The organism is Neptunomonas japonica DSM 18939, from assembly GCF_000422765.1.
In the GTDB taxonomy this organism is placed as follows: Bacteria; Pseudomonadota; Gammaproteobacteria; order Pseudomonadales; family Balneatricaceae; genus Neptunomonas; species Neptunomonas japonica.
This window is the reverse complement of sequence record NZ_AUGR01000002.1, coordinates 1-115343: the sequence shown is the minus strand read 5'-3', so window position 1 is coordinate 115343 and position 115343 is coordinate 1. Positions and strand designations below refer to the sequence as shown.

Sequence of the window (115343 nt, the reverse complement as noted above, 5' to 3'; positions counted from 1 at the left end):
CGTTGCTCCACTCAAGGCATGTGCTTGGCGAACTTCCACAATCGCTTTTATGCTCTGTTTCACTGCAGGCAGGTCGAAAGGCCTAAACGTCAACTCAAAATAAGCACATACGCTTTGCTGCTCCTGTATATCTCCTCTCTCAATGGTGTAACGACAGATCACTCCTTGGCTTTCAAGTTTACGGATACGGTCATTAACCGCCGTACGTGATAGACCAATAGATTCACCTATTGCAGCCAATGGCTGTCGGGCATTTTGCGCAAGAAGGTCAAGAATGGCGCTGTCAAATTTATCCATTACAGCTCTCTCATTACTTTTATATTTTCACAGATAAATAACACAAATCACCTCTACCGATAAACTGCTCTTATTCACGGCAATCTTACTGAAATAACGTCACTTTAACAGCAAATTCAACGCATTTAGCAGCAGAGGTTACAAGCCTATTTTCGTAAGCTTATAAACACACAGACGACGTCTTTTATCATCATATAGGTCTTCATAATGACATTGCCACTCACTGAACACATTCTCTATACCCAAGACCAGTTACACATCGAAGCATGTAGTATCGAGTCGATTGCGGCAAAAACTACTACACCTTTTTATTGCTACTCTAAAGCCCAGCTGTTATCCAATATTCATCATTGTCAAGCAGCGTTCAAGCCTCATGGCATGGATATTCACTATGCGATGAAAGCGAACAGCAATCTAAGTATTTTAAGGCTAATAGCCGACCAAGGATTAGGTGTTGACCTCGTATCTAGTGGAGAACTACTGCGCGCTCAAGCAGCTGGCATACCCGAAAAATCAATGATATTTTCAGGAGTAGGTAAAACGACGGTCGAACTCACGCTGGCTATTAATGCGGGTGTTGGTCAATTTAATGTGGAGTCGGTAGAAGAGCTAGAGCTACTCGCTACGCTGGCAACACAACACGCTAGATCAATTAACGCGGCTCTTCGTGTTAACCCTGATGTAGCAGTCGATACTCATAAAAATATCACAACAGGGCGCAAAGGGAATAAATTCGGCATCACGATCGAACAAGCCTTATCTCTCTATCAGTGCTATGCAGACCACCCTTGGATAAAGCTGAGTGGGTTAGCAATGCATATAGGGTCACAAATCCAAAGCGTTACTCCTTACCGCCAAGCGATTGAGAAATTGATGGCTTTGGCAACAAAACTCGAAGAAGCGGGCTTTTCTATTAACAGCCTAGACCTAGGGGGAGGTTTTGGTGTGGATTATGGGGATGGAGCGAACTTAGATTTAGTGTCAGTTGCTCAAGAAATTGCTCGTTCTACAGCCAATTTCAGGGGCCGTATTATCGTTGAACCAGGGCGCTCTCTAGTAGCAAACGCGGGAGTGTTGGTTTCACGTATAAGCTACATCAAAGAAGCACAGCCCAACCCATTCCTGATCCTTGATGCAGCTATGAACGACTTAATGCGAGCTGCTCTCTACCAAGCATCACACCCCATTGTACCAACCAATACTGATAATGACTCTGCTATACGTCACTATGACATTGTCGGTCCTATCTGCGAAAGCACTGATACCTTTGCGCGCAGCTACCCATTGAGCAAATCACTGAAAGCAGGCGAGCTCGTTGCTTTTCTCTGCACGGGTGCTTATGGGTCGGTGATGAGTTCAACTTATAACAGCCGAAGTATTCTGCCAGAGCTACTGGTTAGCGGTACTGAAACGCAGATTATTCGTAAAGAGATCACACAAGCCCAACTCATAGAATATGAGCTGTAAGCCTTATACCGCTCTTAAACGCTCTTAAACGCTCTCAGCGATACATAAAACAGCGACGGCACTTGCCGCCGCTGAGGTTTAAGCCCAAGAATTAAAGCCTACGACCATCCTTTTTTACGTTGTTTAGCATGATGAGATGAAACAGAGCGGTAAAAGCGAGTTTTGGCTCGATCATTAGCGCGCTTTTCAGCCAACGAGGCACTATTAAAAGCTTGCTCTTGCATTAGTTTGTTAAAGCTAGCTAAGCGCCGGCTCTCTAACTCTCCAGATGCAATAGCCGCTTGAACTGCGCAACCCGGCTCGTCCTGATGATGACAATCACTGAATCGACATAGCTTTTCTAAGTCGCTAATGTCAGTAAAGGTCTCTTTAACACCTTGTTCGCAGTCTGCAATTTGTAGCTCTCGCATCCCAGGTAAATCTAAAAGAATCCCTCCACAAGGCATAAAATGCATAGTTCGCGCTGTGGTAGTGTGCCGACCTTTATCATCGGCATCACGAATCAAGCCTGTTGCTTGTTCTGCATACCCTAGCAAGGTATTGATCAATGTTGATTTTCCCACACCAGAAGAGCCTAGCAACGCAATCGTTCTTCCTTCACCGCACCAAGCATCTAAGCCTTGAATACTCGTAGCATCAAGAGCATTGACGGCCTCAACAACCAATAGAGTATCAAGTGCCTGAACCTTGCGAACATAACTCATCGCATCTTCACAGTGGTCCGCTTTGGTCAGTACCACAACAGCGTCTGCACCAGCGTCTTTCACAAGAGACAAATACCGCTCGATACGGTTCAGGCTGAAATTGCTATTGAGTGAGCACGTAACAAAAACTGTATCAACATTTGCAGCTATAGATTGGGATACCAACTTGCTACCCGGTGCTTTGCGCGAGAAAAACGACAACCGATTTAACGCCCGATGAAAGCGGCCTTTTCCATCAAGTAAAAGCCAATCACCTACAGTAAGAAGCGGCATATCACTGGCAAGTGGTAACCTTTGCTTTCCGTGTAGATTAATCAGTTCGAGGTAAGAACGGTGCTGCGCTACAACGCGTGAAGGAATAAAAACATCCCACTCCTCGAGAGAAAGCTGTTGCTGAAAAAAAGAAGTCCAACCCAATTGGGATAAAGAGTAATTTGTAGTCATAGTAAGCCCTGACGCATAAAAGCATCATAGAAACGTTTCATCAGGGGCTGGTAAGCCCCGGCTTAGAAACCGGGCAGAGAAATCAGGTGTTACGTGAGATCAGACGACTGCCCGGAAGGTGTTGACTACAAACATGAATACCCTCCAGTGCGGAATTAGTTATAAAACACCACTAACTTAACAGTTTAACGTTACTGGTCAAGTACTAAAAACTAGCAGTACAAGCGCACATCAACTTATCTGTATCAAGCGATTCTCTCGTTTTACAAATCTTTACCTAGCTTTACATTTTCAGTTATTAATAACCGATAGGGGAGCCGTTAAACTTCCATCTCCTAATATCGTTTGAGCAATTAATATGGATACCCTATCAAAGTTTTCTAAACACACTGTCGCTCTTCACTGGTTGATTGCCTTTGCGATGATCGGAAGCCTCGCATTCGGGCTCTATCTAGAAGAGCTGCCTCGCTCTCCTGATAAAGGTTTCCTCATTGGCATACATAAGTCGATCGGTGTGTTGATATTACTATTTGCTCTCTACCGCGTGGTACATCGGCTGCGCAGTAAACTGCCGCAACCTCTGACAGTCACGCCGCTATGGCAACAAAGGTTTGCAACCGCTGCTCATATATTCTTACTTGCTGGAACTGTGTTTATGCCTATCTCAGGAATCTTAATGTCAGTTGGAGGGGGCCATTCCGTAGGCGTGTTTGGGGTCGAGTTAATCGCGGCAGGAGAGGGCAATGAGGTGATAGGTAATATAGGAGGAACAATTCATGGTTTAGGAGGCAAGCTGCTGATATTGGCCGTTGTACTTCATGTCGTCGGTACGTTAAAACACCACTTAATTGATAAAGACGGGACACTCAGACGTATGCTTGGTGCACGCGTCTAGTTTTGAGCCTCTAAACGCACTCATTTCACTTAATATACAAGCAGCCGCGGGGCTGCTTTTACTTATACTTTTCTTGCATCTGCGAGAGCATGCTCTCTCTTTCATAAGCGGTAATATACTCAAGAAATGTATGTGCAACGACAGAAAGTTTTTTAACCTGCAAGTTCGCAAGATACCACTTAGTTGTAATAGGTAATTGCTGTACGTCCAGCACAACCAACCCTCCACTGCCGCCAAACGCAAGCGTATGACTGGAGAGAATAGAAACACCGAGCCCAGACATCACCGCATGTTTTATTGCTTCATTGCTTTCTATGGTCATCCTCACATTTGGCCGAATCCCATGTTGGGAAAAGTGCTGTTCTATTGCGTGACGAGTACCAGACCCTGCCTCGCGGATCAAAAACGGCTGATCAGCAAAGGCCTCTAACGAAATGTTTTTTTCACCGGCAAGTGGATGATTCTTTTGAGCTATCGCTACCAAAGGGTTCGGTAAAAACTCATGTAAATGCAGCTTAGCGCTTTCAGGCGGGTGATGGAAAACATAGAAATCATCCTCGCCTGTCGCTAACCGATCCATGATCTGCTGACGGTTACCAACTTTAAAATTTATATCAATATCAGGATAGAGCTTTAAAAACTCCCCTAAGAGGTGCGGTATAAAATATTTTGCGGTAGTCACAACCGCCAAACGCAATGTACCCACCTTCAACCCTTGAAGGTCGGATAGCTTCATTTCGAGCCGCTCTATACCATTTAACACATCACGGGCGCTGTTAATAACTTCTAAGCCAGCCTGTGTGAATACTAGCTTACGCCCTACATGATCGTAGATAGGCACTCCCACCGCATCAGAGAGCTTCCTTAGCTGCATGGACACTGTTGGTTGCGTTAGGAACAACTTTTTCGAAGCCGCGGTGATTGATCCCGTCTGATAGACAGCCAGTAGAATTTCTAATTGCCGGAATGTTCCAATCCGCGAGTGTAACTTAGCCATAAAAAGCGACCCAATGAATAGATAATTATCTATTTATAACATAGTTATTATCAATTTCTATCTATATAGAAAGCACCACATAATAATTCTAGCGCTCTTTCTAGAAGTCCAGTTATTCAAGTTGAGAGAAAAGCAGTCAACGATAATGTCAGTAATCTCGTCATTTAACACCTGAGGTGAAATAATGAAAAAATTTGCACATATCTTCACAATATTGGCTTTTTTGTTTTCCCCTTCTTTACTCGCAGAAAATATGCAAAATGATGATATAGATAGTACCTATGTTGCTGGCTTTTTAGCTGGTGCACAGTTAACCGATCGTGTCATTATTAAACGCTTTAATACTTATATTAAAAACGAGGAACCATCAGACTTTTTCAAGAGAGCATTTAAAACTCGTGTAGGTGAGCGCCAAGCGGCTGTACCAGCCACATACTATGCCGGTTTTTGTATCCCAGAGAAAACTTCAGAAAAAACTGTAATAAGCGCTATTCTTAAAGAAGTTAAAAGCGCCAACAGTAGCAAAGACTTACAAAAAGCCAGTGCTGTTTATCTAGCTTTACGAAATCTTTATCCCTGCCAACAGTCATAAGTGCTAATTGGGAATAAATAGGTGAAATCTTGCGCGAAATAATTAAACATACATCTTTTGTGAGTTTTATACAGTTTGAGCTAAATCTCAAAGGGAGATCATAATGAAGCGCAAGCGCAGGCCTTTAGGGAAAGGGAAAGAATACATAGCGCCTTGGGAGCTCGCATTTGACAAGGTGCTCTCGCCAATAGATGAATTTATTCACAGGCAAACGACTAGTGGTGTTTTGCTGATGCTCTGTGCTGTTATTGCTCTGTTTATTGCTAACAGTTCAATGGCTCATCACTATCATGACTTTTTTCAGCTCTATTTCACTATCGGGCTAGAAAGTTTCCAACTATCCAAATCACTGCACCACTGGATCAATGATGGCCTTATGGCTATATTTTTCCTCGTTGTAGGACTGGAATTAAAACGTGAGCTTCTAGTGGGCGAGCTTGCTAATGTGAAGCAGGCACTGTTACCGATTATTGCTGCTGTTGGCGGAATGCTAGTACCCGCTTTGATTTATATATCCATCAACCCAAGCGGCCACACCCTAGATGGGTGGGGCATCCCAATGGCAACTGATATAGCATTTGCGTTAGGGGCCTTAGCATTATTAGGAAATAGAGTTCCGCAAAGTCTTCTGATGTTTCTAGTCGCTCTGGCTATTGTGGATGACTTAGGTGCAGTAATAGTCATTGCGCTTTTTTATACTGAAAGCCTCAATGTAACTGCACTAGTGTTGGCGGGCTTCTCAATTTTCATTTTGATTTGCTTCAACTTGGGAGGCGTACGCACCTTACTGCCCTATATACTCATAGGCATTATCCTATGGATAGCCATGCTCAAGAGTGGTATTCATGCCACATTGGCAGGGGTTATATTAGCCTTTACGATTCCCATGAAGCCCAAATATGACCCGAAGCGATTCCTTTCTCAAATTCAGGAGGGTGTAGAGAAAATAACATCTGCCTTTAAAAAGAATGAAAACATACTCGTTAACGATGCGTTACGCTCTCGTGTCCGCGCACTTGGTAATGGGGTTAACCTAGTACAAGCGCCTGCTCAAACGCTTGAGCACAAGCTACATCTTTCATCAGCCTATCTCGTTATTCCTATTTTTGCGCTTGCCAATGCAGGCGTACCGATAGACTTTGGAAATATTGGTGGTGTTCTGTCGCATCCGGTAGCGATGGGTATAGGCCTAGGCCTAGTATTCGGCAAGCTGATCGGGATCGCTGGTTTCACCTGGGCCGCTGTAAAACTGGGAGTAAGCGAGCTGCCTAAAGGCCTCAATATGAACCATATAATTGGTGTTTCATTCATGGGGGGAATAGGTTTTACCATGTCTATTTTCATCGCAGAGCTAGGCTTTGTGAACCACCCAGAAGACTTATTGATGGCTAAAACAGGGATTCTATTTGCTTCACTTACTGCAGGCTTAGTTGGATTTACATGGCTTTATCTGACATCTAAAAAGCAGCACAGCAGTGATGATGAACCAGAATTAGTGCCTGAAAATCCTCATCATTAGTTCATTGAAGCAACACATTTCAGCAAATAAAAAACCACTCTATATGAGTGGTTTTTTATTAGCTAAGTGGAACACAGAAACAGCTTCTTACTCTAGGTCAGACCAGTCACCCCAACATAGTTGCCACAGTATCTAGGCGTAATAGACTCCAAATGACAATAAAAAAATATGGGTGTATATAAAATGGCGACACCATCACAGGCGATTATAACGGGAGTAGAAGTCCTAGCAATTAGGCTTCCAATGGAAAAGGAACACAAAACGGCAAGTGGTATTGTATCGGAGTCGCCGTTGGTTTTAACGACTATATATACAAATACGGGCATAACAGGCCATAGTATAGTATTCACCTATACTCCCATAGCTCTTAAACCCGTAGCCGACTTGGTTATGAACATGAGCCCTCTCATAGAAAAACAAGTCTTGGCTCCAATCGCTTTAGAACAGCAACTTAGCTCCCGATTCAGGTTATTAGGAAGCCAGGGGTTAGTGGGCATGGCCCTAGCCGCAATAGACATGGCTTTATGGGATGCTCATGCAAAGCTACATGACTGTAACCTAGTACAATTACTCGGGGGTGCTCAAAAGACTATTCCAGTTTATGGCGCTATTGGTTTTGAAGGCGAAAAGGGCTCAGCCGAAACAGCTACTCAATTAGCCCAAGCGGGTTTTAGAGGTGTAAAAGCTAAAGTTGGATATCCTGATATAAAAGAAGAGCTTCGCGTAGTATCTGCAATACGAAATGCAGTAGGGCCAACAATAGACATCATGCTTGACTACAACCAATGCTTAACGCCCACCGAAGCAATAGAGCGAACTAAACGTTTTAATGATGCAGAAATTACGTGGATTGAAGAACCTACCTTGGCACATGATTACAAAGGCCATTCAGTTGTTAAAAACACATCATCCATCCCTATCCAGTGTGGTGAGAACTGGTGGAATACCTTAGATCTCCAGCATGCTTTAGATGCTGATGCTTCAGATTTCGTAATGCTAGACGTTATGAAAATAGGGGGGGTAAGCGGGTGGCTAAGAGCTGCGACAATATGTGCAAGCCATCAAAAACTTGTATCAACACACCTATGGCCAGAAGTTAGTGCGCAATTACTTTGTCTAACACCCACCGCTCACTGGCTTGAATATTGTGATTGGTGGAACCCCTTGCTTAAAGAACCACTCCAAATCGAAAATGGCCTAGCTAAAGTAGGAAGCAACACCGGCTTAGGAATGGATTGGGATGATGATGTTGCTGCACAATTTAGTATTAACTAAGCTTAAAATTCCCGTTCTTACCGTAAAAACGCACCAAAATTGACAGCTCAAGTTACACGTCACAAAAGTAAAAGCCGCTCGATTAGAGCGGCTTTTACTTACCTAGTAATGCTAGAAGCATAACTAGCACATTCAGCATGACCCTTATTGAAACGCACTGCTGACGCGGGGTGTTTCTCAAGGTGCTTAGTTGGCCGTATTGGCCGCGGTACAAACCCGCCACCGCAGTTTGGGCATACGCCATGAAATTTCATATCAGCACAGTCATTACAAAAAGTGCATTCAAAGCTGCACACTCTGGCATTCTGGCTTTCAGGAGGCAGGTCAACATCGCAGCATTCACAGTTCGGTTTTAAAATAAGCATTCTTAGTTCCTATCCAGTGACTTGACGTTTAAAATAGCAATTTTATATTTGGCAGGAATGCCATAATGAGCTCCTTTACTGCCATGCAATCACAACATAAAAAACACCGACCTATCATTGCCTTTATAGTGTATCCAAATATCAAGTTACTCGATCTTGCAGGGCCTCTACAGGCCTTTGCAGACGCTCAGGATGAGAGTGGCGTTGCCGTATATAAAACCGCAATTTTATCGCTAGACGGCAACTCGATTAATTCTGATACCCCTGTCTCACTGTCCACTGAATCCATATGGGAATGGACAGAACACTATATTGATACGCTGATCGTTGTCGGTGGATCAGGCGCGAGGGTAGCTAGCCAAAACGCCGACCTCTTAGCAGGTATCGCTGAACTAGCTTCTAAATCAAAAAGAGTAGGGTCTATATGCAGCGGCGCGTTTGTATTAGCCGCGTGCGGCTTACTCAAAGGTCATCGCGCGGTAACTCATTGGGAGTCCTGTGAAGAACTTGGCGCTTTCTACCCCGATATAAAAGTAGAGTCGGAACCCATTTTTATTAACGATAGAAATGTATGGACCTCTGCCGGTGTTACTGCCGGGCTTGATATGGCACTCGCTATGATCTCTGATGATATTGGTCGTTCTGCGGCACTCTATTTAGCGCGATCATTAGTTACCTACGTTGTTCGACCCGGAGGGCAGTCACAATTTAGCGAGGCTTTAAAAGTACAGACTGCAGATGGTAACGGGCGTTTCGATAGTCTTCATCAATGGATGCGATGTAACCTTGATCAAGACCTTCATGTTTCAATCTTAGCCAATCAAGCGTTAATGAGTGCTCGAAACTTCGCGAGGTTGTATGTTGCTGAAACAAAGCAAACCCCAGCCAAAGCAGTTGAAGCGATGCGTGTTGAAGCAGCACGTAGCATGTTAGAAAACGGAAAGTTATCAATGAAAGTTATTGCCAAACAGTGTGGTTTTGGCAACGAAGAGGGGATGAGACGATCCTTTGTCCGATTGATAAAAATAACACCCAGTGACTACGAAAAGCGCTTTACTTGTGAAGTAAACCAACCATGACTGCTAACTAACAAAATACCAACAATAATTAGCCCTGTACCTATAACAAAGTTGGGTTCAATTTTCTCGTCTAACCACCAACTACCGAGTAAGACACCAAGAGCAGGGGTCATGAAGGATAAAATACCAAGCTGAGAGGCTTTGTAGTGGGTTAATAGCCAGAACCAGAGCAAGAAAGCGAGGAAAGCAACGCCAATACCATGAAAGGCAAGACTTGCCATTACCGCGGGCGTTAGATTTACATCTGTCTGCCCAGTCCAAACAGACCATAGAGTTAGCACAACAAATGCGATTAACAGCTGATAAAGCAGGACCTGCTTCGCCGGTAAAGCCGCTAATCCGGTCGTACGAACGACAACCGTAGTTGCTCCCCAAGCAGCCCCTCCTAGCAGTGCCAGCAGATCTCCCCAAAAGATAGCGGCGTTAAGTTTTATATCTTCTCCCCCCAAAAAAGCTAAGGCAGTGCCTCCAAAAGTAAGCGCTATGCCAAACCATTGGAAGCTATTCATACGCTCATTAGGAATCTTTATGTGCAAACCTATGGCTGCAAATATCGGTGAAGTGTAGAGAAGAACAATCGTATGAGAGGCGCTGGTATAAGTTAATGCTTCCCCTACAAACAAAAACTCCAAAGTAAACAGCACCCCGATCCATATGGCTGGTAAGCGGTTCTCAGGAGCTAATTTAACCTGCGATCGCTTGGTTCGAATGAGTAATACAAGAAGCATAATGGCAATGCCATAGCGCAACGCTATCTGGAAAACCGGAGTAATATCATCTGCGACCGCTTTCAGTACCACTTGCTGTGAGGCCATAACGATACAAAATAGCAGCATACAGCCGAAGGCAAAAAGGTCGAGTGATTTGCGGGTTCCCATACCTATTCCTCAAAATGAACATGAGGTCACATTATGGTTTGTCTAATTTTATTGATATAGCTAAAATCAGACAAAGCATAATCAGGATCGGCCAGGCATGTCGAAAAAGCCATTTATCCATACGCCACTGGAACTCCAGACACTGCCGCAACCAGTCTTCCTTCAATTGCGCTCAATGCCTGAAGGCACAATCTATCCTCCGCATCAGCATCTGTGGGGTGAGTTTGTCTATTCTTTCAGCGGAGTATTAGCAATGCAGGCAGAGGGTAAAGAGTTTCGTGTTCCTCCTAGTTTCGGTTTATGGCACCCCCCAGGCTCAAGGCATCATGGCAGCAACCGTCATGCCTCATACCACTGTTCACTCTATATAGATCAAGAACTGGCCGCTGAACGCGGCATGCCAGAAAAAACCTGCGCCTTGTTGGTCAACCCGATGCTCCGAGCGATGCTAAATCACCTACGGCTTAATCCACCGCAACCTCCCTATTCACTGGAAGAAAACAAACTATTAGATGTGATACTGGATCAGTTGGTTATTACTCCCAGCGCGGGCAGCTATCTTCCAGATTCTAATGATCCTTTACTGAACAAGGTGCTTAGTTATTTAAAAGACAACCCAAACAGTAACTGCTCGATAAAAGCATTAGCAGAAAAGTTCGGAACCTCTGAGCGGACCTTAGCGCGCAAAGCACAACAGGATCTAGGTATCGCTCTGAGTGAATGGCGTCAGCGGCTGAAAGTAATGCGCTCGGTTCCCATGCTACAAGAAGGCGCTAGTGTTGAAAGTGTCGCTCTGGATCTAGGTTACAGTACGGCTTCTTCCTTTATCGCTATGTTCCGACGCTTACTCGATACAACACCAGATGAATATCGTAAAAACCGTGGTTAGCCGATAGAAAGAGCTTTATGACCTACCCATTTATTTTTTCCTATCAGTTTGATATCGATGTCGCTCTTGGCACAAACCTGACGTATTCCTGAGTATAGGGCGAAAAAAAAGCAGCCGATGGGCTGCTTTTTTCTATTTCACACTAGTGAGAAGGCATTTCATTTCAAATGACAGAAATGACACTAAACATCCACATTGGTTGCATGTAAAGCGTTGGATTCTATGAAATTTCTTCTTGGCTCTACTTCATCACCCATCAAGGTTGTGAACAATTGGTCAGCTGAAATAGCATCTTCAATGGTTACCTGCAGCATACGGCGAGCATCTGGGTCCATTGTCGTCTCCCATAGCTGGTCTGGGTTCATTTCACCCAATCCTTTGTATCGCTGTATGGCATTACCACGCTTAGATTGCTCTAGTAACCAATTGATACCATCTTTAAAGAAGGTAACAGGGAAAGTTCTCTCGCCTCGTTTAACGAACGAACCTGGCTCTAGTAGATCATGTAGCTCAGTCGCTAGCGCGGCAATTGATGCGTATTCACGTGATGAGAAGAAGTCTCTTCGAAAAACAAAGTTCGTATCAACACCGTGATTGATATGCACAATCTTAGGTAAGTAAACACTATGCTCTTTATCGTAAACTAATTCAGACTCATAACGCTCACTGACACTAGCTTGCTTCTCTAGCGCTTCTACCAGCGTCTTTAACCAGCTCTCAACAAGGTCAGAGTTAGTTAGATCGTCAGCACTCAACACTGATTGATAAATCATTTGTGTGAGTGCTGCTGGCGGATAGAGCTTACATAGACGATCAATGTGTTTCTCTACACCACGATACTGGTTAATCAGTGACTCAAGTGCTGCGCCAGCAATCGCTGGAGCGCCTTCATGCACATGGAAACTAGCATTATCAAGTGCACCTTGGAGTAAGTAGCTTTCTAGTGCTTCGTCATCTTTCAGATACTGCTCTTGCTTGCCTTTTTTGATCTTATACAAAGGCGGTTGAGCAATATAAATGTACCCACGTTCGATCAATTCTGGCATTTGACGGAAGAAAAAGGTCAACAATAAGGTACGAATGTGTGATCCATCGACGTCGGCATCGGTCATAATAATGACACTGTGGTAACGCAATTTATCAGGATTGTATTCATCGCGGCCAATACCGCAACCCAATGCAGTAATCAGCGTGCCCACTTCTACTGAAGAGAGCATCTTGTCAAAACGTGCTTTTTCAACGTTTAGAATTTTACCTTTAAGCGGCAAAATAGCTTGTGTACGGCGGTCACGACCTTGCTTAGCCGAACCACCCGCTGAATCACCCTCTACTAGGTAAAGTTCTGAAAGGGCTGGATCTTTTTCTTGGCAATCGGCCAACTTGCCCGGTAAACCCGCGATGTCCAGAGCACCTTTACGGCGTGTCATGTCGCGTGCTTTACGTGCTGCTTCACGCGCCCGTGCCGCTTCAATCATTTTGTTAACGATTGATTTGGACTCTTGTGGATTTTCTTGTAAATAATCCGAAAAGTGCAGAGCAAACATCTGCTCTACTGCGGTTTTAACTTCTGAAGAGACCAACTTATCTTTGGTCTGTGAAGAGAATTTAGGATCAGGAACTTTAACCGAGATAATAGCGCATAAGCCTTCACGGCTATCATCACCCGAAGTGCTAACCTTACTTCCCTTGTTTAAACCTTCACTCTCAATATAAGAGTTAAGCGAACGTGTTAATGCCGCACGAAAACCTGAAAGATGTGTTCCGCCATCACGTTGTGGAATGTTGTTCGTGAAACAATGCAGGCTTTCTTGATAGCTATCGTTCCATTGCAAAGCCACTTCAACGCCGACACCATTTTCATGCATACCGGTGAGGTGAACCACTTTATTGACAGCGGTTTTATTCTGGTTAAGAAACTCGACAAACGAGCTTAAGCCGCCCGTATACTCAAAAATATCCTGACGAGCGCTACGCTCATCTGTCAGGACAATACGCACGCCTGAGTTAAGGAAGGATAGCTCTCGTAAGCGTTTAGCCAATAGGTCGAACTGGTACTCAACATTCGTGAATGTTTCTTCTGACGGCTTAAATCGTACTTCTGTACCGGATTGCTCAGTTTCACCAACAATAGTAAGCGGCGCCTGCGGTACACCATGAACATAAATCTGCTCGTGTACTTTACCATCACGGCGTACTGTTAGTTTCAACTCAGAGGATAGGGCGTTTACAACAGAAACACCTACACCGTGCAAACCACCGGATACTTTATAGCTGTTGTCATCAAACTTACCGCCGGCATGCAGAACCGTCATGATGACCTCTGCTGCAGAGACACCTTCTTCATCGTGTATGCCCGTAGGAATACCACGGCCGTTATCTGAAACAGAAACACTTCCATCTGGATGGATGATGACGCTAATCTCGCTACAGTGGCCTGCAAGGGCTTCATCGATTGAGTTATCTACAATCTCGAAAACCATGTGGTGCAGACCGCTTCCATCATCTGTGTCACCTATGTACATCCCAGGGCGTTTACGAACCGCATCCAGTCCTTTAAGGACCTTAATACTGTTGGAATCGTAATTTTGCTCTTCGCCACTCATGGTATTCTCCTGACTCAGTGTGTTTGTACCAATTGGCCTGCTTCAATATTGAAGTAGGCCACTGCTGTATCGGGCTTCCAAAATCGACTTAAGGATTCTGGGTCAACACAGGTGATGAAACATTGATTATTAGTTTGTTCTAAAAATTCACAAAATAAACGGCTATGCTGTTTATCCAGTTCAGACGGTAAGTCATCAATCAGATAAACACATGGCCTATTACTTAAACGATGAAACAGCGCTCCCTGTGCCAGTTTTAATGCGCTGACAACGAGCTTCTTCTGTCCACGGGATAAACGTTCCGCAGCACTAATACCTTCAGATTTAACTTTTAAATCAGCCCGCTGGGGGCCGATACTGGTAAATCCTTGCTTAAGGTCTCTGGGTAAATTTTCTGCTAACAATTCGTCCAGAGGCCTTTTTTGATCCCATCCAGCAGAAAACTTAAGTGTGATCGATAAATCACCGACCAGCCTTAATAAGATCTCTTCAAAATCAGGTTTTAACTGTTCAATATAGCGTTCGCGCATGCTGGTTAACTGCTCAGCATACTGAATAAATTCCTGATCCCATACCTGCCGCAAAACAGGGTCAATTTTACCACACTTCAGCAAAGAATTACGCTGTTGTAATACACGTTTAAATGCACGCCACAATTGAATAAATACGGGGTCTGAATGAAACACTCCCCAATCAATAAACTGGCGTCTTGTTCCCGGGCTACCTTCCAGTAACTCAAAGGTATCGGTATTAATCAATTGAAGCGGAACAAGGGTGGCAAGCTCAGATAAATCAATACTATTGCCGTTAAAACGTATGCCAACATCACCGTCTAAACCACGGCTAACACCTAATGGTTTTAGCTGGCCATTTCCCACTGCATCTATTTTAGAAAAGACCAGTGATTCTCTCTCTGAAGAAGTGACCAAATAACGAAATTGATTCGTTCGAAAAGAGCGTGTTAGACCAAGAAAGTGCACAGCTTCAAGCAGAGTGGTTTTACCACTGCCGTTAGCACCATAAATGATATTTATACGCTCTGAAGGCTCAAAAGATACGGCGTCGATATTGCGTATCTTATTAACAGAAAGGGATCTGATTGGCATAAAGTGTAGCGTGAAGCCGAAACCGGCTTCACACAAGTCATCCTATCTTACATTCTCATCGGCATGACAACGTAGAGATTACCCTCTTCATCATAGCCTTCGATTAATGCACTGCTATTAGAATCAGACAGGGTAAAACGAACCACATCAGAATTCAGGATAGATAACGCGTCCAGCAAGTAGTTAACATTGAAGCCAATCTCAAGAGAGTCGCCTTCATAGTCAATAGCGATGGTTTCTTCTGCTTCTTCCTGCTCTGGGTTATTTGCCATCACTTGCAAGAAGCCGCTGGTCAACGTCAAACGAACACCACGGTACTTCTCATTTGAGAGGATCGCGATACGGCTAAACACTTTACGTAAGGCTTGGCGATCACCTAATACATACTTATCGCCGTTACGTGGAATAACACGCTGGTAATCTGGGAATTTCCCATCAACCAACTTAGAGGTGAATATAAAATCACCTACATGAGCGCGAATATGATTAGCACCTACGACTAACTTAAGCGGCTCATCGCCATGTTGAAGCAAACGTGCCAGCTCTAGAATCCCTTTACGAGGAACAATAATCTGCTGAGCTGTTTGTTGATCGGTTTCAACACTAGCAACGCTCGTTGCCAAACGGTGGCCATCAGTAGCAACCGTACGTAATGAGCCGTCAGCAATCTCCAGCAACATACCATTTAGGTAGTAACGTACATCTTGCTGAGCCATCGAGAAACCCGTTTGCTCAATAAGATAACGTAGCTGCCCTTGTGACAAAGTCAGATCAAATGTTTGCGGACTATCCTCAACATTTGGGAACTCAACAGCAGGCAGGGTAGACAGCGTAAAGCGGCTGCGACCAGACTTAATAATCATTTTTTGGCCGGTAAGGGTCATTTCAATCTGTGCATCATCAGAAAGTGATTTACAAATATCCATAAGCTTACGCGCCGGTACGGTGATAGAACCCGGCTCTGCAGGCTCATCAAGCATCACACAACCAACCAGCTCAACTTCAAGGTCGGTCCCTGTCATCGACAGTTTATGATCTTCAGCAACCAATAAAATATTGGACAACACTGGAAGTGTCTGACGACGCTCCACCACACCCGCTACCAATTGCAGCGGTTTAATTAGTGCTTCACGTGAAATAACGAATTTCATGGCAATCTACCTTTATTCCGCTCCGGTACTACGCCGTCAGATGACGTAGCAGGTTCTGATAATCTTCTCTAATATCCGGTTCACTTTCCCGTAACTCTTTGATTTTACGGCAAGCGTGTAACACTGTCGTATGATCGCGACCACCAAAAGCATTCCCAATCTCAGGTAAACTGTGATTAGTGAGTTCTTTAGAGATGCTCATCGCAACCTGACGTGGACGTGCTACCGAGCGGCTTCTGCGCTTAGATAACAAATCGGATATCTTAATTTTATAATACTCCGCGACCACACGCTGAATATTGTCAATACTAACTTGTTTGTCCTGTAATGCCAGTAAGTCTTTCAATGATTCTTTAATGAAAGGCGTAGTTATTGCATTACCTGTAAAATGAGCGTTCGCAATGACACGTTTAAGCGCACCTTCAAGCTCACGAACGTTAGAACGAATCTTCTGTGCAAGGAAGAAAGCAGCGTCATCTGGCAGTACAATTTTTGCTTCTGCAGCTTTCTTCATAACAATAGCGGCGCGTGTTTCTAATTCTGGTGGTTCAACAGCAACAGTTAAGCCCCAACCAAAACGTGATTTTAAACGCTCTTCAACACCGTTAATTTCTTTAGGATAGCGGTCACTGGTCAAAATCATCTGCTGACCACCTTCAAGCAAAGCATTAAAGGTGTGGAAAAACTCTTCTTGGGAGCGCTCTTTGCCTGCAAAAAACTGAATATCATCGATCAGCAGGGCATCAACAGAACGATAATAACGTTTAAAGTCATTAATGGCGTTCAACTGCAATGCTTTAACCATATCAGCAACAAAACGCTCAGAGTGTAGATAAACGATACGAGCATTAGGATTTTGACGCAGCATTTCCATGCCAACAGCATGCATTAAATGGGTTTTACCTAAACCAACACCGCCGTATATAAACAGTGGGTTATAAGCACCACCGGGGTTGTCTGCAACTTGTTGTGCGGCGGCTAATGCCAACTGGTTTGATTTACCCTGAACAAAGGACTCAAACGTAAATGCTCTATTCAAGTTTGATTGGTGGCGTAAACCACCCTCAACATTTACATCGATAGTTCTGCCAGGTTCAGAAACACCTACGTCTAATTCAAGCTGAGGCGCTGGTATAACTGCAACTGGAGGGTTGTGAGCACTTACTTCTTTGCTAGGTACTGATGGCGCTCGCTGCTCATATTCTGCTTGTTCAGGCTCTACATAAGCAGATACGGGTGGCGGAGCAGCAGGGCGAGGCCTTGGAGGCATGCGCCTCGCTTGAGAAGCACCGGTAGATATTGCTGCAATATCCACGCGTACATCAATACTGATATCGCCAGATACATCACTGACGACCTGTCGAATACGAGAGAGGAATTTATCATTTACCCAATCGCGAACGAATCGATTGGGAGCAAGAAGAACCACAACAGAATCTTGGCTTTCATCAGCACTCAATGGGCGAATCCAAGTATTATACTGCTGGGCAGGGAACTCACTTTGCAAACTAGGCAAACAACGTTCCCACAAATCTCCCGACATAAACTCTCCGCAAAAATAATGATTCGCACTGAAAACAGCATAAGTTACTGTTATATAGCCGCTATTCTACAGTGATCCACAGCACTTATCCACACAGCAATGCTAAATATTGATAACTTAAGTGAAAATTATAACAAGAGCACCAACAAACGGAAAATTGTATGTTTTTTATACTGTTTTCAACTTACAAACAGTAAATCAACATGATACATAACGAGTTACTAACAGGCTAAGCCATTGTTATATATTGAAATGAAGATTTATAAACATTTTTATACAGTTTTACTTATCCCCTGAGTCAGAATATAGGTCAGGTAAATTTCTTTACCTCTTTTAACGTATTAACTAAAAAACCATTTGAATTATCCTAATTAATTCACTAGAATTTCGCGTCTTAATTTTGCTCTGTAGCTTCAGCCAGCTAATAACCGAGCACTTAACAAGCGTTAATAGTAGGTACTGACTGATGAAAAGAACATTTCAACCAAGCGTTTTAAAACGTGCTCGTACACACGGCTTTCGTGCTCGCATGGCTACTAAAAGTGGTCGCGCAATTATCAACCGCCGTCGTGCAAAAGGCCGTTCGCGTCTGTCTGCTTAATACAGACTGCGACCGGATCTGGTAGTTGAATGACCGAATTCGGATATCCCCGACAGCTGCGCCTGTTGACTGCCGGGGATTTTCAACAGGTCTTTGATAGTGTCACTATCAAGGTGCCAGACCAGAAAATACTTATCCTAGCCCGTCATAACGGACTCGAACATCCACGTCTCGGGTTTGTGATTTCAAAAAAAAATGTACGTAGAGCAGTGAAACGTAATCATGTTCGGCGTATCATTCGCGAGTCATTTCGCCTTAATCAACATAAACTACCACCCGTCGATATGATCATTCTGGCTCGTCCAGGACTGGGTGATATGAGCGCAAGCGAGTTACATCGCCTTGCCGATAAGTGTTGGTCTCGGTTGAATAAAAAATCCAAACACGTACTTAACAAGCAAGATTAACGGTCTTAAACTTATGGATGTACAGCGAGTCATACTAGTTGCCGCCTTGGCACTTATCTCATATATGCTGGTTTTACAGTGGAATGAGGATTACGGTCAGCAACCAACAGCACAAGCCCCGGCTGCTTCTGTTTCTGTCTATGGCAGTGCGTCAACAAGCAGCGACCTTCCTACTGCAGTTACTGCTGAAAAGAGCACTTCTGGTGAGCTACCAACAACAGGAACAGTCACTGAAGGCACTACGCCAGCACAACTAATCACAGTTAAAACTGATGTTCTAGATGTTCTGATTGATGCGAAAGGCGGCGATATTATTCAAGTAGCCTTGACTGCATACAAAGCAACACTAGGAAGCGAGCTTCCATTTATCTTGCTTGAACAAAATACTAATCGCACTTACGTTTCACAAAGTGGCTTAGTGGGTACAAACGGCCCAGATGCTAATCCAGAAGGGCGCCCTAGCTACTCAGTAGCGAAAAGCGAATACACTCTGGATGGACAAGACAGCATTAATGTTGATTTAGTTTTTAGCGATGCTAAAGGCGTTAACATTACTAAGCGTTACGTCTTTAGTAAAAATTCTTACACTATCGGCCAAGAATATATTGTTAATAACGGCTCTAGTGAACTATTCCAAGCAAACTTGTTTGCACAGATTAAACGCGACCAAAGTGCTGACCCTAACTCATCTACCGATATGGGTATGCAGTCTTACCTTGGTCCTGTTTTTTCAACGACGACAGATAGTTATCAAAAATATGATTTTGATGACATTAATGAAGTCAATTTCAATGAAACAACAGCTGATGGTTGGGCAGCCATGGTACAGCACTATTTCTTAAGTGCATGGATACCAACACCTGGCGCTGAATACACATACAGCACACGCAAGCTTAATGGTAACTACATTGCAGGTTTTGTATCGCCTTCATTTGAAGTACCTGCTGGTGGCGAGAAAACTGTTTCAGCATCATTTTATGCAGGTCCTAAAGATGTAGACCAGATGGAAGCGGCGGCTCCAATGCTGGATCGTACTCTTGATTTTGGTTGGTTGTGGTGGATTGCATCTCCTCTTTACATAGTGCTTAAGTGGATACACGGTCTTGTAGGAAACTGGGGGCTAACTATTATTTGCATCACGCTTCTGGTGAAAGCATTACTCTTCCAGTTAAATGCTAAAGCCTTCAAATCTATGGCGAAAATGCGTAAATTCGGTCCTGAAATGACGCGTTTGAAAGAGCTACACGGTGCTGATCGACAGAAGATGTCCCAGGCCATGATGGAGCTCTACAAGAAAGAGAAGATCAACCCGTTAGGCGGCTGTTTACCTATCGTTGCTCAGATGCCGATCTTCATCTCTTTGTATTGGGTGCTAATGGAATCTGTTGAGCTACGTCACGCAGACTTCCTCTACCTAACAGACCTTTCAGCAAAAGACCCTTACTTTATTCTGCCAATCATCATGGGCGTGAGTATGTTTATTCAGCAATCGCTGAACCCAACACCTCCAGATCCAATGCAGGCTAAAGTAATGAAGATGCTGCCTATCATGTTTACTTTCTTCTTCCTGTGGTTCCCTGCAGGTCTGACACTGTACTGGGTAGTGAACAACATTCTGTCGATTGCACAGCAATATGTAATCAATAAACAGATTGAAGCAGAACCTAGCGCGACTTAAGATAACGTCACGTACAAAAAAAGGCTCCTGAGGGAGCCTTTTTCAATGCTGCAAGAAAAACGGAGTACCTATGAGCCTGATATCTCAAGAAACCATTGCTGCACAAGCCACCGCTCCCGGGCGTGGAGGTGTGGGAATTATTCGTGTATCAGGCCCCAAGGCTGCAGAAATTGCAAAGCAGGTTCTTGGCTACTTACCTAAACCCCGTTATGCACATTACGGGGCATTTAAAGATGCACAAGAAAACGAGCTGGACGAGGGGATAGCGCTTTATTTCCCTGGCCCTAATTCGTTTACCGGTGAAGACATTTTAGAGCTACAAGGCCACGGCGGCCCTGTAGTGATGGACTTCCTGCTACAGCGAGTACAATCACTTGGTGCCAGGCTTGCCAGACCTGGTGAGTTTTCTGAACGTGCTTTTTTAAACGACAAACTCGACCTCGCCCAAGCAGAAGCTATCGCAGACCTTATCGACAGCTCATCACAACAAGCTGCACGCTGTGCTTTACGTTCCTTACAAGGAGAGTTTTCTCGGCGAATCGACACGCTCGTAGAATCACTTATCCAGTTACGTATCTATGTTGAAGCGGCTATCGACTTTCCCGAAGAAGAGATCGATTTTCTGGCAGACGGAAAAGTGCTCTCTGACCTGCACGGCATTATTGCCAACCTCGCTGCTGTATTGAGTGAAGCGAAGCAGGGGAGTTTGATTCGTGAAGGGATGAGTGTTGTGATTGCAGGACGCCCCAATGCGGGCAAATCTAGCCTGCTAAATGCACTAGCAGGAAGAGAAACCGCCATTGTGACCGATATTGCCGGGACAACACGTGACGTGTTACGTGAACATATCCACATTGATGGCATGCCGCTACATATTATCGATACCGCAGGTTTACGTGACGCCCCCGACGAAGTTGAACGTATTGGTATTAGCCGCGCCTGGGAAGAGATTCACAAAGCAGACAGAGTGCTATTGATGGTCGATAGTACAAAGACACATGCTGATGATCCCCATCAAATTTGGCCTGAGTTTGTCGATCAGCTACAAGATCAAAGTAAAATCACGGTTATCCGTAATAAATCCGACTTGAGCGGCGAAGGGTTTGGCCTACAAGAGGTACACGGCCATACGCTAATCAATCTCTCAGCTAAAGCGGGAGAGGGCATAGAGACGCTTCGTGACCACCTTAAGACCTGTATGGGCTACCAAGCCACAACTGAAGGCGGTTTTTTAGCTCGTCGTCGCCATCTTGAAGCACTCAATACTGCTTCACAACTGCTTGAAACTGGTCGAGATCAACTTATCCACAACGGTGCAGGTGAACTACTCGCTGAAGACCTAAGGCAAGCTCAGCAAGCCTTAGGAGAGATTACCGGCCAATTCAGCAATGATGATTTATTAGGAAGAATCTTTTCCAGCTTCTGTATTGGAAAATAGTCTTCCTTCTCATCCAAAGCTAATCAACCAGTAAACAACATCTAATCTAGGTCAGCACCTTTGTGGCGTTCAGGTACCTGATCAGCTTCTTCGCCCCAGGTGCGGTTGACCTTGCGACCACGAATAACAGCAGGGCGCTTAGCAATATCATTCGCCCAGCGCTGCACATGTGTATATTCATGTACGGATAGAAACTCTCCAGCATCATAGAGGTGCCCCAGCACTAAGCCCCCATACCAAGGCCAGATAGCAATATCAGCAATGCTGTATTCGTCTCCTGCAATATACGGGCGCTCAGCCAATGCGCGGTCAAGCACATCTAATTGACGCTTAGTTTCCATGGTAAAACGATCAATCGGGTACTCAAACTTCTCGGGGGCATAGGCGTAAAAATGCCCGAAACCACCTCCAAGATAGGGCGCAGAGCCCATCTGCCAAAACAGCCAGTTCATCACTTCAGTCCTGTCGGCTATCAACTTAGGCAGTAGCGCATCAAACTTTTCAGCGAGATAAAACAAAATAGAACCCGACTCAAAAACGCGCGTTGCCTTTTCGGTACTGTTATCCACAAGCGCAGGGATTTTAGAATTAGGATTAACCTCAACAAAACCACTTGAGAACTGATCCCCCTCCGTAATACGGATCAACCAAGCATCGTACTCTGCATCTTTATATCCAAGTGCTAATAGCTCTTCCAGCATAATGGTTGCCTTCATACCATTAGGCGTCGCAAGAGAATAAAGCTGCAAAGGATGCTTACCCACAGGCAGCTCCTTAGTATGAGTTGCACCGGCAACCGGACGATTGATATTAGCGAACTCCCCACCACTGGGTGCTTCCATAGTCCAGACCTTGGGTGGCGTATAGTTTGACGAATCACTCATGACATTGGCCTCTTATACTGTCAAAAAAAGCATTGAGATAAATAGCTAAGGTGAATAGAGAAAGTAGATATTTAAGAGTTATAGCACGCCGAGCGCGTTATAAAGATGTAAAAAACTAATTTGTAAAAGCAAAAACTTGACTGAAAAACGTCGATTACGCATGAACAGCTGAAAATTACTGATATTAAAGCGACCAGAGAGCGTCAGATGCATCCCAGATAACGGGGACGCTATCACCCCACCAGACCAACACATCAAAAATGTCATCGCCAATAAGTCAGGTGCAACATTAATGTTTGCGAGCAAGCCACCCGCCGTAGCAACAGTAATAACAGGATGTACACCAACAATCGCCAAAACCACAGATATTATCAACAGACCACTGGCTTGCCATGCACCAAAACTGGTAAAGCCAAGTGTTAAATCAGCCGATGTCATCACAGAACCAATACCTACTGCGAGAACGCCAGCAGCCAGAAATAGTAATAATTCCGAACCAATATTGGGGATAACATTAAGAATGTGGTGTTTATACACAGGCAAGCCTGTCGGGGGCTTTTCTCCGATAGCGGACTTTTTAAAAACCAGTACAACAAACGGTAATAAGATCGATAAGAAAGAGATCAGTGTAAGTACAGGTACCAAAGGCAGTAAAAAATGACAGGCCATAATAGAGATAGCCAACAGTGTAGGCATCCACAGGGCCGATAAGTCTAGTGGATAACCTTTAAACTCCTCTACTTCTATCTCTTTAGTAATGTCTGTTCCTGCCAGCCACAAAGCAACCCCAGCAATGGGTAAGCCGGCAATGGCTAACACAAATAAATGTGCTCCAGGCGCGTTAGTAAGTGCCACCCCCATTGCGGCAAAAAAAGGCGACCAGAGTGCCGCCGTACCAAAGCCACGCGAAAGAGTCGCTGCCTGTGTCATGGTTAAAGACTGCTTTTGATTAAGGCGTTCCGCCATAATCATCATTGCAGACAGGTTAATAATTGATCCAAAAAAATGAACGCCTAGTAACGTTTTCCAGAAAGCACTTTTACCTTGTGGTTCGCTGTGGCTTTCACTCATCGAAGAAGCAGCTATCAAACGCAAAAAACTTACCGCTGCTAACATAGTTACAAGAGCTTGATTGGCGCTCAACGCTTTTAACCATAGCACCGCTTCACTGTGTGCAAAGCTCCATAACAAGCAGCTAACACCCACCAGCAGCATCAGGCCAGACTGCAGGAGTTGCATCCTACGTACACGGCGTAATAGCAACAACGCAGCCAACCAACCTGCGACACCCGCCCACCAGCTAGGAACAGCACCACTGAGCCCGTTTACAACTGAAAGCAATATCATTAAATACAGCGTAATGCCTGCCACACACACATGGACAGGGCTACTAGGTTGACTGCTCGCCTGATGATTAGACATTCATTACCTCAAGAGCGGTCTCAATATGCGGATATCACAATAGTTTCAATACGGGTTGCTGCAATGCAAAGAACTGCTCTCGTAGCTGTAATAGATGCTCACCCCAGTAACGCTCTGTATTAAACCAAGAGAAATTATGAGGAAAGGCAGGGTCATCCCAACGCCTCGCAATCCATGCAGCGTAGTACATCATCCGTAGCGTTCGTAGCGCCTCAACTAGATGTAATTCGCGGGGGTCAAAGTCAGCGAACTCATTGTAGCCTTCTATCACTTCACCGACCTGTAACTGTTGCTGATGCCGATCTCCGGTTAAAAACATCCACAAATCTTGGATAGCCGGCGCCATACGCGCATCGTCAAAGTCCACAAAGTGTGGCGTATCATCACGCCATAAAATATTTCCCGCATGGCAGTCACCGTGCACGCGTATCAACTTCACGTCTCCTGCACGTTTAAAAGCAGCATCAATCTCACGTAGAAGATCCGATGTAAGACTGTCATACGCATTTTTTAACGAGCTGGGGATAAATTCTCGACTAATAAAATCGGCACTGTCGATTCCATAGCTTTGAATATCCATAGTAGGCCTGTGGATAAAATCATGAGACTGGCCGACTTGATGTATCCGACCGATAGTACGCCCCAATTGAAACTGATGTTCAGGATCATCTAGTTCTGGAGCACGCCCACCGCGACGTTCAAATAGGGAAAAGCGAAAATCTTCGTAACGAAACAAGCTATCGCCATTGGCATTTTTCATCGGAGCGACAACAGATAGCTCTTGATCCACCAGCTCATACATATACTGATGTTCTTCTAGTATCTGCTCATCACTCCAACGTTGGGGGCGATAAAACTTAGCAATAAGCGGTGTCTTCTCATCAATACCCACCTGATAGACGCGGTTTTCATAGCTATTGAGCGCCATGATACGTCCATCGCTTAAGTAGCCAAGAGACTCTACAGCGTACAAAACGGTATCGGGCTTTAATTCAAAAAATGGCTGTTTATTCATAGCACGACTGCCGCAGATAATGGTTTAGTAGGAGGGCATATACTAAACCTAAGTAAAAGGAATAGCGCGTCTAAACTCAAACAGACTCAATCTGCAGGATAATAGAATTCTTTGTATCTTGAGGTAAAAAGCTCGCCTTAATACTATTGATCGCTAGCTGTTGTAACTGAGCAGGCGTCATCTCTAATGACTCATATAATGCTTGGTAGTTTTCAGCCACATACCCACCAAAATAAGCAGGATCATCAGAGTTCACAGTAACCATAACGCCTTGTTCAAGCATTTTAAGTATTGTGTGGTCAGCCATATCTGTGAATACTTTTAAACGTGTATTTGATAACGGACATACCGTTAGTGGCACCTGCTCATCGATCAAACGTTGCATCAACTCAGCATCTTCATAAGCGCGCACACCATGATCGATACGATCTACGTTGAGCAGGTCTAGCGTTGACCACACATACTCTGGCGGGCCTTCTTCGCCGGCATGAGCCACCGCTTTAAAGCCTTCAGCGCGTGCTTTGGCAAATACACGCTGGAATTTCTCTGGAGGGTGCCCCATTTCAGAGCTATCAAGACCCACAGCAATAAACTGATCACGATATGGCAGTGCCATCTCTAACGTTTCAAAAGCAGCTTCTTCAGGTAAATGACGTAAAAATGAGAGTATCAGGTAACTGCTAATGCCTAGCTGCGTTTGAGCCTGCTTTAATGCAGAGCTAATACCGTTGATCACAACCTGAAAAGGAATGCCTCGGTCAGTATGCGTTTGCGGATCAAAGCATGGTTCAGTATGCACCACGCCTTGCTCTTTACAACGTAAAAGATATCCCCAGGTTAAATCGAAAAAATCTTGTTCTGTTTGTAATACATTGGCGCCTTGATAATAGATATCAAGAAAATCCTGCAAATTGCCAAACTCATAGGCGGCTTTAATCGCCGCTATATCATCATAAGGTAAAGACAGCTTGTTACGCTGTGCAAGCTTTAGCATTAACTCTGGCTCTAAGCTACCTTCAAGGTGAAGATGTAACTCAGCTTTAGGGAGCTGTGTAATAAAGTCAGTCATATTTTTCATAAAAGCTCCCAGCTTGCCCAAAAAAAGATTCAAAAAAGGGGGCATAAGCCCCCTAGTGTTCCTTAGATTGTCTTTCCTATTTAACGAGGAATCTCACCTGGAACACCTTCTATATACCAGCTCATACCTGCTAGCTCACCATGCGGTAAGATCTCACCCTCAGCCACTTTAAGTTCACCCGCCTGATTTTTAATCGGACCGGCAAACGGATGTAGAGTTCCTGCTTTGATCTGAGCAATCAACACTTGAGCTTCTGCTACAACATCTGCAGGGACGCTATCACTGAACTCAGGGATAACAATCTCTTCTTCAGCCATGCCACCCCAATGGTCTTCAGACTTCCACGTACCGTCCATCACTTGCTGAACGCGTTTAATGTAGAAGGGAGACCAGTTATTCACAATCGAAAGGATATGCGCTTTTTCACCAAAGCTAGACATATCAGAAGCCTGACCTACGGCATAGGCACCACGTCTATTAGCCGCTTGCATCGCTGCTGGGCTATCTGTGTGCTGCAAAATAATATCCACGCCCTGATCAATCATGGCATTAGCGGCATCCGCTTCTTTACCTGGATCAAACCAGCTATTTACCCAAATAATTTTTAATTCAGCATCCGGGTTATATTTATTCAACGCCATCTGTACCGCGTTGATATCACGAATAACTTCAGGAATAGGGAAAGAGGCGATATAGCCAATTTTGTTAGACTTGGTCATTTTTGCAGCAGTAAAGCCTGCGATATAACGGCCTTCATAGGTATTAGATATGTAAGTACCTACGTTTTTTGATAACTTGTAGCCCGTCGCATGCTCAAACGTCACTTTAGGAAAGCGCTTAGCAACTTTCAACGTTGGGTTCATAAAACCAAACGAGGTAGTAAAAATTAGGTCGTGGCCCGTTTTAGCAAGGTTACGGATAACACGCTCAGCATCAGCACCTTCTGGTACATTTTCAACATAGGTTGTTTTTACCTTATCGCCAAAATGCTTCTCAACGGCCAAACGCCCCTGATCATGTTGATAACTCCAACCATGATCACCTACAGGCCCTACGTATACAAAACCTACTTTAAAAGGGTCAGCTGCCTGAGCGCCTAATGTTGCCACTAAACCTACGCCAGCAATTAAGCCAGTCAGGAGTTTTTTCAACACGATTTTTTTCATTACGGAAATCCTCGTTAAAATACTTTTTATTATTGGCTAAAACGCTCAGCCCGGGTTGTTTGTTCTATCAGCTAACGGCGTTGAGAAGGTGTACTCCATATCCCACGGGAATCTAATCCAGGTATCCTGACTGACTTCCATCGCATACGTATCAACCAAAGGCCTACCAGCAGGCTTAGCATATAAGGTTACGAAATGTGCTTTAGGTAGCATTTCACGTACACACCGAGCGGTTTTACCCGTGTCAACGAGGTCATCTACCAGCAAAAAGCCTTCACCATCGCCTTCGACACTTTTAAGAATGTTCAGCTCTCCCTGGTGCATTGCTGCATCGCCTTCGTCGTTAACACCATAGCTGGTAACGCATACGGTATCGATCAAACGGATATCTAGCTCACGAGCTAGAATAGCAGCAGGCACTAAACCTCCACGAGTGATGGCGATAATACCTTTCCACGGGCCTAGTTCCAGCAATCGCCATGATAGCGCGCGGGAGTTACGATGCAGCTCCTCCCAAGTTACTGGAAAATCTTTACTGTATGGCGACTGTCCCATCAAATATTCCTCATCAATCAAAGCTTCACATGTCTTACAAAAAAATAACAAGACATGACATTGTCAGAAATCATAACCTAATAGTCAGGTTTTTCTAGTGTAAAAGTATTCTAGTGCGACAGCTTAGCCGCCAGCTTGTTGGCTAAGGCGCTGTGCTCAGCGATTAGCGCCTGTCTATCAACACCTGGCACTTCACCATCTTCGACAGTCCAGCGCCCAGCGATCATAACGCGGTCAGCTTTTTCAGCACCACAAAGTAGTAAGGCTGCTAATGAGTCATGACTGCCTGAAAAACGTAGCTCATCTAACTTAAACATTGCCAAATCTGCCTGCTTACTCCGTGCTATTTCTCCTACATCACTTCGCCCTAAGACAGTAGCAGAGCCCTGTGTAGCCCAGCGATATGCATCAAAATGCGTTACAGCCGATGACCCATAACGTAAGCGCTGTAGATACAAAGCCTGACGAACTTCCTGAATCATATTGGATCCATCATTTGATGCCGACCCATCCACGCCTAAGCCAACGGGTACACCCGCCGCTTCTAACTCTTTTGTGCGAGCAATACCTGATGCCAGCATCATGTTAGAGGTAGGGCAGTGGCATACACCCACACCCGCCTGACCTAAACGACGAATCTCTTCATCATCAAAGTGAATACCATGTGCTAACCAGGTGCGTGACGATAACCAGCCTACGCTCTCAAGATAATCAACAGTGCGCATACCAAAACGTTGCAAGCAGAATGTTTCTTCATCGATGGTTTCAGCTAAGTGAGTGTGCAGACGCACATCATGACATTGTGCTAGCAATGCACTTGATTTCATAATCTCTGGCGTTACGGAAAAAGGTGAACAGGGGGCCAGTGCTATTTGAATCATGGCGCCTTCACCACGTTGGTGATAACGCTGGATAAGCCGCTCACTATCACTCAGTATTTGTTCTTCACTCTGAACCGTTGTTTGTGGTGGTAAGCCACCATCTTTCTCACCCAGGCTCATCGAACCACGCGTCAACATCGCCCGTATGCCCAGCTTTTCAGCCTCAGCCACCTGTACATCAATGGCGTTTTCCATACCGTCAGGAAACAGGTAATGATGATCTGCTGCCAATGTACAACCCGATAGCATCAACTCTGTTAGCGCCAAGCGGCTGGCAGAAGCTAACATCTCAGGCTCTAAGCCTGCCCACAGGGGGTAGAGTGTCTTTAACCAGGGAAACAGTTCTTTATTCAACGCACCAGGATAGGCGCGAGTCAGTGTCTGGTAAAAGTGATGATGAGTATTAATCAGCCCCGGCAGTATGACATGTCGGCTGGCATCATAAACCTGATCACATGGCTGAGAGGGCATTTCCCCTACAGCTACCAGCTCAATAATTTTATCGTCTGAAACAACAATGCCGCCGCGTGCATCGTTTTCTGGGTTCGACAAAATGGCCAGTGGATTTTTTATCCACAGGGAGCTGTTTTCAACCATCTATCTTAAGCTCCCGCATGAAAAGGTTTGCCCAAAGAGATCGGCGCATACATTTTACTGCGCCCTTGGTTGCGCGACATCATTACCAACACCAACACGGTAGCAATATAAGGTAGCATCGCTAATAGGTTTGGCGAGACGGCAAAGCCTAAGCCTTGCGCTACCAAATGTAGAATACTGGCTAAACCAAAGAGATAAGCACCCAGCAATATTCTCTCAGTGCGCCAGCTAGCAAAAACAACCAATGCTAGTGCAATCCAACCGCGCCCAGCTGTCATGTTCTCAGCCCACAGAGGTGTATAAGCCAGTGATAGATAACCTCCGGCTAAGCCCGCCATTGCACCACCAAAACCTACGGCCAAATAACGCGTACGCATCACAGGCAAACCGATCGCATTAGCAGCATGCGGGTTCTCTCCAACAGCCTTTACAATTAAGCCGGTACGGCTGGAGCGGAAAAACCAAAAGATAACGCCAAATAAGACAAAAGAGAGGTAAACAACTAAGTCTTGAGCAAATAACATCTTACCAATCACAGGGATATCGCTAAGGAAAGGAATAGCAATCACTTCCAACCCTTCAATGGGTTTACCCACAAAGCTTGAACCAATAAACGCCGACAAGCCGCCTCCAAAAATAGTCAACGCTAGGCCTGTCGCTACTTGGTTAGCATTAAGCCCCAGCGCTATCATGGCAAATAATTGCGACATCACTACACCAGCAACAATTGCCATCAGAAAACCAAAAAATAGATTGCCCGTCAGCCATGTCGCGATAAACCCAGCCACTGCGCCCATTAGCATCATGCCTTCTTGGCCTAGATTCAACACGCCGCTCTTTTCACATACCATTTCACCCAGCGCTACAATCAGCAGCGGTGTTCCTGTGCGTATCATGGCGTAGAGAATATTCGTAATCAGATCAATATCCATTATTGTTGCTCCACACGGCTTGTCACTGTATCCATACCCGACCAAGGAAATTTAATTTTGTAACCAATTAAGACATCACAAGCGAGAAGGTAAAACAGCAGCATCCCTTGAAACAAGCCGGTAATAGCCAGCGGCATATTCAACTCAATCTGAGCCATCTCTCCGCCCATATAAATGAGGGCCATTAACAGGCTAGCAAACAAAATACCTATGGGGTGTAAGCGCCCTAAAAAAGCCACAATGATGGCGGCATAACCATAACCCGGTGATATTTGTGGTACTAGCTGCCCTAATGGGCCTGCTACTTCACCTGCACCGGCAAGACCTGCCAAACCACCACTGATTAACATAGCAATCCATACAAGCTTTTTATCCTTAAAGCCGGCGAGTCTTGCAGCACTGGCATCTAGTCCCAATACCTTTATTTGAAAGCCGATAAAGCTTCTCGCTAATAAAACCCAAATAACCACCACCGCTAACAAAGCAAACAAGATACCGGCGTGTACCCGAGTATCTTCTACTAATACTGGTAATAAAGAAGCATCACCGAACATGGCAGATTCAGGAAAGTTATACCCATCAGGATCTTTTAACGGACCATGCACCGAGAATATAAGTAAGTTAAGCGCTATATAGTTAAACATGATGGTTGTTAGAATTTCATTCGCATTGAAGTGGGTTTTCAGCCACGCCGCTAATAATGCCCATAGAGCACCACCAGCAATTCCCGCCAACATCACTGCCGGCAAAGCCCACGCCGCTTCCACTTCGATAATATTGACAGCTAACGCGCTGGCAGTAAGCCCACCAATCAAAAGCTGCCCTTCGGCACCGATATTCCACACTTGTGCCTTAAATACGATGGCCAAACCAATAGCACAGAGTAATATAGGTGCCGTTTTCACGCACAGCTCTGCTAAACCATAGGTATCTGATATAGGTGTATAAAGCATCGTTTTTAGTGCAAAAAGAGGATCATGCCCCTGCAGGTAAAAAAAGATGCCTCCGGTAATCAAAGTAAGAACACCGGCTAACAAGGGGGATAAATAAGCCATCTTACGGGAGTGTTCGGCACGCGGTACTAATTTAAGAAACATCTACCACTCCTTTAATGAGTATGAACGGCGCCAGCCGTTGCATTTGCAGAAACTGTTTGGGTTTCGGGCGCTAGAGCGTCACAAACGTCTGTATCAAATATGCCCGCCATCCAGCGTCCGACTTCTTCTACGGTTGTATCAGGAGCGGGTTTGATCGGGGAAAGAGCACCATCACACAAAGCACACAAGCGATCTGATATTTGAAATAGCTCATCGATATCCTCGGACACGATCAAAATAGCTGCACCGTTATCTCGCAATTCAATCAATGCTTGATGGATAGCCGTTGCCGCGCCAATATCTACTCCCCACGTGGGGTGGGCTGCTATTAATAATCGTGGGTTTTGCATAATCTCACGACCAATAATAAATTTCTGCAGGTTACCACCCGATAAGCTTTTGGCATGCGTGCCACTATTGGGCGTCTTTACTTTGAATTTTTTGATGATTTTTTTTGCAAAGCTTTCAGTGCTCTCATGGTCAATCATTCCATTTTTAATCAAGCCTGTTAAAAAGCCGGTTAGCAGGGCATTATCTTTCAAGCTCATATCAGGTACAGCACCGCGCCCCAAGCGCTCTTCAGGCACAAAAGCGAGTCCTTTACCGCGACGCTTTTCTGGGGATAAATTCCCAACCGGGCCACATGGGAAATGAATAGCATCATGGTTTTTAATGATGTCTTCGCCACTAAGTGCTGCTAATAACTCTTCTTGGCCATTACCCGCAACACCGGCAATACCAACAATTTCACCGGCATGTACATCCAAATTAACATTTTTTAAATCAACACCGAAAGGGTCTTCACTGATGCGGCTCAAACCGCGAATTTGTAAAAATATATCCTGCCCCTGAACCTTGTCATAATCCATGCTGATAGGGGTTTCATCGCCTACCATCATCCGTGCCATACTGGATGCATCTTCTTCTGCAGGAAGACAAGCACCTGATACACTCCCTCCACGTAACACAGTAGCACGATGACACAAGGCCTTAACTTCGTTTAGTTTGTGGCTAATAAACAAGATACTGCAACCTTCTTCTGCTAAACGACGTAACGTCACAAAAAGCGTATCCACCTCTTGAGGCGTTAACACTGATGTTGGTTCATCCAAGATTAGCAAACGAATATCTTGCACAAGACAACGTACGATTTCAACGCGCTGCCTTTCTCCTACCGATAGTGAATGAACATAGCGCTCAGGGTTAAGCGCCATTCCATAACGTGCCGATACCGTGCGTATTTTCTCAGCTAAGGCTTTCATATCCTTAGCTTCATCACCTAGTGCTAAAGCGATATTTTCGGTAACGGTGAGAGTTTCAAACAAGGAGAAGTGCTGAAATACCATACCTATGCCTAACTTCCTGGCATGCGCTGGATCTTTAATGCGGATCTTGTCGCCTTCCCAGGTTATCTCTCCAGCATCAGGTTTAACCACACCGTAAATAACTTTCATTAAGGTACTTTTGCCTGCGCCGTTCTCACCCAGCAAGGCATGTATCTCTCCTACGCCGATATCAATATCAATGCTATCGTTTGCTAGGCAACCAGGGTACTGCTTGGTAATACCTTGCATAATAAGCCGTTTGGGACGGTCGGGCTGAAAACTTGCCGTAGGAGTGTTCATGTATGTCCTCTTCTCACCGTTGAGCATTCTTTGCATCATGTACTGCACAGTACTAATGTAAAATTAGTTTCTCTCAGAAGTGCAAAAAACCAGCCAACCGCTCAAAAATAGATTCTTATTTTTAACGCACAATGGCAGAATTAATACAAAACCTGACTAATAAGACAAGTTTTTGAATAACTTGAATACAAATATTATTTCAGATGGATGCTAAATAAGCTTCTCAAGAAATAAAAAACCATTCAAAAACAAACTATTAAATATTCGTTACCTTTGATAAACAGATACTTTTTAATTCTGTAATGCACCGAGTCTTCGCATTTTATCATGTTAGTGGCGTAATAAGAGGCATGAAATATGGATCCTTACCTAATAGATTGGATCAGCTTAATACTGCGTTTCTTACACGTAGTCACAGCGATTGCTTGGATTGGCGCCTCTTTCTATTTCATCTGGTTAGACAACACACTACAAAGCCCTGCGCAATGGAAAAAAGACAAAGGAATTTCTGGGGATCTCTGGGCAATACATGGGGGTGGTTTTTACGAAGTTGCCAAGTATCGACTAGCGCCTGAGCAGATGCCAGAGACTCTGCATTGGTTCAAATGGGAAGCATACAGTACCTGGATAACGGGCTTTTTATTACTCAGCTTGATCTATTATGTCGGTGCTGATGCCTACTTAATCGATACAAGTAAAGCCGACATATCTCAGCTTTCTGCTATTGCTATTGGTTTAGGTAGCATTTTGGGTGGAGTCATTATTTATGATTTGGCATGTAAGTCACCATTAGTTAATCATGGTTTGATATTTGGCCTAGTTATGTTGGTTTTACTGACCCTTGTTGCCTTTGCTCTAGGCTTAGTCTTGAGTGATAGAGGTACTTATATTCACGTAGGTGCGATCATTGGTACCTCTATGGCTGCGAATGTACTCGTCGGTATTATGCCTGCACAGCGCGCACTGGTGGCAGCTGTTGAAAAAGGCGAAGCGCCTGACCCAAAATACGGAATGAACGCAAAGTTACGTTCAACTCATAATAACTACGCGACCTTGCCTGTGCTCTTTATTATGCTCAGCAGCCACTACCCAATGACATACGGCCACGAATACGGCTGGCTAGTTTTGGGGGCGATAATGTTGATTGCAGCATGGGCACGTCATTTCTTTAACTTGCGACATAAAGGCATCGTTAAGCCATTTATTTTGGTCTCAGCATTGTTAGCGTTTATAGCACTAGCTTGGGTCATAGCGCCTAAACCGGTAAGCCTGGACCCTTCAAGTAAAGCGCTTTCTAATAGTGAAGCGGTCAGCTTGATTCAGCAACGTTGTCGTAGCTGCCATAGTGCTACTCCAACTGATGAGCTATTTACAACAGCACCTGCAGGCGTCATTTACGATACAGAAAAACAGATAATGAAGTGGCTTCCACGCATTCATGCTCGCGCCGTTATATCAAAAGATATGCCATTTATGAACAAAACAGGTATGACAGACAAAGAAAGAATAGCGCTCGCTGACTGGTTACAAAAAAACTAGCTTTATTGACCGCGTAATAATGGCTGAATAGCGTTTTTGCCTCCTAGCTGCTTCATTTGCCGCTTAATCCACGCGACACGTTGCTTTATATAAGTAGAAGGGCGCCCTGCATTATACTTTTTAGGGTTAGGCAGCACAGCCGCGAGCTTAGCAGCCTGTGTTCTGGTTAAGTAGCGAGCCTTGATTCCAAAAAAATGTTGGCTGGCCGCTTGCACCCCATAAATACCATCACCAAACTCTGCAATATTAAGGTATACCTCCATAATGCGCCTTTTAGACCATAGGCCTTCCAACCCCAATGTAAAGCCCAATTCTAAAACCTTACGTATGTAATGCCTGCCATTCCAAAGAAAAAGATTTTTTGCTGTCTGTTGAGAAATGGTACTCGCACCACGAAGTGAGCCCTTTTTACGGTAATCCTTTAATGCGATCACTAATGCCTGTGTATCAATGCCCCAGTGCTTAACAAAGCCTTGGTCCTCACTGGCAATAACGGCTAATGGCATCCACTGTGAAATATTCTCAAGATCAACCCAGACATGTTGGACTTCACGTTCAGGGTTCTGCCATTGATCGACCAACATAAAAGAAGATGACGGAGGATTAACCACCTTAAAGAGGCCAATAATAGCTAATGACAGCAAACATACTGTTAGTAATGTTAAAAATACGTATCTCCATAGCGAATTTAATATTGATCTTTTCGCCATTCAATAGCCTCCAAAATAAAGGTTAGCTTCATACATTGAAGGAGCTAACCCTGAACAAAATAAGGACTAAGACAACAGCCAATGTAAGAGTTCAGCTCATGGCTAATAAAGCACGACGATGACTAGTCGATTAATTGAGCGTATAAAAAAGAACCATTACTTGTTAAAAAGGGGTATATCAAATAAAAATAACAACTCTTAGCCAAGCAGGCGAAAGAGCATCAGGAGAAGTTATGCACCCGTGTGAATTTCAGGCTGATTATATCATTATTGGAGCAGGTTCAGCAGGCTGCGTATTAGCTAATAGACTCTCAGCTGATCCAAAAAATAAAGTCCTGCTATTAGAAGCAGGAACAAAAGACACCTACCCCTGGATTCATATCCCTATCGGCTACATCTACACCATGAACAATCCTAAAACTGATTGGTGTTTTAAAACACAAGCAGATGCAGGGCTTAATGGACGCGCACTAAACTACCCTCGCGGTAAAGTGTTAGGAGGATCATCTTCTATTAACGGCATGATCTATATGCGTGGTCAAAAACAAGATTACGATCACTGGGCTGCTTTAGGCAATGAAGGATGGAGTTGGGATGATGTTCTACCATATTTTAAAAAATCTGAAGACCACTTCTCAGGTGCATCCGATATGCATGGAGCCAATGGCGAGTGGCGAGTAGAAGAACAGCGCCTTTCATGGAAAATACTGGACAGCTTCAGGCAAGCTGCTGCCGAAACAGGCATACCTTCAATAGATGACTTTAATACGGGAGACAACGAAGGGTTTAGTTATTTTCAAGTAAATCAGAAAAAAGGCAAGCGCTGGTCATCAGCTATTGGGTTCTTACACCCAATAGCACATAGACCCAATCTAACGATTATTACCTGTGCTCATGTTGACCGTTTACACATTGAAAATAAAAGAGCTTTAGGTGTTGCGTTCGATGCTCAAGGCATTCCCACCTACGCTCGAGCGAATAAAGAAATCATATTATCAGCCGGTGCTGTTGTTTCTCCCATTATTTTACAACGTTCAGGGATAGGCAATCCCAACCTCTTAAAACAACACAACATAGACCTTGTCCACAATCTTCCTGGTGTTGGTGAAAACCTACAAGATCACTTACAAGTTAGGGCTGTATTTAAAGTCCAAAATGCTGACACCCTCAATGAACAGGCTAATAGCTGGCTAGGCAAAGCCAAAATGGCTTTTGACTATGCTTTTTTTAGACGGGGCCCCTTATCAATGGCACCGAGCCAATTAGGAGGCTTCGCGAAAAGCGATAAACAATATGATACAGCTAATCTCGAATACCATATTCAACCACTGAGCTGCGAAAAGTTGGGGGACCCACTACATAAGTTTCCAGCTATTACCGTCTCTGTTTGCAACCTCAGGCCCAAAAGCCGTGGCCATATTAGGTTAAGCTCAGCTAATCCCTACGCCTCTCCCGTCATCACACCTAACTATCTAAGCCACGAAGAAGACAAGCAGGTGGCCGCTGACGCACTAAAACTCAGTAGAAATATCTGTAAAGCAGGCGCCTTTAAACAGTACCAACCAGAAGAGTTTAAACCGGGTATTGAGATTAATACTGATGAGGAACTCATTAAAGCTGCAGGTGATATTGCCACCACTATTTTTCACCCTGTTGGTACCTGTCAGATGGGTAACAGCTCAATGTCAGTTGTTGATTCACAATTAAAAGTCCACGGAATCGACCAACTCCGCGTAGCCGACGCATCAATTATGCCCACTATTACCTCTGGAAATACCAATTCACCCACAATTATGATTGCAGAAAAGGCTGCTGAGATGATTTTAAGCAAATAATTGAAATTATTTTCTACTTTTTTTGTTCCGATCAGCCTCTCTATAGGCTGATCATTCCCTTAAAATTGTAAATCACTCACATTTTCTTACACAAAAGTTATCTACACTCTAAATCATATACATATGTAACATATTGATTTTAAATAATTAAATATAACTATTAAAGACTTATCCACTGTTGATAAAATGATAAATCACACTTTTATCTTTTCATATAACTTATTCACATTCTAAGTTATTCACACTTTACACAGGTTTATCCACATCTAGGTTTTGGGTTATTCATTAGTTAACCACTTTTATTCTTGCTGTGAGTAACGTCTGTGTAAAACAGGGGATATCTAGGTGATCAAGTTGGGGGTAGTTTCACCTGTGCATAACTCGCTATTTTATGCACACCTTATATACTTATACAACAGAGGTATCTGACAGTTTCAAGGCCCTGTTTGATTAGCTTTATCTACTTGTTTTTGTTGATAAATATAGGTTTAAGAACAGATAAGGGGCTGCTTAATAATAACAACAACAATAATCTTATATATATATACATATACCTTTAATATTTATTTAGAAGAAAGAAGTTAAAGTATAAAATTGGTCAATTTTTAGACATTCCTTCAATCAATTAAGACTGTATAATGCTCGTCCTATCAAATCTGTTTCGCTGTAAATAGATGAGTAACCTGCTTTATATCGAGGTAAAAGCATTGGACTATCCTGATCAATTTGATGTCATTATTATTGGCGGAGGACATGCGGGAACAGAAGCCGCATTAGCTTCTGCTCGTAAAGGCGCTAAAACACTGTTGTTAACACATAACATCGAAACACTTGGTCAGATGTCATGTAATCCAGCAATTGGTGGTATTGGGAAAAGCCATCTTGTAAAAGAGATCGATGCTCTCGATGGAGCAATGGCTCGTGCTACTGACAAAGGTGGAATTCAATTTCGAGTTTTGAATTCTCGAAAAGGACCTGCAGTACGTGCTACACGTGCTCAAGCAGATAGAGTTCTTTACAAAGCAGCCATACGTAGCATTCTTGAAAATCAGCCTAATCTGCAAATATTCCAGCAATCAGCTGATGACTTAATTGTTGAACAAGACGAAGTTAAAGGTGTAATTACCCAAACGGGTATTCGTTTTATTGCTAAATCAGTTGTGCTGACAGCAGGTACTTTTTTAGGTGGGTTAATCCACATAGGAATGGAAAATTTTTCAGGAGGTAGAGCTGGAGACCCTCCATCAATCGCTTTAGCTAAGCGCTTACGGGAACTTCCATTTCGTGTCGAACGCTTGAAAACAGGTACGCCACCACGTATAGACGCTCGTAGTGTTGATTTTTCAGTTATGCAGGCTCAACCTGGTGATACACCAAGGCCGGTAATGTCGTTTATGGGTTCTAAAGCTGATCACCCTGAACAAATTAGCTGTTTTATTACACATACTAATGAACAAACCCATGATATTCTTCGCGCCGCATTAGACAGGTCACCTTTATACACAGGCGTTATCGAAGGTGCAGGCCCACGTTATTGCCCTTCAATTGAAGATAAAATAATGCGTTTTGCTGATAAGAATCAGCATCAAATTTTTGTTGAACCTGAAGGGTTAACGACTCACGAACTTTATCCGAATGGCATTTCAACGAGTTTACCGTTTGATGTTCAATTGGCTGCGGTTCGCTCTATTAGTGGTTTTGAAAACGCTCATATACTCAGACCTGGTTATGCGATTGAATACGATTTCTTCAATCCTCAGGATTTAAAACACACATTAGAGACAAAATTTATTCAGGGACTTTATTTTGCTGGTCAAATTAACGGCACTACAGGTTATGAAGAAGCGGCAGCTCAGGGTTTACTTGCTGGATTAAACGCTGCAGCAAGAGCTCTGGATCAGGACCAATGGTACCCACGTCGTGATGAGGCATATATTGGTGTGCTGGTGGACGATCTCATTACCATGGGAACATCTGAACCTTATCGGATGTTTACTAGCCGTGCGGAATATCGACTTGTCTTAAGAGAAGATAATGCTGATCTTCGGTTAACAGAAAAAGGTCGCGAGCTAGGTTTAGTGGGTGATGAACGTTGGGATGCTTTTTGTAAGAAACGTGAAGCGATTGAGCAAGAAAAACAACGTTTAAGTAGCACATGGATACAGCCTGGCACTGAAGCGGCAGAGAAAATTAAAGATAAACTCTCTTCAGAAATGCAGCGTGAATATAATTTAGCAGATCTGATTCGTCGTCCAGAGCTAAAATATGCGGATGTTTCTGAATTAAAAGGTGAAGCGGTAACTGACCCTTTGGTTGCTGAGCAAGTAGAAATACAGTTTAAGTATGAGGGTTATATCAACCGTCAAATTGAAGATATTGAACGGGTTAAGCTGCAAGAGAATACACCTCTACCTGAAGATTTTGATTACGAAGTAGTCGGTGGTCTTTCAAACGAATTAAAAAGTAAGTTACAAGAGCAGCGACCAGTCAGTATTGCACACGCATCTCGGATTCAAGGCATGACTCCTGCCGCAATTTCGTTACTATTGGTTAACATTAAGAAACAACAAATGATTAAGAAGCAACAAAAGGCCACTGGTTAATGGATTTGACACAATTACGTGCTTCACTGGTACGACAATCGCAAGAGATGAAGCTTTCGTTATCAGATGAACAGGTAGATAAGTTAATGGCTTATCTACAATTATTAGTGAAGTGGAATAAGGCCTATAATCTTACTGCCGTAAAAGACCCTGCTGAGATGATCACGCGCCACTTATTGGATAGTTTAAGTTTACTGCCATTCGTAAAAGGTCCTCGAATTATCGATGTAGGCAGTGGCCCAGGCTTACCTGGTATTCCGTTGGCTATTTGTTGCCCTAGTTTAGATGTCACCACATTAGATAGTAATGGTAAAAAAACACGTTTTCAGAATCAGGTAAAAGTTGAATTAGGGTTAACTAATTTAACGGTTATTAATGGCCGTGCAGAGCAATGCGATGATGAACCATTCAATGAGGTTGTTTCGCGTGCCTTTGCTTCTATGACTGATATGATCAAATGGACACACCAGTTGTGCCGCCAAGATGGTGTTTTTCTTGCCATGAAAGGTTTATATCCTACTGAAGAGTTAACTCAACTGCCGCCAGATATTGAGTTAAAAGCCAGTCATTCACTGAATGTAGCAGGCACTCATGGCGCTCGGCACTTAATGGTTCTTGGGAGAGTGTGAACGTGGCTAAGATCCTGACGATAACTAACCAGAAGGGCGGTGTAGGGAAAACGACAACCTGCGTCAATCTAGCTGCATCACTTGCTGCGACCAAGAAGCGTGTATTGATGGTCGATTTAGACCCTCAAGGCAATGCTACTATGGGTAGCGGGGTCGATAAGCATGATTTACAGCACTCTGCTTATGAATTGTTGACGGGAAAATCGACAGCGGCAGACGCCATTATTAAAAACCCAAAAGTGGGCTACGACGTTATTGGCTCAAACGGTGATCTAACGGCTGCAGAAGTTGAGTTATTACAACTTCCTAGAAGAGAGTTTCGCTTAAAAACGGCACTCGCTCCTATCATAGATAATTATGACTTCGTACTGATCGATAACCCGCCATCACTCAATTTGCTGACAGTTAATGCGCTTGCTGCATCGTCAGGTGTCATCATACCTATGCAGTGTGAATATTATGCTCTTGAAGGTATCAGCTCATTAATTGGCACTATCGATAAAATAAACCAACGTCTGAACCCTAATTTAAGAATTGAAGGGATTCTGCGTACCATGTTTGATCCACGAATGAGCTTGACGAAAGATGTATCGAACCATCTCGTTGATTATTTTGGTGACAAGGTTTATCGCACAGTTATTCCACGCAATGTTCGTTTAGCAGAAGCGCCATCTCATGGGTTGCCCGTATTGTTTTATGATAAAAACTCACGCGGATCAGTAGCCTACCTTGCATTAGCAGGTGAGTTGATAAGAAAAACAACGCAAGAATTAAAGAACTCCCAGAAAGCCGAGCAACAGGAAGCATAGTAATGGTGAAAAAAAGAGGTTTAGGTCGCGGACTGGATGCGTTACTGGCGGGTATCAATACAGAAGATGAGGTTTCTTCCGATCAGCAGGTAGAAACACCAAAAAGCGGCTATGAACTGATGTCTGTTCATAAAATTCAACGTGGTCGCTATCAACCCCGGCGTGATCTAGAGCCAGAAGCCTTAGAAGACTTAGCTAGTTCTATTCGTGTGCAGGGAGTTATTCAACCAATCATAATTCGATCGGTTGAGGATGGTCGTTATGAAATTATAGCCGGTGAGCGTCGCTGGAGAGCGTCACAAATGGCAGGGTTAGATGAAATACCTGTCATTATTAAAAATGTGCCTGATGAAGCAGCTATCGCAATGGCGTTGATAGAGAATATCCAACGGGAAGATTTGAACCCGATGGAAGAAGCGATAGCGCTACAACGCTTACAAGATGAATTTGAATTAACTCAGCAAGAAGTAGCTGATGCGGTAGGTAAATCTCGCTCTACAGTCACTAATTTACTGCGTCTGATGAAGCTGACTGATGATGTCCGAAAAATGCTGGAGTATGGTGATATAGAGATGGGCCATGCGCGAGCATTGCTTGGTTTGGAGTTAGAGCAACAGTTATTAGCCGCCCAAGAAGTGGTAGGTAAGGCGTTGTCTGTAAGACAAACGGAAGAGCTTGTTAGGAAATGGCAAGCCGGTGATGCTATTAAAACTGTGCGTGAAGCAAAAAAAACAGATCCTCAGCTTGAACAGATATCGAGTGACTTATCGCGTCGTTTTGCAGCTAAAGTATCGATTAACCAAAGCAGCAAAGGTAAGGGAAAAATCACAATAGCGTACGATTCTCCTGACGCATTAGAAAATATATTGAAAAATTTTGCAGAGTAAATTTTCAAGTAAAAACTCTACAAGGTGGATGTTTTAAGGACTTAAGTATGATCTGCGATAAGACATTAGTGCAAAACCCTTACTATCAGGTTGAGTCTCTCGGGCTAACCCCATATAATCGGCACGCTGATTGGAAACAGGTTTCCAAAATAGAGCAAAAGAGTCTCACTGAAGGTGAAACTTGGATATGAACCTGAAGCCAGGAAAGCATACTCAGGCGACACGACACAGAGTTATTAGAATATTTCTAATACAGGCTCTTTTGATAGCAGTAATGGCCGTCATCACATTGCTTTATGGAGTGACGCAAGCCTACTCAGTACTACTGGGAGGGCTACTTTATTTGCTACCCAATGCCTATTTTGCGAAACGTTTACTATTCGGTCGCCAGAAAAGCTCAGCAAATCGAGCACTGGCAGAAATGTATATCGGTCAAATATGGAAAATGGCGATATCGATAGTAGGGTTTTCCGCTGTCTTTATCATGGTTCGACCTTTGAGCCCATTTTCCTTATTTTTTGCTTTCATCTTGCTACAGGTATCCGGTTGGTACTTACAAATGAAAGCGAATTACCGATTCCTAAAACTTTAAGAAACGAGAGAACTGAGAATGGCTAGCGGAACTGTCACATCCTCAGAATATATATCTCACCACTTGACCAACTTGACGTTTGGCAACCATCCTGAAAATGGACTAGGTTTCGCTCATACGGCAGTTGAAGCGGCTGAGATGGGATTCTGGGCAATTAATGTTGATACTATGTTGTGGTCTATCGGTCTGGGTGTGTTATTTACCTGGCTGTTTAGCAAGGTTGCTAAATCTGTTACGGCAGGTGTACCTGGTAACACGCAAAACTTTGTAGAGACACTCATTGAATTTGTTGAAGAGAACGTCAATAGTATTTTTCATCATAAAAATGCGCTGATTGCTCCTTTAGCATTGACCATATTTGTCTGGATTTTCCTGATGAATACGATGGATTTAGTTCCTGTTGATTGGATTCCTTATATCGCAGGCCAGATGGGTATTCACTTCATGAAAGTGGTTCCTACTACAGACATCAATGCCACAATGGGTATGGCGTTGAGTGTTTTTGGTCTGATTCTTTACTACAGCATCAAAATGAAAGGTATTGGTGGTTTCTTAGGTGAACTGGCCTTCCAGCCACTCGGTAAATGGATGCTTCCGTTTAACCTGTTTTTGGAAATCGTTGGCTTGCTTGCAAAACCAATATCGTTGGCATTGCGACTGTTCGGTAACATGTATGCAGGTGAGATGATCTTTATATTGATCGCTTTACTGCCGTTCTGGATACAGTGGGTTCTTTCTGTTCCGTGGGCGATTTTCCACATTCTAGTTATTACATTGCAGGCATTCATCTTCATGGTATTGACAATTGTCTATATGGCCATGGCACATGAAGAGCACTAATGTGTAATCGCTGAATAAAAAGATTTTGTTTTAAAATTTCAACCTTAACTTTAACTTTAACTTAGCAAATTAATCGGAGAAAAACTGATGGAAATGGCTTTGCTATATATCGCTGGTGCACTGATGTTGGGTCTTGGGTCCGTAGGTGCTGCAGTAGGTATCGGTATTCTTGGTGGTAAATTCCTAGAAGGTGCTGCTCGTCAGCCTGAACTGATTCCACTTCTACGTACACAGTTCTTTATCGTAATGGGTCTTGTTGACGCCGTTCCGATGATCGGTGTAGGTCTGGGTCTATACGTACTGTTCGCTGTTGCTGGCTAATAAGTAGAGATGCAAACCATTCCCAATAAAATGGGTAACTACTTTTTAGAACAACCGCGAGAGGTAATGGCGTGAATATCAATCTAACCATCATTGGTCAGGCCATCGCATTCGCTATCTTTGTTATGTTCTGCATGAAGTATGTATGGCCACCAATTACAGGTGCCCTAGCAGAACGTAAGAAAAAGATTGCTGAAGGTCTGGACGCTGCTGAACGTGCTCAGCGCGATTTGCAATTAGCACAAGAAAAAGCTGTTGCGAATATGCGTGAAAGCAAAGAACAAGCAGCCGCCATCATCGAACAGGCTAATAAGCGGGCTAGTCAACTAGTCGACGAAGCTAAAGAGCAAGCACGTGTTGAAGCAGAACGCATCAAGACAGCGGCTCAAGCTGAAATCGAACAGGATGTTAACCGTGCGAAAGAAACTCTTCGTTCACAGGTTGCTGCACTTGCAGTAGCTGGAGCTGAAAAGATTCTTGAGAAGTCGGTCGACAAAGCAGCCCACGCTCAGCTGGTTGATAAACTAGCAGCGGAGCTTTAAGCGAGGTTTACGATGGCTGAACTCAATACAGTCGCTCGTCCTTACACAAAAGCTGCATTTGAATTCGCTCAAGAAAAGGGCAGTTTGGATCAGTGGTCAACAATGCTTTCAACAGCTGCAGTAGTAGCTAATGATAGTGTTATGGCTAACGTGTTGGGCAATCCTGCGCTAACGAGTGAGCAAAAAGCAGGCGCTATGGTATCGGTATGTAAAGACCATCTGGATGAAGCAGGTGAGAATTTCATACGGTTACTAGCTGGAAACCAGCGTCTTGGTTTGCTCCAAGAAGTTAATGCGCAGTTCGAGCAGCTCAAAGCAAATTTGCTGAAGTCAGTCGATATCGATTTGACAACTGCTTATGAACTGGATGAGCAACAGCAACAGAAATTAACTCAGGCACTCAGCGCTAAGCTGGGTCGGGACGTAACACTAACATCTACCGTAGATAAAGATATCTTGGGTGGTGTTGTAGTACGGACACAAGACCTGGTAATCGACGGCTCAGTTCGCGCCCGTTTGGCGAAACTAGCTGAAGCACTTAATTCCTGAGTATGAGGAATAACCATGCAGCAACTGAATCCATCTGAGATCAGCGAGATTCTCAAGAAGCGCATCGAAAAGCTGGATGTGTCTTCTGAAGCCCGAAATGAGGGCACTATCGTCAGCGTATCCGATGGTATCATTTTGATCCACGGACTAGCTGACGTAATGTACGGGGAAATGATCGAATTCCCTGGCAGCATTTACGGTATGGCGCTCAATCTTGAGCGTGACTCTGTCGGTGCAGTAGTATTAGGAGATTACCAAGGCCTAGTCGAGGGCATGACTGCTCGTTGTACTGGCCGTATCCTTGAAGTACCGGTCGGACCGGAACTACGAGGCCGCGTTGTTGACGCGCTTGGTAACCCAATCGACGGAAAAGGCCCTATTGAGGCTAAATTGTCTGACGCTGTTGAAAAAGTAGCGCCAGGTGTAATTGATCGTCAATCAGTTGACCAGCCTGTACAAACAGGTCTGAAAGCAATTGATGCGATGGTACCTGTAGGCCGTGGTCAGCGTGAGTTGATTATCGGTGACCGTCAAATCGGTAAAACAGCTATCGCGATTGATGCGATCATTAACCAGAAAGGTACTGGTGTAACGTGTATCTACGTTGCCATTGGTCAGAAGCAGTCTACGATTTCAAACGTAGTACGTAAGCTAGAAGAGCATGGCGCAATGGATCATACCATTGTAGTCGCTGCTGGTGCTTCTGATCCTGCATCCATGCAGTTCCTAGCTCCTTATGCTGGTTGCTCTATGGGTGAATATTTCCGTGACCGCGGTGAAGATGCTTTGATCGTATACGATGACCTGACTAAACAGGCATGGGCATACCGTCAGATCTCTCTGTTGTTACGTCGTCCACCTGGTCGTGAAGCTTATCCTGGTGATGTTTTCTATTTGCATTCTCGTCTACTTGAGCGTGCTGCTCGTGTAAACGCTGATTACGTAGAAAAATTCACAAATGGTGAAGTGAAAGGTCAGACCGGATCTTTGACAGCTCTACCGGTAATCGAAACTCAGGGCGGTGACGTTTCTGCTTTCGTACCAACCAACGTTATCTCCATTACTGATGGTCAGATCTTCTTAGAAAGTAGCCTGTTTAACGCAGGTGTACGTCCAGCGATCAACGCTGGTTTGTCTGTATCACGTGTAGGTGGTGCAGCACAGACTAAGATCATCAAGAAGTTGGGTGGTGGTGTACGTCTGGCGCTTGCTCAGTATCGTGAATTGGCTGCGTTCGCGCAGTTCGCATCTGATCTAGATGATGCAACACGTGCACAATTAGAGCATGGTCAGGCTGTTACTGAGCTAATGAAGCAGAAACAGTACTCACCAATGTCTGTTGCAGATATGGGCCTTAGCCTATTCGCAGCAAACGAAGGTTTCCTGAAAGACGTTGAAATTAACAAAATCGGTAGTTTTGAAGCTGCTCTGATCTCTTTCTTCAACAGCGAATACGCTGATCTGATGAACGATATCAACAAGAGCGGTAGCTTCAGCGATGAAATCGCTGCACAGTTCAAAGCAGGTATTGATAAGTTCAAGTCAACTCAGACTTGGTAAGCACTCAGTGAGTGGTGGCCTGTATTATTTTGCAGGCCTTTACTAAGTTAAGGTTAGATAGGCGGATCTATGGCAGTCGGAAAAGAGATTAAGACGCAAATAGCGAGCATCGGTAGCACACGCAAAATTACCAGCGCCATGGAAATGGTTGCTGCGTCAAAGATGCGTAAAGCTCAGGATCGCATGCATTCTTCCCGCCCGTACGCTCGCAGTATCCGTGGTGTTATTCAGCATTTGGCAAAATCAAATCCTGAATACAAGCATCTTTACATGCAGGAACGTGAAGTTAAACGTGTTGGTTACATTATTGTAGCAACTGACCGTGGACTTTGTGGTGGACTGAACATTAACTCGTTCAAGAAAGCCATGTTAAGCATGAAAGAGTTCAACGACAAAGGCGTCGAAATTGACGTTTGCGCGTTAGGATCTAAAGCAGTCTCATTTTTTAAGAGCTACGGCGGTAATGTAGTAGCAGCAAAAACCCATTTGGGTGATCAGCCAGAAGTAACGGATCTGATCGGTGCTGTGAAGGTTATGCTGGACTCTTATTCTGAAGGCAAGCTGGATCGTCTGTATGTTGTGGCTAACACTTTTGTTAACACAATGACGCAGACCCCGCAGGTTGAACAAGTGCTTCCACTGAAAGCAGAAGACGATGAGGCGCTGCTGAATCATCACTGGGACTATATTTATGAACCTGACGCTAAAGAACTGCTGAATGGCCTTCTTATGCGTTATGTTGAGTCCGAAGTGTATCAGGCAGTAGTTGAGAATAACGCCTGTGAACAGGCGGCGCGAATGCTGGCAATGAAAAGTGCAACTGACAATGCCGGTGATTTGATTGACGAACTTCAAATGATTTATAACAAAGCTCGTCAAGCAGCAATTACTCAGGAAATTTCTGAAATTGTTAGTGGTGCTGCGGCTGTTTAATGCGGTGAACGGGTTAAAATTTAAGAGGATCCGAACATGAGTAGCGGACAAATTGTTCAGATTATAGGCGCGGTAGTCGATGTGGAATTTCCACGTGACAGCGTACCTAAAATTTACGACGCGCTGACCGTTTCAAAGAATGGTCTGACACTAGAAGTTCAGCAGCAGCTGGGTGACGGTGTTGTACGTGCGATCGCGATGGGCCAGACTGAAGGTACTAGTCGTGGCTTAGAAGTGAATAATACTGGTGCTCCAGTTTCTGTACCTGTAGGTACAGCAACATTGGGACGCATCATGGATGTACTAGGTAACCCAATTGATGATTGTGGTCCTATCGGTGAAGAAGAGCGTATGCCTATTCACCGTAAGGCACCTACTTATGCTGACCAAGCAGCCTCTAACGAGCTGCTTGAGACTGGCATCAAGGTTATCGATTTGGTATGCCCATTCGCCAAAGGTGGTAAAGTTGGTCTGTTCGGTGGTGCCGGTGTAGGTAAAACCGTAAACATGATGGAGCTTATCCGTAACATCGCTATTGAGCACTCAGGTTTCTCAGTATTTGCAGGTGTTGGTGAGCGAACTCGTGAAGGGAACGACTTTTACTATGAGATGAAAGAGTCCAATGTATTGGACAAAGTATCTCTGGTTTATGGTCAGATGAATGAGCCTCCAGGAAACCGTCTGCGTGTAGCGCTGACTGGCCTGACTATGGCTGAGAAATTCCGTGATGAAGGTCGTGACGTACTGTTGTTTGTTGACAACATTTACCGTTACACACTAGCAGGAACTGAAGTATCAGCTCTGCTAGGTCGTATGCCTTCAGCGGTAGGTTACCAGCCAACGCTGGCAGAAGAGATGGGTGTTCTTCAAGAACGTATCACATCAACTCATACGGGTTCTATCACGTCTATCCAGGCGGTATATGTACCAGCGGATGATTTGACGGATCCATCTCCTGCAACTACCTTCTCCCATCTTGATGCGACAGTTGTATTGTCTCGTCAGATTGCAGAGCTAGGTATTTATCCAGCAATCGACCCATTGGATTCTTCTTCTCGTCAGCTAGATCCTTTGGTTATCGGTCAGGAGCATTATGACATTGCTCGTAATGTGCAGGGTGTTCTTCAGCGTTATAAAGAGCTGAAAGATATCATTGCTATCCTAGGTATGGATGAGTTGTCTGAAGAAGATAAGCAGGTTGTAACACGTGCTCGTAAGATTCAGCGTTTCTTGTCTCAACCGTTCTTCGTTGCAGAAGTATTCACTGGTTCTCCAGGTAAGTACGTATCTTTGAAAGACACTATCCGTGGCTTTAAAGGAATTTTGGACGGTGATTACGATTCACTTCCAGAACAAGCGTTCTACATGGTTGGTGGCATTGAAGAAGCTGTTGAGAAAGCCAAAGGCATGTAATTGCTTTTGGTAAACCTTTAGAAGGAAAACAACATGGCTATGACTGTTCATTGCGATATCGTAAGTGCTGAAGAAGAGATCTTCTCTGGTCTGATCGAGTTCGTATCAGTAACAGGTAGCCTGGGTGATCTGGGTATCTACCCAGGTCACGCTCCGCTTCTGACGGAACTGAAACCAGGCCCTGTCGAAATGCGTAAGCAGGGCGGCGAACAGGATATCTTCTACGTATCTGGCGGCTTCCTAGAAGTACAGCCTAACAAGATCATCGTTTTGGCAGACACTGCATTGCATGCAGGCGATCTGGACGAAGCGGCTGCTCTTGAAGCGCAGAAACACGCTGAACAAGCGATGGGTGATAAGCAAAGCGAATTCGAATACGGTCGCGCTGCTTCTCAGCTGGCTGAAGCTGCGGCTCAACTCCGCACGCTACAGCAAATTCGCAAAAAGCTCAGTAAATAAAACTGACGTCGTTGAGTTACAATCGAATAAAAAGGCAGCTTCGGCTGCCTTTTTTGTGTCTGAAATTTGTTATAAATATGTAGAAGCCTTAAAGAACACCCCACAATGTATCAAAAATAATTTTCTGAGCTGCGGAGACTTCTTTTGAATCTATCAGTACTGCCGTTGGGTAGTTATTGGAGGCTAAAGAAATAATCGCACATTTTGGTGGATAAATAGCAATATAAGCGGCATCTACATGACCTTCTGTTTTAATCCATTTTCTCTCTGACAGTTCGGCGTCTTCGCCGCCATCACCAATGGCAATAACACGAACGCCAATCTGTTTTTGGATCCTTTGAGCAGTGTAATTGGGAAAAGGTCTATACAGATGAGATCGTATTGGCTTTGATGAAAAAACAGAATACTGCCGCTCATTGCTTTTAGAAACACTACTCAAAATATCTCTGAGTACGAATTCAATCCCGTCATCTCCTTCATAAAATTGAACATTAGCAGCAGAAAAGTCCGGTTTGAGATGGTTTAACTCAGGAATGATCGAAGTTTTTAGCTGTTGGATCGTATTTTCTATCTCATGCTGCCTTTGTTCAGCTAGCTGTAAGAGTACTTCAGGGTTGCGTGGAGAGAAAAGGCGACGCTTTCCTTTTGGTAAATAGCTGACAATACCTTTTTGTAGAAGCCCTTTTAAGCAGTCGTAAGTTGTACCACGATTAATACCGGCTTTATCGGCAATGCTCCTTATAGGGCTAGGGCCAAGCGACAGTAAGGCTCGGTAGATCGTTATTTCTCGCTGGTCAAAGCCGAGTCTTTCAAGAATTGAATATTGCATTTGTCAAAATTTTCCAGACAAAAAGTATTGTATAAATTGAACTATAATATAGATTAGCGGACATAAATAAATTCTGCCAATAACACATCATTAGATGCTACAGGATCGGATAATGACAACGGATATTGTAATCCTTGCCGCGGGCCAGGGAAGCCGCATGAAATCTTCTCTGCCAAAAGTTCTACATGCTGTCGCTGGAAAGCCGATGGTGCAACATGTAATAGACCACGCTCGCCAAATAGAGCAGGCAAAGCTTCATGTAGTGATTGGGCACGGTGCAGCATTACTAGAGACCGCTCTTGTTGATGAGAAACTAACATTCTCTATGCAAAAGGAGCAGTTAGGGACAGGGCATGCTGTCGCTCAAGCCTTACCTAACGTTGATCCTGAAGGCGTCACATTGATCTTGTATGGCGATGTACCGCTCACCCGCTCTGAGACAATGCAGCAATTGGTTGATATTGCCGCTAAAGGAAATTTGGGTTTATTGACAGTACATCTACAAAACCCAACGGGCTATGGTCGGATTATTCGTAATGATGCCAATAAAGTCATTGCCATTGTTGAGCAGAAAGATGCTTCAGATGAGCAGCTTAAAGTAACAGAAGTTAATACTGGCATAATGGCAGTACCTACAGGCTTGTTGCTTAAGTGGTTACCACTGCTTTCTTCGAATAATGCTCAGGGCGAATATTATTTAACCGACATTATTGCTATGGCAGCAGAGCAAAGTGTTTCCATAGAGACTCAGCACCCTGCTTGTGAGCAAGAAGTTCAGGGCGTTAATAATCGAGTTCAACTAGCTGAACTCGAACGTTGGCACCAGTTACAGCAGGCAGAAGTTCTAATGCTGAATGGTGCAACACTAGCAGACCCTTCTCGTGTAGATGTAAGGGGTAATGTATCAGTTGCTGGTGATGTCATTATCGATGTAAACGCGGTGTTTGAAGGCGATGTAGTGTTGGGTCACGGTGTATTGATTGAACCTAATTGCATTATTAAAAATGCAACGATCGGTGATAACACACATATCCGTGCTAATAGTGTCATAGAAGACTCTACGATTGCCGCTAATTGCGATGTAGGGCCTTTTGCTCGAATTCGCCCAGGTACACAGCTTGCCGCTGGCGCCAAAGTGGGTAACTTTGTAGAAACGAAAAAAGCGATTGTAGGTGAAGGATCAAAAATAAATCACCTCAGTTATGTGGGTGATGCCGTTATCGGTAAAAACACTAATATTGGTGCAGGTACCATCACCTGTAACTATGATGGTGTGAATAAATCTTTGACTGAAATTGGTGACCAAGTATTTATTGGTTCAAATACAGCTCTAGTGGCGCCCGTTAAGATCGGCTCTGGTGCTACTGTCGGTGCCGGTTCTACCATCACGAAAGAAGTTACTCAAAGCCAGCTTGCGGTTGCTCGTGGCAAACAAACTAATTTGTCTAACTGGCAGCGCCCAGTCAAGAAAGGCTAAGGAGAAGCAAGTATGTGCGGTATTGTTGGAGCAACAGCTGAGCGTTCAGTATCAGGGATTTTATTAGAAGGACTACGCCGACTGGAGTACAGAGGATATGACTCTGCAGGTATGGCTGTTTGGGATGGTGAGCTAATTCATCGATTACGCCGTGAGGGTAAAGTGCAGGCTCTGGCTGATGCTCTTGATGGCCAGCCATTGACTGGTTCTGCGGGTATAGCACACACACGCTGGGCAACACATGGAAAGCCTTCTGAGCATAATGCTCATCCACATATGTCAGGTACATCAGTCGCAGTTGTACATAATGGTATTATTGAGAATTTTGAAGAGCTAAAGTCAGAGCTGATGATTTCTGGTTATAACTTCAGTTCGCAAACCGATACCGAAGTTATTGCTCATTTATTAGATCAGGCAATTAAATCAGGTGCTGATCACTTAAGTGCAGTGAAAGATACGGTCGCTTCTTTGGACGGCGCTTTCGCACTCGGTGTTATTCATGAAGATAAACCTGGTGAGCTAATCGCTGCTCGTCAAGGTAGCCCTTTAGTGATTGGTGTGGGTATTGGTGAAAACTTTATTGCTTCAGATCAGTTGGCACTGTTGCCGGTTACCGATCGCTTTATGTTTCTTGAAGAAGGTGACATTGCACACCTAACAAGAGACGAAATCACTGTTTGGGATATTAATGGTGAAATAGTTGAGCGAGAAGTCACTCAGTATAAGCATGCTACTTCGGCGACAGAGAAGGGTAAGTTCAAGCATTTCATGATGAAAGAGATCTACGAGCAACCAACGGTAACATTGGCGGCTTTTCAGGATCGAATCCAAGACGCTCTAGTTAATGAGCGAGCATTTGGTGAGCAAGCTGCACCTATCTTTGATCAGGTTAAGCAAATTCAGATCATAGCGTGTGGCACAAGTTATCATGCAGGCCTCATCGCTAAGTATTGGATGGAAGGGCTAGCGGGTATTCCTTGTCATGTTGAAGTAGCAAGTGAGTATCGCTATCGTCCTGTTGTAATTCAAGAAGGTACCTTGTTTATCTCTATCTCTCAATCAGGAGAGACAGCCGATACACTCGCTGCATTGCGTGATGTTAAAGATCAAATTTTAGCGAGCCTGACGATCTGTAACGTGCCGGGAAGCTCGCTAGTTCGAGAGTCTGACCTGTGCTTAATGACCAATGCTGGCCCAGAGATAGGCGTGGCTTCAACTAAGGCATTCACGACTCAGCTAGTATGTTTGCTGTTAACAACGCTTGTTATTGGCCGACGCTTTAAAATAACAGAAGCACTGGAGCGCCAAATAGTTGAATCAATGATGTTACTGCCTGCATTGATTGAAGAATCACTGCAAATGGATAGTGATATTGAGCTAATGTCGCAAGCCTTTGCTGAGAAGCAGCATTCTTTGTTCTTAGGTAGAGGAACGCTTTACCCGATAGCAATGGAAGGGGCGTTAAAGCTTAAAGAGATCTCTTATATTCATGCAGAAGCTTATCCAGCAGGAGAGCTTAAGCATGGGCCTTTGGCGTTAGTTGATAAAGACATGCCTGTTGTGACTGTTGCTCCACGCAATGATATGTTGGATAAACTTAAAGCCAACTTGCAGGAAGTTAGTGCACGTGGTGGAGAGTTGTTTGTTTTTGCGGGTTGCACACAGAAAGTCCAATCGGGTGAAGGTGTTCATGTGTTAGGTATGCCTGATATGCCTGAAATACTTGAGCCGATCGTTTATACGATTCCACTGCAGCTATTGTCTTATCATGTGGCTGTACTGAAAGGCACAGATGTCGACCAGCCTCGTAACTTGGCTAAATCAGTAACGGTAGAGTAAAGCGCTAGCCATCTCTTTGATCGCAATGATTAAAGCCTGCGATAAGCAAGCTGCTCTGTAAGGGGCCGCTAATAGATAGAGGTGTTATCTTTTTGGATAGCACTAATAAGTAATGCCCGCTTTTAGAAGTGGGCATTACTATCATGCCAGATAGATCCATTGTGCCCTTTCCCTTTGATAAATATATTTTAAATGCTCACAATAGAACCCCAAGTTCCTAAAAAGGCTTTTTAAGACGATGACATCGCAACGTGCAGGGCGAGGCCCATCAGTAACTCGAGTTATGGAAATAGTGGAAGCGGTGTCCTCCTTAGAGCAGCCGATGTCGCCTGCTGACCTTTCATTTCACTTGGGCATTCCAAAAGCTAGTTTGCATCGCCTTATTCAACAACTAGAAGATGATGGCTACATTCAGATAAATATGCGTGGGAAAGTTGTACCCGGAAGGCGTATGTACAAGGTCGCATTGGGAGTTTTGTACAGTAGCCGTTTTCAAATTCAACGCCAAGCTATCTTACAACGGCTGGGCCGTCAGTTAGACGAGGCCTGTGGGATTGCAATTCCAGATGGAACTGAGATGGTCTATTATGACCGAGTCGAATCTAGTTGGCCTTTACAGTTTAACCTTAAGGCCGGTAGTCGAGTACCATTATGGTGTACGTCTAGCGGTAAGTTGTATCTTAGTTTCCTTCCAAAAAATATGCGCCATAGGGTAATAAATAACCTCCCTCTAGATAAGCTGTCTCGTTCAACGTTAACGGACCCTGATTCCCTTGAGGAGTCTTTGATCTTGACTCGAGCTAACGAGATGGGCATTGATAATGAAGAGTATATCGATGGCATGGTGGGGTGCTCGGTACCTATTAAGAATGAAGATGGGCAATTCATTGCAAGTTTATACACCCATGTTCCTGTTGTGCGGAAAAGCCTTGAGGAGTTGAAGGCGTATGAGCCGTTATTACGACAGGCAGCAGCCGACATAAGTGATTTGGTGAACTCTCCCGTTATGGATAGCGGAGAGTGACCTGTAAACACAAGGTCTGCTTTAATCAATAAAAAGCCTTGGTTAGAAAACCAAGGCTAGGGTTCACTTAGATGTTACGCTGGGAATGAGAAGTCGACACCTTCTCGGACTCCGCTAGAAGGCCAGCGTTGAGTAATCGTCTTACGTTTGGTGTAAAAACGTACAGCATCAGGGCCGTATGCATGTAAGTCACCAAATAAAGAACGCTTCCAACCACCGAAACTATGGTAAGCAACAGGGACGGGTAGCGGAACGTTGATTCCTACCATTCCTACTTGGATATTGTCAGAGAAGTAACGTGCTGCTTCGCCATCACGAGTAAAGATACAAGTACCATTACCGTATTCGTGATCATTGATCATCTGCATTGCTTCATCCATGCTGTTCACGCGAACGACCTGTAGAACAGGACCAAAGATCTCTTGTTTGTAGCTCTCCATATCGGTGGTGACAGCATCAATCAAGGTGGCACCGACGAAGAAGCCGTCTTCGAAACCTTCAATTTTAGGGTTGCGGCCATCTACCACAATCTTGGCGCCATCTTGCTCGGCACTGTCGATAAAACCAACGACCTTCTCTTGATGTTGTCGCGTAATGACTGGGCCAAAGTCGTTGCTGCTATCAGAGTAAGCTCCCACTTTAAGAGGCTGCATAGCAACGCTCATTTTTGCAATGAGGGCGTCGGCTGCAGCATCACCTACAGCAACGGCCACTGATAGTGCCATGCAGCGTTCACCGGAAGAGCCGAATGCAGCACCTAACAATTGGTTAACGGCGTTATCCATGTCGGCATCAGGCATGACGATAGCGTGGTTTTTGGCACCACCTAATGCCTGGCAGCGTTTTCCATTGGCGTTCGCTGTGGTGTAAATGTATTCAGCGATTGGAGTTGATCCGACAAAGCTAACTGCTTTTATACGCTCATCGCGTAGCAATACATCAACAGCTTCCTTGTCACCATTTACCACGTTTAACACACCGGCCGGTAGACCTGCTTCGTGTAAAAGTTCTGCAACCAGCATCGCTGAAGAAGGGTTGCGTTCAGATGGCTTAAGTACAAAGGTGTTACCGCAAACAATTGCCATTGGGTACATCCACAATGGCACCATTGCAGGGAAGTTAAACGGAGTGATACCCGTAACCACACCTAGTGCTTGAAATTCGCTCCAGCAATCGATTCCTGGACCAACATTTCTACTGTGTTCGCCTTTTAACAGTTCGGGAGCCGCGCAGGCATATTCGACACATTCGATACCGCGTTGTAGTTCACCCATGGCATCATGGCTAATCTTACCGTGTTCTTCTCCAACAACTTCGGCAATACGTTCGGCGTTTTTCTCTAATAGCTCTTTAAAGCGAAACATGATTGCTGCACGTTTTTGTGGAGGAGTATTGCGCCATGCTGGGTAAGCAGCTTCAGCAGCTGCAATCGCTTCTTCAACTGTGGCTGTGCTGGCTAAGGCGACATTTTTGCTCGCTTGACCAGTTGCCGGATTATAGACAGGCGTTGTACGTGTATTATCGGCCAGTGTTACTGCGCGATTGTTGATTAGATGTCCTACAGTTTTCATAAGTGGTTACTCTCTTTTTTAAAGGCTTTATAAAGGGGCTAATAGTCTTTTTTAATTCCAAAGGGTCTTATAAATGGCAATGATTTCGTCTTTACTTGGAGCACGAGGGTTGTTGCCGGGAGAGCCTGAATTCAGTGCTTGTGTTGCCATTTCCTCTAGCAAAGACAGGAATTGATCCTGATCGATACCAAATTGTGACGGTGTCGGCACTTTCAGCTCATCGTTAAGCGCATGTAGCTCGCTTAATAGTTTTTGATTGGCTTGCTGGGTATTGTCTTGTGAGTCGGCAACACCCATTGCACGGGCGCAGTCGGCATAACGCTCTGGCGCGCCTTCGATCGAAAACTCCGTTACGCTTGGTAGCAGCATGGCGTTTGATAGGCCATGGGGGACATGGAAAAATGCACCTATCGGGCGGCTCATACCATGTACCAGAGCAACAGATGCATTAGAGAAACCTATGCCGGCTAAGGTAGAACCTAGCATCATGGCTTCACGAGCCTGTTTATCTTTGCCGTCGTGGAAAGCGCGGCGCAAATTAGGGCCGATCAAGCGCATAGCTGCAAGGGCTTGTGAATCGCTGTAAGCGTTGGCTTTTTTACTGACGTAGGCTTCCATCGCATGCGTTAGGGCATCGATACCGGTATCGGCAGTGATTCTTGGTGGCAGACTTAGAGTCAAGTCAAAATCGACCAAGGCGGCTACTGGCATAAATCCAAGACCAACACAGAGCATTTTCTCATCGTTGGCTTCATCGGTAATAATAGTGAACTTGGTAGCTTCGGAGCCGGTGCCTGCGGTTGTTGGCACGGCGATTATCGGTAGCCCCAACTCATTGACGATTCTAGGGAATTTATAGTCGCGCATCGAGCCACCATATTTGCCAAGAATGGCAATCGCTTTGGCGCTATCGATTGGGCTTCCGCCACCGACAGCGATAATCGCATCGTAGTCACCGTTACGAACCTTGTCTACGCCAGCCATAATTGATCCGATGGTGGGTTCGGGAACCGTATCATCAAAGACGTCACAGCTAATGTTTTGCTTGGATAACACTTCTTTAATGCGGTTAACATAGCCCAGCTCAACCATTACTTTGTCTGTAATGATCAGTGGTTTTTGGCAATCAAGGCTGGCCAATACAGAGGAAATCTCTTGGCTCGCTCCTTCACCCACCTGCATGATGCGTGGCAGTATTATTTGAGTAGACATTGTGGCTCCTACATTTTCAGATTTTTAGGACAACTATTAATATTTTTTTAGTTGGCATACTTGTGAGTTAAGGCGCATAAGCGGTGGCTGGCAGCCAGGTGACGATACCTTGCCAATAGAACACAATCGTCAGACCCACTAGTTGTATCAAGATAAAAGGCAGTACACCGCGATAAATATGGCCGAGGTTGATACCCGCTGGTGCGACACCTTTTAGATAGAACAGTGCAAACCCAACAGGTGGTGTTAAAAAAGAAGTTTGTAGGCAGACAGCGAACAGTACTGTGAACCAGATCAGATCAAAGCCTAAGGCGGATACAACGGGAGCCACTAGAGGCAGAATGATCAGGGTCAACTCGATCCAATCAAGGAAGAAGCCTAGGACAAAGGTGATTGCCAGAATGCAGATAACGATTCCTGTAGGACCAAAAGGAAGCCCAGTCAGAAACCCTTCTATTAGCTCGTCGCCACCTAAGCCGCGCAAAATCAGTGAAAATGCAGTGGCACCGAGTATGAGGGCGAAGATGAATGCCGTGGTCTTGGTTGTTTCGCGGCCCACGTCCCTGAGTACAGAAATGGACAGACGACCGTTAGCAAATGCAAGCAAGGTAGCCCCCAGAGCCCCAACGCCAGATGCTTCAGTCGGCGTGGCGATACCGAAGAAAATGGAGCCGAGAACCGCGATGATAAGACCTGCCGTCGGCAGTACCGCCTTGAGTACGCTGAATACTACTTTTACTGAAACCGATTCGGCATCTTTTGATAAAGGTGCAGACTGAGGGTTAAGAAAACTAAGTGCCATAATATAAGTGACATACAGCCCGGCCAGCAGCAAACCAGGGAATAGGGCGCCCAGAAACAAGTCTCCCACCGATACGCCAATACGATCTCCCATCATTACTAGCATGATGCTGGGAGGAATCAGGATACCCAAAGTGCCAGTCGAGCAAACTGTGCCGCAGGCTAGTTCCTTGCTATAACCCTGTTTCATCATCAGCGGAACACCGAGCACAGCCAGCAGTACCACTGAGGCTCCGATAATACCGGTAGAGGCTGCTAGCAGTAGGCCGACGAAGGTGACAGTAACGGCCAAACCACCTCTCACTCTGCCAAATAGGCGGGATAAATTGACCATGAGGTCTTCGGCTACACCAGAGCGGTCTAGCATCAACCCCATGAAAACGAACATCGGTAGGGCTACGAGTACCCAGTTAGTCATCACGTCCCACATTCGGGGGATCACGACGGAGACAAAATTCCAGTCGATACCTATAAAGGCATCAAACCAGTGGTCCATTAGCATAGCTAAGGCTGAGAAGATGATAGCTATACCGCCCAGCACCCACGCTACCGGATAGCCGGTAAATAGCAGTAATATAAAGCTGCCAAACATGCAGGCGGCAAGGATCTCGTTGATTTCCATAAGTAATACCTACTTTGTCTCAGCCAAAATAAAGGGGGAGCTCTGGCGCAGAAATAACAGGGCACAGACTCGTGATAGTCGAGATAGTGCTGCTAGAGCCAGTAACCCGAAGCCAATAAAGAGCATCGATTTGATTGCCCAGCGGTAAGGAAGACCGCCCGGAGCATCGGATACTTCACTTAGTTCCCATGAGTAGAGGATGAAAGGCACCGCATACAAGAGAACGAGGGTTAGAAATGGGATCAGTAAAAAAATAATTCCCAGTAGTTCGATCCAAGTTTGGGCCTTGAGCGATAGACGGTCATGAATTAGGTCTACCCGCACATGATCATCGGCGGTAAAGCAGTAGGAAAGCCCGAATAACCAGCCTATCGCGTAGAGGTGCCATTGGAGTTCTTCGAATTCGATCCGCCCCTGATCAAATAGGTAGCGCATCACGACATTTAAGATTATCACCACCATCAGCACTACCCAGGACCAGGACATAAGGTTGCCGATTTTTAGTAGTACTTGGTCAATCAAGTTCGACATCCGAGTATGTGGGAGCTCGGTATGGTGGTTAAAATGGTCGAGGTCCATAAGCGTTGCTATGGGTCGGCCGTTACCTCCTTTGTTTTGCGGCATAAGTCCTCCATTTACGGTAGGTTGTTAAATAGGGGTCTGCTTTTTCAACAAAGTGAGGCCCTGATCTGCGCCCGCAGGCGCAGAGGTTTATGAAGTAAAGATATGGAGCAAGTGGGTAGTGGCAAAGCATCCGGCCACGGTTAGATATTATTCAAAGTCGCGAGGCAGGTAGGCCAGTTTCTTCCAAGACTTATACTCAAGCATAAAGGCCTGCTGGGACTCGTACACGCGCTTGAAGTCAGCATCTTTAGCAGATTGTTCTTGCATCACTTCGTTGGTCAATCCTTTTAAGTCTGCTAGTAATTTGCCGTTAAGTGTTCGTGCGGTGACTCCCTTTTCTTTGAAACCATTAACAATTGCGCCTTGTAACGATTCCCCGCGAGTCAAGGCACGCAAGGTACCTGCGGTACAAGCCATCTCTATCATCGCTTGCTTAGAGCTATCGAGGTTGTCCCAGATCTCTTTATTGACGATCAGGTGATTGGCGGTAAAGGTTTGATGCCAACCCGGGAAGTAGTTGTTCTTTGCCACCTTATCGAACCCAAGCAACTGATCAATGGCCGGCATCGAAAACTCTGTTGCATCGATAGCTCCCTTTTCTAAGGCTGGAAAAATTTCACCGCTAGGCATTGATGTGACTGATGCGCCTGCTTTTTGTAGTACCTGACCGCCTAAACCGGCGAAGCGTATTTTTAGGCCTTTAAAATCATCAATGGACTTCATTTCCTCGCGGAACCAGCCAGCCGTTTCTGGGCCAATAACCCCACACAAAACGGGATGAATATTGTGCTGTGCGTAGAGGTCTTGAGCTAGCTTTTGCCCTTCGCCGTCATACCACCAAGAAGCGTATTCCCAAGGCTCCATACCAAAAGGTACGTTGCTAAACAGGCCAGAGGCCGGGATTTTTCCTTGATCGTAACCTAGTAGGTAAAGACCTGCAGGGATCTGCTTATTTTTGACCGCTTCTGAAATGGCAAAAGGGGGAACAATTTTGCCCGGCTCATAAACTTTGAACTGCACGCTACCGTTACTCGCTTGCTTGATTTGCTCGGCAACTTGGGCGATGGGGTCACCTAGGGCAGGTAAGTGTGTTCCAAATACCGACTGTACTTTCCAGCGAACGTTATCTTCAGCTTGGAGTGCTGTACTCATTGATGTTGCGATAACCCCGGCAAGGGTTGCTTTAATGATGGACGAGCGAAGTTTAGTTGTAGCTTTGTTCACAGTTAAATCCTCAAGTTTGGCGACCTAATGAGCGTGATAAAGCCTCAGTAACAGGTCTTTTTTATTAGTATTTAAGGTTTCATTTATATAAATTGGAACTTTAAATACCATAATAAGGTTATTTTGCTGTGTCAATATATTTCTATATTGGTATTTTAGGTTCCATAATGGATTTTTGTGATTTCTGATGATGAAATGACTGAAGCTTAAAAGGTGTATTTGAATTATCTCTGGTTATTCAGTGTCACTTGTAGAGATGCTGATAAATGACAGATATCTGCCGGTAGCAGGCTTACACCAAGTGTTAATTTTCAGGTTAAAATGCCTGTATGAAAGCAATTAATGGTGTTGAAAAATAACTGTGAGCCCAGTCGTAGTGACGGGGGAGAGGAGAGCATATTTTCAGTTTGGGTAGTTGCCGATAAACGCTATTATTTTCTCGTATTTAGAACAACTAGCTGCTTATCTTGCAGTATATTTTTCAGGGGTGTGGCAAAGGTTATAAAGCATTGGGTTATACGGTTACCGACTCAAAAATTGATAACACTATCGCAAGTGTCGCTAATTTTAAGTTGTGGTTTATATGCCCCTAAATGAGGCATATAAATATGATAAATTTTTGGAGTAACCGCACCTAATTTAGGCGGTTTCTGCAAGCGCGTAATCTAGCTCTTTTAATAAATCCTCAACAGATTCTGCGCCTACAGATAAGCGTAATAAGTTTTCTGTAATACCTGCTAGAGCTTTATCTTCTACCGGCATTCCTCCATGGGACATGCTGTAAGAATGATTGATCATACTTTCGACACCCCCTAAAGAATCTGCCAAAACAAAGTAATGTAAGCGTGCAATAAACCTCTTTGTTTCTTCCAGGCCACCGACCAAACGTATTGCTATTACAGCACCGCCACTTACCATTTGGCGAAGGCATAGTTTATGCTGAGGGTGGCTTTCTAAGCCTGGATAGAAGACTGTTTCAATACCTTTATGCTTCTCAAGATGGCGTGCTATGACGAGAGCGTTATCACTTTGGCGCTGCATGCGTAGATCGAGTGTTTTTAACCCACGTAATGCTAGGTAGCTATCGAACGGGCCTTGAATGGCGCCAACCGCCATTGATACAAATTGCAATTGTCTAAACAGCTCTTCGCTAGAGGCAACAACAGCCCCACCAATTAAGTCTGAATGGCCTCCGATATATTTGCTGGTGGAGTGCATGACTAAATCAATACCGTGCTGTAGTGGTTGTTGGTTCCATGGTGATGAGAAGGTGTTATCTACGCAGCTTAGGATATTATGCTTGTGTGCAATCTTTGCAATTGCTTGTAGGTCGACCAACTTCAATAAAGGGTTAGTGGGTGTTTCTATCCAGATCAAGGCAGTATTTTCTTGAATACACGCCTCTACTGCTTCTATATCATTAAGGTCAACGTAACTAGTTGTAAATCCAGATGTTTTAGAACGGCAATCTTCTAATAAGCGAAATGTACCGCCATATACACTATCAGTAACAATCACATGAGCATCTTTAGGTAATAGCTCCATTACTGTTGCTGTGGCGGCCATGCCTGAAGCACAAGCTACTGCGCCCACTCCGCCCTCCAATGATGCTAAACAGGTTTCTAATGCATGTCGTGTAGGGTTTTCGCCGCGGCTATAACTAAATTGAGCGGATGCATCTATGTTGGGCTTTACAAAGGAGCTTGCAGTAACTATTGGTGTAATAATAGCATTGTACGCAGGGTCTGTTTGCTCGCTTGCATGTATCACTTTAGTAGAAAACTGAGCTGTCTTTGGCGTCATATTGATTCTCGTGCGTTACTTTAAAGTTGTTGTGTTTAAGGTACAGGTGAAATATTTGTTGATTCCAGTGCGCGAGTTTCTTGTGGTAATGCAAACCAGCGCAATTTTTCGGCAGCTTCAGGAAGTATCAATTCGTATTGCAAACCATCTCTGTTATTTTTGCGAATTTCCTCTTCCGCTAGAGCCATGTAGTCCGATAAATCTGTACCTGAAGGCAGGCCAGTCGTCGGTTTTAGATGGTCGTCAATATGATTAAAATCTAAAGCGGCTAAGCTAGCATTTTGAGTGTTTTTTATATCCTGATAGCGCCATACACCACTGGATTGATCAAAGTTGTAAAAGGACAAGAGCTTGCTACCGTGTTGTGCAATTAGCTCTACTGCGCGAACAATGTAATTAAAGCTTTCTTCATCAATAAAATAATTGAAGTTTAGGCGAACCCAGCCCGGTCTAAGAATCATCTGACCCTCGAGAAGTTGTTCTTCGAGCGCTTTGCTATAAGTCATATCCATGCCGAGCAAGCTGTGACCGTAAGGGCCAGCACACGAGCAACCTCCGCGTGCTTGAATGCCGAAAATATCGTTAAGTAGAGAAACGACAAATCCATAGTGGAGATCTTTGTCATTGTGTTTTATCCGCAAAGAGATAATCGATAATCGGGGAGCATTCAGGTTGCCCAGAATCTCTATATTTTCATAGGCTGACCAACGCGTTAGAGCACGTTTAACGAACAGTGTCTCCCGCCGTTCGATCTCTTGTGTGCCAATGGCCTGTTGCAACTTGAATACTAGACCAGCCCGAATGGACTCTACTATTGCTGGTGTCCCTCCTTCTTCACGACGTTCCGTGTTGCTTATGTAGCGGTGATCTTCTGGAGCAACATAGAGAACAGTGCCGCCACCGGGAACAGCGGGTACGTGATTATTGATGACTCGTTGGTTCACAACCAAAACCCCTGGTGTACCTGGTCCTCCAATAAATTTGTGAGGAGAAATAAAAACCGCATCTTTACTGCTGTTGCCTAACGTGTTTTTGCTATCTGTCATGTCTATGCCGACATAGGGAGCTGCGGCTGCATAGTCCCAAAAAGAGAGTGCATCGTAGCTGTGCAGTAATTGTGCAACAGCCTCTACATCGGTTTTAAGCCCGGTCACATTAGACGCTGCGGAGAAACTGCCAATTTTCATTGGCCTGTTGTTATAGGCTTTTAATTGAGCCTCAAGAACGGTTAAGTCTAGTAGGCCGTCGTTAGTTAATGGAATAACAACTAATTCTGCAATACTTTCACGCCAAGGTAGCTCGTTAGAGTGGTGCTCATAAGGGCCAATAAAGACGACAGGGCGCTGGTTTTTGGGTATATGCTGCTGCAAGTTGTAGCGCTTATCTAAGTCGTAGGGGAGGCGAATATTCAATATGTCGATCAGCTTATTGATGGCGGCAGTGGCCCCGGATCCACAGAAAATTACTTGATCTTCTTCTCTTGCATTAATTGCACTACGGATCTCTTTACGAGCTTCCTCCCGAAAAACACTGGTTTGCGCCCCTGTATAGGAGGTTTCTGTATGAGTATTGGCATAGAACGGAAGAACTTGCTGGCGGATATAATCCTCGATAAACCCCAAAGAGCGGCCTGAAGCTGTGTAGTCTGCGTAAATGAGTGGCTGTTGGCCGAAGGGCGTGTCTATGATGCAGTTTTCGCCAATCACAGATTCTCGAATCTTATCTATCAGTGTGTTCATCTTATTTTTGCCTAGTGTGTTTGAAGTGACATTTTAGGCGAACGGTTGATAAACAATGTCCCTAATTGAATTATAAAAATAACAGTAATGGGTTTTAAGTTTCGGTAAATATCAATATATTGGAATAACGTCCCATTAAATTAATTAATATAAGAATTTCGTGTGTTTTTGTTGGAGGGTGTTGCATGGTTAAGGTGAAAATGGATAAACAAGATCGAGCGATTTTGGAGCTTCTGCAGCGGGATGCTTCTCTTTCAATAGGAGATGTAGCGGAGCGAGTGGGTATCTCTAAATCTGCTTGCTGGCGAAGAATCCAGAAACTGGAACAAGACAATGTTATAAGTGCGCGCGTCACTTTATTGAACCAGGAGCAGGTTAACCTACCTCTGACCGTTTACATATCTATTCGCACCAACCAGCATAATGACCAATGGGCTGAACAATTTAAGAAGGTGATAGAAGAGATCCCTTTAGTACTAGAGGTATATAGAATGAGTGGCGACTTGGATTACTTGATAAAAGCGGTGGTGACGGATATGCCGGGTTACGATCGGCTCTATAAAAGTTTTATTAAAGCGGATCTGTTTGATGTGAGCTCCAGCTTTGTAATGGAAACAATGAAGCAGACGACTCAGCTGCCGCTGGAATATATTAGCGATTAAAATAAAAACAGCATGGCGCGACTTAAGCTTTTTGTAGGTATTAGAGAATGAGCCGCTGATTTTTTTCTAGAAACTATTATGTGCTGAATAATTTCGTAAAAATGAATAAACGTACCTATATTTCAATAAAATAGAAGTTTTTGTTCGTTTGGTTAGTTTTTAACCGTTCAATTAGGCACATTGTCCCTCTTCATAGCGCTTACAATTTTACTTGACTGAGTAAAAATCGAATTAGGACGGGGTTAAGAAAATGAGACCGAAACTTTCGATATTCGATTCGAGTTGCAACATAAAGCCAATAAATTAGATAACGTAGATTATTTATCAGATATATAAATGAAATTTTTTATGCAAACTAAAAAATTTCCTTTAGATTCAAAGGTTATTTTGTTTTCGTACTACTTATTTAGTGATAAGTTGTACTTGAACACTTATTCAATAAAAACAAAGAAGAGAGCAATATATGAAATCATTGAAACTGATCGTTGGCGGTACCATCGCAGCAACAGCAGCTTTGAGTACTTTTGCTATGGCAGGTGAAACTGTTGATTCGATCAAGGCAAAAGGTTACGTGCAATGTGGTGCCAATACTGCGTTGGCTGGTTTTTCTGCCCCAACTTCTGAAGGTAAGTGGGAAGGCTTAGATATTGATTTATGTCATGCGGTTGCTGCTGCTATTTTAGGTGATGCTTCTAAAGCTCGTTTTACACCCTTGACGGCAGCTCAGCGTTTTACGGCACTGCAGTCTAAGGAAGTTGATTTACTGGCGCGTAATACAACTTGGACGCTATCGCGAGATACTAAAGTTGGTCTTAACTTTGCCGGTGTGAACTACTACGACGGCCAAGGCTTCATGGTTGCAAAAGCATCTGGCATTACCAGCGCAACTGAATTAGACGGTGCGACTGTATGTATCGAACCTGGTACGACAACAGAGTTAAACCTTGCAGATTACTTCCGTGCACAGGGCATGAGCTTTGAGCCAGTGGTTATCGAAAACGCTGTAGAAGCTGTACAAACATTCTTCTCTGGTCGTTGTGATGTTTATACAACGGATGCATCAGGCTTAGCTTCTTACCGTCAAACAGCACCGAACCCTGATGATTTTATCGTGCTACCTGAAATCATTTCTAAAGAACCTTTAGGCCCTGCTGTTCGACATGGTGATGAAGAGTTTGCAGATATCGTGCGTTGGACGCACATTGCAATGTTAGAAGCTGAAGAGAAAGGTATTACATCGGCTAACGTTGATACTTTCAAAAAAGACAGTAAAGACCCAGGTGTACAGCGTCTGCTAGGTACAACTGGCGACATGGGTAAAGCGCTTGGTGTTAGTGATGATTGGGCATATAACGTCATTAAACAGGTAGGTAACTACGGCGAAAGTTTCGACCGTAATGTTAAAGCTAAATTAGGCCTAGAGCGTGGATTGAATGCGTTGTGGACTGATGGTGGTTTGATGTATCCAGCACCGATTCGTTAAGACGGTGTGACCAGAGCCCCGATTATCGGGGCTTTTTTTAAGGGGCTTCTAAAATGGATGTATATGGATTCGCCCCTTTTACTTATTATTGAATGCGTTAACGGTTAATGCGTTTTGTTGAGTAAGTAGGCTGTTATTGTGATCATATAGCGATGATGAAACAGTATGCTCAGATAATAATTAGAGAGACAGGCTAATGTCCGAACCATTAAAGAGCCGTAAAAGGCTATCCAGTTTAATCTATAGTGAGAAGGCGAGAGGTGTTTTTGCTCAGATACTCGTCACTGGGGGTATCGCATTTATTGCTTGGTATCTTATTTCAAACACCTTTGAAAACTTGGCCAATCAAGGCATTGCGACGGGTTATAGCTTTTTGTCGTTAGAGTCATCATTCGGCATCAGTGAACATATGATTGAGTTCACGCCTGCTGATAGCTATGGCCGAGCACTCATGGTTGGCTTTCTTAATACAATGAAGGTCTCCTTTCTGGGAATCATATTCGCCACATTGATCGGTTTCGTTGTGGGTGTGTCGCGAATGTCAAAGAACTGGATTTTGAGCCGTATTGCTGCGGTATATATCAATCTGTTCCGTAATATTCCTGTGCTATTGCAACTTATTTTTTGGTACACACTGATTAATAATGCCCTTCCTAGTCCTAAGCGTGCATTAGAAGTTTTACCCGATGTGTTTTTCAGTAATCGTGGCGTTTTATTTCCGGTACCTGCGGAGCATCCTGCGTATTTTTGGATGGGCGTTGTGTTTGTTATTGCACTGGTTGGTGTGTGGTTACTACGCCGCTGGGCATTAGCGCATCGTGATAGAACGGGGCAGACGTTTCCGTATGTATGGGCCGGCTTAGCACTAGTCGTTGTCAGTGTTTTCATTACTTATCTTGTTTGTGGTGCGCCTACAGAAATGAGTACGCCTGTACTTAAGGGTTTTAATTTCAAAGGTGGCGCTAAGCTATCTCCTGAATTTCTTTCTTTGTTGATAGGCCTAACTTTATATACATCAACCTATATCGCTGACATCGTTCGAAGTGGCTTGCTGTCAGTGCCAAAAGGGCAAGAAGAAGCTTCTACGGACTTAGGCTTAAAGCCAAGTCAAACGTTGATGCATGTTGTACTACCTCAAGCGTCACGCGTAATGATTCCTCCGCTAACCAGCCAATACCTCAACCTAACCAAAAATAGCTCTTTGGCGGTAGCCGTTGGTTATCCTGACTTGGTTTCATTATCAAATACCACAATGAACCAGACAGGGCAGGCGATTGAAGCAATTTCCATATTCATGGCTGTTTATTTAGGGATAAGTCTAGTGATTTCGCTATTCATGAATTGGTATAACAAAAAGATGGCACTGGTGGAGCGATAGATATGAGTAATATAGCTATTAAGCCGCCAAGTCAGAGCGGAATCGTGAATTGGATGAAGGAAAACTTGTTCAGTAATAAGCTGAATACAGTGATCTCCATCATCTGTATCTATTTAGTGGTTAAGTTTTTAGCCGGTGTGGTGGACTGGGGCATTTTAAATGCCGTGTTTGCTGCTGATGCCTCGGCCTGTAAGGCGGCCTCTGACGGTGCCTGTTGGGGGGTTATTTCAGAGAAATACCGCTTTATTATTTTTGGTACATATCCCGCTGATGAGCAATGGCGGCCGCTGCTTGCAATGGTGTGGTTTGTCGGTTTAATCATTTGTAGTTTGCTCAGGTCATTCTGGAAGTTGTGGCTACTTCCGTTATGGATCGCAAGCCTGATTGGCTTGGGCATTTTGATGTGGGGTGGTGTACTCGGCTTAAGTTACGTAGAAAATACGCAATGGGGTGGTCTGCCGTTAACGCTGATGTTAGCGGTTGTTGGTACGGTTGCTGCTTTCCCGCTTGGTATTTTACTCGCGTTAGGGCGCCGTTCTGAGTTGCCCTTGATTCGTGTTTGGTGTGTTGCTTTTATCGAGTTGGTACGTGGGGTTCCGTTGATCAGTGTGCTGTTTATGGCCTCTGTGATGTTCCCGTTATTCTTACCCGAAGGCGTAACGATTGATAAATTGCTCAGAGCGCAAATCGGTATCATCCTATTTACGTCGGCGTACCTTGCTGAAGTTTTTCGAGGTGGTTTACAGGCAGTGCCTAAAGGTCAGTACGAAGCGGCAGCAGCGATGGGGTTAACGTATTGGCAAACGATGCGTGTTGTAGTGATGCCGCAAGCACTACGTATTGTCATTCCGCCGACGGTAAATAGCTTTATTTCGATGTTTAAAGATACTTCACTGGTCTTGATTATTGGACTGTTTGATCTACTGGCTACGGCCAAAGTAGCCATTACAGACCCTGTATGGAGGGCTTTTTACATCGAAGTGTATATCTTTGTTGCGGCTATCTACTTTGTCTTTTGTTATTCGATGGCTTCATACGCGAATAACCTTGAAACAGAATTGCGTAAAGGCGAACAGCATTAATAGCGCCTCTGTTTGATAACACCACAGAATTGAGTATAGGTATAATTTATGAGTTCAAATGGCCAAACATCTGCTGACGATATACTGATTCATGTAAATGATTTGAATAAATGGTATGGCGAATTTCATGTCTTGAAAGATATTAATTTGCATGTCAAAAAAGGCGAGAAGATTATTATTTGTGGTCCATCGGGTTCGGGTAAGTCGACTCTTATTCGTTGTATGAACCGTTTGGAAAAATACCAAGCAGGCGAAGTCCTGATCGACGGTATTTTACTGGATGATAATGTTAAAAACTTGGAAGCTGTGCGTAAAGAAGTAGCCATGGTGTTCCAGCATTTTAATCTATTCCCCCATATGACTATCTTGGACAACTTGACGTTAGCGCCGCGTTTAGTGAATAAAATGCCCAAGAAAGACGCTGAAGAGATGGCAATGAGCTATCTTGAGCGAGTTAAGATTCCTCAGCAAGCGAATAAGTTTCCCGGACAATTGTCTGGTGGACAGCAGCAGCGTGTGGCAATAGCGCGAGCGCTGTGTTCTAACCCACGTGTGATGTTGTTTGATGAGCCAACTTCTGCGCTTGATCCTGAAATGATTAAAGAAGTGTTAGATGTCATGGTGGAGTTAGCCGAAGAAGGCACCACGATGATTTGCGTAACGCATGAAATGGGGTTTGCTAAGCAAGTCGCAGATCGAGTTATTTTTATGGATGAAGGCCGCATTATTGAGGAAAATACACCTCATGAGTTCTTTGATAATCCTCAAAATGAGCGTACACAGTTGTTCCTCAGTCAGATTTTAGGGCACTAATACAGTCTCTACAGACACCGAAATCCTTACTCTTATCAGTAGGGTATTTAAGCCCTCGTACAAGGACGTTCGCTACTTCTGTGTTTCTTCCCTCATAGTTAAAACTAATATTGAAAGGGCGCTTACTTGATAGGCGCTCTAGGAGTATGCCGTTCATGATCGATTTTGATACCTACCCTCGCATGGTCATTGGCCATGGGCCAACGCCACTTGAAGCCATGCCTCGATTGTCACAAGCATTGGGTTGCAACTTGTTTATTAAACGAGATGACTGCACAGGGTTGGCGGGTGGCGGTAATAAAACGCGCAAGCTGGAATACTTACTGGCGGCTGCACGTGATGCAGGTGCGGATACTCTAGTCACTATCGGCGGGCTGCAGTCGAACCATGCTCGCCAGACAGCCGCAGCAGCGGCAAAGTTTGGCTTTGCTTGTGAGTTAGTACTTGAAGATGTAGAAGGCACACCAAAGCAAGACTATTACAATAACGGCAATATTTTACTGGATAAGCTGTTTGGCGCAACCATTCACGCTGTAGCTGAAGGGGTGGATAGCGTTGCATTTGCTGACCAATTAATGGCTAGACTGATTGACGCTGGGAAAAAACCTTACCTTATTCCGGTGGGTGGCTCTAACGAGGTGGGCAGTCTTGGTTATGTTCGCTGTGCCAATGAAATACTGGCACAGGTAGCAGAGCAGGGTATTAGCGTGGATCACATCGTTCTCGCATCGGGTAGTGCGGGAACACAGGCAGGGTTATTGGCTGGTCTCATCGCAGCGGGTGCTGATATTCCTGTGCTAGGTATTGCGGTAAGCCGTGACACACAGGCACAGCAGCTATTAGTCCAAGCGCTATTGGAAAAAACACTCCAGCATATGGGACTTGATCCCGCGTTAGCTAATGGGCGAGTGATTGCCGATGGCGGCTATTATGGCGCAGGCTATGGTATCACTACGCCTGCAACAATAGAGGCGGTAAAGATGTGTGCCGAACAAGAAGGCGTGCTACTTGACCCTGTATATACAGGCAAGGGGATGGCAGGGCTCATTGATAAATGTCGTACAGGCGCCTTTCCTGCGAAACAAAATATTCTGTTTTTGCACACAGGTGGGAGCCAAGGGCTCTTTGCCTACCGAGAAGTATTATCATGACGTTTTAAAAAGGCGATTGCCACGTTTTACGACAAACATATGTAATTATGAGAACCACCATGTATCTCGATAAACTTGCAACATCATTGGTGAGTGCTGGCCGCTCTAAGAAATTTGGTTTGGGCTCAGTCAATAGCGTTATTCAGCGCGCGTCATCGTTAGTCTTTGATTCTGTTAAAGATAAAAAAATAGCCACAGCTAACCGCGCTAATAGCGAGCTGTTTTACGGACGCCGTGGCACTTTGACGCATTTCTCACTGCAAGAAGCGATGGTTGAGCTTGAGGGCGGTGCCGGTTGTGCTCTCTACCCTTGCGGCGCGGCGGCCGTTTCTAATGCTATTCTTTCCTTCGTTGTGGCAGGTGATCATATATTGATGACTGGCGGGGCTTATGAGCCAACACAAGATTTTTGTAACATCATTCTCAATGATATGAACGTTACTACCACCTATTATGAGCCAACAATAGGTGCTGATATTCGTCATTTGGTAAAGAAAAATACCAAGCTCCTTTTTTTAGAATCGCCTAGTTCTATTACGATGGAAGTTCCTGATATACCGGCAATGGTGAAAGCGGCTCGGGCTATCAATCCCGAAATAATTGTCATGATAGACAACACTTGGGCTGCTGGTGTGCTGTTCAAAGCACTAGAACATGATATCGATATTTCAATTCAGGCCGGTACCAAATACATTATTGGTCACTCAGACGCGATGTTGGGTACGGCGGTATCCAATGAGCGCTGCTGGGAGCGGTTACGAGAGCGCTCATACCTGATGGGGCAAATGGTTGATGCAGATACTGCCTATATGGCGGCTCGGGGTCTGCGTACAATGGGCATCCGGCTAAAACAACATGAAGCTAACAGTATCGCCGTGGCGAACTGGTTAAGCGGGCGACCTGAAGTTGAACGTGTTAACCACCCTGCATTAGTGAGTTGTAAGGGGCATGAGTTCTACAAGCGTGACTTTAATGGTTGCAATGGGCTGTTCTCATTCATTCTGAAACAACGCTTGAGCGATGAAATGTTAGAGCAGTACCTAGATAACTTTGAGCATTTCAGTATGGCTTATTCTTGGGGTGGCTATGAGTCTTTGATTCTGGCTAATCAACCTGAAGAACTTAATGCTATTCGTCCCTCGGGTAAGGTCGATTTTGAGGGTACGCTGGTCCGTGTCCATATTGGGTTGGAAAATGTGGACGATCTAATTAAGGATCTTGACGCAGGCTTTGGACGAATAGCTGAGTAACGATAGGCATTTTTAATGATATTGTTTTTAGGTTTGTTAATTAAGCCTGTGGATAAGTTAATTTAATATGACTATATTCGCCTACACTAACGTTAGAGTAGGATTGGCCTATCAATGAATTAGGGGATAAATGATGAGCGATACGGTTACTATTTTTGCTATCAATTTTATAGCAACTATTGGGATTCTATTCTTGCTAGTTGTGGTCGCTCTATTGGTTACAGGCTTCATTCTCTATCGTAATGATAAGAATCAAACAGCTCAAACAATTCGACGTAACTACCCATTAATTGGGCGCTTCCGTTATTTATTTGAGCATATGGGTGAGTTTTTTCGCCAATACTTTTTTGCCATGGACCGAGAGGAGTTACCCTTTAACCGCGCACAACGTAGCTGGGTATATAGGGCCTCAAAGAATATAGACAACACCATCGCTTTTGGCTCAACACGTGACCTTCGCCGTCCCGGCACTCATTACTTTCTTAACTGCCCCTTCCCGACGCTTTCTGAAGACGCCGCTTCTTCTCAACCTTCACGTATTGGGCCTTACTGCGAACACCCTTACGATGCTCCGTCGTTCTTTAATGTTTCAGGCATGAGTTATGGCGCTTTATCAAAGCCTGCTGTTCAAGCACTTTCACATGGAGCGGCTAAAGCAGGGTGCTGGATGAATACCGGTGAAGGGGGCTTATCTCCTTTCCATCTCGAAGGAGGCTGTGACCTTGTCTACCAGATAGGAACGGCTAAATATGGTGTAAGGGATGCCGATGGCGGGCTTTGTGATGAAAAGCTGAAAGAAAAAGCCGCTATTACTCAGGTGAAAATGTTTGAAGTTAAACTGTCTCAAGGGGCGAAACCCGGTAAAGGCGGGATTTTACCCGCAGAGAAAGTGAGTAAAGCCATTGCTGAAATTCGAGGTATTCCAGAAGGGCAAGCGTCTATCAGCCCGAACCGACATGCTGATATAGCCTCTATTGATGATCTACTGAATACCGTTGAACGAATCCGTAGGGTGACCGGAAAACCGTGTGGATTTAAATTAGTATTAGGTACCACTGAATGGCTTGATGAGTTTTTTGAGGCGGTTAACAAGCGTGGTATCGAAAATGCTCCAGACTTTATTACTCTGGATAGCTCGGATGGTGGTACCGGCGCTGCGCCAATGCCTTTAATGGACAGTGTGGGTTTACCTGTGCGTGAAAGCCTGCCGATTTTGGTAAACAAATTACATCAACACGAGCTGCGTGAGCGTATACGCGTGATTGTATCCGGCAAAATGATCAACCCAACAGATGTCGCAGCGGCATTATGCATCGGTGCAGACTTTGTGGTGAGTGCGCGTGGATTTATGTTTGCTTTGGGCTGTATACAAGCTTTGCAGTGTAATAAAAATACCTGTCCAACAGGTATTACAACGCATGATCCTGATTTGCAGCAGGGCTTAGTGCCGGAGAGCAAGGCTGAGCGAGTTGCTCATTTTCATCACAATTTAGTGCATGAAGTAGAGATTATCGCTCACTCTTGTGGAGCTTCAGAGCCACGCCAATTAAAACGTCACCATGCAGCTATCGTCATGGATGGTGGTAACTCTGTGCCTCTGAATATTATTTATCCAGAGCACCAATAGCCCTCCTCAGTAGAGAAGCCTAAAGCGAATCGTACCAGGCTTCTCTATCTATATGTTTTGCTAGGCTATGCCTTTCCCGGCGTTCTTCAATGGCACGTCTGGCTTTAAAAAGGCGCTTTGTTGCCTGTTTTTTACTGATAAGGTTTTTATCGTCTTCATAGCCCATTAGCGCGTTCATGATTTCAAGCTGTACTTCGTTTAGCGGGTTAGCATTTTGCTTTAACATCATTATCAACCTTTTATCATGGCCTGCCTTTAAATAGAGTCGTGCTTAGGCAGGCTGTTTCTTGATATAAAATGACGGCATAGCGAAAGGTGGATTTTTTAATTCCCCAGTGTTTGATCCGCTATGTGTTAAAGGCAGGTTAGTGTATTCAGATTGCAGAAATATTAAGAAAGCAGCTGATGACCTTATACTTCAGTATCAGGTTTTGCTAAGAGGCGTTTATCGTTTTGTCGTAGGCTACGCAAGCTACGTTTAATAGTTTTCAAATGATCCAGTAACGCTGGGCCAAGGCGCATAGCCACGCCGACAGCAAGTACATCAATGGCAACAAGATGAAGAACACGCGAAGACATCAGCGTGCTGAGGTCTTTATCTTCTTCGACATCAATATGAATAGCGATATCAGCTAAATCAGCGAGCAGTGTGTTTCCAGGGCATAGAGTGATGACGGTTGCCCCAGTTTCTTTGACCAGCTTAACCGTATGCAGTAAATCTTTGGTGCGTCCTGTTTGCGAGACGGCAACAACAACATCGCCAGCTGACATAGAAACAGCAGAGATCGTTTGCATGTGCGGGTCAGAATAAGCTGCTGCAGAGATTTGTAAACGATAGAACTTGTGTTGTGCATCACTACACACTGCAGCGGAAGCCCCAAACCCGTAAAACTCTATACGTTTTGCTTTTACTAATGCGTCAATCGCATTTTCTAGTGTTTCTGCGTCTAGCTTGTCACGAATATCGATTAAATTACCGATCATTGAATCGAAAATCTTTTGCTTAAACTCAGAAACAGTATCTTTAGAGTCCAATGCAAACTGTTCGAAGTTGGGGTTACTGGCTAACCCTTGAGCGAGCGTTAGCTTGAAATCTTGAAAGCCATCATAGTGTAGAGCACGGCAAAATCTGACGACGGTAGGCTCACTGACATTTGCTTCTGAGGCGAGGTCCACAATACGCATGTGGATAACTTCCTGAGGATTAGCCAACACAAAGTCTGCAACTTTTTGCTCCGATTTGCGAAGCTTAGGCAGAGCATCTGTAATTGACTTTAGTAAGTTTGCTGCGTTCAAAAGTAATTCTCGTTAAGCGCTGTTACGTAACGTATCAGTATATCAACGAAATATGAAAGCACATAATTTCATTGGATTTTATCCGCGCGATAGCGCAATTACTTTTCTACAAAACATGTAACTTTTTACTGATTGTTTTTTGCCATCTGGGTAATACCACGTACGTAATAAAAGAGCTGTTAGTGATCGTTGCAGGGGCTTATAGTGCATGCTATGTTTATTGTAAATCACTGAAAAATAATAACGTAAGGAGTAGGCCTTTGAAGCGTCGTCAATTTCTAAAAGGTGCCGGAGCTGCAACCGTAGCAACAGGTGCCATGATGTCTACCGCAGCTCAGGCTGCGCCAGAGTTTAAGTGGAAAATGGTAACCACCTGGCCTAAGAACTTTCCTGGTTTAGGTGTGGGTGCAAATAACTTGGCTAAGCTGATCACTGAAATGACCGGTGGCCGAGTTGAAGTAAAAGTTTACGGTGCTAAAGAGTTAGTTGGCGCGCTGGAAATTTTTGATGCAGTTTCGCGCGGAACGGCGGAAATGGGTCATGGCGCTTCTTACTACTGGAAAGGTAAAAGTCGTGCAGCACAGTTTTTTGCAGCGGTACCTTTTGGCTTAACAGCTCAAGAGATGAACAGCTGGTTGTACCATGGTGGCGGTATGGAGCTATGGGAAGAAACATATGCACCATTCGGTCTTGTGCCGGGTGCTGCGGGTAATACCGGTGTGCAGATGGGTGGTTGGTTCAATAAAGAGATCAACTCTGTGGCTGATCTTGAAGGCCTTAAAATGCGTATGCCTGGCTTAGGTGGTGAAGTACTTAAGCGTGCTGGTGGTACGCCTGTGCTACTTCCTGGTGGTGAAATATTCCCTGCGCTACAGTCGGGTGCCATTGATGCAACTGAGTGGGTTGGCCCGTACAACGATGCTGCATTTGGTTTGCATAAAGCGGCTAAGTTTTACTACTACCCGGGTTGGCATGAGCCAGGTACAACACTTGAGTGTTTCATGAACAAAGAAGCATTCGAGAAACTACCAACGGATCTGCAGGTCATCGTACGAAATGCTATTCGTGTGGCTAACCAAGATATGCTGGCTGACTTCACAGCGAAGAATAACCGTTCGCTTGAGCAGTTGGTTAACGAACATAATGTGCAACTCCGTAAGTTCCCAGACGATGTACTGGCTACTCTGAAATCACTGTCTGATGAAGTTATTGCTGAAGAAGCGGCTAACGATGAGATGACGAAGAAAGTATTTGATTCGTTCGTTAAATTCCGTGACCAAGCAACGAAATGGCATCAAGTATCTGAACAGGCTTACCTCAACGCACGTAACCCTGTTTAAGTTTGCTTAGATAACAACGCTTCAATTTAAAGCCGGCATTAGCCGGCTTTTTTGTGTGTCCGTGTAAAAAATAGTCTGCAGACATCAGCAAAAGCATACTTCAGCTTACCTAGCACTAGATAAGTGTGCTCTGTTGAGGAAAGTCCAAGCAGCTTCTCATCAAATAGCTTAATTAAATTCGGTTGCTAAAGCATCAGCGGCACATTTTTCTTCCTGCTCAGGGGAGGGTGCTCCAGACATACCGATTCCGCCAATGACAGCACCATTGTTTGTTATTGGTAAACCACCAGGTAGAAGTAGAATATCATCGCCCATTTTGGCCAGTTGAGAAAATTTTGGCATATCGACAAAAACTGCCAGTGTTGACGTTGGCATTTTCAGTGAAGCAGCAGTGTATGCTTTACGAAAACTTGTTTTAGCTGAATGAGGGCCAGTATCCTCACCGCGCTGGAAATATATCAGTGTGCCTTGTTGGTCAACGATGCTCACCGATGGCGTAAACCCTTGTTCGACACAATTTGTATAGGCTGTTTTAGCTATCTGCTGCGCAAATGTAGTTTTTAGTACTTCGACGGTGGGTAAATCTTTTGCGAATGTTAGGCCAGACAACAACATACTGCCTATTAACAAAACTGTTCTTTTCATACAATGTACTCAATCTATAGATTAAAAACCTCACTTTAAGCAACACTGCGATTAAACTCTGCAATCAAGATTGCAGTTACTAAGAAAAATGGGCTGATAATAATGTGGGATCTTTTAGTTTTATCTTTTTATATCCCAATTCAATTGCGCCTATATTTTGTAGTTCATTCAGATGAACGCCCACGGCCTCTCGAGTTACCCCGAGCAGCGAGGCCAGATCGGTTTGAGTTATATTCAAAGCCTGTGTTGATTGCCACTGCGCTACCTTCAACAGCATTTGAGCTATACGGGTGCGTAACGAGAGATTAACTGCTCCGAAGTAGCGATCAAAAAAATCAGTACTATATAGCGCGACCTGTCTCAAAATTGAACGATATATCTCTGGGTATTCATCTAATATCTCATCCAGATAGACCCCTTTCATAAACGCGACGTGGCATGACTCCAACGCATTAGCATCCTGCGGGCGAGTGCCCTCACCAAAATAACCCATAAACCCGAACCAATCTCCAGGAAGAAGGTCCTGAACCAGCGTATAGCGCCCTTCACTATCGCTGCTACTGAAGCGAACCACACCAGATAACACACAAAAAATCCCTTCTGCTGTATCTCCTGCTTGATGAATGATCTCTCCTGAAGACAATTTAGAAGACTTCATGTCTTTTGATAGCTGAAGTCGACGTGACTCATTCAGCAGAGAAAAAGGGCTGTCATCAGTAAACAGGAGCTGGTTGTTTAAAAGCTCAGATGCCATAGTTAAAACTCTTCTACATCTGTAAATTTGTTAGAGAACATTTCACATGAAAGACTCTAAAAAGGCAATATGTAACGCCAAGTACCTAAGTTCAATTTACCCAATATTGATTGTTAGGGCACTCAGAAGTAAAGCAAGCTATGTTACCGAGCTCGCATTGAGTTGGTTTCTGACTAGTCTCTGTTTTCCCTGGATGTCCACTTTTAGCACAATCCACCCATATAGCAGCCCAAAAAAAGAGCCGTAGATAAAAGATCTACAGCTCCTCTTTTTAGATGGTGGGCTAACCCTTATCCGTAAACAGCGTGAGGTAACCAGGTTGCTAACGCTGGCCAAGCGGCTAATAGTCCTAGCATGGTGAGCTGTATGGCAATGAAGGGGATGACGCCTCGGTAAATTTGCCCTGTTGAAATGGACTCAGGAGCAACGCCTCGTAAGTAGAACAGGGCAAAGCCAAAGGGGGGCGTGAGGAACGATGTTTGCAAGTTAAGTGCAATCATAATGCCCAACCAGATTGGGTCGAGCCCCATGGTCAGCAAGATTGGGGCGACAATAGGAACAACAACAAATGTGATTTCAATAAAGTCTAAGAAGAACCCGAGTAAGAACATAACTAGCATAACCACTGCTAGGGCTCCCCAGACGCCACCAGGCAGGTCTGTTAAAAAGTCCCGCACCATGTCATCGCCACCAAAACCACGAAACACCAGTGAAAATATAGATGCGCCAACCAGTATAATGAATACCATCGAACTGACCTGAGTCGTCGAGCGCATTACGCCAGTCAACGTCTCCAGATTGAAGTTACGCTTAAAGATAGCCAGCACCACCGCTCCAACCGCACCCACGGCAGCCGCTTCTGTCGGTGTCGCTAATCCGCCTAGAATTGAGCCTAAGACCAAACCTATAAGTAAAATGGGTGGCACTAAAGCACTAAGAACCTTGCCCCAAAGGTTATCTACTGCATCACGTTCTTCTTTAGGAATAGCAGGAACAGAGGAAGGCGAGATAACGGCTTTTCCTACGATATAAAGCGTATAGGCAAATACCAGTAATAGCCCCGGAATGAGTGCTCCTAAGAAGAGGTCACCCACCGTAACGGTTTCAGGAGAAAATAAACCTTGGTCGATCTGCGACTGCTGATACGCGGAACTAATCACGTCTCCCAAAAGTACCAACACGATAGAAGGTGGGATTATTTGCCCTAGAGTCCCAGAAGCACATATAACGCCACAGGCAACCTGAGGGTCATAACCACGGCGCAACATGGTCGGCAGGGATAATAGGCCCATTGTTACTACGGTCGCACCGACAATACCGGTACTGGCTGCTAGCAGCATTCCTACGATGGTTACTGAGATGCCTAAGCCGCCGTTCATTGATCCAAAGAGTATCGACATTGTGTCGAGAAGCCCTTCGGCAATTTTGGATTTCTCCAGCATGACGCCCATGAAAACGAACAAGGGTACCGCGATCAGTACTTCGTTATTCATGATACCGAATAATCGGTTGGGTATTGCCTCAAGAAAAACAGAGTCAAAGTGCCCGGTTAACGCTCCTATGCCCGCAAAAAGAAGACCGGTTCCTGCAAGAGAAAAGGCAACGGAGTAACCCATTAATAGGACGATGACCGCGCCTAAAAAAAGAAAGAGAGAAAGGTATTCCATCATACTGTGTGCTCCGATACATCTTCTTCAAGGAGGTGCCCCTGGCCTGTTAGCACGAGAATGCAACGGCAAAGCTCTGATATCCCTTGCAGGATAATTAAGACAGGCATAGCGATTAATGCTGTTTTGAGAATATACCGAAAATCTAAACCTCCGGATTCTTGAGAGCCTTCCAGAAGCGACCATGACGATGCTACATACTCCCATGAGATGTAGGCGATAAAACCGGCGACAGGGAATAAGAGTAATAAAATACCAAAGATATTTATCCAGGCTTTACCTCGTTCACTTAACGGGCGATAGAATATATCTACACGCACATGACCATCATGTTTGAGTGTATAAGCTGCACCTAAGAGGAAAACAAAACTGTGCATGTAAACTACTGATTCTTGTAGGGCTATGTTGCCTACATTAAATACGTAGCGCATAACAACGATTACAAACGTGACGATCACCATAAACAAGGTTAACCAAGATACGGTTCGCCCTGTCCATTCGCTGAGACCATCGAGTAATCGGACTAACTGACTAAGAAAATTGCTCTGCATTATTCTTCTCTTATTAGCAAGATAGGTTCTAAAGTTGTGTTATTTAAAAGTATAACAACAAAAATCCGCTATATTTATCCGTAATTCCACCGGTTTATCTACTCGATGGCTGCAAAATCCTCTAAATCCCTTACAATAGCGGTGTTACTTACCCAAGCAGAGATCTATATATGACTGATAGACTGCCCGTAGAGGCGCAATTACGCTCACTGGATCATAAAAAATTGGCCGCTTACTGTGTTGCAGTAACCGAGCGTCAGTTTCCGAACTTTGTGCTTTTTAATAAGCTAGTTGAGTTTGGTGATCTGAAACAGCTGGAAACAGTATTGGACGGTGTGTGGCAGTCACTGGTACCTGGCGGTGCCAAAATGAATTTTGAGGTGCAGCTAGATAGAGTCGATGCCAACATGCCCGATCTTGATGAGCATGAAATGTATGGTGCGTCACCGGCATTAGATGCCGTTGTCTCTTTGTATTCAACGCTGATATGTATCTTGGAAGCGGATGTTGATGAAGCGATCGCTGTGGGGAGCGTTTCTCGAGAATGCGTCGCGATGTTTATCGAAATATCTGAAGGCGATGACCAGATGTCAGATGTAGAGATACTTCGTCTGATCAACAATCATGACTTGATGGTTCAAGAAGATGAATTTCAGGAAGAAGTGGTTGAACGTTTAATGAAGATTAAACAGCTGGATAAAACCTTTATAGGCGAGTTACGTGAGCTAGCACATAATCAGGGTGTTAGTAATATTGGGATAAGTGACGAAGACGCCTAATGCTCAGAATTGGATTAATACTGCTGGTAGTCCCTTGTTTATTGCTCATGGGGGGCTACATGTATGAGCAGTCCCTCGTCGGTGACTGCTTAGACCTAGGTGGTTCATTTAATTATGAGCTACTCGTTTGTGATCAAGAGAATAATCATTCTTTCATTCCTTATATGGCAAGGCATCCCCAGTTTGTAAATGGTGGCATGCTGCTCTCTGTTATCGGGTTGTTTTTTTGTATTATCGGTCTGTATAAACGCAGCTAATTTCGGAATGTAGAAAATATATTATGTTCAAAAAATCACTCTTAATCATGTTGTTGATACTGGTTGTTGCTGCGATCTATGGTTGGTTAAACAGAGAGAGCTGGCTGGCGGACTTTAATCAGGAAAGGGCGGTGACTACTGCACAGTTTAAGCAAGACGGTCAGGCTTATGGTCAGGCAACGGATCAACAAAACTGTTTGGATACTGCATTACAACAATTTGATGGGTGCCTAGGGTTTAGTTGTACGGTTAATCAGGGTGTGTTTTTGAAAGCATGCTTGAGCCAAGCAAAAGCAAGTGAAGGCTTTTGTGATGGTGTGCCTGAATACCGTGAAACACCGACTGAAGATGATAAAGCTTGGGCCAAATATTATTGCTGGAACAATAATATTAAAGGCGAGGGTTGTCGTTTTTTAATGAAACAGCAAAAATATTTTTGTAGCCAATAACAGGCAATTCGTCATTTATTTTCGTCATTCTCACAAGAACAACAGTCTGTTACTTCAATAATCTGCTTATATCGACTATTTTTAATATCTGCTTAGACTAAATGCTGAGCAAAAAGTAGTCGGTAGGAACTCCTCTGACACCATCGCGTAATAACAATAATAATTTTGGGTACGCATGCATTATCACAAGTTACTCTTTATTGGCCCTGTAGGCGCCGGTAAAACGTCGGCTATCCGTGCGGTTTGTGACGGCCATCATAATCTTGAAACAGAAGCGAAAGCTTCTGATATGACGGGGTTACGCAAGGCCACGACAACTGTAGCAATGGATTATGGATGCCTCACACTTAATGATAACGAAGGTGTACAGCTTTACGGTACGCCGGGGCAAGCGCGTTTCAAATTTATGTGGGAATTACTTGCCAATAATCTGGCAGCAGATTGTGCTGGTATTGTCTTTTTAGTGGATAACACACGTAATTATCCCATGCGTGATCTTAAATATTATTCGCAAGAATTTGCAGAACTGATCGCTCGAAAAAAAGTCATTTTAGGCGTTACTCGTTCTGATTTACGAGATGATCCAGGATTGCTTGAGTATCAGAAAGCGCTGTTAGAGCTGGGCATTGAAGCATCCGTGCGTTTTATTGATGCACGTAAAGCGAGCAGTGTACTGCCCTTAGTAAAAGAGCTGGTGGGCGATAAAGTTACCTTTGATGGTTGGTCTGAGCTTGCTAGCCAGGCACTGGGTAGCGAAGAAGAAACATTATTCGAAGAAGTGGAATTGCCACAGGATGACGCCCACTTTGCCATTCAGGATTACCTGGGAGAGGAGGTCGTTATGAAAGACTCAATTATTGATGATGTGATGAATCTGAAAGGCGTTCGTGGGGCTGTATTAACGGATGATATGGGCGAGATTATTACATCCTCTATTGAGTCGACAGACGTAAATGACTTTGTGGGCTTTGTTGCTGGAGTGGTTAATGTCTTTGAAGAAGCCTCTGGTTTAGGTTCCGTTCAAAATATTTGTATAAAGAGCAGTAAAGAGGACAACCTTTCAGTGTTTATTGGGGGGGAAAAGGCCCTAGGGGTGCAGTCTTCAAACCGAGTCTCTGTTAGGACACTCAAACAGCAAGTCGATGACTTGTTGCAGTGGAGTTAACTGAAATGGAGAAGATACTAAAAGATTTTGAACGTTTAGGTGGGATACATCATAGTTGTTTGATGAGCACTGACGAAATGATGGCCTCAACATTTCCAGAGACGCTTGAAGAGAACCTGATGGGTGCTTGTAGGGTTGTTTATCAAATGTTTATGGCTGTTGAAGGTATGGGCTGCAGCCATCGAGAAATATTTATTGAGTTGGAGGAGAGTTTATTAATTGGTTATTACATCGCCGATGAAACGGTATTAGCGTTGCTGACTGACAAAGACGTCAACCTGGCATTGATTAATACCAGCGTGAGATCTTCATTGGGACGTATTAAAAAGCAGCTAATACCCCCTAATGTAGAGCCACCTGTTGTTCATGCAGCGCCAATAAACACTGAAAGCCAAAGACGTGTAGAAGTTGAATTGACAGGGCTTATGGGAAATTTACAAGAAGGTCTCGCTGAACATATAGGGCCCGCGGCTGAAATTGTATTTGATGATGCATACGCTGACTGGAAAGCGACACACGGAGTAAAGAGAAGCAAAATAGCTGAACTTATTAAAGCACTCGCGTTTGAAATTGAAGATAAAGCAGACAGAAGCCGTTATTTACAGATGGCAGTTCAAACGGTGCGTACATTTAACGCACAAAGCGTAAGGTCATAGATTTTTAAAAGTTATGACCTTGGCTTGTTAGCTATGGTTTATATAGTAAGAATTACCTTGCCTTGGGTATGGCCGGATGCAATATCTTTAAAAGCGTCAGCTGTATTCTCTATAGGATAGGTTGCTGTAACGTTTAAACGTAATAGCTTGCTCGCATTAAGCTGAGCTAATGATTGGAGTTGCTCGGCATTTGGCTCAACACGCAGGGGCAAAACATTGAGCCCTCGCTCTTTACCTGCAGCGATAACTTCATCTTTTGTTACCGAGGGAAGCGTGACCATTGTGCCAGACCCTTTCAGACAGGCGAGAGCCTCTATCGCTGTTTGTCCGCCAACACCGTCAATGACTAAGTCAACATCTTGTACTGCATCACTCACATGCTGCTGGTTGTAATCAATGACTTGATCACAGCCTAGTTGAGTAAGGAATAATTGGTTTGCCTGTGATGCGGTACCTATAACCGTGGCGCCTTTCCATTTTGCGAGTTGAACCGCTAAGTGGCCGACACCTCCTGCAGCTGCCAGAATCAGAACCTTTTGCTTGGCGAGCAGCTGTCCTTTATCGAAAAGTGCTTGCCATGCAGTAAGCCCTGCTAGTGAAAGTCCTGCAGACTCTGTTAGGTTACACTGCGCGGGTAGCAGACTAATTTGATCACAAGGCACTGCAATTTCTTGGGCATAACACCCTGCTGCGCTAGGAAACCTCACAAAACCAAAGACGTGATCTCCCGATGTAAAACCTGATACATCGGCCCCACAGGCAATGACGGTACCTGAGAACTCCCAGCCCGGCGTAAACGGTAGGTCGCCAATAAATGGCGCGGCACCACCGCCACTGCAGGTTTTCCAATCAATAGGGTTAACGCCAGCGGCATGATTTTTAACGAGAACCTCTCCTGCTTTAAGCTGCGGTTCTGGTACTTCTTCATAAACTAATGCTTCGGGTCCACCGAAGGTATGAATTCGGATCGCTTTCATGGGTTTTCTCCTGAGTGGGCCTTAATAGTTCGTCTAAGTGATTAGCTATTTTCAAAATATTAGAGGTTATCTTTGCAGCCTGAACAAAGCAATTCTGTTAGTCTTATCTGTTTTAAAATCGGCTGATAAGTGAGAAAACATGTACTTTTTGGTATTACTTGAACAAATACTGTTTTGGGGTGGTCTTATTGTTTTTTTGGTATCTCTGGCCATGTATGCCGGTAGAACAAAAGACTTTAAGTCTTTAGTGATGTTCTGGCAGCCTACCATTGAGTTTAGCCCTAAAGAGTTCAAGGTTAACCGTGCAGGCATGATGATGATCGTTGGTTTGGTCTTACGTCTTGCGGTTAATTTCATCGTTTAATATTAGGAGGGAAAATGCGAGGCAATCCGGTAAAAGGAGCAGGGTATTTGCTCAGAGGGTTCAGTATGTTACCTGAACCCGGCATTCGGCAATTTGTATTGATACCAATGTTGATCAACATATTTATCTTTTCCGGTGCAATTTGGTTGCTGATAAATGAATTTGATGGCTGGGTTAATTATTGGCTGGGGCAACTACCGCAGTGGATGTCGTTCCTTGATTGGTTGTTGTGGCCGCTGTTTGCTGTATTGGTATTAATTACGGTGTATTACGGCTTCTCAATGGTCGCTAACCTGATAGCTGCACCTTTTAATGGTTTCCTATCAGAGAAGGTTGAGAAGATGCGTAGTGGAGCCGTTATGGAGGATGAAGGCTGGAAAGGGATGCTGGCTACCGTTCCTCGTGCGTTGCAGCGTGAACTATCGAAAGTTGCTTATTATTTACCACGGTTGCTTTTATTACTGATCATTAGCTTTATTCCCGTTGTGAATGTGATTGCTCCTTTCTTATGGTTTTTGTTTGGTGCGTGGATGATGGCTATTCAGTATTGCGATTATCCGATGGATAACAATAAAGTAAGCTTTAGACAAATGAAGGTTATGTTGGCTGAACGGCGCTTAACATCACTTAGCTTTGGCGCCCTTGTTCAAATTGGCATGATGATACCGCTGGTGAATCTAATTATGATGCCGGCTGCTGTTATTGGTGCGACATTATTTTGGTGCGAAGAGCATTGCTCTAATCAAAATGTGGGTCATTAAGGAGGCCCTTAGACAATAGAATCTAAGGGCTTTACTTTGTCTAACATATCGAGAGAAAAGTGGCAGCTGAATAAGCTGCCTTTGCCAAGCTGGCTGTCAATAGTCAGTTTGGCTCCATGTCGATGTAAGGCATGTTTGACTATAGCTAGCCCTAGCCCTGTTCCTCCTGTTGAAGAGGAGCGCCCCTCGTCAACACGATAGAACCTTTCGGTCAGACGTGACAAATGAATAGACTCAATACCTAAACCATTATCCCGTACCGAAAAATGTCCGCCTTCCTGATCAATCCACCACTGGATATCGACTTTGCCTTTTTGTGGTGAATACCTGACAGCATTAAATATTAGGTTTGAGAACACGCTGTGGAGTTCTTGAGGTTGGCCTAGTAGGTCATATTCCATGTCTATGTTTAGCGTAATGTCATGTTCTTTATTTTGTGAGCGCGCCAAAATAAGAGCATCTTGTTGGATAGCGTTGAGCATTTCTTGAATACGTATTGGGTTCTCATCTGGAATATGCTGGCTAGCTTCTAAGCGTGATAAAAAGAGTAAGTCAGCGACTAAACTTTCCATTCGGCTCGCCTGAATTTGCATTTGATTCATGGCACGCGTTAGTGGCTTTGGTAGTTCTTGGTCTAGGAAGGTTTCTAAATAGCCGCGAATAACGGTGAGCGGAGTACGTAATTCATGAGAGGCGTTGGCGACAAAATCCTGCCTTGTTTGCTCAAGCCGGACTAGCTGTGTGATATCTCGGGCGACTAAAAGGCGGTCGCCAAAACCAAATTCTGTAATCTGATATTGCAGAACAGTATCATTTAACACTGGGCTTGGTAGTTGCAGTGGATCTTCATAATTACCTTTGCGGAAATAGCGAATGAAGCGAGGGTCACGCAATAGGTTAATGACAGGTTTACCACGGTCAGCCGATGCTTTGAGGCCAAGCAAACGGTCTGCAGATAAATTCCACCACTCAAGATTATTATGCTGATCAATAATAACAAAAGCATCAGCAAGAGCCGATGATGATTGCTGAAAACGCACAATGATATCTTTTAACTGCTTGGTTTTACCTTGTTGGCGCTTTTGAATACGTGCTAAATCATCAAAAATATCGCCCCACGGCCCTTGTGCTTCTGGCGGTACGGTATCGGAGCGTTGTAGCCAGTTTCTAAGCTTTTCTGTCTGGCGTATTTGTACAACACACCAGATAGATAAGCCAATAACTAAGCCCCAACTCAGGTATCCGATAAGTAACCCTATTGTTGCAGATATGAGTGCAATAATAATAAGGTTACCGAAAGATGCATGTGGCGAGTTTTGCATAAAATCCGTTTAACTCTGTAGTATTAAGCGGCTTTAATTAAGCTACTTTTGTTGAGAAACGATAACCCGTACCTCTGACGGTTTGTACCAGATAATCATGTTGATTACCTAACGCTTTACGCAAGCGGCGAATATGCACATCAACCGTTCGTTCTTCTACATAAACGTTACCACCCCATACCATATCCAGCAGCTGGCCTCGTGAATATGCACGATCTTGATGGGTCATAAAGAACTGTAATAAGCGAAACTCGGTTGGTCCAAGGTCGATAGGGCTTTCATTCGATGTGACGCGATGTGACACGGGATCAAGTGTTAAGCCGTCAACAGAGACCGGGTCTTCAATACCTTTAGGAGTGGCGCGTCTTAACACTGCTTTTAGACGAGCAACTAGCTCACGAGGAGAAAATGGTTTAGTGATGTAATCATCAACACCAGCTTCTAAGCCTTTTATTTTATTTTCTTCTTCGCCTTTGGCTGTCAGCATAATGATGGGAATGTCGGCAGTGGTTTCATCCTTTCGCAGGCGTCGTGCTAGCTCGATGCCGCTCATGTTGGGCATCATCCAATCGAGCAAAATCATGTCAGGTTGCTGGTCAACAATCATGGCATGTGCTGTTTGTGCATTGTCTGCTTCGCTGCATTCATACCCTGCCATTTCCAGAGCAACAGCAATCATTTCACGAATGGGTGCTTCATCATCAACAATTAGAACTTGTTTACTAGTAGACATGTTAACCGTCCCTACGCATAAAATATGTCGGGAGTATTACACTGCTTTTATATGACATAAATGTTACATCTATGTCTTAAAGTGTCATATAGTGCAGAAAAATGCCTGCAAAAAGTGCTAACCCAGCATAATGGTTGTTCAGAAACGCTTTAAAACACGGCTCACGCTCTCGGTCTTTAATTAAAAATTGTTGGTATATAAAGAGAATGGCAGCGATCGCTAAGCCTAAATAAAAGCTCCAACTAAAGTTAAGTTGCTGGCCTACTAAAAGGAAAATTATGAGGGTCAATAGCTGTAAAGTACCAATAATTACCTTGTCTAAATCCCCAAATAAAATGGCTGTCGATTTCACACCGATTTTCAAATCATCGTCACGGTCAACCATGGCATACATAGTATCGTAAGCTACCGTCCATAGTATTTTGGCGATATAGATGAGCCATGCGATGGTAGGAATTGATTCGTTTACAGCAGTGAAAGCCATCGGAATAGCCCAACCAAAAGCAGCACCGAGAACTACTTGTGGTAAGTGAGTATGACGTTTCATGAAGGGGTATAAAGAGGCTAGAAACAGCCCGCCAAATGACATCAAGATAGTCATTTTATTAGTAAAAAGTACCAAGCTAAAAGCAATTAGCATCAGTACGGCAAATAGAGTCAGCGCTTCTTTACTACTAATACGACCGGTTGCCAACGGGCGTTGTGAGGTACGTTTAACGTGTGCATCTATCTTTCGGTCAGCAAAGTCATTGATAACGCAGCCGGCTGAGCGAGTGAGGAATACGCCTAATACAAAGATAATGATGAGTTTGGTATCAGGGATGCCTTCTGCTGCTATCCATAACGCACAGAGTGTTGGCCAAAGAAGTAGGTAGCTGCCAACGGGACGATTAAACCTTGTTAGATCAATATAGATCGCAAAGCGCTCTCGAAGGGATAAAGCAGGTTTTGGTATGGTTTCTGACATGGAATTAGTATCGGCAAGTTTGAATTATGGAGTGTAGTGTACCTGCTCCAGTGCCGGGAGAAAAACTTCACACACGAGAAGCGGTTTCCCTGATAGGAAAAACTTAGAGCGACGCGCCCACACAGTTTGTTGGTTGGATAGACGTAAGCGTGAAATTTGTAGTGGCCCACGGTGCATGGTTGGATCACTAAACAGGACGCTGCCCAGAGAACGGTTTCCCACATGACTCAGCTGGCGCTCACGTCCTGTCATTGTGGATGCAGGAATGATTGAACGCGCATAAACCCATACTTGATCGTTGCCTAACAAATGGACTTCGCGAATTAAGGCCAGCTGGCGAAGAGGTATACCTAGCGCGAGAGCTTCAGAACGGGTAGGGCGAGCCCAGCCTTGGCGTACTACCTCTACACGAAACTTGCCATTACTGGCGTTGAGTAGGTGTTGTGTTAATGAAGCACGGTCGGTTAACCAGCGTTGCCAGCACAGCGGTGCATGCAAACGTGTTACGCGTCGCAGGCCGGTCCAGCGAACATCAAAATTCATGGAGGTCAGAGCAGAGGGAATGGGCACAGTGTCTTCCTTATTTAACCGGGCTATATTCTACCTTATCTGTCTATAAACAGTATATCTGACTGGTTCATTGGCGCTGTTTGGATTAGGATGCCGCTATGAAAAAGAACACTAGTATTGAATATAAACATGAAGACGTGATTAGTTTAAGCCGCGAGTGGGTTGAGACTATTGTGGTTGGTCTTAACTTGTGCCCTTTTGCTGCTCCTGTGGTGCGCCACGATACGTTGCGTTATGCCGTTAGTGATGCGCAAACTGCTGAGGGGCTGGCCAGCTCTTTTTTAAAAGAGCTTAACCTAATTCAAGATGCTGATGAGAAAACGATCGCCACAACTTTGCTGATAATGCCGCAAGGGCTGGCTGACTTTTATGATTATCTTGATTTACTCGCCCATTTTGAAAAACTGCTAGCAAAAGCAGGGCTATCAGGTGTGTTTCAACTCGCTAGTTTTCACCCGGCATACCTGTTTGCTGGCGTTGCTCCTGATGACTTGAGCCATTGGACAAATCGCTCTCCGTTCCCCATGGTACATATTATTCGCGAAGGTCAAATGAGCCGGGTATTGATGCATTACGAGAATCCGGAAGAGATTCCCGAGCGCAATATTAGATTACTGCAAGAGATGGGGCGTGAAGGCCTAGAGAAGCGCTTCCCGTCGTTTGCTGATTTTATTGATTAAGCAGCGACGACGCAGTTTCGTTGGCTACTTTTTGCTTTGTAGAGTGCTTGGTCCGCCTGTTCAACGAGTTCGTGAGGGTTGTTACTGCTAGAGGGTATTAAGGTGGCGACACCTTGGCTAACCGTCACGACTAAACCTGTTGATGAGCGGTCGTGAGCAATGCCCAATAGCATGATCTGATTGCGAATAGCTTGCGCTACACGTTGAGCGCCTTTTTTGTCGGTATCAGGTAATAAAATAGCGAATTCTTCACCGCCATAGCGGCATACGGCATCGTGGGAGCGGTTAACCGTTGTTTGCATTACGCCAGCAAGGCGTCGCAGGCAACTATCACCGGCTAAGTGACCATAGCGATCGTTAAACGCTTTGAAATGGTCAACATCTAACATGATTAAAGAGAGTGGCTGGCGGGTACGGGCACTGCGACGCCATTCCATTTCTAAGCTCTTTTCAAATTCCCTACGATTATTGACGCCTGTTAATCCATCAATACGAGCTGAGCGCTCAAGAAAATCACGTGATCTTTTTAGTTCTAGCATCATGCTGATACGGGCACGGATAATACCCGCCGCACGATCCTGAACTAGGTAATCAGAAGCGCCATGTGCATAGGCTTTAAGTTCTTGTTGATCGTCACTTTCTGCGCCGACTATCGCAATGGGTACAAAGGTGTTGTTGATATTTTGTATCAGGCGCTGGCAAAGCAATAGATTATTTAACCAGTCATCCGTTGCGTGTATTAATACAAGATCTGGTGTTTGCTCTGCAGATTCTAATTGCTGTTTAAGGTCGCCCAGTGTTGCCGGGAGGAGAATGTTGTAGTCACTGCGCAATGCCTCAATGAGCTGCCACACCAGTGTTAAGCCTTCGCTGGCGAAAACGGCAATCGTGTGATGTTCTGAGTACTTACACATTTGACGAGAATCGTATTCGACCTTGTTGTCTTCCCCGGCAAAAAAAGCACTCACTTCATTAATTGACGCTAGACCAATTAATTTACGGTTGTCAGGTGAGAAAATAACAGGTACTCGTGATCCTGTGTGGCTGTTTTCCCAGCGATCTTGCCACTCATCGAGGATGTCTTCGGCATCCATATCGATAGACAATTCTGTAGGTAATCCCGCGGCTTCCAAACAATCATAAATAACCGTAGGGCTCGCAATATCTAAGCCGTCTACCCACATCGCTTTGTAAAATAGATCTCTAAAAATAATGGCTTTTTGGCTATCGATTTGTGCTGCAGCAATAACACATAGAATTGCAAAGCGGCTATCAGGGCGTTCAGGCGGAAGAGAGATAGGTATTTCACTGGCATAACTACGTACTGAAAATACATCACTTGCCAGCTCTGCGAGCATATCGGGGGTATTTTCATAGAGGCCAATATCTTGTGCATGCTCTACTAAGCGGTAATCAACTTTATCAAGAAGGTTGAGTGCTTTGAGGCGTTCGTGTAAAGCATAGCTATAAGGGCAGTTAAGGTCGCCATAAACAACATATTGGTTCAGCGTAACGTTAGACATGTGTAATACCACTTATGTTTTCTTATCATATGTATAGCGGCTAGACCGAGCGAAACTTGTGGAATATGTCAGTTGTTACTGATTTGATGGATGCTAGAAAGAAAAAAACAGCCGGCTCGGCTGTTTTTTTTAAGCAATAAAGTAGATCTATTTACTCTTTAGGCTCTTCCGGTTCACTAATACCTGCTGTTTGCTTAATCTTTGAAAGTGGTTGGTGACGTACGTCGGTGCCACTCACAAGATAGATAAGATGTTCAGCCATATTACGTGAATGGTCTCCAATACGCTCCAAGCTGCGTAATACCCAAATAACATTCAAACAGCTGGAGATTGCACGCGAATCTTCCATCATATAAGTCATGAGGGAGCGCATCGCTGTTCGGTACTCTTGATCAACTGCCTTATCTTGCTTGGCTACGTGATAGGCAAGCTCTGTATCGTTACGTGCAAAGGCTGTTAATACATCTTTCACCATGGAGCGCACCAAGTTGCCGATATGACGTACTTCCTGGTAGCCACGCTGTGATTCACCATCTTCTACTAACTCGATAGCATGACGGCAAATACGGCTGGCTTCATCACCCATCCGCTCAAGATCATTAACAGCTTTTGAGATGGCAACGATTAGGCGTAAATCACTCGCTGCAGGCTGGCGTTTAGCTATGATGGTGGTGCAGCGCTCATCGATCATCAGCTCCATGTCGTTGGTTTGTTTATCAACACGACGTGAACGCTCTGCTAATTCGGCATCGCCGGTTAATAGTGCTTCCACTGCATCGTGCACCTGGCGCTCTACTATGCCACCCATAGTGAGAAGTTCGGTGCGGATCTGCTCAAGCTCATTATTGAACTGCTGAGATATATGGGTCGAATAGGTATCTTTAGTGAGTTCCATGGTAACGGTACTCCGTCCTTATTAGTGATTCACAAACGAAAAGTTTATATGTTTTATTATTAACCGTAACGGCCAGTAATGTAGTCTTCGGTTTGCTTCTTTTCTGGGTTAGTAAAGAGAGTATCAGTCACACCAAACTCAATAAGGTCACCCATATACATGAAAGCAGTATAGTCTGATACGCGAGCTGCCTGTTGCATGTTGTGTGTCACGATAACGATGGTGAAATCGTTTTTAAGCTCATGGATTAGCTCTTCAATTTTCAACGTAGAGATAGGATCCAGTGCTGATGCCGGCTCATCTAGAAGTAAAACTTCTGGCTTTACGGCGATCGTCCGAGCAATAACCAAACGCTGCTGCTGTCCACCGGACATTCCTAGCGCACTTTCATGTAGACGGTCTTTAACTTCATCCCACAAAGCCGCAGATCTCAGTGCCCACTCTACGGTTTCGTCTATATCACGTTTCTTTTTAATGCCCTGAATACGTAAGCCGTATGCAACGTTTTCATAAATTGATTTTGGGAATGGGTTCGGTTTCTGAAAAACCATACCCACACGGCGACGTAAATCAGCAACATCGACAGTGCGATCAAAGATATTGTTGTCATCGAGTAGAATCTGGCCATTAATATTACAGCCATCTACTAGATCATTCATACGGTTAAAGCAGCGTAATAAAGTAGATTTACCACAACCGGACGGCCCGATGAATGCGGTTACACGCTTTTTAGGGATGTCCATGTTAATACCATGGAGTGCTTCTTTGTCACCGTAGGATAAACGTAGATCTCTTACTTTAAGCGTCGTTGTTTCGGTATCCAGATCTAAAGTTCTGGCTTCACGCTGCAACGATGAGATATCGATACCATGTGTTTTAGCGTTAGTTGTCATTTTCATTCTAACCTTCTCAAAGTTATTCGTTATACAGCGTTACATTTCTAGCGATTTATACTTTTCACGGAGGTGATTACGAATCTGCACCGCTGAAATATTCAGTAGCGCAATAACCGCAACCAAAAGCAGAGCCGTTGCATAAACAAGGGGGCGTGCTGCTTCGACATTCGGGCTTTGGAAACCAACATCATAGATGTGGAAGCCCAAGTGCATGAATTTCTGGTCCAAATGCAGGAACGGATAGTTAGCATCAAGCGGTAGGCTTGGTGCCAATTTAACCACCCCGACTAGCATCAGCGGGGCTACCTCACCGGCGGCACGTGCAATAGCCAAGATAACGCCAGTCATCATGGCTGGGCTGGCCATCGGTAATACCACTTTCCATAAGGTTTCTGCTTTGGTAGCACCTAGAGCAAGCGAGCCTTCACGCACTGCACGAGGGATACGTGATAAACCTTCTTCTGTGGCAACAATAACAACCGGTACCGTCAATAGTGCGAGTGTGATTGATGCCCAAACTAGACCTCCCGTACCAAAAGTAGGTGATGGCAATGCTTCTGGATAAAACAGTCTATCGATGTTACCTCCAAGGAAGTAAACAAAGAAGCCAAGCCCAAACACACCATAAACGATTGATGGAACACCTGCCAAGTTGTTAACGGCGATGCGAATCAGGCGAGTAGTAAAGCCTTGTTTAGCATATTCACGCAGGTAAACCGCTGCAATAACACCAAACGGTGTGACCAGTATCGACATCAATACGACCATCATCACGGTACCAAAGATAGCAGGGAATATGCCGCCTTCTGTGTTTGCTTCTCGAGGGTCATCTGAGACGAACTCTTTGATTTTTTCAGCATAGTGAATCAGCTTAGCGCCGACAGACATGTCATTTGGTCGAAATGCGCGAACAATTTTAGCGACAGCAATATCGATCTCTTGGCCACCAGATACTTCAGCAATAATTGTATCCCGATTGATTTCTGTATAAAGGTCAATCAAGCTTTGCTGTAGCCCTTCGTAAGACGTGTTCAGCTCTTTTCTACGTGCTTCGATCTCTGCATAAGGTGCTGGATCAGAAACCTCTTTTAGCTCAAGCGCACGTTGCTTTAAACGCAGTCGTTCAAGCTCATAGTTAATAGAACCAATTTCATGCTTCTCAATCTGGTAAATGTCTTTACGTATGATCAGGGCTCGTTCAATGCTGGCTTCAAAGCCTTTCCATAATGCTACGTACTCAGGGGTTTTTTCATAGCCGTCATATTGACCAACTAATTTATCGCCTTCCTTAAGTGCACGCAGGTAACCATAAAAATTACCCCATTCACGACGCTCTGCGGTGAACAGCATTTCGGGGTTACTACGCTCAGATAGGTTATTATCCAAGACCCAGGTGAAGTCGGTTCCAGTAACATCGCGGTTACCAATCTTCATTAGGTCACGGCGCATCATTAGTGTTCCTTCAGGAACGATAACACCGGCATCACGCAGCTGTTCAGCAGGCACTTGTTCCGACTCTACAATTTCGCCGATAACACGGCTTTTTTCACCATTAAGAGAGTATGTTGCCTGCTGGATATCTGCAGGCCAAAAATGCCCAAGACCACGTACAGCAATCAGGGAAAGTAGGCCTACTACCATAATCACACAGATGGCTACTGCCCCTGCATTTAACCAGACCCATGGTGAACCGGATTTGGTCCATTCTGTAAAAGAGACTTTCATCGTCTTTAATCCTTAATCATCAATGGGTTACAGAGAACCGTATTTTTTACGTAAATGTTGTCTTACCAGTTCGGCCAATGTATTGACCACAAAGGTAAACATGAACAGAACAAAGGCTGCGAGGAACAAAATACGGTAATGAGTGCTGCCAACTTCTGACTCCGGTACTTCTACCGCAATGTTGGCCGCTAAGGTACGCATTCCTTCAAAGATGTTCATATCCATAATAGGGGTGTTACCGGTAGCCATTAATACGATCATGGTTTCACCAACCGCACGTCCCATACCTATCATTAAGGCAGAGAATATCCCTGGACTCGCTGTTGGCAGCACAACACGTGTGAGTGTTTGCCATGGTGTTGCTCCCAGCGCTAATGAGCCATAGCTAAGGTGCTTCGGTACAGCAAATATAGCGTCTTCTGTAATTGAGAAGATGGTAGGAATAACCGCAAAGCCCATAGCAATACCAACAACGAGCGCGTTACGTTGATCGTATGAGATATCTAGTTCATTGCTCATCCATAGGCGCATATCACCGCCAAACAGAATGCCTTCTATACCATCAGATACAGATAGGCTGAATAGCGTAGCGAGGATAACGACAGGAAGAAGGAGCGCAGCGTCCCATCCTTCGGGAATCATGAAACGGTATTTGTTAGGCACCTGTGCCCAGGCAAAGCCGAATGCAACTATCGCGATAGGCACGAAAAGAAGGGTGACAAAGATGCCTGCTAGCTGGTTCTCCATAAATGGCGCCAGCCATAAGCCTGCAAGGAAACCGAGAATAACAGTAGGTAATGCCTCCATTAATTCGATGAAAGGTTTTACCTTACGACGCATCGCAGGAATCATGAAGTAGGCAGTATAGATTGCGCCACAAATGGCCAGTGGCGTACCTAATAACATGGCATAAAAAGCGGCTTTCAACGTACCGAAAGCTAATGGCATTAAGCTATATTTAGGTTCGAAGTCATTGTTGGCCGCAGATGACTGCCAGATATACTCTGGTTCTTCATAGCCTTCATACCAGACTTTATCCCACAAAGCAGACCAAGAAACATCGGGGTGCTCATTATGAATTTCTAGTAAAGATAGTTGCCCATCTTTTTCGATAAACATGGCATTTGAGCGTGGTGCATAGCTGATGCTATCTGCAGTACCTTTAATAACTGTTGCGGTGAGTGCGTTGCGTTCAGCTGTTGTATTGAACAGGCGCAGAGTACCTAGTTCATCAATAGAGGCGAAACCTTTGCGGCGGTGCTCGATGGTAAGGTCAACAACGGCTGCGTTGCCTCCACTAAATTCACGAATCTTAGTGAATTTCCAATCAGTGTCTTCGTCGCGAATAAGAAACCACTGAGATACTTTTCCTAAATCATCGGCGATGAGTACAGCATTACCACCTAACAGCATTTGGAAGTTGGTGATATTGCCTTTACTCGCTTCAATTACTTGTGTTGTTCGTGGACCGTCTTCGGCTTTAAGGTCAACAACGGCAAGTGTGCTTTTACCTGCCACCAGTAACCAACGTCTGTCTGGGAACAACAAAAGTTTTTGCGCTTTTAGGTTAAATTGAGGAAGCGCTTCAGACTCCGTTGTCGTCTCAATTTCGCCTGTCATCATATTTTCTTCGACAGAGATCTTAGTCTGAGTCAGCCCAGTTTCATCACCACCGATTAAATTCCAATTTTCTTCAGTATGAGAGATACCTAAAAGCTTGAGTGGTCTGTTACCAATATGTATCGGCGCTTTGCCTAAAGGGTAAATCAAAGCGGGGGTTATAACGCGCTCACCATCTGGGTATGAAGAGGTGTAATTGTGTTGAATGACCAGTGCATCACCGTTGCTGAAACCGATAGCAAATTGGCGTAGTGGATCTGAGATAGTCGAAAGACCAGTAATGCTGCTGTTAGCTGGTATATCAATTGTTTCGGATTTAATAACTGAACCGTTCAAGGTATTGAAGAAGACGACTTCTCCTTGATCAGTAACACGAACACCAATTTCAGCCTGCTCTTCCATGGATAAATATAACGTCTTGCCACTTCCTGGAACTGAGTAGCTTTCTATTGCCTGCTCATTTTGCTGCCATGGCTGCACTTTAGCTGACTGAAATAGCGGCATTACTTCATAAAGTAGGTAGAAGAAAATCAGAAGAATCGCAACGATGACACTAATGCCGCCAACCGCAATACCACCTGAGGCCAGTTTATCCTTAAGTGCGCGAAACTTACGCATGCGCAGCTGGGCCGGCGTGTTGAAGTCAATTTGAGGAGCTGATGTGTTTTCAATACTCATGGGGAATGTAGTCCTAATGGATCCATGATAATAGTGGCTATAGGATAAGCAAATTATGTGACACTAATGTTACGGAGCATCATAAACGCAAAAAGGGAGTGTCTTTCGACACTCCCTGCTTGGCGAGTCTAGTAGGCTGCTTTTACAGGCCTAGATCAGCCATCTGTTTAGCAACAACTTTTGCTGGCAATGGGATGTAGCCATCTTTTACAACGACTTCCTGACCTACTTTAGCCAGTACCATTTTCAGGAACTCTGCTTCCATTGGAGGAAGAGATGCGCCTGGCTTTTTATTAACATAAACGTATAAGAAACGAGACAGTGGGTAAGCACCGCTGACAGCATTTTCTGGTGTTGCTGCTACGAATTTACCGCCTTCTTTCTTAGCCAATGGTAAAGCGCGAACCGATGATGTTTTGTAACCAATACCTGAGTAACCGATGCTGTTCAGTGATGTTGAGACTGACTGTACAACAGAGGCTGAACCAGGCTGCTCGTTTACATTGTTTCTGAAGTCGCCTTTACACAATGCTTTCTTCTTGAAGTAGCCATAAGTGCCTGACACAGAGTTACGTCCAAATAACTGAACGCTTTTGTTGGCAAGAGCGCCTTCAACACCTACTTGTCCCCATGTTGTGACATCTTTAGCGGCGCCACATTTACGAGTAGAAGAGAAAATGGCATCAACCTGTGGAATAGATAATCCTTTAACTGGGTTATCTTTATGTGTAAATACGGCAAGAGCATCAATAGCAACAGCAACAGGTGTTGGTTTGTAGCCGTATTTCTTCTCGAACGCTTCGATCTCTTTGTCTTTCATTTTACGAGACATTGGGCCCATGTTAGAGGTGCCTTCTGTCAGTGCTGGTGGCGCAGTAGATGAGCCAGCCGCTTGAATCTGAACGTTAACATTTGGGTATACGCGTTTGAACTCTTCAGCCCACAACGTCATCAAGTTAGCCAATGTATCTGAACCCACACTAGATAAGTTGCCAGATACGCCAGAAGCTTTTGTATAAGTTGGCAGGTTAGCATCCAGCAGGTCTGTAGCATTAGCTGTTAGGCATGTGGCAGTCATTGCTACAGCCGCGAATAACTTCTTCATGGGTTTCATTTTTTAGCTCCAAACAAACTATGGGTTTATTAAGTTAGTTGGCCGTAATATAAATACAATTTGTGACAAGAATGTGACAGTCGCAGGCTGTAAGCTGAAAAGCAGGCTAAAGTTATTGAATTGTTAGGAGTGACGTTTCAGTATCTGCTAATATGGTGGAACTGTTTTATACTTAAGTCTAAACTTTTGTGTAAGTATCTTCGAATTGTTAAAAATAACAAAATATTGAACAAGAAAAATAATGAAAAGTGAACAATCTGATTTAACGCCGCGTGGTGAATTGACATTAAAAGTTCCTGCTAGTCATGCAGCGACTAATGTTTTTGGCGATGTATATGGCGGTTGGGTGTCTTCGCAAGCAGTATTAGCTGCTGAGATGCGTGCCGGAGGTGAAACCGCAGGTCGTGTTGCTACGGTATCTATTGGTGGTATGGAGTTTATGTCACCGGTACTCGTGGGTACCATTCTGAGTTTTTATACGGATATCGTTGAAGCGGGTAATAGCTCTATTCGCATGAAAGTAGAGGTATGGGGACGCTGCCCTGATGGCCGAGCTTTACGCAAAGTTACAGAAACCGAGTGTGTACAAGTCGCTATTAATGATGATGGGCATATTCGTTCTTACGAATAGGTCCCACTTGATTGTTACGCCTGTCTAGGCAACGCTGCTGTTTAAGTATCAGCGTTGCCATATAAGTAATTGATTATTGGCAGGCATTAGGCAGTCTTCTACTAGTAATAAACCCTGTTCATGTGCAAGAGCATTAACGGCTTCAAACTCACGTATTCCGCTCGCAGGATCACGGTCTTTCAGCCATTGATCAAACTGTGCGTTACTCGCTGATGTATAGGTGTTGTTGTAGCGAAAAGGACCATAAACAAATAAATAGCCGCCTTTTTCGATGAGTGTACCGATGCCTTTAAAAAAAAGTTGTACCTCTTCCCAGCTCATAATATGTAATGTATTTGCGGTGTAAACCCCGTCATACAAGGCGCTCGGCCACGCTTTGTTTACGTTCAGTTCGATGGGGGATAAAACACCTTGGGAGGCATATTGTTCAATGTTAATCTGCAAAGCATCTAGGTATCGCTCTTGATCAGAGGGCTGCCAAGTCAGGTGCTGGTGGTGTGAACTTAAAAATAATGCGTGTTGGCCTGAACCACTACCAACTTCTAAAATAGTTTTACGGTATGCCAAGTAAGTAGACAGTTTTTCTAAAATCGATTGTTTGTTGCGCTCGCACGCTTCGCTGTAATTGAGCATATGAACTAATGTTCTTTTGTTGATAATTTAATTAATAGGTTGGCCGTTAAGAGTTAAGACAAAAGAAAAACAAAACAGTTTCGTTCATGCTAGTCACATAAAGGTTTATAGAAAGTGTTTATGTCGATCATATCTTTATCATAGTCACCACTTGTCGTGATGAATTTTCCGATACCCCCACGTTTGTTTTTATAATCAACAAAGGCTAACGCAATAGGTACTTGTGCTCCATGAGCAATATGGTAAAAACCACTTTTCCATTGTTTTACGCGCGCTCGAGTACCTTCTGGCGACATCATGATACGTAGTTCGGGTAGCTCTTTGAATTTTTCTATCGTTGCGTTGACCATATTATTGGAGTGTGAGCGGTCAACCGGTATGCCACCCATCCAGCGCATTAAACTGTCAAACGGGAATTTGAAAATGCTTTGTTTACCAACCCAGTGTAGCTGAGTATCTAACGAAAACGCTATCATCAAACTTAGAGGCATATCCCAGTTTGATGTATGTGGCGCTGCAATTAAAACGCATTGTTTGACATCTGGAGGCATACTGCCAACAATTTTCCATCCTAAGAGCTTAAGTGTCACGCGTGAAAAGCTACGTAGCAGGGGGCGAATAATTGGAGCAGTGAACATGGTTTTTTGTAGCATGCAGGTGCAGTCTCTGAAATTTATTATTTTTATTCTAGACGAAGTGAAGTATAACGGCATTGCTTAGCGAGTGAGAACTGCTCAATCGTTAGAAATAAGAATATAGAGGGTATTAATGGGTACGCTTTTAACACTGCTGAGTCGATTCTGGTTGGCAATTACATTACTGATACTGCTGGCTATTACGCTTCTTTCTTTATGGCCTGCCGATGGTTTGCCTAGTGTGCCGGGAACGGACAAAACACATCATTTTATCGCTTATGCCGGTTTAATGTTCCCTGTCGCATTACGCCAGCCTAAGTACTGGTTAATTATTGGAATGTTTTTTATTGGCTGGAGCGGCGCTATTGAACTCATCCAGCCGTACGTAAATCGCTATGGTGAGTGGTTGGATATGCTGGCCAATAGCACAGGGTTACTATGTGGGATGTTATTGGCCCGCATGGCTACATTTTTCTTCGATGTAAAGCCTGCTAATTGAATGGAGCCGGTATTTACACCGGCTCTAACTTAGCAAAGCCCAAGACTAGCCATTTCATGCCGACATTTTCAAAATTAACCTGTATACGGGCTTTAGGGCCTGTGCCTTCGCAGTTCAGGACGATGCCTTCTCCGAAGCTTTGGTGGCGCACTTGTTGACCAATATAGAGTTTAGGGGTGCCGTCATCCATTTGAACCGAGTTTGGACTAAATTTGCTATTGGATGAGTTGTTATAGTCATTTCTTGAGGTCATTGGACGGCTGACACTAGCGTTTAAGCGTACTTCTTCGATTAGTTCAGAAGGGATTTCCTGAATAAAACGCGAAGGGCGGTTAAACGTTTCTTGGCCATGCATCCGACGGGATTCGGCGTAAGTTAAAAACAGCTTTTGCATAGCGCGGGTAATACCGACATAACAAAGCCTGCGTTCTTCCTCCATACGCCCCGGCTCTTCTGCTGACATTTTATGCGGGAATAAACCTTCTTCTACTCCACCGAGAAAAACCATCGGGAATTCTAGACCTTTGGCTGAATGTAAGGTCATTAGCTGAACGCTATCTTGGTGGTCGGCTGCTTGTGCATCACCAGCATCCAGGGCCGCTTGATCCAAAAAGGCAGATAGCTCGTTTACATTCTCTTCTTCAGGGCTAGCGACCCATTGACCGCTAAACTGTTTGGCCGCGTTAATCAGTTCTTCAAGGTTTTCTAATCGAGATTGGGCTTTTTCACCTTTCTCTTTCTTGTGATGGTCGATTAAACCACTGAGTTGAATCGCATGGTCTGTTTGTTCGTGTAACTCTGTGCCCATAGAATCGGTATCGATCTGGTTAATCAGATCTAGAAAGAGTTGTAGTGCTGTCAGTGCGCGAGAGGGCAGCTTTTTATACTCTACGACTTCATTTGCGGCACGCCACATCGATACGTTTTCTGCTCTGGCTTGTTCGCGAACTATTTCTATTGTGCGAGTACCGATACCGCGTGTGGGCACATTAATGATGCGCTCCATGGCTGTATCATCTTCGCGATTGGATACGAGGCGCAGGTAAGCTAAAGCGTTTTTGATTTCTAAACGGTCGTAGAAACGATGACCGCCGTAAATCTTATAGGGCATGCCGCTACGGATGAGTGCTTCTTCTAATACTCGAGATTGGGCGTTTGAGCGGTAAAGTATGGCGGATTCTGAGCGTAGGTTGCCTTCGTCGACCCACTTTTGGATCTGGCCGACAATAAAGCGTGCTTCATCTTGCTCGTTGAAGGCCGCGTAAAGACTGATTTTTTCTCCGTCTTTGCCATCTGTCCAAAGCTCTTTTCCTAAGCGTCCTCGATTGTTTTCAATAACGGTATTAGCGGCTTTCAGGATTGTTTGTGTAGAGCGATAATTTTGCTCCAAGCGTATCGTGTCGGCCCCAGGGAAATGTTCTGGAAGATTCTGGATATTCTCAATACGTGCACCGCGCCATCCATAGATAGATTGGTCATCATCACCGACAGCCATGAGCTTGCGGTCATTTCCACAGAGTAATCTTAGCCATGCGTATTGAATGGAGTTGGTATCTTGGAACTCATCAACGAGCAGGTAACGAAAGCGCTGCTGATAATGTTGTAGCAATGACGGGTTACGATCACGTAATAGTTCTAAACAACGCAGCAGTAGCTCACCAAAATCAATCATTCCTCCACGATCGCACGCTTCTTCGTAGGCTTCATACATACGAATCATGGTGATGTCATGTGGGTCGGCTGTTCGTTCTAAGTGGCGACTGCGCAATCCTTCATCTTTTTGCGCATTGATGAACCATTGGAATTGACGTGCGGGCCAGCGAGTATCATCCAATGACATCTCTTTACATAGTCGCTTTATCAGGCGTAACTGATCTTCGCTATCCATTATCTGGAAGTTTTCATTAAGGCCTGCGTCGCGCCAATGAGCGCGCAATATACGGTGCGCCAAACCGTGGAAAGTACCGACCCACATGCCATTGGGGTTAACGCCCAGCAGTGTTTCTATGCGACCACGCATTTCGCGTGCCGCTTTGTTGGTAAAGGTCACTGCCATGATGGAGTAAGGAGAAATATTCTCTGTTTGCACGAGCCAAGCAATACGGTGTACCAGTACGCGTGTTTTTCCTGAGCCTGCACCGGCCAGTATTAATAGGTTTTGTACTGGCGCAGTTACAGCGCTGCGTTGTGCATCGTTTAAACCATCAATTATTGCAGTTACATCCATCGTTAAAGGCGCTTTATTTATGAGTTCAGTGGGAAACTGCCTAGTTTTTAGCTAGGCAGGCTCGAAGGGGTTGCGATGCGATTGAGTAGTATACGTTTAAGCTCATCAGGGTCTTTAATCACCATGTCGCCACTTTGGCGGCCTGCTTGCTCAATGCCACATGCAGGAATAAGGCGTGATAACCAAAAACGCATGGCAGCAGTGCGTGTCAGCTGTGGCCATGCTTTGTACTCATCAGCGGTGAAAGGCCTTTGGGCATGATAAGCTTTTAATAATGCTTGCTCACGTTGAGTATCAATCGTTCCGTCGGGTAGAGTGCACCAGTCGTTAGCGACGATCGCCAAATCAAATAATAAGAAGGCTGTCGCGGCATTATAAACATCAAGAATAGCCGATACCTGGTTACCTTCAAATAGCGCATTATCATGAAACATATCGCCATGAATGATACCCATTGGAAGCCCCCAAGGTTGTTCGCGTAGCTCATCAAATAAGCGAACTTCTTGAGCGAGTAACTCGCCATCTTCTTTGCTTAAGTAGCGTTGAATATTCTGGCTTTCACGTCGCCACCAGAAAACTCCGCGATGCGCTTGTCGACGTAAATAGAAATTTTCTGCTGCTAGGTGAAATTTGGCCAGGTGCGTCCCGATAGAGGCACAGTGCTCAGGGGTTAAATCTTGTTGAGCAACATGCTCGCCGCTAAAGCGTGGCTGTATGAGTGCCGGGCGGTTATGCAACTTTTTGAGTGCAATACCGTTACTGTCCTTAAAAGGAAATGGCACGGGTAATTGCCGCTCAGCTAGCCAGGTTGTGAGTTCTACAAAGAAGGGCATATCGTCCATGCCAAACTCTTCAAACACTGTCAGCACATATTCAGTTTGCTGATGGTCTTTTTCGAGCGTCACGAAGTAATTGGTATTTTCAATACCGCCTTCAATGCCTTTGTAGGAAACTAACTGCCCTAAGTCATACTGGACGAGTAAGTTTGTCATGTCGTCTTGCGAAAGTTGTGTATATACGGCCACGTGATTACCAGCGAAAAATAACCCACTTAGGGATCAGGAGTGATGATTCTTCAATACGGACCATAGATCCATGTCCTTCTGAAGGAACCAGATAATAGGGCTTACCAACGGATGGCACCACTTTAATTTCTCTTAGCTCACCATTGATACGGTATTCGTAATAGGTGGTATCATCCTGATGATGAATACTAATCTCTGGCTGTCCCTCTTCAGGATCTCCAGGTACACCTGCGGCAAAAGCGGTAACTGACATAAAAAGTGCCAGTAATATCAGTAATTGTTTACTCATTCTTCCATACCCATTGGTTTGGTCGTGCCATTTTTACTATGATTGTGAGCCCGGACACTTGCTCTGTAAAGTCTCAGGGATAACTAACTGACGGATTGATAATGACCCAGCAACCAGCCCCCCTTATTTTAGTCGACGGTTCATCTTATTTATACCGTGCTTTTTTTGCTTCTCAACAAGCGGATTTACGGACCAGTGATGGCACGCCTAGTGGTGCTATCCGTGTAGTCACCTCGATGATACGTAGCTTGATTAACCAATATCCCGACAGCCGTATTGCCGTTATCTTTGACGCTAAAGGAAAGACGTTCCGTGATGAGATTTTTGCAGAATATAAATCACATCGCCCTCCTATGCCAGATGATCTGCGCTTACAGATAGAGCCGATACACAACATTATCCGTGCAATGGGGTTGCCACTAATTGTTGAGGGAGGTGTGGAAGCGGACGACGTGATAGGCACTATGGCTTTGCAGGCGACTGAGCAAGGTTGTGATATTTTGATTTCCACGGGCGATAAGGATATGGCTCAACTGGTGAATAAGCATGTCACCTTAATTAATACCATGACAAATACTGTAATGGATGAGAAAGGAGTTGAAGAGAAGTACGGCATTCCTCCTAATCTAATCATCGATTTTTTAGCATTGATGGGTGATAAAAGCGACAATATTCCAGGTGTAGCGGGTGTTGGAGAAAAAACGGCACTGGCTTTATTGCAAGGTATTGGTGGGATTTCAGAGCTCTATCAACGTTTGGGTGATATTGCTACGTTAGGTTTTCGTGGTTCGAAAACAATGGCAAAAAAATTGGAAGAGAATCGAGAAGCGGCTGACTTATCGTATCTGCTAGCCACGATTAAAACGGATGTCCCACTAGATTTTGAGCTTTCAGATATAAAGCACCCCAAACAGAATAAAGAGCAACTTTTGGAACTCTTCAATACCTATGAATTTCGCACTTGGGTAAAGGAGCTTGAAGAAGGCATTGAAGCGGTAGCAGTCGAAAAGGCCGCAGTAGCTGCGATGCCAGACATACCGCAAAGCGTAGACTATCAGGTGATTACTGAGCAGGCCGAACTAGACCGTTGGCTTGAAAAGCTTAAATCCGCTGACCTTTTTGCTTTTGACACAGAAACGGACCGGTTAGATTATATGGAAGCTGAACTCGTCGGTGTTTCTTTTGCAGTAGAGGCAGGAGAGGCCGCGTATGTTCCTTTAGCGCATGATTATATGGGAGCACCGGCTCAGCTGGATCGCAACTCAGTCTTAGCACAGTTAAAGCCGTTATTAGAAAGTGATGCTCACAAAAAAGTAGGTCAACACATTAAGTTTGATATGAACGTGTTAGCTCGCTATGACATCGACTTAAAAGGCGTTGCTTTTGATACGATGCTGGAATCTTATGTGTTGAACTCAGTGGCTACCCGCCACGATATGGATAGCCTTGCACAAAAGTATCTGGGTGTTAAAACGGTTACCTTTGAAGAGATTGCCGGGAAAGGTAAGAAGCAGCTGACTTTCAATCAGGTTGATCTTGAGCAGGCAGGCCCATATGCGGCTGAAGATGCTGATATCACGTTGCGTTTACATCAAGCATTAGATGCAAAGTTATCCACAGAGGCATCGTTAAGTCGTGTTTTTACCGGCATAGAACGACCATTGATTCCTGTGTTATCTAAAATTGAGCGCCATGGTGCTAAAGTGGATGCAAACCTACTGGGCAAGCAGAGTCTAGAGATAGAGCAGCGTCTTGCAGAGCTGCAGCGCTCGGTGCATGAATTAGCAGGTGAAGAGTTTAATCTGGCTTCGCCTAAGCAACTACAAGTCATACTGTTTGAAAAAATGCAGCTACCTGTGCGTAAGAAAACACCCAAAGGCGTACCGTCCACGGCTGAAGAAGTTTTACAAGAGCTGGCGTTGGAGTATGAACTACCGAAGTTGCTTCTTGAACACCGTAGCCTGAGTAAGCTGAAGTCGACCTATACGGATAAGCTACCTCTGATGATTAATAAGCGTACCGGGCGTATTCATACTTCGTACCATCAGGCAATAACCGCTACAGGGCGGCTTTCATCAACCGATCCAAACTTACAAAATATCCCCGTAAGAACGGCTGAAGGTAGACGCATTCGGCATGCCTTTGTCGCACCTGAAGGCTATGTATTGGTGGCTGCCGATTACTCTCAGATTGAACTGCGCATTATGGCGCACCTGTCGGGTGATGAGGGCTTGCTCAATGCCTTTTCACAGGGAGAAGATATCCACAAGGCGACAGCTGCGGAAGTCTTTAAAACTGAGCTCAGCCAGGTCACCGCTGATCAGCGTCGTAGCGCAAAAGCGATCAACTTTGGTTTGATTTATGGAATGTCAGCATTTGGTTTGGCGAAGCAGTTGGGTATTGGCCGTAATGATGCGAAAAAATACATTGAACATTATTTTGCTACTTACCCAGGGGTGCAAAATTATATGGAAGACATTCGCGATAAAGCTAAAACTCAGGGTTATGTAGAGACCGTATACGGACGGCGCTTATATCTGCCTGCAATTAATGCGAGTAATGCCATTCAGCGTCAAGCTGCAGAACGAACAGCGATAAATGCGCCGATGCAAGGGACAGCAGCTGACATTATTAAGCGGGCAATGATTAAAGTTGATCAATGGCTTCCTGATAGCGGCTTTGATGCCAGCATGATTATGCAGGTACACGATGAGTTGGTCTTTGAGGTTAGGGCTGATCAGGTTGAGGCGTTTAGTGTGCAGGTCTCTGAGCAAATGCAGCATGCAGCGGAACTTGATGTACCTTTAATTGTAGAGGCGGGAAGTGGCGAAAATTGGGAGCAAGCGCATTAATTTCAATAAACTGTATTTTTTTTGAACAATCCGGGAACTTAACTAATAACTTGGTAGTCATTAGTTATATACATCGTAAAAGTTCCCCTTTTTAGTGTTCAGTACGATAGTTCAGTACAAACAGTACCGATGTGTATTTATAGCAGGATGCATTACCCCAGATATAGCCCTCTCCCCCTTCAGGGCTTTGTCTGGGGATCTATTTACATCACTTAGCTTTCTTCTGGTTCTTCTTCGTATTCATCAAAACCTTGTGACAGCCACTCATCCAAGCGTGCACTCAAGATATCAACACCCGCGCGCTTTAAAGAAGAGAAGGACTGTACACTGACCTTATCGCCTAATATCTGTGTTAGTTCTTTGCGCAGTGTTAATACGATTGATTGGGCAGGGCCACGTTTTAACTTGTCTGCTTTAGTTAATAGTACATGCAATGGAACGTGTGTTGATTTACACCACTCGATCATCATCAAATCAAATTCTTTCATTGGGTGGCGAATATCCATCACTAACACCACGCCTTTTAAGCTGTAACGCTGTTGTAAATACTGGTCTAGATGCTTTTGCCAGTGCTCTTTCATGGCGATAGGCACTTTTGCATAACCGTAGCCAGGTAGGTCAACTAGGCGTAACCCTTCAATGTTCAGGTCAAAAAAGTTGATAAGTTGAGTTCTTCCCGGCGTTTTAGAGGTGCGGGCAAGCTTTCCGTTATTCGTAAGTGCATTAATAGCGCTGGACTTACCTGCGTTAGAACGCCCTGCAAACGCAACTTCTGCTCCGCTATCTTCTGGACACTGGCTCAATTTATCGGCACTGATCAAAAAACGAGCAGCGTTATAATGGATAGAATTCACGTTAGCAGTCATAGACTTTAGGTTACCTAAAGGGATTGGTTCTATATTAACCGTTCCAGTTTGTGTGGATATTAAGTTATAATGCCGCCAAATTTTACCCTTGAACAGAGTCTAGCTCTAGTGGCAAGGCATAATAAAGATTTACGGTTTGTTTTGACGTCACTTGTTGATGTTAAAATAAACATTCATTTTACTGAATGACAAGAGTCTGGGTTAATCATGAATAAACTACTGATCGGCTTACTGTTAACCTTAGGTATCACTGGTGTAGCGAATGCGGCAGGTGATGCGACAGCGGGAAAAGGAAAAACAGCAGTCTGCGCGGCATGCCATAGTGCAGACGGTAACAGTGCAATTGCCAACTTTCCTAAGTTAGCAGGCCAAAATGCCACTTATCTCGTTAAGCAGATGAAAGAGATTAAAGCGGGAACTCGTCCTGTTGTAGAGATGACTGGCTTGTTAGATAACCTGAGCGATCAGGATATGGAAGATATTGCCGCGTATTACTCTGGTAACGCTATTCAAGGCGGAAAAGTTGCTAAGGATCAGTTAGAGCTGGGCCAGCAAATTTATCGTGCAGGTTTGGCTAAAAAGGGTATTCCAGCCTGTACTGCTTGTCATGCAGCTAATGGTAAAGGCATGGCTGCTGCAGGTTTCCCCGCAGTAGGTGGGCAGCATGCTGCTTATGCTGAAAAACAGTTGAAAGATTTTCGTGTAGGCTCGCGTAGCAATGACCCGCAAGCAATGATGCGTGATATCGCTGCTAAACTTAGCGATGTAGAGATCAAAGCTGTTTCTAGTTATGTTCAAGGCTTATATTAAGTCTTAAGCTATTTATAAAAAAGGCAGCTTCGGCTGCCTTTTTGTGTTTATGGGTGAACCCTTTAATGTAGTCATTGTCAGATTGAAAAGTCAGACAATGTAATCGGAGAAATAATATGTGGAAGACTTTAATGTCTGTCCTATTGGTTTTAGGCTTAGGTACAACGGCTTCGGCTGCACAAGAGTATGAAGCGGGCAAACATTTTGTAGAGTTGCCTTCTACTGTTAAGACAGCTGATCCCACAAAAGTCGAGGTCACAGAGTTGTTCGGTTACCCTTGTCCTCATTGTAATAGTTTTGAGCCAATGCTTGAGGCATGGCACAAGAGACAGTCAGAAATTGTCGACTTTAAGCGAATTCCTGTTGTGTTTGGTCGTAGCTGGGAACCTATGGCGCGTGCTTATTACACGGCCGAGTTACTAGGTGATGTAGAAAAAACACATCAACCGATGTTTGATGCAATTCATCTTCAGAAAAAGCGTTTCAGAAATATGGATGATCTAGCAGATTATTATGCTGACCTGGGCGTTGATCGAGCTAAGTTCGAAAAAACTTTTAGTTCATTTGCGGTGAATACTAAAATGAATCAAGGTGATTCCAAAGTGCGTGGCTATCAGGTGGACGGTGTGCCATCGCTTGTTGTGAATGGCAAGTATCGTATCACAGCGGTCATGGCTGGTGGGCAAAAGCAGATGCTAGATGTTGTTAATTACCTCGTTGAAAAAGAGCAAAAAGCGTTAGCGCAATAAGCGTGTAGCTTTGCGATAAATAAGCCGCCTTATATAGGCGGCTTTTTCGTAACTGTATGATAGGAAATACGGCTTCTTTGAACTAATATTAAATGAGTAGCCATCAATAAACGGATAGACAGAGTGAGTAAGGAACCTATCGACTGGAAAAAGAAGTATAAAGAAGCGGCGTTGGAAATTGATAAACTGGAGAAAAACCAGAGCAATGACCAGTTACGCTTGGCCGTTTCTCATATGACGCTTGGGCTTCAGGGGCAATCTCCTGATTTAGACCAGGCGCTTACATCACTACGCAACACGCTTAATAGCCCTACGCAGGTCTCTCCATCAAAAAAAGTTATTACTAGCATAGAAAAACATGTGCGTAAGCTAGATCAATCCAGGGAAGATACTTCCCAGTCTATTACTAATGCCGTAATAGCCTGGGTTCATCAGTTAAAAAAACACTTCAGGGTTGGTGCATCGGAGCTTAATACATTAGCGGAATTAGAGAGTGTTACGGCTGACTCTGTGGAGCGCTTGTATAAATTTCCCCCGTTAATCAATTCTCTTGTTGCTGTGCAAGTCAAGGTGTTGGCTTCGATGAAAACGGAGCTAAGCACAGCAAAAAACCAGTTAGCCGTTGATGTTGATTTGTCTTTGATTGGCTCAGAGCTTATTCAATTAATTGGTGTGCTTAATCTGACTAGAGAGGGAAGAAAAAAAGCACATGATTTAGTAATCAGTATTGAAAAAGGCCTTACATTAGAGCAATTGACAGGTGTTCTTGCAAAAGTGGTTGAGCTAGCTCAGCTGGCCGCGGTTACTAGTAATGAAGACTTTGAAAACTATCTGATTAATTTGAATACCCAGCTAGTTGAAGTGCAGGGTTTTCTTGAAGAAAGTCATACCGAGCAAGCTATCGCTGGTGATGCACATAAGCAGTTGGATCAACAGGTAAGGCACGATGTTGGTGCTATTAGTAAGGTAGTGAAAGACTCCCATGATTTAAGTGAGTTGAAGATGTCAGTTTCATCCCAACTCCTTGAAATTGTGCGCGCGATGGATGAGTTTAAGCGCGGGGAGGAGGATCGTGACGAGCGGTTGCATGCGCGTTATGATGCCTTGATGCAGCATGTTTCAGAAATGGAGGAAGAAACCAAGCGTGTTAAAGCGCATATGGAAGAAGAGCGTTTAAAAGCTAGAACGGACTCTCTCACCGGGCTACCTAACCGTTCTGCGTATGATGATCACTTGAATAAAGAATTTGAGCGTTGGGGGCGATATAAGCAAGGCTTTTCAGTGGCTGTTGGCGATCTAGACTTTTTTAAACGTATTAACGATACGTATGGACACTTAGCTGGAGATAAGGTTTTACGTTTGATTTCTCGGGTGCTATTGCGAAACTTACGAGCTTCTGATTTTGTTGCGCGCTTTGGTGGAGAAGAATTTGTTATTCTTATGCCGGCAACAGAAGCGGAAGAGGGCGCTAAAGCGATTGAAAAGCTGCGAGAGTCTATTAGTAAGAGCCCTTTCAACTTTCATGGTAAGCCCGTGACGATCACGATGTCTTTTGGGGTGACCCAGACGCGTGAGACAGATACTAAGGATGCATTATTTGATCGTGCTGATGCAGCGCTTTATAAAGCGAAGCAAGAAGGGCGTAACCGTGTTTGTATCGGCTAACGCTTTACCTATCGAGCGGGAACGGGCACACTTGTGCCGCTGATTTAGCTCTGTATTTATAGGATTTTTCCCGGTGCGACGCCTCTCCCGAAGTTTGAAAATAGCTAATACTATTATTCGTTATCGTCTTGATACCTTTTTTGATGATTTGCCATTGCCTTGGTATCTGAGAGTTCTCCTGTATTTAATGCCGTGGCGATACTTGATTAAAGCGACGCAGCCACGAGGTGTTCGCCTGCGTTTGGCTTTGGAATCGCTGGGGCCTGTTTTCATAAAGTTCGGGCAAATGCTATCAACGCGTAGAGACTTGCTGCCCGATGATATCGCCAATGAACTAAAGCGATTACAAGACAATGTTCCTCCATTTTCTGGCCCGCAAGCTCAGTTAATAATCGAAAAATCATTGGGCAAGCCGGTAGCTGAGTTGTTTGCTGCTTTTAATGTTGAGCCGCTAGCCTCAGCATCGGTTGCGCAAGTCCATGAAGCAACGTTAATAGATGGTCGCGAAGCTGTTGTAAAAGTTATTCGTCCAGGCATAGTCAAAACCATTAGAAAAGACGTAGCATTATTGTATACGCTTGCGCACTTGGTTCATGCTGCATGGCAGGAAGGGCGCAGGTTACGCCCTGTCGAAGTAGTCGCTGAATATGAGCAAACCCTGTTTGATGAACTGGATTTAAGAAAAGAAGCGGCAAACGGCTCCCAGCTCAAACGTAACTTTGAAGATTCAGATATTCTTTATGTGCCTGAAATCTATTGGGATCTCACACGCCAAAATGTCTTAGTTATGGAGCGCATCTATGGTATTCCTGTAGCCGAAGTGGGCGAGCTTCGGGCGCAAGGAACCGATATGAAAACCTTAGCTGAACGTGGAGTTGAGATTTTTTTCACTCAAGTGTTCAGAGATAGCTTCTTTCATGCTGATATGCATCCAGGAAATATTTTTGTTTCACGAGAGAACCCAGTAACACCTCAATATATCGCTGTTGACTTTGGAATTATTGGCTCGTTAACAGCAGAAGACCAAAGTTACCTTGCGCGTAACTTCTTAGCTTTCTTTACACGGGACTACCGTCAAGTTGCACAGCTGCATATTGATTCTGGCTGGGTGCCTGCTGATACAAATGTCACAGCGTTTGAGACAGCAATTCGCAGTGTATGTGAACCAATCTTTAATAAACCGCTAAAAGATATCTCTTTTGGGCAGGTATTATTGGGGCTATTTCAAACAGCTCGGCGCTTCAATATGGAAGTGCAGCCGCAGCTAGTATTGTTGCAAAAAACCTTGTTGAATATTGAAGGCTTGGGCAGGCAGTTGTATCCAGAACTAGACTTGTGGCAAACAGGTAAGCCTTTTCTTGAGTCATGGATGAAAGATAGAGTGGGTCCTAAGGCTGCTTATAGGACACTAAAGCAGCAGGTTCCAGACTGGCTGGATAAAATGCCGCATATTCCTCAGCTTGCTTTTGATACCTTGCAACAGGTTAAAAATCAACCACTGCAAAATCGTACGGCCATGATAGAGCTTGCTCAAAAAGAGGAAGAGCGCAGTCATAAAGCTAGCAGAAAGAGATTGCTTGCGGTTCCTTGTATTGTTGCTGCATTGTGGTTTGGGCACGGGCCTAGTCATGAATGGCTAGAGCAGTTGAGTTTGATGGGCTGGGCATTAGGTGGTTTAGGTGTTTATCTTCTCCTTAAATAAGTAGAGATAGATCAATATGAGTAATATCTGGGATGGAGCTTATCTAGTTGATCCGGTATGCTTGCCCTTCTCTGAGACCGAATAGTTGTAGAAAAATGACAGATAGTTGGCTAGAAAGTATTAAGTGGGATGAGAAAGGTCTGATACCTGCAATCGCTCAGGATTATAAAACTGGGCGCATACTGATGGTTGCTTGGATGAACCAGGAAGCATTACAGCTTACGGTTACTGAGCAGCGTGCTATTTATTGGTCGCGTTCTCGTCAGAAGTTATGGCGTAAAGGCGAAGAGTCAGGACATGTGCAGGTTCTTCATGAAGTGCGGTTAGACTGCGATAATGATGTGCTTGTGCTGCAAGTTGAGCAAAAGGGTGGAATTGCTTGTCATACAGGAAGAGAGAGCTGTTTTTATAGCGTCTTGCGTGATGGCCAATGGGAGCCTGTTGATCCTGTCCTCAAAAATCCTGATGACATCTACAAAGGGTAAGTAGTCCGATGAGTGATGTGTTGACACAGTTGGGCAAGATTCTTGAAGAGCGGAAAAATGCCCCTGCTGAAGCCTCTTATGTAGCAAGCCTACATGCTAAAGGCCTGAATAAGATTTTAGAGAAAGTTGGCGAAGAAGCAGTAGAAACAATTATTGCGGCAAAAGATGCCAAGCTTTCTGGTAATACAAGTGATGTGGTTTATGAAACTGCGGATCTATGGTTTCACAGCTTAGTGATGCTGTCTCATTTAGATGAGTCGCCGCAAGCTGTCTTAAACGAGTTGGCTCGCCGTTTTGATATGTCGGGCTTAGTTGAAAAAGAATCGCGCAATAAGCCATAAAATCGTTATCAATGGCGTTATTTGTATCGCCTTCTGGCGCTCTAGATATTGAGGAGAAATAAAATGGGTTTTGGTGGAATTAGTGTTTGGCAGTTAGTGATCGTACTTGGAATCATTGTTTTATTGTTCGGTACTAAAAAGCTTCGCAATATTGGTGGAGATTTAGGCAGTGCAGTAAAAGGCTTCAAAAAAGCGATTAAAGAAGAGCCTGAAGATGCAAAAAAAATTGAACAACAAGAGCAAGATGCTAGCTTTACAGAAGAGAGTAAGCCTGCAGCAAAGCAGGAACAATCGACTGATCAAAAATAATACGGATCTGTTGAATGTTTGATATAGGTTTTGCTGAAATACTATTAATAGGCGTAGTTGCGCTGATTGTGCTGGGGCCCGAAAAGCTGCCGACCGCTGTGCGTGCTGTCGGCTTATGGATGGGGCGAGCTAAACGTGCTGTTTCTAGTATTCAGAGTGAAATATCTGAAGAGCTGCGCCTTGATGAGATGAGACGAACGGCCTCTATCCAGAAAGAAGAGCTCGATAAAGAACTAAATGAAATGAAGCAGCCTTTCAATCAGGCGTTTGCAGATGACTCTCCAATCGCTACAGCGACTTCTTCTCCAATCACAGAACAAAGCGATGATGTAGCTGCTGTTACCAGTGTCGCTAAACCTGAAAAGCCCGCTAATGAGTAATCAGCTAGGCGAGACGCCAAAGCAAGAGCAGGAACAAACGTTGGTCTCACATCTTGTAGAGTTACGCCAGCGCATGATGCGTATTCTTATTATCGTATTTGCTGTGTTTCTTTGTTTGTTCTATTTTGCTAATGATCTATATGAATACCTTTCTGCACCGCTAACAGCGCTGCTGCCAGAAGGCACCAGTATGATAGCGACCGATGTCACTTCGCCATTTTTTGCTCCGTTTAAATTGACGTTAGTGCTAGCAATTTTTCTTGGTATTCCTTTCATCTTGCATCAAGTATGGGGGTTTATTGCTCCTGGCTTATATAATCATGAGAAGCGATTAGCAACTCCGTTGCTTATTTCCAGTGTGTTTTTGTTTTATGCCGGAATAGCTTTTGCCTACTATGTTGTTTTCCCGCTGATTTTTGGCTTCTTTACTAGTACGGGTCCTGAAAGCGTAGCTATCATGACGGATATTAGTAGTTATTTAAATTTTGTATTGAAGTTGTTCTTTGCTTTTGGAATTGTTTTTGAAATCCCAATAGCAACACTATTACTGATCTGGTCAGGCGCTACTACCGCAAAAGCGCTAACAGAGAAGCGTGCTTATGTGCTGGTATGTTGTTTTGTTGTCGGGATGTTGTTAACACCACCGGATGTTATCTCGCAGAGTCTTTTGGCTCTTCCTATGTGGTTGTTGTTTGAGTTAGGTATTGTTCTGTCCAAATTCTTCGTGAAAAAAACAGAAGAGGATGCAGATGATCTGGATGATGAGTTAGACGCTGCCATTGATGAAGATGAGGCAAATAGCCAGAATTCATAATGTATCCAGTAGTAAGAAATCAAAATAAAGGCGCCCTCGTGGCGCCTTTGTTGTTTTAGGGCTTTTATGGCAAATAAATGACTTTTTTTAGGGCTGGGTGTTGACTCCTTTGAGGGTGTCTGTAGAATGCGCACCTCTTCCCAAGGAAGCCCCTCAAAAGGGTGGCTTAGATGAGAAGGTACTGGTTTTTAAGTTCTTGATAATTAACATATTTTCAAGGTTTTTAGATTAGTAGTTGGTGTCTGGTTTTGCAGCCAAATGAGTTTCAGAAAGTTGCAAAATAAAGGTTGACACCAGCGAGGCGTTCGGTAGAATATGCGCCTCACTTGAACGACACGTTCAAGCGCTCTTTAACAGATTGGTCAGATAATTCGTGTGGGCGCTTGTCAGGACGAAGCTACAAAAGCTTTATCAGGATAAGCAACCTAGCGAACA

At 44.4% G+C, this 115343-nt stretch carries 109 protein-coding genes (1 of these 109 running past the window's edge); 58 read left to right on the top strand and 51 right to left on the bottom strand.

Annotated elements, in window-relative coordinates:
• On the bottom strand, positions 1-297 hold the 5' portion of the coding sequence (locus G511_RS0102605; RefSeq protein WP_028468245.1) for an Lrp/AsnC family transcriptional regulator. The gene continues 123 nt to the left of window position 1, outside the view; 297 of the gene's 420 nt are visible here — the first part of the coding sequence; it begins with the start codon at positions 295-297; its stop codon lies off the left edge, out of view.
• 207 nt (positions 298-504) lie between these two features.
• On the opposite strand from G511_RS0102605, the gene lysA reads away from it, so the two are divergent.
• Entirely contained in the window at positions 505-1764 is a 1260-nt protein-coding gene (gene lysA / locus G511_RS0102600) for a diaminopimelate decarboxylase (RefSeq protein ID WP_051221457.1), read from the top strand.
• A gap of 98 nt (positions 1765-1862) precedes the next feature.
• Here the strand turns inward: lysA and rsgA are convergent, their stop codons facing one another.
• Positions 1863-2912, bottom strand: a complete 1050-nt coding sequence (gene rsgA, locus G511_RS0102595) for a ribosome small subunit-dependent GTPase A (RefSeq protein ID WP_028468243.1) — start codon at positions 2910-2912, stop codon at positions 1863-1865.
• A gap of 358 nt (positions 2913-3270) precedes the next feature.
• On the opposite strand from rsgA, the gene G511_RS0102590 reads away from it, so the two are divergent.
• Positions 3271-3807 (top strand): cytochrome b, encoded by a 537-nt coding sequence (locus G511_RS0102590; protein ID WP_028468242.1) that lies wholly within the window; start codon positions 3271-3273, stop codon positions 3805-3807.
• 58 nt (positions 3808-3865) lie between these two features.
• On the opposite strand, the gene G511_RS0102585 is transcribed toward G511_RS0102590, so the two are convergent.
• Positions 3866-4804, bottom strand: coding sequence for a LysR family transcriptional regulator (locus G511_RS0102585; RefSeq protein ID WP_028468241.1), 939 nt, complete (start codon positions 4802-4804; stop codon positions 3866-3868).
• A 184-nt stretch (positions 4805-4988) separates the two neighbouring features.
• Between G511_RS0102585 and G511_RS0102580 the strand changes: the two genes are divergently transcribed.
• The 3 genes from G511_RS0102580 (at position 4989) to G511_RS0102570 (ending at position 8190) form a co-directional block, all read left to right on the top strand.
• The gene (locus G511_RS0102580) at positions 4989-5396 is read left to right on the top strand and encodes a Rap1a/Tai family immunity protein (RefSeq protein WP_028468240.1); all 408 of its coding nucleotides are present in this window, start codon (positions 4989-4991) and stop codon (positions 5394-5396) included.
• A gap of 103 nt (positions 5397-5499) precedes the next feature.
• Entirely contained in the window at positions 5500-6915 is a 1416-nt protein-coding gene (gene nhaA, locus G511_RS0102575; RefSeq protein WP_028468239.1) for a Na+/H+ antiporter NhaA, read from the top strand.
• A 183-nt stretch (positions 6916-7098) separates the two neighbouring features.
• Complete coding sequence (locus tag G511_RS0102570) at positions 7099-8190, top strand: enolase C-terminal domain-like protein (protein ID WP_028468238.1); 1092 nt, start codon at positions 7099-7101, stop codon at positions 8188-8190.
• A gap of 98 nt (positions 8191-8288) precedes the next feature.
• On the opposite strand, the gene G511_RS24105 is transcribed toward G511_RS0102570, so the two are convergent.
• A complete protein-coding gene (locus G511_RS24105; protein WP_084628985.1) occupies positions 8289-8555 on the bottom strand; it encodes a DUF1272 domain-containing protein in 267 nt (88 codons plus the stop codon).
• A gap of 65 nt (positions 8556-8620) precedes the next feature.
• Here G511_RS24105 and G511_RS0102565 point away from each other — a divergent pair, with 65 nt between their 5' ends.
• Positions 8621-9634 carry a GlxA family transcriptional regulator gene (locus tag G511_RS0102565; RefSeq protein ID WP_051221454.1) on the top strand — a complete coding sequence of 338 codons (1014 nt, stop codon included), beginning with the start codon at positions 8621-8623 and terminating at the stop codon, positions 9632-9634.
• Here G511_RS0102565 and G511_RS0102560 read toward each other — a convergent pair.
• Complete coding sequence (locus G511_RS0102560) at positions 9595-10512, bottom strand: DMT family transporter (protein ID WP_028468236.1); 918 nt, start codon at positions 10510-10512, stop codon at positions 9595-9597. The two genes, G511_RS0102565 and G511_RS0102560, sit on opposite strands and share 40 nt — an antisense overlap.
• Positions 10513-10609: 97 nt before the next feature.
• Here G511_RS0102560 and G511_RS0102550 point away from each other — a divergent pair, with 97 nt between their 5' ends.
• On the top strand, positions 10610-11401 hold the full coding sequence (locus G511_RS0102550) for an AraC family transcriptional regulator (RefSeq protein WP_036551025.1): 792 nt from the start codon (positions 10610-10612) through the stop codon (positions 11399-11401).
• Between the two features lie 182 nt (positions 11402-11583).
• On the opposite strand, the gene gyrB is transcribed toward G511_RS0102550, so the two are convergent.
• From gyrB to dnaA, 4 genes are read right to left on the bottom strand one after another with little or no spacing between them, the layout of a single operon-like run.
• The gene (gyrB, locus tag G511_RS0102545) at positions 11584-14004 is read right to left on the bottom strand and encodes a DNA topoisomerase (ATP-hydrolyzing) subunit B (RefSeq protein ID WP_028468234.1); all 2421 of its coding nucleotides are present in this window, start codon (positions 14002-14004) and stop codon (positions 11584-11586) included.
• A gap of 14 nt (positions 14005-14018) precedes the next feature.
• Positions 14019-15110, bottom strand: coding sequence for a DNA replication/repair protein RecF (recF, locus tag G511_RS0102540; protein WP_028468233.1), 1092 nt, complete (start codon positions 15108-15110; stop codon positions 14019-14021).
• A 47-nt stretch (positions 15111-15157) separates the two neighbouring features.
• Positions 15158-16261, bottom strand: a complete 1104-nt coding sequence (gene dnaN, locus G511_RS0102535; RefSeq protein ID WP_028468232.1) for a DNA polymerase III subunit beta — start codon at positions 16259-16261, stop codon at positions 15158-15160.
• Positions 16262-16289: 28 nt separating this feature from the next.
• Entirely contained in the window at positions 16290-17804 is a 1515-nt protein-coding gene (gene dnaA / locus G511_RS0102530) for a chromosomal replication initiator protein DnaA (protein WP_028468231.1), read from the bottom strand.
• A 466-nt stretch (positions 17805-18270) separates the two neighbouring features.
• Here dnaA and rpmH point away from each other — a divergent pair, with 466 nt between their 5' ends.
• The 4 genes from rpmH to mnmE all read left to right on the top strand — a co-directional run bounded on the left by rpmH (position 18271) and on the right by mnmE (position 21928).
• On the top strand, positions 18271-18405 hold the full coding sequence (rpmH, locus tag G511_RS0102525) for a 50S ribosomal protein L34 (protein ID WP_028468230.1): 135 nt from the start codon (positions 18271-18273) through the stop codon (positions 18403-18405).
• A gap of 29 nt (positions 18406-18434) precedes the next feature.
• Positions 18435-18812 (top strand): ribonuclease P protein component, encoded by a 378-nt coding sequence (rnpA, locus tag G511_RS0102520; protein WP_028468229.1) that lies wholly within the window; start codon positions 18435-18437, stop codon positions 18810-18812.
• A 13-nt stretch (positions 18813-18825) separates the two neighbouring features.
• Positions 18826-20490, top strand: a complete 1665-nt coding sequence (gene yidC, locus G511_RS0102515; RefSeq protein WP_028468228.1) for a membrane protein insertase YidC — start codon at positions 18826-18828, stop codon at positions 20488-20490.
• A 70-nt stretch (positions 20491-20560) separates the two neighbouring features.
• On the top strand, positions 20561-21928 hold the full coding sequence (mnmE, locus tag G511_RS0102510; protein WP_028468227.1) for a tRNA uridine-5-carboxymethylaminomethyl(34) synthesis GTPase MnmE: 1368 nt from the start codon (positions 20561-20563) through the stop codon (positions 21926-21928).
• Positions 21929-21969: 41 nt separating this feature from the next.
• Here mnmE and yghU read toward each other — a convergent pair whose 3' ends face one another.
• The 10 genes from yghU to G511_RS21585 form a co-directional block, all read right to left on the bottom strand.
• Positions 21970-22812, bottom strand: a complete 843-nt coding sequence (gene yghU / locus G511_RS0102505; protein WP_028468226.1) for a glutathione-dependent disulfide-bond oxidoreductase — start codon at positions 22810-22812, stop codon at positions 21970-21972.
• A 78-nt stretch (positions 22813-22890) separates the two neighbouring features.
• Complete coding sequence (locus tag G511_RS21595; RefSeq protein ID WP_051221452.1) at positions 22891-24234, bottom strand: hypothetical protein; 1344 nt, start codon at positions 24232-24234, stop codon at positions 22891-22893.
• Between the two features lie 34 nt (positions 24235-24268).
• Entirely contained in the window at positions 24269-25249 is a 981-nt protein-coding gene (locus G511_RS0102495) for a serine/threonine protein kinase (protein WP_028468225.1), read from the bottom strand.
• A 76-nt stretch (positions 25250-25325) separates the two neighbouring features.
• Positions 25326-26318 carry an adenosine deaminase gene (locus G511_RS21590; RefSeq protein ID WP_051221530.1) on the bottom strand — a complete coding sequence of 331 codons (993 nt, stop codon included), beginning with the start codon at positions 26316-26318 and terminating at the stop codon, positions 25326-25328.
• An 89-nt stretch (positions 26319-26407) separates the two neighbouring features.
• On the bottom strand, positions 26408-27493 hold the full coding sequence (locus tag G511_RS0102485; protein ID WP_028468224.1) for a BMP family ABC transporter substrate-binding protein: 1086 nt from the start codon (positions 27491-27493) through the stop codon (positions 26408-26410).
• 45 nt (positions 27494-27538) lie between these two features.
• The gene (gpt, locus tag G511_RS0102480) at positions 27539-28048 is read right to left on the bottom strand and encodes a xanthine phosphoribosyltransferase (RefSeq protein WP_028468223.1); all 510 of its coding nucleotides are present in this window, start codon (positions 28046-28048) and stop codon (positions 27539-27541) included.
• A 110-nt stretch (positions 28049-28158) separates the two neighbouring features.
• Positions 28159-29526, bottom strand: coding sequence for an 8-oxoguanine deaminase (locus G511_RS0102475; protein ID WP_036551020.1), 1368 nt, complete (start codon positions 29524-29526; stop codon positions 28159-28161).
• Between the two features lie 5 nt (positions 29527-29531).
• On the bottom strand, positions 29532-30458 hold the full coding sequence (locus tag G511_RS0102470) for an ABC transporter permease (protein WP_028468221.1): 927 nt from the start codon (positions 30456-30458) through the stop codon (positions 29532-29534).
• Positions 30458-31555, bottom strand: a complete 1098-nt coding sequence (locus tag G511_RS0102465; protein ID WP_028468220.1) for an ABC transporter permease — start codon at positions 31553-31555, stop codon at positions 30458-30460. Before G511_RS0102465 ends, G511_RS0102470 begins: the two co-directional genes overlap by 1 nt.
• Positions 31556-31566: 11 nt before the next feature.
• On the bottom strand, positions 31567-33180 hold the full coding sequence (locus tag G511_RS21585; protein ID WP_051221449.1) for an ABC transporter ATP-binding protein: 1614 nt from the start codon (positions 33178-33180) through the stop codon (positions 31567-31569).
• Between the two features lie 357 nt (positions 33181-33537).
• On the opposite strand from G511_RS21585, the gene G511_RS0102455 reads away from it, so the two are divergent.
• A complete protein-coding gene (locus G511_RS0102455) occupies positions 33538-34719 on the top strand; it encodes a urate hydroxylase PuuD (RefSeq protein ID WP_028468219.1) in 1182 nt (393 codons plus the stop codon).
• 2 nt (positions 34720-34721) lie between these two features.
• Here the strand turns inward: G511_RS0102455 and mtgA are convergent, their stop codons facing one another.
• Positions 34722-35429: a monofunctional biosynthetic peptidoglycan transglycosylase gene (mtgA, locus tag G511_RS0102450; protein WP_028468218.1), complete on the bottom strand. Its 708-nt coding sequence runs from the start codon at positions 35427-35429 to the stop codon at positions 34722-34724.
• Positions 35430-35662: 233 nt separating this feature from the next.
• Here mtgA and G511_RS0102445 point away from each other — a divergent pair, with 233 nt between their 5' ends.
• The 14 genes from G511_RS0102445 (at position 35663) to G511_RS0102375 (ending at position 49401) form a co-directional block, all read left to right on the top strand.
• Positions 35663-37264, top strand: a complete 1602-nt coding sequence (locus tag G511_RS0102445) for a GMC family oxidoreductase (RefSeq protein ID WP_028468217.1) — start codon at positions 35663-35665, stop codon at positions 37262-37264.
• Between the two features lie 707 nt (positions 37265-37971).
• Positions 37972-39867, top strand: a complete 1896-nt coding sequence (mnmG, locus tag G511_RS0102440; protein WP_028468216.1) for a tRNA uridine-5-carboxymethylaminomethyl(34) synthesis enzyme MnmG — start codon at positions 37972-37974, stop codon at positions 39865-39867.
• Positions 39867-40496 (top strand): 16S rRNA (guanine(527)-N(7))-methyltransferase RsmG, encoded by a 630-nt coding sequence (rsmG, locus tag G511_RS0102435; RefSeq protein WP_051221447.1) that lies wholly within the window; start codon positions 39867-39869, stop codon positions 40494-40496. Before mnmG ends, rsmG begins: the two co-directional genes overlap by 1 nt.
• A 2-nt stretch (positions 40497-40498) precedes the next feature.
• Positions 40499-41305, top strand: coding sequence for a ParA family protein (locus G511_RS0102430; RefSeq protein ID WP_028468214.1), 807 nt, complete (start codon positions 40499-40501; stop codon positions 41303-41305).
• A 2-nt stretch (positions 41306-41307) separates the two neighbouring features.
• Complete coding sequence (locus G511_RS0102425) at positions 41308-42192, top strand: ParB/RepB/Spo0J family partition protein (RefSeq protein ID WP_028468213.1); 885 nt, start codon at positions 41308-41310, stop codon at positions 42190-42192.
• 187 nt (positions 42193-42379) lie between these two features.
• Positions 42380-42784, top strand: a complete 405-nt coding sequence (locus G511_RS0102415) for an ATP synthase subunit I (RefSeq protein WP_028468212.1) — start codon at positions 42380-42382, stop codon at positions 42782-42784.
• An 18-nt stretch (positions 42785-42802) separates the two neighbouring features.
• On the top strand, positions 42803-43624 hold the full coding sequence (gene atpB / locus G511_RS0102410) for a F0F1 ATP synthase subunit A (protein WP_028468211.1): 822 nt from the start codon (positions 42803-42805) through the stop codon (positions 43622-43624).
• Positions 43625-43717: 93 nt separating this feature from the next.
• On the top strand, positions 43718-43945 hold the full coding sequence (gene atpE / locus G511_RS0102405) for a F0F1 ATP synthase subunit C (RefSeq protein ID WP_425319937.1): 228 nt from the start codon (positions 43718-43720) through the stop codon (positions 43943-43945).
• 71 nt (positions 43946-44016) lie between these two features.
• Positions 44017-44487, top strand: a complete 471-nt coding sequence (locus tag G511_RS0102400) for a F0F1 ATP synthase subunit B (protein ID WP_028468209.1) — start codon at positions 44017-44019, stop codon at positions 44485-44487.
• 12 nt (positions 44488-44499) lie between these two features.
• Positions 44500-45036 (top strand): F0F1 ATP synthase subunit delta, encoded by a 537-nt coding sequence (locus G511_RS0102395; protein ID WP_028468208.1) that lies wholly within the window; start codon positions 44500-44502, stop codon positions 45034-45036.
• 15 nt (positions 45037-45051) lie between these two features.
• Positions 45052-46596 (top strand): F0F1 ATP synthase subunit alpha, encoded by a 1545-nt coding sequence (gene atpA, locus G511_RS0102390; RefSeq protein WP_028468207.1) that lies wholly within the window; start codon positions 45052-45054, stop codon positions 46594-46596.
• 69 nt (positions 46597-46665) lie between these two features.
• The gene (gene atpG, locus G511_RS0102385) at positions 46666-47529 is read left to right on the top strand and encodes a F0F1 ATP synthase subunit gamma (protein WP_028468206.1); all 864 of its coding nucleotides are present in this window, start codon (positions 46666-46668) and stop codon (positions 47527-47529) included.
• A gap of 36 nt (positions 47530-47565) precedes the next feature.
• Positions 47566-48942, top strand: coding sequence for a F0F1 ATP synthase subunit beta (gene atpD, locus G511_RS0102380; protein ID WP_028468205.1), 1377 nt, complete (start codon positions 47566-47568; stop codon positions 48940-48942).
• A 33-nt stretch (positions 48943-48975) separates the two neighbouring features.
• Positions 48976-49401, top strand: coding sequence for a F0F1 ATP synthase subunit epsilon (locus G511_RS0102375; protein ID WP_028468204.1), 426 nt, complete (start codon positions 48976-48978; stop codon positions 49399-49401).
• Between the two features lie 88 nt (positions 49402-49489).
• Here the strand turns inward: G511_RS0102375 and G511_RS0102370 are convergent, their stop codons facing one another.
• On the bottom strand, positions 49490-50230 hold the full coding sequence (locus G511_RS0102370) for a TrmB family transcriptional regulator (protein WP_028468203.1): 741 nt from the start codon (positions 50228-50230) through the stop codon (positions 49490-49492).
• 112 nt (positions 50231-50342) lie between these two features.
• Here G511_RS0102370 and glmU point away from each other — a divergent pair, with 112 nt between their 5' ends.
• From glmU to G511_RS0102350, 3 genes are all read left to right on the top strand, one after another.
• The gene (gene glmU / locus G511_RS0102365) at positions 50343-51707 is read left to right on the top strand and encodes a bifunctional UDP-N-acetylglucosamine diphosphorylase/glucosamine-1-phosphate N-acetyltransferase GlmU (protein ID WP_028468202.1); all 1365 of its coding nucleotides are present in this window, start codon (positions 50343-50345) and stop codon (positions 51705-51707) included.
• 12 nt (positions 51708-51719) lie between these two features.
• Positions 51720-53546 (top strand): glutamine--fructose-6-phosphate transaminase (isomerizing), encoded by a 1827-nt coding sequence (gene glmS, locus G511_RS0102360; protein ID WP_028468201.1) that lies wholly within the window; start codon positions 51720-51722, stop codon positions 53544-53546.
• A gap of 238 nt (positions 53547-53784) precedes the next feature.
• Complete coding sequence (locus tag G511_RS0102350) at positions 53785-54570, top strand: IclR family transcriptional regulator (RefSeq protein ID WP_028468200.1); 786 nt, start codon at positions 53785-53787, stop codon at positions 54568-54570.
• 74 nt (positions 54571-54644) lie between these two features.
• On the opposite strand, the gene G511_RS0102345 is transcribed toward G511_RS0102350, so the two are convergent.
• From G511_RS0102345 to G511_RS21575, 7 genes are all read right to left on the bottom strand, one after another.
• Complete coding sequence (locus G511_RS0102345; RefSeq protein ID WP_028468199.1) at positions 54645-56141, bottom strand: CoA-acylating methylmalonate-semialdehyde dehydrogenase; 1497 nt, start codon at positions 56139-56141, stop codon at positions 54645-54647.
• A gap of 51 nt (positions 56142-56192) precedes the next feature.
• Positions 56193-57353, bottom strand: a complete 1161-nt coding sequence (locus G511_RS0102340) for an iron-containing alcohol dehydrogenase (RefSeq protein ID WP_028468198.1) — start codon at positions 57351-57353, stop codon at positions 56193-56195.
• 67 nt (positions 57354-57420) lie between these two features.
• Complete coding sequence (locus tag G511_RS0102335) at positions 57421-58776, bottom strand: TRAP transporter large permease (protein ID WP_028468197.1); 1356 nt, start codon at positions 58774-58776, stop codon at positions 57421-57423.
• Positions 58777-58785: 9 nt separating this feature from the next.
• Positions 58786-59400, bottom strand: coding sequence for a TRAP transporter small permease subunit (locus G511_RS21580; protein WP_084628984.1), 615 nt, complete (start codon positions 59398-59400; stop codon positions 58786-58788).
• 147 nt (positions 59401-59547) lie between these two features.
• Positions 59548-60624 carry a TRAP transporter substrate-binding protein gene (locus tag G511_RS0102325; protein ID WP_028468196.1) on the bottom strand — a complete coding sequence of 359 codons (1077 nt, stop codon included), beginning with the start codon at positions 60622-60624 and terminating at the stop codon, positions 59548-59550.
• A 639-nt stretch (positions 60625-61263) separates the two neighbouring features.
• Entirely contained in the window at positions 61264-62427 is a 1164-nt protein-coding gene (locus G511_RS0102320) for a trans-sulfuration enzyme family protein (protein ID WP_028468195.1), read from the bottom strand.
• Positions 62428-62462: 35 nt separating this feature from the next.
• The gene (locus tag G511_RS21575) at positions 62463-64166 is read right to left on the bottom strand and encodes an aminotransferase class V-fold PLP-dependent enzyme (protein ID WP_036551013.1); all 1704 of its coding nucleotides are present in this window, start codon (positions 64164-64166) and stop codon (positions 62463-62465) included.
• Between the two features lie 200 nt (positions 64167-64366).
• Between G511_RS21575 and G511_RS0102310 the strand changes: the two genes are divergently transcribed.
• The 8 genes from G511_RS0102310 (at position 64367) to G511_RS0102275 (ending at position 73612) form a co-directional block, all read left to right on the top strand.
• On the top strand, positions 64367-64828 hold the full coding sequence (locus G511_RS0102310; protein ID WP_028468194.1) for an Lrp/AsnC family transcriptional regulator: 462 nt from the start codon (positions 64367-64369) through the stop codon (positions 64826-64828).
• Between the two features lie 463 nt (positions 64829-65291).
• Positions 65292-66311, top strand: a complete 1020-nt coding sequence (locus G511_RS0102305) for an amino acid ABC transporter substrate-binding protein (protein WP_028468193.1) — start codon at positions 65292-65294, stop codon at positions 66309-66311.
• Between the two features lie 196 nt (positions 66312-66507).
• Positions 66508-67689 carry an amino acid ABC transporter permease gene (locus G511_RS0102300; protein ID WP_028468192.1) on the top strand — a complete coding sequence of 394 codons (1182 nt, stop codon included), beginning with the start codon at positions 66508-66510 and terminating at the stop codon, positions 67687-67689.
• A gap of 2 nt (positions 67690-67691) precedes the next feature.
• Positions 67692-68771 (top strand): amino acid ABC transporter permease, encoded by a 1080-nt coding sequence (locus G511_RS0102295; RefSeq protein WP_036551011.1) that lies wholly within the window; start codon positions 67692-67694, stop codon positions 68769-68771.
• A 48-nt stretch (positions 68772-68819) separates the two neighbouring features.
• Positions 68820-69584, top strand: coding sequence for an amino acid ABC transporter ATP-binding protein (locus tag G511_RS0102290; protein ID WP_028468190.1), 765 nt, complete (start codon positions 68820-68822; stop codon positions 69582-69584).
• A gap of 155 nt (positions 69585-69739) precedes the next feature.
• Complete coding sequence (locus G511_RS0102285; protein WP_028468189.1) at positions 69740-70735, top strand: D-cysteine desulfhydrase family protein; 996 nt, start codon at positions 69740-69742, stop codon at positions 70733-70735.
• Positions 70736-70794: 59 nt separating this feature from the next.
• Entirely contained in the window at positions 70795-71985 is a 1191-nt protein-coding gene (gene metC / locus G511_RS0102280) for a cystathionine beta-lyase (protein WP_028468188.1), read from the top strand.
• A 133-nt stretch (positions 71986-72118) separates the two neighbouring features.
• Positions 72119-73612, top strand: a complete 1494-nt coding sequence (locus G511_RS0102275) for an FMN-binding glutamate synthase family protein (protein WP_028468187.1) — start codon at positions 72119-72121, stop codon at positions 73610-73612.
• A gap of 19 nt (positions 73613-73631) precedes the next feature.
• Here G511_RS0102275 and G511_RS0102270 read toward each other — a convergent pair whose 3' ends face one another.
• Both G511_RS0102270 and hexR read right to left on the bottom strand, forming a co-directional pair.
• Positions 73632-73841 carry a PA3496 family putative envelope integrity protein gene (locus G511_RS0102270; RefSeq protein ID WP_156905132.1) on the bottom strand — a complete coding sequence of 70 codons (210 nt, stop codon included), beginning with the start codon at positions 73839-73841 and terminating at the stop codon, positions 73632-73634.
• A 182-nt stretch (positions 73842-74023) separates the two neighbouring features.
• Positions 74024-74908, bottom strand: coding sequence for a transcriptional regulator HexR (gene hexR / locus G511_RS0102265; RefSeq protein ID WP_028468185.1), 885 nt, complete (start codon positions 74906-74908; stop codon positions 74024-74026).
• Between the two features lie 260 nt (positions 74909-75168).
• On the opposite strand from hexR, the gene G511_RS0102260 reads away from it, so the two are divergent.
• Positions 75169-76248 carry a TRAP transporter substrate-binding protein gene (locus tag G511_RS0102260; protein ID WP_028468184.1) on the top strand — a complete coding sequence of 360 codons (1080 nt, stop codon included), beginning with the start codon at positions 75169-75171 and terminating at the stop codon, positions 76246-76248.
• Positions 76249-76416: 168 nt separating this feature from the next.
• Here the strand turns inward: G511_RS0102260 and G511_RS0102255 are convergent, their stop codons facing one another.
• The 4 genes from G511_RS0102255 to G511_RS0102240 form a co-directional block, all read right to left on the bottom strand.
• Entirely contained in the window at positions 76417-76893 is a 477-nt protein-coding gene (locus G511_RS0102255; RefSeq protein ID WP_028468183.1) for a GlcG/HbpS family heme-binding protein, read from the bottom strand.
• Between the two features lie 79 nt (positions 76894-76972).
• Positions 76973-77647 carry a Crp/Fnr family transcriptional regulator gene (locus tag G511_RS0102250; RefSeq protein ID WP_028468182.1) on the bottom strand — a complete coding sequence of 225 codons (675 nt, stop codon included), beginning with the start codon at positions 77645-77647 and terminating at the stop codon, positions 76973-76975.
• A 290-nt stretch (positions 77648-77937) separates the two neighbouring features.
• Positions 77938-79317, bottom strand: coding sequence for a TRAP transporter large permease (locus tag G511_RS0102245; RefSeq protein WP_028468181.1), 1380 nt, complete (start codon positions 79315-79317; stop codon positions 77938-77940).
• Positions 79314-79865: a TRAP transporter small permease subunit gene (locus tag G511_RS0102240; RefSeq protein WP_028468180.1), complete on the bottom strand. Its 552-nt coding sequence runs from the start codon at positions 79863-79865 to the stop codon at positions 79314-79316. Before G511_RS0102240 ends, G511_RS0102245 begins: the two co-directional genes overlap by 4 nt.
• 170 nt (positions 79866-80035) lie before the next feature.
• Here G511_RS0102240 and G511_RS0102235 point away from each other — a divergent pair, with 170 nt between their 5' ends.
• The 5 genes from G511_RS0102235 to G511_RS0102215 all read left to right on the top strand — a co-directional run bounded on the left by G511_RS0102235 (position 80036) and on the right by G511_RS0102215 (position 83171).
• A complete protein-coding gene (locus G511_RS0102235; protein WP_028468179.1) occupies positions 80036-80644 on the top strand; it encodes a DUF416 family protein in 609 nt (202 codons plus the stop codon).
• Between the two features lie 59 nt (positions 80645-80703).
• A complete protein-coding gene (locus G511_RS0102230) occupies positions 80704-80901 on the top strand; it encodes a hypothetical protein (protein WP_342664779.1) in 198 nt (65 codons plus the stop codon).
• Positions 80902-80924: 23 nt separating this feature from the next.
• Positions 80925-81350: a hypothetical protein gene (locus G511_RS0102225; RefSeq protein WP_028468177.1), complete on the top strand. Its 426-nt coding sequence runs from the start codon at positions 80925-80927 to the stop codon at positions 81348-81350.
• Between the two features lie 175 nt (positions 81351-81525).
• Positions 81526-82515, top strand: a complete 990-nt coding sequence (locus tag G511_RS23720) for a GTP-binding protein (protein WP_051221445.1) — start codon at positions 81526-81528, stop codon at positions 82513-82515.
• Positions 82516-82520: 5 nt separating this feature from the next.
• The gene (locus G511_RS0102215; protein ID WP_028468176.1) at positions 82521-83171 is read left to right on the top strand and encodes a DUF8082 domain-containing protein; all 651 of its coding nucleotides are present in this window, start codon (positions 82521-82523) and stop codon (positions 83169-83171) included.
• Positions 83172-83209: 38 nt separating this feature from the next.
• Here G511_RS0102215 and G511_RS0102210 read toward each other — a convergent pair whose 3' ends face one another.
• A complete protein-coding gene (locus G511_RS0102210; protein ID WP_028468175.1) occupies positions 83210-84148 on the bottom strand; it encodes an NADP-dependent oxidoreductase in 939 nt (312 codons plus the stop codon).
• Positions 84149-84287: 139 nt separating this feature from the next.
• Between G511_RS0102210 and G511_RS0102205 the strand changes: the two genes are divergently transcribed.
• Entirely contained in the window at positions 84288-84512 is a 225-nt protein-coding gene (locus G511_RS0102205; RefSeq protein ID WP_028468174.1) for a hypothetical protein, read from the top strand.
• 14 nt (positions 84513-84526) lie between these two features.
• Entirely contained in the window at positions 84527-85273 is a 747-nt protein-coding gene (cysZ, locus tag G511_RS0102200) for a sulfate transporter CysZ (protein ID WP_028468173.1), read from the top strand.
• A gap of 8 nt (positions 85274-85281) precedes the next feature.
• Here the strand turns inward: cysZ and phoR are convergent, their stop codons facing one another.
• The 4 genes from phoR to G511_RS0102180 all read right to left on the bottom strand — a co-directional run bounded on the left by phoR (position 85282) and on the right by G511_RS0102180 (position 88865).
• Complete coding sequence (gene phoR, locus G511_RS0102195; RefSeq protein ID WP_028468172.1) at positions 85282-86595, bottom strand: phosphate regulon sensor histidine kinase PhoR; 1314 nt, start codon at positions 86593-86595, stop codon at positions 85282-85284.
• Positions 86596-86632: 37 nt separating this feature from the next.
• The gene (gene phoB, locus G511_RS0102190) at positions 86633-87328 is read right to left on the bottom strand and encodes a phosphate regulon transcriptional regulator PhoB (protein ID WP_028468171.1); all 696 of its coding nucleotides are present in this window, start codon (positions 87326-87328) and stop codon (positions 86633-86635) included.
• 76 nt (positions 87329-87404) lie between these two features.
• Positions 87405-88295, bottom strand: a complete 891-nt coding sequence (gene ubiA, locus G511_RS0102185; RefSeq protein ID WP_028468170.1) for a 4-hydroxybenzoate octaprenyltransferase — start codon at positions 88293-88295, stop codon at positions 87405-87407.
• Between the two features lie 24 nt (positions 88296-88319).
• Positions 88320-88865 carry a chorismate--pyruvate lyase family protein gene (locus G511_RS0102180; protein WP_028468169.1) on the bottom strand — a complete coding sequence of 182 codons (546 nt, stop codon included), beginning with the start codon at positions 88863-88865 and terminating at the stop codon, positions 88320-88322.
• 98 nt (positions 88866-88963) lie between these two features.
• Here G511_RS0102180 and G511_RS0102175 point away from each other — a divergent pair, with 98 nt between their 5' ends.
• Positions 88964-89545 carry a DUF1415 domain-containing protein gene (locus G511_RS0102175; RefSeq protein WP_036551007.1) on the top strand — a complete coding sequence of 194 codons (582 nt, stop codon included), beginning with the start codon at positions 88964-88966 and terminating at the stop codon, positions 89543-89545.
• Here G511_RS0102175 and G511_RS0102170 read toward each other — a convergent pair.
• The 6 genes from G511_RS0102170 to G511_RS0102145 form a co-directional block, all read right to left on the bottom strand.
• A complete protein-coding gene (locus G511_RS0102170) occupies positions 89542-91068 on the bottom strand; it encodes a diguanylate cyclase (protein ID WP_245573799.1) in 1527 nt (508 codons plus the stop codon). The two genes, G511_RS0102175 and G511_RS0102170, sit on opposite strands and share 4 nt — an antisense overlap.
• 151 nt (positions 91069-91219) lie before the next feature.
• On the bottom strand, positions 91220-91963 hold the full coding sequence (phoU, locus tag G511_RS0102165; RefSeq protein ID WP_028468166.1) for a phosphate signaling complex protein PhoU: 744 nt from the start codon (positions 91961-91963) through the stop codon (positions 91220-91222).
• 59 nt (positions 91964-92022) lie between these two features.
• A complete protein-coding gene (pstB, locus tag G511_RS0102160) occupies positions 92023-92856 on the bottom strand; it encodes a phosphate ABC transporter ATP-binding protein PstB (protein WP_028468165.1) in 834 nt (277 codons plus the stop codon).
• A gap of 39 nt (positions 92857-92895) precedes the next feature.
• Positions 92896-94584, bottom strand: a complete 1689-nt coding sequence (pstA, locus tag G511_RS0102155) for a phosphate ABC transporter permease PstA (protein WP_028468164.1) — start codon at positions 94582-94584, stop codon at positions 92896-92898.
• Between the two features lie 27 nt (positions 94585-94611).
• Positions 94612-96882, bottom strand: a complete 2271-nt coding sequence (locus G511_RS0102150; protein ID WP_028468163.1) for an ABC transporter permease subunit — start codon at positions 96880-96882, stop codon at positions 94612-94614.
• Between the two features lie 142 nt (positions 96883-97024).
• Positions 97025-97996, bottom strand: a complete 972-nt coding sequence (locus G511_RS0102145; RefSeq protein ID WP_028468162.1) for a PstS family phosphate ABC transporter substrate-binding protein — start codon at positions 97994-97996, stop codon at positions 97025-97027.
• A 241-nt stretch (positions 97997-98237) separates the two neighbouring features.
• Between G511_RS0102145 and G511_RS0102140 the strand changes: the two genes are divergently transcribed.
• Positions 98238-98627, top strand: a complete 390-nt coding sequence (locus G511_RS0102140) for an acyl-CoA thioesterase (RefSeq protein WP_028468161.1) — start codon at positions 98238-98240, stop codon at positions 98625-98627.
• A 48-nt stretch (positions 98628-98675) separates the two neighbouring features.
• Here the strand turns inward: G511_RS0102140 and G511_RS0102135 are convergent, their stop codons facing one another.
• A complete protein-coding gene (locus tag G511_RS0102135) occupies positions 98676-99260 on the bottom strand; it encodes a DUF938 domain-containing protein (protein ID WP_028468160.1) in 585 nt (194 codons plus the stop codon).
• Positions 99261-99349: 89 nt separating this feature from the next.
• Positions 99350-99913, bottom strand: coding sequence for a lysophospholipid acyltransferase family protein (locus tag G511_RS0102130; RefSeq protein WP_028468159.1), 564 nt, complete (start codon positions 99911-99913; stop codon positions 99350-99352).
• Between the two features lie 115 nt (positions 99914-100028).
• On the opposite strand from G511_RS0102130, the gene G511_RS0102125 reads away from it, so the two are divergent.
• Entirely contained in the window at positions 100029-100394 is a 366-nt protein-coding gene (locus G511_RS0102125; RefSeq protein WP_028468158.1) for a VanZ family protein, read from the top strand.
• Between the two features lie 13 nt (positions 100395-100407).
• Here the strand turns inward: G511_RS0102125 and uvrD are convergent, their stop codons facing one another.
• Genes uvrD through G511_RS0102110 form a run of 3 tightly spaced genes read right to left on the bottom strand, consistent with a single transcriptional unit; the run spans position 100408 to position 103935 of the window.
• A complete protein-coding gene (uvrD, locus tag G511_RS0102120) occupies positions 100408-102621 on the bottom strand; it encodes a DNA helicase II (protein ID WP_028468157.1) in 2214 nt (737 codons plus the stop codon).
• Between the two features lie 47 nt (positions 102622-102668).
• Positions 102669-103646, bottom strand: coding sequence for a homoserine kinase (locus G511_RS0102115; protein ID WP_028468156.1), 978 nt, complete (start codon positions 103644-103646; stop codon positions 102669-102671).
• 4 nt (positions 103647-103650) lie between these two features.
• Positions 103651-103935: a DUF2782 domain-containing protein gene (locus tag G511_RS0102110; RefSeq protein ID WP_028468155.1), complete on the bottom strand. Its 285-nt coding sequence runs from the start codon at positions 103933-103935 to the stop codon at positions 103651-103653.
• Positions 103936-104036: 101 nt separating this feature from the next.
• Here G511_RS0102110 and polA point away from each other — a divergent pair, with 101 nt between their 5' ends.
• Positions 104037-106787, top strand: coding sequence for a DNA polymerase I (polA, locus tag G511_RS0102105; RefSeq protein ID WP_028468154.1), 2751 nt, complete (start codon positions 104037-104039; stop codon positions 106785-106787).
• A gap of 212 nt (positions 106788-106999) precedes the next feature.
• Here the strand turns inward: polA and yihA are convergent, their stop codons facing one another.
• Positions 107000-107653: a ribosome biogenesis GTP-binding protein YihA/YsxC gene (yihA, locus tag G511_RS0102100; protein ID WP_028468153.1), complete on the bottom strand. Its 654-nt coding sequence runs from the start codon at positions 107651-107653 to the stop codon at positions 107000-107002.
• Between the two features lie 207 nt (positions 107654-107860).
• On the opposite strand from yihA, the gene G511_RS0102095 reads away from it, so the two are divergent.
• The 9 genes from G511_RS0102095 to tatC all read left to right on the top strand — a co-directional run bounded on the left by G511_RS0102095 (position 107861) and on the right by tatC (position 114908).
• Positions 107861-108463 (top strand): c-type cytochrome, encoded by a 603-nt coding sequence (locus tag G511_RS0102095; protein ID WP_028468152.1) that lies wholly within the window; start codon positions 107861-107863, stop codon positions 108461-108463.
• 116 nt (positions 108464-108579) lie between these two features.
• The gene (locus G511_RS0102090; protein ID WP_028468151.1) at positions 108580-109212 is read left to right on the top strand and encodes a thiol:disulfide interchange protein DsbA/DsbL; all 633 of its coding nucleotides are present in this window, start codon (positions 108580-108582) and stop codon (positions 109210-109212) included.
• Between the two features lie 123 nt (positions 109213-109335).
• Entirely contained in the window at positions 109336-110877 is a 1542-nt protein-coding gene (locus G511_RS0102085) for a GGDEF domain-containing protein (protein ID WP_051221443.1), read from the top strand.
• Between the two features lie 73 nt (positions 110878-110950).
• Positions 110951-112579: a ubiquinone biosynthesis regulatory protein kinase UbiB gene (gene ubiB, locus G511_RS0102080; protein ID WP_028468149.1), complete on the top strand. Its 1629-nt coding sequence runs from the start codon at positions 110951-110953 to the stop codon at positions 112577-112579.
• 95 nt (positions 112580-112674) lie between these two features.
• Positions 112675-113064, top strand: a complete 390-nt coding sequence (gene hisI / locus G511_RS0102075; RefSeq protein ID WP_028468148.1) for a phosphoribosyl-AMP cyclohydrolase — start codon at positions 112675-112677, stop codon at positions 113062-113064.
• An 8-nt stretch (positions 113065-113072) separates the two neighbouring features.
• Positions 113073-113405, top strand: a complete 333-nt coding sequence (locus G511_RS0102070) for a phosphoribosyl-ATP diphosphatase (RefSeq protein ID WP_028468147.1) — start codon at positions 113073-113075, stop codon at positions 113403-113405.
• Between the two features lie 63 nt (positions 113406-113468).
• Positions 113469-113714, top strand: coding sequence for a Sec-independent protein translocase subunit TatA (tatA, locus tag G511_RS0102065; RefSeq protein WP_028468146.1), 246 nt, complete (start codon positions 113469-113471; stop codon positions 113712-113714).
• Positions 113715-113728: 14 nt separating this feature from the next.
• Positions 113729-114094: a Sec-independent protein translocase protein TatB gene (gene tatB, locus G511_RS0102060; RefSeq protein ID WP_028468145.1), complete on the top strand. Its 366-nt coding sequence runs from the start codon at positions 113729-113731 to the stop codon at positions 114092-114094.
• Entirely contained in the window at positions 114087-114908 is an 822-nt protein-coding gene (tatC, locus tag G511_RS0102055; protein ID WP_028468144.1) for a twin-arginine translocase subunit TatC, read from the top strand. Before tatB ends, tatC begins: the two co-directional genes overlap by 8 nt.
• The last annotated feature ends 435 nt before the right edge of the window (positions 114909-115343 follow it).

Coding starts and splice junctions, on each gene's coding strand:
- atpB (WP_028468211.1), top strand. CDS start 42,803: ATGGCTAGCGGAACTGTCACATCCTCAGAATATATATCTCACCACTTG.
- G511_RS0102125 (WP_028468158.1), top strand. CDS start 100,029: ATGGGTACGCTTTTAACACTGCTGAGTCGATTCTGGTTGGCAATTACA.
- G511_RS0102225 (WP_028468177.1), top strand. CDS start 80,925: ATGTTCAAAAAATCACTCTTAATCATGTTGTTGATACTGGTTGTTGCT.
- G511_RS0102395 (WP_028468208.1), top strand. CDS start 44,500: ATGGCTGAACTCAATACAGTCGCTCGTCCTTACACAAAAGCTGCATTT.
- G511_RS0102415 (WP_028468212.1), top strand. CDS start 42,380: ATGAACCTGAAGCCAGGAAAGCATACTCAGGCGACACGACACAGAGTT.
- G511_RS23720 (WP_051221445.1), top strand. CDS start 81,526: ATGCATTATCACAAGTTACTCTTTATTGGCCCTGTAGGCGCCGGTAAA.
- G511_RS0102290 (WP_028468190.1), top strand. CDS start 68,820: ATGAGTTCAAATGGCCAAACATCTGCTGACGATATACTGATTCATGTA.
- phoR (WP_028468172.1), bottom strand. CDS start 86,595: ATGCAAAACTCGCCACATGCATCTTTCGGTAACCTTATTATTATTGCA.
- tatB (WP_028468145.1), top strand. CDS start 113,729: ATGTTTGATATAGGTTTTGCTGAAATACTATTAATAGGCGTAGTTGCG.
- G511_RS0102235 (WP_028468179.1), top strand. CDS start 80,036: ATGACTGATAGACTGCCCGTAGAGGCGCAATTACGCTCACTGGATCAT.
- atpE (WP_425319937.1), top strand. CDS start 43,718: ATGGCTTTGCTATATATCGCTGGTGCACTGATGTTGGGTCTTGGGTCC.
- G511_RS21575 (WP_036551013.1), bottom strand. CDS start 64,166: ATGAACACACTGATAGATAAGATTCGAGAATCTGTGATTGGCGAAAAC.
- cysZ (WP_028468173.1), top strand. CDS start 84,527: ATGCGAGGCAATCCGGTAAAAGGAGCAGGGTATTTGCTCAGAGGGTTC.
- glmU (WP_028468202.1), top strand. CDS start 50,343: ATGACAACGGATATTGTAATCCTTGCCGCGGGCCAGGGAAGCCGCATG.
- tatC (WP_028468144.1), top strand. CDS start 114,087: ATGAGTAATCAGCTAGGCGAGACGCCAAAGCAAGAGCAGGAACAAACG.
- ubiA (WP_028468170.1), bottom strand. CDS start 88,295: ATGTCAGAAACCATACCAAAACCTGCTTTATCCCTTCGAGAGCGCTTT.
- pstB (WP_028468165.1), bottom strand. CDS start 92,856: ATGACAACTAACGCTAAAACACATGGTATCGATATCTCATCGTTGCAG.
- rsgA (WP_028468243.1), bottom strand. CDS start 2,912: ATGACTACAAATTACTCTTTATCCCAATTGGGTTGGACTTCTTTTTTT.
- G511_RS0102350 (WP_028468200.1), top strand. CDS start 53,785: ATGACATCGCAACGTGCAGGGCGAGGCCCATCAGTAACTCGAGTTATG.
- G511_RS0102320 (WP_028468195.1), bottom strand. CDS start 62,427: ATGACGCCAAAGACAGCTCAGTTTTCTACTAAAGTGATACATGCAAGC.
- G511_RS0102300 (WP_028468192.1), top strand. CDS start 66,508: ATGTCCGAACCATTAAAGAGCCGTAAAAGGCTATCCAGTTTAATCTAT.
- G511_RS0102140 (WP_028468161.1), top strand. CDS start 98,238: ATGAAAAGTGAACAATCTGATTTAACGCCGCGTGGTGAATTGACATTA.
- G511_RS24105 (WP_084628985.1), bottom strand. CDS start 8,555: ATGCTTATTTTAAAACCGAACTGTGAATGCTGCGATGTTGACCTGCCT.
- G511_RS0102275 (WP_028468187.1), top strand. CDS start 72,119: ATGAGCGATACGGTTACTATTTTTGCTATCAATTTTATAGCAACTATT.
- G511_RS0102470 (WP_028468221.1), bottom strand. CDS start 30,458: ATGGATATTGATCTGATTACGAATATTCTCTACGCCATGATACGCACA.
- recF (WP_028468233.1), bottom strand. CDS start 15,110: ATGCCAATCAGATCCCTTTCTGTTAATAAGATACGCAATATCGACGCC.
- G511_RS0102580 (WP_028468240.1), top strand. CDS start 4,989: ATGAAAAAATTTGCACATATCTTCACAATATTGGCTTTTTTGTTTTCC.
- hisI (WP_028468148.1), top strand. CDS start 112,675: ATGACAGATAGTTGGCTAGAAAGTATTAAGTGGGATGAGAAAGGTCTG.
- yidC (WP_028468228.1), top strand. CDS start 18,826: ATGGATGTACAGCGAGTCATACTAGTTGCCGCCTTGGCACTTATCTCA.
- G511_RS0102445 (WP_028468217.1), top strand. CDS start 35,663: ATGCACCCGTGTGAATTTCAGGCTGATTATATCATTATTGGAGCAGGT.
- glmS (WP_028468201.1), top strand. CDS start 51,720: ATGTGCGGTATTGTTGGAGCAACAGCTGAGCGTTCAGTATCAGGGATT.
- G511_RS0102370 (WP_028468203.1), bottom strand. CDS start 50,230: ATGCAATATTCAATTCTTGAAAGACTCGGCTTTGACCAGCGAGAAATA.
- G511_RS0102345 (WP_028468199.1), bottom strand. CDS start 56,141: ATGAAAACTGTAGGACATCTAATCAACAATCGCGCAGTAACACTGGCC.
- atpG (WP_028468206.1), top strand. CDS start 46,666: ATGGCAGTCGGAAAAGAGATTAAGACGCAAATAGCGAGCATCGGTAGC.
- pstA (WP_028468164.1), bottom strand. CDS start 94,584: ATGAAAGTCTCTTTTACAGAATGGACCAAATCCGGTTCACCATGGGTC.
- G511_RS0102570 (WP_028468238.1), top strand. CDS start 7,099: ATGGCGACACCATCACAGGCGATTATAACGGGAGTAGAAGTCCTAGCA.
- G511_RS0102310 (WP_028468194.1), top strand. CDS start 64,367: ATGGATAAACAAGATCGAGCGATTTTGGAGCTTCTGCAGCGGGATGCT.
- G511_RS0102205 (WP_028468174.1), top strand. CDS start 84,288: ATGTACTTTTTGGTATTACTTGAACAAATACTGTTTTGGGGTGGTCTT.
- G511_RS0102175 (WP_036551007.1), top strand. CDS start 88,964: ATGAAAAAGAACACTAGTATTGAATATAAACATGAAGACGTGATTAGT.
- G511_RS21580 (WP_084628984.1), bottom strand. CDS start 59,400: ATGCCGCAAAACAAAGGAGGTAACGGCCGACCCATAGCAACGCTTATG.
- G511_RS0102455 (WP_028468219.1), top strand. CDS start 33,538: ATGGATCCTTACCTAATAGATTGGATCAGCTTAATACTGCGTTTCTTA.
- phoU (WP_028468166.1), bottom strand. CDS start 91,963: ATGGAACTCACTAAAGATACCTATTCGACCCATATATCTCAGCAGTTC.
- mnmE (WP_028468227.1), top strand. CDS start 20,561: ATGAGCCTGATATCTCAAGAAACCATTGCTGCACAAGCCACCGCTCCC.
- metC (WP_028468188.1), top strand. CDS start 70,795: ATGTATCTCGATAAACTTGCAACATCATTGGTGAGTGCTGGCCGCTCT.
- G511_RS21585 (WP_051221449.1), bottom strand. CDS start 33,180: ATGAACACTCCTACGGCAAGTTTTCAGCCCGACCGTCCCAAACGGCTT.
- yihA (WP_028468153.1), bottom strand. CDS start 107,653: ATGACTGCTAACGTGAATTCTATCCATTATAACGCTGCTCGTTTTTTG.
- G511_RS0102130 (WP_028468159.1), bottom strand. CDS start 99,913: ATGCTACAAAAAACCATGTTCACTGCTCCAATTATTCGCCCCCTGCTA.
- G511_RS0102090 (WP_028468151.1), top strand. CDS start 108,580: ATGTGGAAGACTTTAATGTCTGTCCTATTGGTTTTAGGCTTAGGTACA.
- yghU (WP_028468226.1), bottom strand. CDS start 22,812: ATGAGTGATTCGTCAAACTATACGCCACCCAAGGTCTGGACTATGGAA.
- rsmG (WP_051221447.1), top strand. CDS start 39,867: ATGGATTTGACACAATTACGTGCTTCACTGGTACGACAATCGCAAGAG.
- phoB (WP_028468171.1), bottom strand. CDS start 87,328: ATGTCTACTAGTAAACAAGTTCTAATTGTTGATGATGAAGCACCCATT.
- G511_RS0102245 (WP_028468181.1), bottom strand. CDS start 79,317: ATGATGGAATACCTTTCTCTCTTTCTTTTTTTAGGCGCGGTCATCGTC.
- G511_RS0102465 (WP_028468220.1), bottom strand. CDS start 31,555: ATGTTTCTTAAATTAGTACCGCGTGCCGAACACTCCCGTAAGATGGCT.
- G511_RS0102150 (WP_028468163.1), bottom strand. CDS start 96,882: ATGAGTATTGAAAACACATCAGCTCCTCAAATTGACTTCAACACGCCG.
- G511_RS0102550 (WP_036551025.1), top strand. CDS start 10,610: ATGTCGAAAAAGCCATTTATCCATACGCCACTGGAACTCCAGACACTG.
- G511_RS0102565 (WP_051221454.1), top strand. CDS start 8,621: ATGAGCTCCTTTACTGCCATGCAATCACAACATAAAAAACACCGACCT.
- gpt (WP_028468223.1), bottom strand. CDS start 28,048: ATGGGACAGTCGCCATACAGTAAAGATTTTCCAGTAACTTGGGAGGAG.
- G511_RS0102375 (WP_028468204.1), top strand. CDS start 48,976: ATGGCTATGACTGTTCATTGCGATATCGTAAGTGCTGAAGAAGAGATC.
- G511_RS0102305 (WP_028468193.1), top strand. CDS start 65,292: ATGAAATCATTGAAACTGATCGTTGGCGGTACCATCGCAGCAACAGCA.
- G511_RS0102425 (WP_028468213.1), top strand. CDS start 41,308: ATGGTGAAAAAAAGAGGTTTAGGTCGCGGACTGGATGCGTTACTGGCG.
- polA (WP_028468154.1), top strand. CDS start 104,037: ATGACCCAGCAACCAGCCCCCCTTATTTTAGTCGACGGTTCATCTTAT.
- G511_RS0102250 (WP_028468182.1), bottom strand. CDS start 77,647: ATGGCATCTGAGCTTTTAAACAACCAGCTCCTGTTTACTGATGACAGC.
- tatA (WP_028468146.1), top strand. CDS start 113,469: ATGGGTTTTGGTGGAATTAGTGTTTGGCAGTTAGTGATCGTACTTGGA.
- atpA (WP_028468207.1), top strand. CDS start 45,052: ATGCAGCAACTGAATCCATCTGAGATCAGCGAGATTCTCAAGAAGCGC.
- G511_RS0102255 (WP_028468183.1), bottom strand. CDS start 76,893: ATGAAAAGAACAGTTTTGTTAATAGGCAGTATGTTGTTGTCTGGCCTA.
- gyrB (WP_028468234.1), bottom strand. CDS start 14,004: ATGAGTGGCGAAGAGCAAAATTACGATTCCAACAGTATTAAGGTCCTT.
- G511_RS0102485 (WP_028468224.1), bottom strand. CDS start 27,493: ATGAAAAAAATCGTGTTGAAAAAACTCCTGACTGGCTTAATTGCTGGC.
- G511_RS0102070 (WP_028468147.1), top strand. CDS start 113,073: ATGAGTGATGTGTTGACACAGTTGGGCAAGATTCTTGAAGAGCGGAAA.
- G511_RS0102285 (WP_028468189.1), top strand. CDS start 69,740: ATGATCGATTTTGATACCTACCCTCGCATGGTCATTGGCCATGGGCCA.
- mtgA (WP_028468218.1), bottom strand. CDS start 35,429: ATGGCGAAAAGATCAATATTAAATTCGCTATGGAGATACGTATTTTTA.
- G511_RS0102335 (WP_028468197.1), bottom strand. CDS start 58,776: ATGGAAATCAACGAGATCCTTGCCGCCTGCATGTTTGGCAGCTTTATA.
- G511_RS21595 (WP_051221452.1), bottom strand. CDS start 24,234: ATGTCTAATCATCAGGCGAGCAGTCAACCTAGTAGCCCTGTCCATGTG.
- G511_RS0102230 (WP_342664779.1), top strand. CDS start 80,704: ATGTATGAGCAGTCCCTCGTCGGTGACTGCTTAGACCTAGGTGGTTCA.
- nhaA (WP_028468239.1), top strand. CDS start 5,500: ATGAAGCGCAAGCGCAGGCCTTTAGGGAAAGGGAAAGAATACATAGCG.
- dnaA (WP_028468231.1), bottom strand. CDS start 17,804: ATGTCGGGAGATTTGTGGGAACGTTGTTTGCCTAGTTTGCAAAGTGAG.
- G511_RS0102590 (WP_028468242.1), top strand. CDS start 3,271: ATGGATACCCTATCAAAGTTTTCTAAACACACTGTCGCTCTTCACTGG.
- G511_RS0102110 (WP_028468155.1), bottom strand. CDS start 103,935: ATGAGTAAACAATTACTGATATTACTGGCACTTTTTATGTCAGTTACC.
- dnaN (WP_028468232.1), bottom strand. CDS start 16,261: ATGAAATTCGTTATTTCACGTGAAGCACTAATTAAACCGCTGCAATTG.
- G511_RS0102170 (WP_245573799.1), bottom strand. CDS start 91,068: ATGTCTAACGTTACGCTGAACCAATATGTTGTTTATGGCGACCTTAAC.
- G511_RS0102210 (WP_028468175.1), bottom strand. CDS start 84,148: ATGAAAGCGATCCGAATTCATACCTTCGGTGGACCCGAAGCATTAGTT.
- G511_RS0102240 (WP_028468180.1), bottom strand. CDS start 79,865: ATGCAGAGCAATTTTCTTAGTCAGTTAGTCCGATTACTCGATGGTCTC.
- rnpA (WP_028468229.1), top strand. CDS start 18,435: ATGACCGAATTCGGATATCCCCGACAGCTGCGCCTGTTGACTGCCGGG.
- G511_RS0102215 (WP_028468176.1), top strand. CDS start 82,521: ATGGAGAAGATACTAAAAGATTTTGAACGTTTAGGTGGGATACATCAT.
- lysA (WP_051221457.1), top strand. CDS start 505: ATGACATTGCCACTCACTGAACACATTCTCTATACCCAAGACCAGTTA.
- G511_RS0102585 (WP_028468241.1), bottom strand. CDS start 4,804: ATGGCTAAGTTACACTCGCGGATTGGAACATTCCGGCAATTAGAAATT.
- G511_RS0102340 (WP_028468198.1), bottom strand. CDS start 57,353: ATGTCTACTCAAATAATACTGCCACGCATCATGCAGGTGGGTGAAGGA.
- G511_RS0102135 (WP_028468160.1), bottom strand. CDS start 99,260: ATGCTCAATTACAGCGAAGCGTGCGAGCGCAACAAACAATCGATTTTA.
- G511_RS21590 (WP_051221530.1), bottom strand. CDS start 26,318: ATGACTGACTTTATTACACAGCTCCCTAAAGCTGAGTTACATCTTCAC.
- G511_RS0102295 (WP_036551011.1), top strand. CDS start 67,692: ATGAGTAATATAGCTATTAAGCCGCCAAGTCAGAGCGGAATCGTGAAT.
- atpD (WP_028468205.1), top strand. CDS start 47,566: ATGAGTAGCGGACAAATTGTTCAGATTATAGGCGCGGTAGTCGATGTG.
- G511_RS0102495 (WP_028468225.1), bottom strand. CDS start 25,249: ATGAATAAACAGCCATTTTTTGAATTAAAGCCCGATACCGTTTTGTAC.
- uvrD (WP_028468157.1), bottom strand. CDS start 102,621: ATGGATGTAACTGCAATAATTGATGGTTTAAACGATGCACAACGCAGC.
- G511_RS0102560 (WP_028468236.1), bottom strand. CDS start 10,512: ATGGGAACCCGCAAATCACTCGACCTTTTTGCCTTCGGCTGTATGCTG.
- G511_RS0102475 (WP_036551020.1), bottom strand. CDS start 29,526: ATGGTTGAAAACAGCTCCCTGTGGATAAAAAATCCACTGGCCATTTTG.
- G511_RS0102095 (WP_028468152.1), top strand. CDS start 107,861: ATGAATAAACTACTGATCGGCTTACTGTTAACCTTAGGTATCACTGGT.
- rpmH (WP_028468230.1), top strand. CDS start 18,271: ATGAAAAGAACATTTCAACCAAGCGTTTTAAAACGTGCTCGTACACAC.
- G511_RS0102145 (WP_028468162.1), bottom strand. CDS start 97,996: ATGAAACCCATGAAGAAGTTATTCGCGGCTGTAGCAATGACTGCCACA.
- G511_RS0102270 (WP_156905132.1), bottom strand. CDS start 73,841: ATGATGTTAAAGCAAAATGCTAACCCGCTAAACGAAGTACAGCTTGAA.